The following is a 115,343-nucleotide window of genomic DNA, read 5'->3' as shown; positions in this document are numbered from 1 at the left end:
CTAATAGATAGTACCTACTTTATTGTGCTATAGTGTCTAAAAAGTAACTATTGGATAGTAAAAGGATTTTAGGAGGGAAATATGATTGAAAAAACGTATAATATTGGTGTAGAAGCCACGATGGATGTTATCGGTGGGAAATGGAAACCGATTATTTTATGCAACCTGCGTCACAGTCCGCTTCGTCCCAGCGACTTAAAACGAAAAATTCCTAATCTTAGCCAAAAGATGTTGACTCAACAATTGCGTGAATTAGAAGCAGACGGTATTGTTGTACGAACCTCATATCATCAGGTTCCACCAAAAGTTGTTTATTCCTTAAGTGAATATGGTCAAACATTAAGTAGTGTGTTAGATGCGTTATGTGATTGGGGCGAACTGCATGTTACTACGTTGCAAGAGCAAGGAGTACCAATCAGCTTACGTTGTGAGGATTCATTTAGCTAAGTAATCAACGATTTAGAACGAGAAAGAAAATTCTTTGTCGTTTTTTTAATGTAAATCCATGTAAAAACGGGTATACTAAATAGTACTGAAAGAAGAAGAGGTTCAAATGAAATAGCATTGATTTGTCCTCGTCAGAAAGGGCGTATGGTTTTGTCAGAAAAACGAGAGTTATTTGAAAAATTGTTGGAACAAATCCAACTAGAAGAAGTGGAAAAAAATCATCCACTAATCTCTGCTGGCGAAATGGAGCGTGTAGTGGTTCACCGCAAATCAAGATTGTGGGAGTTTACCCTACACTTTACTCAAATTTTACCGATCATGCTTTATCGATCATTGCTCCAAAATTTGACACTGGCATTTAAAGATATTGCACAGATCAGATTAACTATCAAAGCTGATGATCAGCAGTTTGATGAAAAATTATTACAAGATTATTGGGCACAAGCTTTAGAAAGCCAACAATGCGATACGCCGTTGGCTCAACAAGTTTTAAAAACACAAGTCCCTATATTGAAGGAAAAGAAAATTGTCTTGCCAGTCGATAGTAATGGCGCTATTAATTATTTAAAGCAACAATATCTACCTTTAGTTGAAACGCTGTTTGTCAGCTACGGGTTCCCTAAATTTCGTATCGAACCTGAAATTGATGAAGAACAAGCAGAACGTGTGCTAAAACTGTTTGAAGAGCGGAAGCAAGAACAAGCAGAAGCGTTCATGAAGCAAGCTGCGGAAAGTTTGATTGTCCATGAACAAAAGAAAAAAGAAAGAAAAGAGCAACTTCCTGTACTAGATGGACCGATCCAGTTAGGTCGTAATATTCCAGCAGATGAACCGACAATACCAATGATCAATATCGTTGAAGAAGAACGTCGTGTGACCTTGGAAGGCTATGTATTTGATAAAGAAGTGCGTGAGCTACGTTCAAAACGTAAGATTCTAACGTTAAAAATCACCGATTATACTTCTTCTTTTATTGTTAAGAAATTTTCAAATAATGAAAAAGATGAACAAATCTTTGATGCAATCAGCGTAGGAAGCTGGTTAAAAGTTAGAGGAAGTATCCAAGAAGATACATTTGTGCGAGACCTGGTGATGAATGCACAAGATATCATTGAGGTGAAGCATGCACCTCGTAAAGACTATGCTCCTGACGATGAGAAACGAGTGGAATTACATGTTCATAGTAATATGAGTACGATGGATGCAACCAATAGTATCTCTGACCTTGTAGCTCAAGCTGGAAAATGGGGACACAAAGCGATTGCGATCACGGATCATGGAGGGGCACAAGCATTTCCTGAAGCGCATAGTGCCGGTAAAAAAGCAGGCGTGAAAATTCTTTATGGGGTTGAAGCCAATGTCGTAGATGATGGTGTGCCGATTGCTTACAATGATGAACATGTTTCTTTGAATGAAGGAACATATGTCGTATTTGACGTGGAAACCACTGGACTATCTGCTGTTTATGATACGATCATCGAATTAGCTGCGGTCAAGATGTATAAAGGGAATGTCATTGAAAGCTTTGATGAATTTATTGATCCCGGACACCCACTTTCCCGCACAACGATTGATCTAACTGGGATCACAGATGAAATGGTACGAGGATCTAAATCAGAAGAAGAAGTCCTACGTTTGTTTCTCGAGTTTTCAAAAGATTCGATTCTGGTCGCCCATAATGCCGCGTTTGATATGGGATTCTTGAATACAAGTTATGCAAAATATGGAATCCCAGAGGCGACGAATCCAGTCATCGATACGCTGGAATTAGCCAGATATCTGTATCCTCAATTTAAACGATTTGGTCTAGGTGTGTTATCTAAAAAATTTGGTGTCAGTCTTGAACAGCATCACCGAGCGATTTACGATGCTGAAGCGACAGGTCATTTAGCATGGATTTTCGTTAAAGAAGCAATGGAAAACCATGAGATGCTCTACCATGATCAACTCAATGCTCATGTGGGAGAAGGCGATTCATATAAACGAGCAAGGCCATTTCATGTGACGATCTTAGCGAAAAATCAAGCTGGATTAAAAGATTTATTCAAATTAATCTCGATGTCGAATGTGGAATATTTTGAACGTGTCCCACGTATTCCTCGTTCACAACTGAAGAAATTACGTGAGAATCTTTTCATTGGCTCTGCTTGTGATAAAGGTGAGATTTTCGAAGCAATGATGCAAAAAGGAATTGAAGAAGCTAGAAATCGAGCAAAATTTTATGATTATATTGAAGTGATGCCAAAAGCGGTCTATGCACCATTGCTTGAGCAAGAACTAGTCAAAAATGAACATGATTTAGAAGAAATCATCAAAAATCTAGTTGAAATCGGAAAGTCATTGGACAAAATCGTCGTTGCTACTGGGAATGTGCATTACCTTAATGAAGAAGATGCAATCTATCGGAAGATTTTGATTAATTCAATGGGTGGGGCTAATCCGTTGAACCGACATAGTTTGCCTGATGTGCATTTTAGAACAACAGATGAGATGTTGACTGCTTTTAACTTTTTAGGAAAAGATCTAGCGAAAGAAATCGTCGTTGACAATACGAATAAGATTGCTGACCTTTGTGAAGAGGTCATTCCGGTGAAAGATGATTTGTATACGCCAAAAATTCCTGGATCTGAAGAAGAGATTTCTGATTTGAGTTATACCAGAGCTAAACAGTTGTACGGTGATCCATTACCAGAAATCATTGAAAAACGATTAGAAAAAGAATTGAATTCGATCAACGGGAATGGGTTTTCTGTGATCTATTTGATTGCGCAAAAACTGGTGCATAAAAGTAACGAAGATGGTTATTTAGTTGGTTCACGTGGATCAGTTGGTTCTAGTTTTGTTGCGACAATGACTGGGATCACTGAAGTAAATCCATTAGCCCCTCACTATTATTGTCCTGATTGCCAGTATTCAGAATTCTTTGAAGATGGTACTTACGGTTCGGGGTTTGATATGCCTGAAAAAAAATGTCCGAAATGTGGCGCACGATTAAATAAAGATGGCCATGATATTCCTTTTGAAACGTTCTTAGGGTTCCATGGAGACAAAGTACCAGATATCGATTTGAACTTTTCAGGTGATTACCAAGCAGAAGCGCACAACTATACGAAAGTTTTGTTTGGGGAAGAATATGTTTATCGAGCAGGAACAATCGGTACAGTTGCCGATAAAACAGCTTATGGCTTTGTTAAAGGTTATGAGCGAGATCATAATTTACAATTTCGCAGTGCTGAAGTTGATCGATTAGCCAAAGGTGCGACTGGCGTGAAGCGAACGACTGGACAACATCCAGGGGGGATCATCGTTATTCCCGATTACATGGACGTATATGATTTTACACCGATCCAATATCCAGCAGATGATCAAAATTCAGAATGGAAAACAACGCATTTTGATTTCCATTCTATCCATGATAATGTACTGAAGCTTGATATTCTGGGACATGATGATCCGACAGTAATCCGTATGTTGCAGGATTTATCGGGAATCGATCCACAAACGATCCCAACTGACGATCCAGAAGTAATGAGAATTTTTGCCGGTCCAGATGTCTTGAACGTTACCAGTGAACAGATTTATTCTAAAACAGGGACACTAGGTATCCCAGAGTTTGGGACACGCTTTGTTCGGGGAATGTTGGAAGAAACACATCCAACGACTTTTGCTGAACTCTTACAGATTTCTGGATTATCACATGGGACCGATGTGTGGTTAGGCAATGCAGAAGAATTGATCAAACGTGGGGATGCAACTTTGGCTGAAGTAATTGGTTGTCGGGATGATATCATGGTTTACTTAATCCATGCTGGATTAGATAGTGGGATGGCTTTTAAGATTATGGAAACCGTTCGTAAAGGGCTATGGAACAAGATCCCTGATGAATTACGAGAAACCTATCTATCCGCCATGAAAGAAAACAATGTTCCAGATTGGTACATTGATTCTTGTTCTAAAATCAAATATATGTTCCCAAAAGCCCATGCAGCGGCTTACGTTTTGATGGCCTTACGTGTAGCTTATTTTAAAGTCTATTTCCCTATTTTATACTATTGTGCCTATTTCTCAGTTCGAGCGGATGATTTTAATCTTGTGGCTATGTGTAAAGGGAAAGATGCGGTAAAACAAGCGATGAAAGAAATCACAGATAAAGGTTTGGATGCCTCAGTCAAAGAGAAAAATCAGTTGACCGTCCTTGAATTAGCGAATGAAATGTTGGAAAGAGGCTTCCATTTTGGCATGATCGATCTATATAAATCAGATGCCGTGAACTTCGTGATCGAAGGAGACACATTGATCGCACCATTTAGAGCTGTCCCAAGTTTAGGAACAAACGTTGCAAAACAAATCGTTGAAGCACGAAAAGATGGACCATTCTTATCAAAAGAAGATCTTGCTACACGAGGAAAAGTTTCTAAAACGTTGATTGAGTATATGAACGACAACGGGGTATTGAAAGACCTTCCAGATGAAAACCAACTTTCCTTGTTTGATATGTTCTAATCAAGGGTTAGCGTGGAAGCTTGTCATTTTAAATGAAATATGGTATAGTTATTTATAGGTAATGATACTAACTGTGAGTGAGCGGAATTTTCGCTCACTCTTTTTAATGGAATTACGGAAGCAATTTTAAGGAGGCGAACTTTTTGAGTAGCGTCGTTGAAACAGTCACAGCAATGGTGACTCCGATTTTAGAGGAACAAAATTTTGAACTTGTCGAAGTAGAATTTGTGAAGGAAGGCAAAAGTTGGTTCTTACGAGTATTCATTGACAAAGATGGCGGAATCGATATCGAAGAATGTGCATGGGTTAGCGAAAAACTTAGCGAAAAACTTGATGCAGCAGATCCAGATCCTATCCCACAAGCTTATTTTCTAGAGGTATCATCTCCAGGGGCAGAACGCCCATTAAAAAAAGAGAAAGATTACGAAAAAGCGCTTGGAGAATATATCCATGTTTCTCTTTATCAACCAGTTGATGGAGAAAAACAATATGAAGGATTTCTCCAATCAGTTGATGCTGAACAGCTGATATTGAAAATACGCATAAAAACACGGGAAAAAGAATTAATTCTTGACCGAAAAAATATTGCCAAAGCTCGCTTAGCGATCCAATTTTAATCACGGAGAGGAAACAGAAAAATGAGTAAAGAAATGCTAAACGCATTAGATGCATTAGAAGCTGAAAAAGGGATTTCAAAAGAAATCGTGATCGACGCTTTAGAAGCTGCTTTAGTTTCTGCATACAAACGCCATTATGGTCAAGCTCAAAATGTTGAAGTTGAATTTGATCAAAAGAAAGGGAAAATTCACGTCTATGCTGTGAAAGAAGTTACTGAAGAAGTAATGGATTCACAATTAGAAGTATCATTAAAAGATGCGCTTTTGATTAATCCGGCATATGAGATTGGTGATACCATCCGTTTTGAAGTGACACCAAAAGACTTTGGACGAATTGCTGCACAAACAGCAAAACAAGTTATTTTACAACGTGTCAGAGAAGCAGAAAGAACCATCATTTACAATGAGTTCAGCGCGTATGAAAAAGACATTATGCAAGGTATCGTTGAACGTCAAGATAAACGATATATCTATGTAAATCTTGGAAAGATCGAAGCTGTTTTATCGAAACAAGATCAAATGCCTAATGAATTTTATCAACCGCATGATCGTATCAAAGTGTACGTTTCTCGTGTAGAAAATACGTCAAAAGGTCCACAAGTCTTCGTTAGCCGTAGCCATCCAGATCTATTACGCCGTTTATTCGAACAAGAAGTGCCAGAAGTTTACGATGGGATCGTTGAAATCGTAAGCATTGCTAGAGAAGCGGGCGATCGCTCAAAAGTAGCCGTTCGTTCAAATGATGAAAATATTGATGCAGTTGGAACTTGTGTTGGACCAAAAGGCCAGCGTGTGCAAGCGATCGTGAATGAATTAAAGGGTGAAAACATGGATATCGTTGAGTGGAACGAAGATCCAGCGGTATTTATCACGAATGCTCTGAATCCAGCGCAAGTGATCGATGTGATTTTTGATGAAGAAAATCCTAAAGCTTGTACCGTTGTCGTTCCAGATTACCAATTATCCTTAGCGATTGGTAAACGTGGACAAAATGCACGTTTGGCTGCCAAACTAACAAATCACAAAATCGATATCAAGTCAGAATCAGATATGGCTGAATATTATGAAAAACAAGCGCAAGATCAAGAAGTAGCTTCTGAAGAAGTCGCTCATGATGAAGTGATCGTTCAATCTGATTATACAGATGATGAATATGAAACGATTGCTTTCAACGATGAAACAGTTGAAAATACGGATCAAGATGCTTAACAATTAGCTTAGGAGGCGAAGAGATGAAACAAAGGAAGATTCCTTTACGCAAATCTGTGGTTTCAGGTGAAATGAAACCCAAAAAAGAGATGATTCGAATTACCCGTTCCAAAGAAGGGGAAGTATCGATTGATCCCACTGGGAAAATGCCAGGCCGTGGTGCGTATGTCTCACTTGAGCCAGCTGAAGTACAACAAGCTTGGGATAAGAAGATTCTTGATCGGGCGTTAGAAACGACTTTGACAGATGAATTCTACCAAGAGTTACTCGATTATGTAACCCATCAAAAAGCACGAAAAGAGCTATTCGGTAAATGAATGAAGGAAATCGGCAAAAAGCCATGAATCTCATTGGGTTAGCGATGCGCGCTGGTAAGTTGATTACCGGCGAGGAGTTGACCATTGCAGACATTCGTAAACAGAAAGCAAAGATCGTGTTTGTAGCAAATGATGCGAGTGAGAATACGAAGAAAAAAGTGAAAGATAAGAGTTCATATTATGAAGTTCCTTGCTTTGAACTATTTTCCGAAGCTGAAATCACGCAGATGATTGGGAAGCCTCGCAAAGTATTTGGAATCGTAGATAACGGTTTTGCGAAGAAAACCAAGGAGCTAATTGAAGGTTAGGAAGGTGATTGCATGAGCAACAAACGAATTTATGAACTAGCAAAAGAATTAAATCAGCCTAGTAAAGACGTTGTGGAAAAGGCGCAGCAACTTGGGATTAATGTGAAGAATCACATGGGAGCAATCACAACTGGTGATGAAAAGAAGTTGCAACAAGCGTTCAAAAAACCACAGACGAATGAAAAACCAGCACAGCAAGCCAGCCAAAAGCCAGCCACAAACCAGCCGAATGAACAAAAGAAACAAGAAACAAAAACGAAACAACAAAAAAATAACCGCAACTATCAAGATCGCGGTCAAGGGAGCGGTCAAGTGAATCAAGGAAAAAACCAATCAACAAACCAAAACCGAAGTAATAATGGAGGCGGAAATAACCAAAACCGTCAAGGAGCAACACAAAGTGGCAATCAAAACCGCCAAGGATCAACACAAGGCGGAAACCAAAATCGCCAAGGATCAAACCAAGGTGGTAACCAAAACCGTAACAACAATAATAATCGTGGTAAATTTAACAATAACAACCGCAATCGTTTTAACAAAAAAGGGAAAAAAGGAAAACAACAAACTTCCAATAAACCTGCTGTACCACCACGTAAATTCCGTGAGTTACCAGAAGTATTAGAGTATACTGAAGGCATGAACGTTGCGGATATTGCAAAGAAAATCCATCGTGAACCAGCAGAGATCATCAAAAAATTATTTATGCTTGGCGTAATGGTCAACCAAAACCAAGCACTAGATAAAGATACGATTGAACTCTTAGCAACAGATTATGGGATGGAACCACAAGAAAAAATCCAAGTAGATATCGCAGATATCGACAAATTCTTTGAACCAGAAGAATTAAATCCTGATACATTGGTTTCTCGTCCACCAGTTGTAACAATCATGGGACACGTCGACCACGGGAAAACAACATTACTTGATACATTACGTCATTCACGAGTAACAAGTGGCGAAGCTGGTGGGATTACACAACATATCGGTGCCTACCAAATCGATATCGATGGCAAACCAATCACATTCTTAGACACACCTGGGCATGCTGCATTTACAAGTATGCGTGCGCGAGGAGCAAGTATCACTGATATCACGATCTTAGTTGTAGCAGCAGATGACGGTGTTATGCCACAAACAGTCGAAGCAATCAACCATGCGAAAGCAGCTGGCGTACCAATTATCGTTGCTGTTAATAAGATTGATAAACCAGGGGCAAATCCTCAACACGTGATGCAAGAATTAAGTGAATATGAATTGATTCCAGAAGCTTGGGGTGGAGAAACGATTTTCGTTGAAATCTCTGCTAAATTTGGTCAAAATATTGACGAATTGCTGGAAATGATCTTGCTAGTTGCGGAAGTAGAGGATCTAAAAGCAGATCCTAAACAACGAGCAATTGGTACAGTAATTGAAGCACGTCTAGACAAAGGAAAAGGACCTGTTACAACATTACTTGTTCAACAAGGGACTTTAAACGTAGGTGACCCAATTGTAGTAGGAAATACCTATGGACGTGTGCGTGTGATGGTCAACGACTTAGGTCGTCGTGAAAAATCTGCTGGACCAGCAACACCAGTTGAGATCACTGGGTTAAACGATGTGCCACAAGCAGGTGACCGCTTTGTTGTCTTTGAAGATGAAAAAACTGCTCGTGCAGCCGGTGAAGAACGTGCCAAACGTGCGTTGTTAGAACATCGTGCGATCACTAGTCGGGTAACATTGGACAACTTGTTTGAAAGCTTAAAAGAAGGCGAATTAAAAGAAGTAAATGTTATCATTAAAGCTGATGTACAAGGTTCTGCAGAAGCATTGGCTGCTTCATTGCAAAAGATCGATGTAGAAGGCGTACGTGTGAAAATCGTCCATTCTGCAGTTGGTGCCATCAATGAAAGTGATGTAACCCTTGCAGCAGCAAGTAATGCGATCATCATTGGGTTCAATGTTCGTCCTACACCACAAGCTAAAATTCAAGCGGATAATGAAGAAGTGGACATTCGTTTACACCGAATCATTTATAAAGCAATCGAAGAAATCGAAACAGCGATGAAAGGGATGCTAGATCCAGAGTTTGAAGAAAAAATCACTGGTCAAATGATCGTTCGAGAAACATTCAAAGTATCAAAAGTTGGAACGATCGCTGGGGCTTATGTCACAGAAGGATACATTCGACGTGATAGTGGCGTTCGCGTGATCCGTGATGGTATCGTCATTTACGAAGGACAACTAGCTAGCTTGAAACGTTTCAAAGACGATGTAAAAGAAGTTAAAATGGGTTATGAATGTGGTGCAATGATCGAAAAATTCAATGACATCAAAGTCGATGACGTCATCGAAGGCTTCATTATGGAAGAAATCAAAACAAATTAATTTTAGGAGGCCGCTCAATATGGCAAACTATCGAGACCGCCGAGTCGGTCAAGAAATTTTAAAAGAAGTAAATGATATTTTACGCAAAAAAGTTCGTGATCCTCGTGTAGAAAACGTGACAATCACTGATGTCCACGTTACGGGAGATCTACAACAAGCAACCATCTATTATAGTATTTTATCTGACTTAGCTTCAGATAAGAAAAAAGCACAGGAAGGCCTAGCAAAAGCAAGTGGACTGATTCGCCGTGAATTAGGACACAACTTAAGCATCTATAAAACGCCTGAATTAACTTTTGAATTAGATGAGTCAGTGGGGTATGGTAACCACATTGATGAGTTGCTTCGTAATTTAAATAAAGATTAAAACAAAAAGAGCTATAAACCTTAAGAAGTGGGGTTATAGCTCTTTTTTAGTAGTTTTTTTAGTTTTAGCTTTTTATAAAGCAGAGATACCGCAGTTACACCATCATCCAATTTTTTAGAAAAAAAGTTCAAACTACACAATGCAAGTAGTTTAAAATGACAAACGCACAGTACCATAATTTTACTGTACAGAATACATGAGAAAAAAATGAGCAATTTGTACGTGTCTCGAACAGGTTGTGAAAGAAGCGGTCAACTCCAAACGAATAAGAGAGAATCTTTTAAAATAGCTTTTCTTATTTTGAAAAATTCTCTCTTATTTTTAAGAAGTGGCTTCTTGGACACCGTTTATTAAGAGTTAGATTTATACTTCAGACTCTTTTCGAGATTCGTATATGACCCTCAGTTTTTTGTTTTGGGGAAGACTAGGATCATTTATTCCTTAAAAGCTGCGACTCGTTTTAATCAAAGGCTGCAAATGAAGGATTCAAGCTTGCCTTTGTCTAAGAGAATAACATGAATTGTATTTACAGGTTTGTGAAGTTTTATTACAAGTTTGTTGCCAAATAATAAAAACGTAGCGAAAAAAGGTAAAATCGTCACATTATTGTGGGATGTGTTATAATGACAAAGTTGATATTTTATTGGATAGGGAGAAAAAACATGGATGGATTATTACCTTTGTGGAAAGAACGTGGCATGACAAGTCATGATTGTGTATTTAAATTAAGAAAAATCTTACATATGAAAAAAATTGGTCATGGTGGTACGTTAGACCCTGATGTTGATGGTGTGTTACCGATTTGCCTTGGAAAAGCGACTAAAGTTATCGAATATTTAAGCGATGCAGGAAAAGTATACCAAGGAGAGATTACATTAGGATTTAGTACAACGACAGAAGACAAATCTGGTGAGGTCGTCGAAAGTAAAACAGTTGATCGATTAATCAGTGATGAAGAAATTGATGAAACGATGAAAAGTTTTATCGGGGAAATCACTCAGATACCACCGATGTATTCAGCTGTCAAAGTGAACGGCAAACGTCTTTATGAGTATGCCAGAAACAATGAAACAGTTACACGTCCCGTGCGTAAAGCGCAGATTGAACGTTTTGAAAGAACAAGTGACGTGCATTGGGACCAAGAGAAGGGGTTGCTATCTTGGCGTTTTGAGGTAGTATGCGGGAAAGGGACTTATGTACGAACGCTTGCTGTTGATACTGGGAAAAAATTAGGCTATCCTGCTCACATGTCCGATCTAACTCGAACAGCTAGTGGAGGAATGAAGAAGGAGCAGGCAATCACTTTACAGCAAGTAGCAGATTATATGCTTGCAGGAACCTTTGAAGAACATTTATTGCCACTAGAAGCTGGTGTTGCTCGTTTTAAGAGAGTAGACATTAGTGATCGTGTTTGGGAAAAAGTTAAAAATGGTATGCGCTTAGATTATCAGGTATTTAACTTAGCAGAAATGCCGACAGAAGAGATCGCACTTTTTTACCAAGACAAAGTAGTAAGTATTTACCAGCCAAATCCAAAAGAAAAAAATAAATTAAAACCAAGCAAAGTGTTGAGGAATGAGGTATAAAAATGAAAATTATCAAAATTAGACATCCTTATCAAGCAGATCAGATCCCACCAGAAGACGTTGTACTTGTTTTAGGCTTTTTTGACGGGGTACATCTAGGCCATCAACGTGTTATCAATCGGGGAAAAGAAATTGCTAAAAAAGAAGGATTGAAATTAGCTTTGATGACTTTCAACCAACATCCTTCAATCGTCTTCAAAAAAATAAATCCAAGTCAAGTAAAATATTTGACTACTCTGGAACAAAAAGAAGAAAAAATGGCCCTATTAGGTGTTGATTATTTATACGAAATCGATTTTACGTCATCGTTTGCTCATTTAGCTCCACAAGAATTTGTTGATCAATATATCGTAGGACTTCATGCAAAATATGCTGTTTCTGGTTTTGACTATACTTACGGACCTAAAGAAATTGCAGATGTAGCGCACTTACCAAGTTATGCAAAAAATCGATTTGAAATCATCACTGTACCAAAAGAAGAAGACAGTGGCGAGAAGATTAGTTCGACACGGATACGTGAATTATTAAACGCAGGAGAAATAAATGAAGTAACACGTTTATTGGGGGCTGCTTACGAGGTCGAAGGGGTGGTAGTCCATGGCGATGCTCGTGGCCGCCTGCTAGGATTCCCAACAGCTAACATCAAAGTTAAAAGTACTGTTCATCTTCCAAAAGAAGGTGTCTATGTTTCAGAGATCAAAGTTGGTGAAACGTGGTATCAAGCAATGGGATCAATAGGTCATAATGATACCTTTGGTGATGATCGTGAACTTACCGTTGAATTATATATTTTAAATTTTGCTCAAGATATCTATGGAGAGCATGTAAAAGTCCGTTGGCATCATTTTTTGAGAAACCAAGTGAAATTTCCAAACGTTGAATCATTGATTGAACAACTGAAAGCAGACGAAAAAGCGACAGCGGACTATTTTAAATAAAAGTATTGAATTTAACTGAAGACAATAAAAAAGCCTTTTTTGGTGAAATCATTCGAGTCAGCAAGTAGCATGCTGACTCTTTTATTATAGAAAAAAGTAAATCGATCGAATAAGCGTATCGTTTGCCTAAAAGACAGGGTGCTATTGTACACTTGATATAGGAAGTATGCAGTAGGTGAAAAAGAAGGGTGGAAAGTATATGTATAAAGATCTAACAAATAAGGTGGCAGTAGTAACTGGAGGATCAAAAGGGATCGGTAAAGCAATCTGTGAACGCTTTGGTAAAGAAAAAATGTGTGTGGTTGTCAACTATCATTCGGATGAAGAAGGGGCACAAGAAGCAGTAGCCGAGATCGAAAAAAATGGTGGCAAAGCAGTAGCTGTCGAAGCGGATGTCAGTACAGAAGAAGGGATGGATCGTCTGCTCAAAGCAGCAATCGAAACATTCGGAAGTTTAGATATCTGGGTTAATAATGCTGGTATGGAAACGCAAAAACCAACCCATGAGCTGGAATTAGAAGATTGGGAGAAAGTGTTAAAGGTGAACCTAACAGGCGTATTTTTAGGGACAAAAACAGCGTTGAATTATTTTAAAACTCATCAGATCAAAGGTAATATTATCAATATGTCCTCCGTTCACGAACAAATCCCTTGGCCGACATTTGCTCATTACGCAGCATCAAAAGGCGGTGTCAAGCTGTTTACAGAAACAGTAGCCATGGAGTACGCACCAGAAAATATTCGAATCAACAGTATTGGACCAGGGGCGATCAAAACTCCGATTAATGCAGAAAAATTTGAAGATCCAAAAGAAAAAGAAATTCTAGAAAGCATGATACCAATGGAACGAGTGGGTAAACCCGAGGAAGTCGCCGCTGCTGCTGCTTGGCTCGCTTCTAATGAATCCAGTTATGTGACAGGAATTACTTTATTTGTAGATGGTGGCATGAAACTATATCCATCCTTTCAAGGTGGTAAGGGTTAAAGCTACTTACCATTATTATAGAAACAAGAAATATGGGAAATAATAAATTCAGAATCTAAAAAAACAGTAAACGACATTCAAAGAGCTGACCTTTGCCAATAAGACAAAAATCCACAAAACATGGGGAGCTGTTTCGAGATTTTTATCTTGATTGCTCCTACGTTTATTCGTCTTAGTTTTTACTTGGTGAGTATTCAGGTCAAACGCTCTTTTCGCAATCTCTTATGCACGGTGCTTATGCATCCAGTTCTTGAAATAAGCCTGAATTTTTTGAAACATGGGAAGCTGTTTCAAAAAATTCAGGCTTATTGTCATCAGAGCAAATCGCTTCTTTCACAGTCTCTTTTTCCAAATAAAAAACTAATTCTTTTTTAGTGAAATGGATGTTTGTTTTTGTAGTTGTTCATAGATCCATGACCCGAAATTAGTGACATAATTAAAGTTACCACCAATTAAGATATCATATTCATTTTCTTTGAAATGCGTGTATTGGATCAATCGATCATTTTTATTAGCATAAACCTCTGAATGATAGTTAAAAAGTTGCTCTTTAAAGGCATCCATTTCGTGAAAATCATCTGTTACAAGAGATAATTTTAATGTGACAGGGACATCAAGCGTCACTTGATAATCTTTTTGGATCATTAGATTTTCCTTGTCACCGTAAAGGAAATCAAACAAATTTTGTTCAGAAAACTTCCATTTTCCTCCAACTTTTGTTCCCTTTAATTTCCCTTCGTGCAGATAGTTTCGAATTGAACGAGTCGTCACACCAAGTTGGTCGGCTAATTCTTGTACTGAATAATAACCTTTCAATATATCCCTCCTAAAAATTAAACCACTTATTTAAACACCGTGGTATCGAATTAAAATAAAGTCCTTATGACCCAAAAGTTAGTTTCAGATTGATGAGGAATTAAATATACTTTATAGATTGTAATTATACTAAAATTCTTATGAAAAAAATAGATTTGTTCGTTAAATAATCGTTATGTTTAGAATAAAATAAACAGATAAAGCAGTGTTTTTCAAATTTAAACTTAAAAAATCGTTATTTAAAATAACTTAATGGAAATTTATGATCACTATGGAAATTTGAGGTGATGAAATAAAATAAAAACAAATTTACTTATAGATAGTAATGAATCCAATCAAATAAGTCAGAAGAACAAATCAACGTGTCTTAGAAATTTTAGCGTTATATAAAAGAAACGCATAAATTGTTTAATTTTTTTTATTTTATAACTAAGGTTTTAATAATTTTTCTCTCGAACCGTCATTGACAATATTTTCATTCAAAGTTTATACTATATTTAGGAAAAAAAATGAATATTATCGTGCTTTTTCCTAAAAGTTCAGAAAGGAGACTTGTTATGTTTACGAAACCTGTACTAAAAAAAATCTCTGGCAATGTTTTGTCCCCATGTTCTTGTGGGTTATTGATTGGTAACGGTTCTTAATCTAGTCTTCCGATGTCCATTTTTAATTGGAAAATAAAGTTGCCCTACAAAACTCCCCTGTTAAAAAGGCGACTTTATTTTCCTATTTAATATAGTCAAAATGTTATTATTCGTTTGTGATGCTAATAAAAGAGGTGAGTGATCTATGAAAATCAAGGAAAATTTATACGCTTATCCTTTTCTTGATGAAGTGATTCTCCATAATGTTCTAAGAAGCAGCTGGCTAGTGATTTCTAAAGAAGAGTTAGAGTTGGTGAAGCTACGAAAGTATTCATCGTTATCCGAGTCTACGCAAAAAAAACTAAAAATCTTTCAGCTTCTATTAGATGAGCCATTAAAAGTAAAAAAAAATGAAGTCACCATTCCTGAAACCGCTTATTTGGCGTTGACACATCAATGTAATTTAAAATGTGTGTATTGTTACGCAGAAGCAGATATGACCAAGAACTATCCGGATCAATTGTCTTTTATTGAATGGTTCCAACTATTAGATCAATTAAAAGACTGTGGTGTAAAAAAAGTCATTTTTACTGGTGGAGAAATAGGACTGAATCATGATTCTTTAAAATATATCGATTATGCTTATCAACTAGGCTTATCGGTTGGTTTGATCACTAATGGAACCTTGATTGGAAAAAAAAGGAATGCACAATTCTTGGCAGATCGATGCGAATCAATGACCATCAGCTTGGATTCGATTGATAAAGAAGAGAATGACAAGAACCGTGGTAGAGGTTGTTATGAAATAGCAATGAGAGGTATCCGTAATCTTTTAGATATCGGTTTCCATAATATTTACGTTAATGCAACCGTTACCAACTATAACTTAAAATCAGTTGATCAAACGATTGAGTTTTTTAAAGAGAATGGAATCGCCTATAAATTAGGTGGATTTAGCGAATTAGGAAGAGGTAGTATGGCAGATATTTCATTATCTTTTGAAGAAAGAAAAGAAATCGAGTGCAAAGAAAAAAGTGCTCAACGATCTGCATTTTTAAAGCCATTTACAATTAAAGAATCTTGTGGTTTGGGTTTGGGAGAGTTAGTTATCAATCCAGTTGGGGATATTTTTGCATGTAAATTATTGGAGACAGATGACTATAAATTAGGTAATATCAGAAAAAACAAATTAGCTGATATTTATAACCATAAAGAGATAGAATTGCTTGAATCTCAAAATATCCATCATTTATCTGGTTGTCAAACTTGTTCTTTTCGCTATTTATGCGGTGGTGGTTGTCGTGCGCAACATTATTATCATACCAATGATATTCATGGAGTGGATCGCTCTGAATGTCAATTATTGCAAGAGTTAATAAAAAATCAAATGTATCGTATCTGGAAACAGACAGAAATGACCTGAAGGAGCGTGATTAGGTGAGACTGAACGGCGAATTGGCCTATGAGAAATTAGGGAACGACCTCTATCTTTCCTTGAATGATGAAATCTATCTTTTAGATAATGAAGTATCGATCTATATATTTGAATTATTAAAAACAAATGTAGCACTTAGTCATGTAAAAGAAAAAGTATTAATACGATTTGCTGATTCTGGTGACTATTCTAATGAAGAAAAAGAAAAATATATCACAGAGTTTATCTCAGATCTGATCAACAATCAAATTCTCTTACAAGATCAGGTCAATCAATGAAAACTAGTAAAAGAACAATGTGTTTATCAAAAGATAATCAACATTGTTCTTTTTTGCTTCTTTCTTCTGGCTTCACTCAAATTATCAAATGAAGCGTCATATTTCGGTAAAACTTCTCTTTGTCCGTTACAAGACTCAATTAGATAGAGAAGGGTCTAACTCAGTTCTTTGTTTAAAAATTAAACAATACAGTACGCCTATGATAAAGCCACTGATTGCTGGTAGGATAAAACCAACACCACTGGAAGCAAATGGAATCGTATGAACATACCAATTGGTTAAATTTGTTGTCAAATGATTTTGAATAGGTAATGCTTTGATACCATCAAATAAAGCAGGTATGGCTGTAAAGATTGTCGTCAATTGATAAACGATTCTGCGATTTTGGAAAAAGGCAGAGCAAAGTGCTGGGATGATCATTGCCATGGAAAGAGGATAAAGAATCATTAAAAATGGCATGGTCCAAGCAATAATGGTGTCAAGTCCAAAGTTTGCGGTAATAAAAGAAAGTAATGTAGTGATTCGAAGCCATCCTTTATAGCCGATCTTAGGGAAGCGGACAGAGAAATCTTGGGCAAATGAGGCAATCAATCCCATCGCAGAAGTGAAAACTGCTAACAGCGTCATCAAGGCCATAAAAATCAATCCCACTTTACCAAAATAGGATTGGACGATTTGAGTTAATGCAATCCCTCCGTTTTCGGAGATACCAAAGCGATTTAAAGACATCGTACCTAATGCAATAATCCCCAAATAGATACCACCACATAAAACCATCGTTAATAGACCAGATTTTACAGTATTTTTAGCAATCTGATCTTCATCATGAATCCCCATTCCTTGAAGCGCACGAATGATCGTAATTCCAAAAGCTAATGAGGCTAATGCGTCCATTGTATTATATCCTTCGATAAAGCCGTTGGTAGTTGCTGCTTGTTGGTAATCCAGTACAGGCTTGGCATCCAATGGTCCTAACGGAAGAATCAAAGCGACGATAAACACAGCGAATAGTAAAATTAAAAATAATGGGTTTAAATATTTTCCAATGATTTTTAATAAATTTGATTCACGAGTTGATAAATAATAGGCTAAGCCAAAGAAAATAACCGAAAAGATAAATAAGCCAATCGTTGTATACTTTTCTGGTAAAATCATTCCTAAACTAAATTGATATCCTAATGCAGCAGTTCTGGGAGTGGCGAATAAAGGTCCTAAGGCCATATGGTTCATAATAAGAAATAAGGTACCATACCACGCAGCCACTGGTTTAGCAAAATCGTACAACCCGCTTGAGCGTGTTTTACTTAAGGCAATCAGTGCAGCTAAAGGTAATAAAGTAGAGGAGATCAAAAAACCAATCCCAGCAGATAACCAATGACTACCTGCAAGTTGACCTAAATGAGCAGGGAAAATAAGGTTACCTGCTCCAAAAAGCATTCCGAAAATGAGTGAAGCTAATAAAAATAATTTCTTTGTTGATAATTTTTCCATCATAAATAACTCCTTAATCGTTTAGTTAACATAAATGAAATGAAGCTAAACGTCTGACTCGTCTTTGTCTAAAAATTTGCATATATCTTTTCCTTTCTTTGGTGAAAAACACAAAAAGCCCGTTGGAATAATTATTCCAACGGGCAATTGACATTGCGGTACCACCGTTTTTTTTTGTTTATGAATAAACAATCTCTTAGCGACTCACTAATAGTGAAGCGCATTATCCGATAACGGGGATCACCGGCACAAACTTCTAACGTCACTTGTGCATCTCCAGAGTTACTTTCACAAATAATAGACCTACGATTTTCCACCAACCAATCGCTCTCTAAAATGCTTATTATTCGTTACTCTCTCTATCAATGATTTTTGTTCATTATAGAAGCAATGATGGACAGTGTCAAGACAAAAAAAGTAAAAAATTGAATTTTCTGTCAATAGATTTGGATGAAACGTTCACCATTGATTTTTTTCTTTCTTCTTAATTATGGTCAATTTTTATTGCTGTAAGAGTCTTCGTTAAGGACAGAAGCGTAGTTAAGTGTCTACATAATAAATAGTGAAACGAATACTTAATGGCTTGAAAAATGTGGGGAATATTCTTTGAGATTGTTAGAAACAGCCAACGATTGTTAGCAAAGTATTTATTTGACTATCTCTACAACAATTTTGAAATTTGATCGATCACACCGATTTGTTATCAGTTAGTCGTTCGATTCATCTTTTAAGACAAAAAAAGCAAAAATTGCAAGGTTAAACGGTTTCAAACGCCTTTTTTTAGAATGAATATAAGTAAAATAGGATTTACCCAATTGAGCGAAGATTAAAAAAAGGAGGTTTTGTTACATTTGCTGTAAAGAGAAAGGTGAGGGTAAGTGGATGAGAAAGATGACGATTGTTTTCTTTTTGTTCCTTATTTTTTTGACCATTGAGGCATATACGCGAACAATGATTGTCTACGCTGAATCTGTACAAAGCACAGCGGGGATCCGCTTTGTACCAAATCCTTCAAATGCATCATCAGAAGATCTGGCAAAAGAGAAAGACGGGCAGACAAAAAGAATGATGCAAAGAAAGCTCCCAAAAACAATTGATCAGCAGAGTAGTTCTTTGATGATCTGTGGTGGACTCATTGTAACAGCAGCAGGAGGTTTCCTCTTACTGAGAAAAGGAAAGAAGGAAAAAAATGAAAAAAGTAGTTTTAACAATCGCACTATTTAGCACATTCGTTATTAGTGCGAAAGCAACAACCGTTTATGCAGAAATAGCCGATGATACTCATGGCACAAGTATCGCTAAAGTTGGGTTAGAGAAACAAGATGAAACGGATGAACCAACGGATCCAATTGATCCACCAGATGTACCAGGTACGTATATTCCAACAGGAAACACCGGTGCTTTACGTATTGACTATATCTCAAATATTGACTTCGGTACATAAAAAATCGCTAGTGAAACAAAAAACTATACAGCTGGGAATTCAGATGAATTTGTTGAAACACAAATATCTGATCTACGAGGAAATGGTGCAGGTTGGAACTTACAAGTTAGCTATGATAGTGAAAAAGCAGGATTTTATACTGAAAATGGTGTTGCGTTAGCTGGGGCTGAACTAAGCTTGCCAGCAGGGACAGCAAAAACGGTGACAGAGAATCAATCTCCGGCAGCTGAAACGGCAACGGTAACAGTAAATAAAGATGCGCAAAATATTATGTTTGCTGCCGCAACAACCGGTCTAGGGACTTGGGAAGATCAGATGTCAGCAGAAGCTGTTTCATTAAAAGTACCTTCTGGTAACTTGGCGGGAACTTATTCTGCCACACTTGTTTGGACATTAACAGACGCACCAGCTTAATCTAAAGGAGAAGAAACATGAAAAAAAATATTCTAGCAACTACATTATTAAGTGTGTTAGCCATTAATACCATGAGTATGACCATCTATGCAGAAGAAATGAGTGATTCAGCAACTTCAACAGCAAAGATCACATTCGAAGGGAATGATACCCATTCCAACAAACCAGTGAATCCAGATAATCCAGATGATCCAATCGACAAACCAGACGAAGTAGATCCAGATGATCCTAACAATCATGGAACTGGCGATCAAGGACCACTTTCAATTGACTATGTGTCCAATATCAGTTTTGGTACACAAGAAATTTCACAAAATAAAAAAGTCTATGTCGCAGCAAATGCAAAACCATTTGTTCAAATTACAGATAAACGAGGAGTAGCTGGTGGCTGGTCACTAACTGCGACTGCTTCAAAATTTTCAGCAGCTGACAGCACTGAATTAAAAGGAGCAATCCTATCATTTGCGAATGGAGATACTCGAACGACTTCTGATAACATCAGCGGCAAACCTGATGCTTTTGATTTCACTTTTAACAATCATGAAGCTCAACCAGTTATGACGGCAAAAAGTCTGAATGGTCAGGGAACTTGGTTAGATGTATTTGAAGGAGAAGAAGGAAACAATACAAATGTTCAATTGACTGTTCCTGCTGGTTCTGCTCAAGCAAAAGAGTATACCGCAACGATTACTTGGACCCTTACTGCAGGTCCAACTGATGCACAATGATGCATAAACGTCATCATCGTTTTATTTGTTTAGTCACAGGCATCATCGGATTTTGGGGAATCCTTGATGTCAATTCGCTTACCTCATATGCAGATTCAGCTGAATCTGCATATAGTGTAAGTGCAAATATACCTGAAGAACAAACAAATAAAGATGTATCTTATTTTGATTTAACTGAAGCACCAAATGAAACGCGCGACCTATCCATTCATTTATCCAATGTCGGAGAAAAAGAAAGTGTCTTTGAAATAGAGATCAACAATGCAGCGACCAACACAAACGGTGTGATCGATTATAATCAACGAACAGTTAAAAAGGATGCCTCTGCCAAATACCAAGTCAGTGATTGCTTAACCACTGATGCAAAGGAAGTAACAATTCCAGCTGGAGAAGCAAAAGAAGTGCACTTTCAATTGAAAATGCCAAAAGAATCATTTGACGGGATTCTTTTAGGAGGTATCCATGTAACGAAAAAAGAGAACCAAAGTGAAAAAGTTTCTGGAACAGCGATTCGAAATAAGTATGCTTATGTTATTGGGGTTGAGCTTAGGAACAACAGTAAACCTGTCTCACCAGATTTGAAATTGATTTCTGTAAGAACTGGGTTACAAAATTCGTATGCAACGATTTTTGCACATTTACAAAATCCTACATCAACGATCATCAGTCAAGTTCATACGGAAGCGACGATCACTAAAAAAGGCTCATCAAAAGTGTTGTATACAGCAAACAAAGATCATATGTCGATCGCACCCAATACGAACTTTGATTTTCCGATCAGTGTCAACAAGAAGAAAATCGATCCGGGAACTTATATGTTAACAGTGGATGCGACAACAGAAAATAATCAAAAGAAATGGCATTTAGCAAAAACATTTACGATCAAACCAGAAAATGCCAAAAAAATCAATGATGAAGCAATTACAGAAGAAAAAGCAGAAGTATCTTATCTGCCGATGATTATTGGGATAGGCGGCTTACTATTAGGGATCATTGTGTTCTTAAGTTACAAACTGTTCCAACAAAAAGGTAGGTGAGGAAGGAAATGAAAAAGCAAAAAGTGAATAAAAAATTATTATTTCTAGTCGCCTATTTTGCTTTGTTCAGTCTCTTTCAGCTAGCCTTCTCTACTAAGTCAGTTGTTGCGGATTCATGGCCTGATGGACAATCAGAAGCTGACATCTATGGTGGACATATCCATGCTAAAATCACCTATGTAAAAGATGGGAATCCAAATTATACAGCGATTGGGGATACGATAACAGTTACAACAGTTTTAGAAAAAAAAGATGATACAAACCTTGAAGAAGAGTATAAGCAATCAACGTTAGTGACGGTTTTTCCTGATAAAGAGCAAGGGTTGGAATTATTAGGAGAACCCGAACTTGTTTATAAACATGGTGGTGTAACAGGTAACGGAAATTTGATGACTCCATCTAAGGAAGTTGCCTATGACATCATAACGGCTTATAACTTTTATGGACATACAGAATTTGGAGATTCCAAGTCCTATGATGGGCGGATTACAGAAATATTGCCGCTCGCTTCAGACGGTATCTCTGATGGTCCTTATAGTGACAATTACTCGGTTTATCGATTATTGGAAAAAACGGGTGATTCAATGACGATCACCTATCGTGCCAAAGTCACAGAAAAAGCAGTCACTAAGGATAAATTTGTCTTGCGTGCATCTGTTTGGGATAGTATGAAAAAAGATATTGGATTTACTCATTTTTTATCTGCTGAAATGCCAAGCTTTCAATCAGAAAAGTTAGCCTTATCTTTTGATGATACGAGCAAAAATCTAGAATTAGATTCCGAGCAGATCGCGCTAACAGGTAAATGGAGTGGTCCTTTGGACGATCTCACAGCTTACTTAACAATCAATGGGATGATAATGAACACTGATGAACTATTGTCTTGCTTCAAGAGTGATGGCACATTTCGTGTACCTGTTGACCTGAGTCAGCTACCATCAGTTTCAGAAGTGAATAATGTGACTTTGATGATTCAAAAAAGTAATGGTGAGTCAGCACAAGATTCAACGGTCTTAAGAATGACCAAACCTGCTTCACCTCCTACGATTGAACTGGCAAATAATCTTGCTAATCAAACGCTCGTTCTTTACCCGGGGGATCAAGGGTTTACCTTAAGTGGCAAGTGGAAAGCCGATAGTGGTTCGTGGATCAATATTTATTATAAGTTAAATGGTGTTGAAAAAAAGCTGAATGATTCAGATTCGATTGCGAATACACAACCTGGAAATATGGTTGATTTTTCAAAGAATTTCACACTTGCAGACTTAGCAGCAGGAGAAAATCAATTTGAAGTTTATGTTAAAAATGAAAAACAACAACAATCAAATATTGAAACATTTAAGGTGATCAAAGAAGCGGGGGTTGTGAGATTTGTAAACGTACCAGATCTTCTGACTTTCATGGCAATCCCCGTTGCTAGTCATACGATTCAAACAAATTTGACACAGGCAGCCAATCTTTTAGTAGAAGATACAACTGGAAAACCGATGAATTGGAAACTTAATGTGTCACAAACTGAAGAGTTTAAAGATGGTAAACAAGTATTACCAGCCACTCTTTTTTATCAAAATGGTGATACGGCACAAGTCATCGAAAAAGAACATCCGATCACACTTCCTATGACTGAAGTAACAACTAATAATAAAGTCCGGAATTACAGCATTCTACAAAATTCAGAAAACTATTTTTATCTAAATGTTCAACCCGGTGGATATGCTGGGGAATATTCATCACAGGTGGAATGGACAATTGTCAATGCCCCTTAGTTACTTTTATTGATAAAATATAGTGGAGCTGGTTAACAGGGATATTCAAATGATTGAAATCCAGATGTTTAATATTGAAATTAGCGAAATAAGCCAAAGATAGCCAAAATTACTTTTTGTATTTAAGCTATCTTTGGCTTATTTTTTGTATTGTTTTATTAAGGATGGTGCAAATGCTGATCAAAGAAGACTGTTCATTGGTTGAAATAGTGGAAATAGTTTGGATAGTTCTATGCTAGTAAAAAATGATGATTAAATGAAACTTGGATTTCTATCTAATTGAGAAGGTTAAGGTAACGTGAGATTCAGTTTTACAGTTAAGCTCTAAGGTGGTTAAATAAAAATTAAATTTTTCAAATATTCTAAATATGCTTGCGATTTTTCTAGTATTTTTTATTATTCATGTTATCTTATAACAGTAATGTTATTGGTTGTCAAAAGGGGAGGCACCAATTAATGAAAAAGTGGTATGTTTGAAAATGATAAACTGGTTTGCTTAGGGGGATGGGTTAATGGAAGTGATTATTTATATTATAGTGGTTCATCTTAATTTTGCACTGATAGGTCTCATTTTATTTGCAAAAAAAAGGATTTTTATGGATTGCTTCATTCGTTTGGGATTAACGCTACTTAATATATGGCTGATTGAATGGACGCCAGTATTTTTGGTTTTACTTTATTTTTATAATGGAAAATATATTTTTCAGGAAACAAGAAATCTATTTATTGTTTTTTTATTAAATACTTTTTGTGTAAATTTTATCGGTATTTCTGTTTTTTTGACAATTGAAGTGCCACGATTTTTAGAAAATTATGACTTGTTAGCGAATGCGATCCTAGAAATTTTGCTTTTAGTGGCAATCCTAATTGTAATGAAAGAATTAGATAAAAAGTTTCGAATTAGTAATTATCTATACGCATATAAAAAAAATCGTCTGTTTTCGACATTTTTGATTATATGTATGTTCATGTCACTTTTGTGGTATCATTTGCTTTTTTCGATGGATTCATTGGATTTCCTTTTAACCTCTTTTATTTTAGTTGCTAGTAATTCCTTTTATGGACTACTTATGCTTTTGATTTTATTGAATGAAAAAAAGGAAGAATACTATCAGATCTATTTGGAAAGCATGAAAAAAAATGAAGAATATTATCAAAAGCTAGAAGAATTTCGTCATGATTATAAAAATTATGTTGGTGTGATGGAAGATCTTGTACAGAATAAACAAATTCATAACGAAATAGAGGCCATCGTAGGGGAAGAAAAAGAGTTTTTTGAAACGCAACTCAACGATGCTTTACACATGAAGTTACAAAAAATTTATGATCCACTGTTGCAAGGAGTTTTTGTCAAATTTGTTAAGCGGGCAGAAGAGCTTCGGATACCTTATAAAATCCAAGTTAATCATATCATACCCAAGCTTTCAATGAATTCCTATGACATGATTCGCTTATTTACAAATATTATCGAAAATGCGTTTGTTCATTATGATCAAACGATGGCGAAAGAAAAAAAAGAAATCACGATCATCGTTGAACATTTGTGGGATTGTTTTTATTTTGAATTTAGTAATCCCAGCAAAAACACTGGAAAAAATCTAACTGAATTGTTTCAAAAAGGAACAACCAGTCAGAAAAGTAGTAAGGGAATTGGGTTATACAGTGTCAAAAAAATCGTAGAAGAGAATGAGAATCTTGCATTGAATTTAAAGTATGACAAACAAGAGCAACGTTTTTACTGTATCTTAACTTTGAAAAAAGAAACAGTCCATTAAAAAAAGCCACTCGCCTATTTACTGAATAGGCAAGTGGCTTTTTGTTGTACGTATGGGACTAATGAACTAAATGATTTTCATTTTTCAGATGTTCCATAAAATCCACTAATTTTTTTATGCTTCGACGGCTAAGGATTAAGGTATCATCATTTTTAAACACAATTTCATTGTTTTTTTTATCTACTAATTTAATGTTAGCTGGGTTGATGGAGTAACTCTTCAAATCATTGAAAAAATGAAAGTTTTGAAACGTTTGTTTTAGTTCTTCAATTTTTCCATGAATCAAAAAAAATTCTGTTTGACAGAAAAATTCAATGGTCGAACGAGAACCTGTGATTTTACTTAAGTAATTGACTTCTTTAGGGTCGATTAAATAGATTTTAGAAAGTGATTCGATTTTAATGAGTTTACTTTGTCCTTGTTGCAAATTCGAATGGTTGAATAATAATTCTTCCAAGCCATTTACAGCTTCCATGATGTCTTTTTTACTATAGTATTTATCTGCTCGAATATTTTGATTGATAATCTCCATCCCTTTAGTTGTGTCATTCGTCAAAAACAGGATGTAACAAGAATGATTTCTCTGACGAATTTTTTTGCTAAAATCAATCCCAGAATGAAAACGGTTCAATTCAATATCAACAATAAAAATATCTGAGTCTTGGATAGGCATAAAATCAAGGTCAGCATAGAATTTTTCTAATTGAGAAGGCAAGGGGATGGTTAACGAAATTGCTGCTAAATTAGCACTACGATTATATTGTTTACGAAATTCTTCTTGATGGAATACATTATCTTCAATATAGTACACTTTCACACACATCACCTCCAACTTTCAATCGTTCTTAGTATAGCAAGAATCAATGTGTGGATAAAGAGAATAAAAGAATAAATTATTAGACTTTTTTTATTTAATATTTAAATAATTGAAAGGAAATATAGATGTTGAAGTAAAATTTGAACGAAAGAGTCAGAGAGAAAACGGTTATTTTGTAAGTCTAAAAATCATCTGGAAATAGTCTACAGGCAAAAGCTGGGATACCTTTTTTAAAAGTTGAATCAATGCGTACTGTTTTGTTCGTAAAAAGAAAGAACATCCTATATTAGTTGGTCATATGAAGAAAAGCAAGAATGAGCAAAGAGAAAAATTAATTGAAATAGCCGTTACAAGAAAACGCTTTTATGTTAAGGTAGATACGTAAAATAGTACATTGGTTAGGGAGGGTATTCAAATGACAAGGGAAGAAAAAATATATGATGTAGCATCACAGATCATTTATGTAGTCATAAACAATCTTTTTTTTATTGTTGTAAATTTACCGCTGTTTAGTTACCTTTATTTGATGATTTATCAAGGAGTTACTTTATATTTAATCTTAATGGGTCTCTTTATGATTCTGTTTGCTATTTCATTGATCGCACTATTTGAATCGCTGCATCAGTTTATTATTAAGAAACAGGAAAGCAATCTCCGATTTTTTTGGCGGAGCATCGCTAAGGCATGTTCTTGGGATAGTTTACCTGTCTATTTGCTCATCAGTCTGATTGCTTCAATAGGATTTCTCTTTTTTATGGTTGAACTTTCTCCAATTTTTTCTATATTTGTCATTATTTATGCTATTTTAGCGGTCTACGGGATGTTGATCCTTCCTTTTGCTATCATGGAAACGATCCTTTTCCAAAACACCTTTTTAAAAACGTTGTTGAATGCGATGATTTTATCTTTCCAGAAATGGCAATTACAGCTTTTTACGATTGCCTATCTGTTATTTGTTCTTTTATTGTTTCCACGCTCGCCAGCTATCTTCTTTTTTGTCGGTTTTAGTGGCTACTGCTACTTGTTTTTAACTTTTTATACACCATTTTTACAAACTCGGATAGCGAGTATTAAGGGATTGGATCAGAGAAATGACTAAAAGCATGACGAGGATTAAACATAACCTTTTGAAACACGCTTTTTATCGTTACATGTTGTGGATGAGTGTTAGTTTATTAGTATTATTCTTTATTATTTATCTCATCACAGTTTCTTTCCATCAAAAAAGAGATGAAAATCTAAAGGAAATCAACTTAAATTTTTATACAGAAATTATGATGATGAAAAATGCAACAGATAATATGTTGGCGCTTTTGTATGCGGAACAACCTGATTTGGAAGATTTGAGGCAAATTACTAATTTATCACTCGCAGAATACTACGAATACAAAACGACTACTTACATGAAACATGCCGGTTCAAAGTATAATGGAACCCAAAATTTTGTTAATCAGTCCTTTAAAATGAATGATTATTTGTCAACGGTAGTTATTTATCATGCGCAGACGAAACGTAGCGTAGTCTTTCAAAAAGATCAGACAACCACGATGAAAAAAGTGGATGAATTTCATCTAGCAGACCCAAACGATATCGAAAAGACAAAAAAGCAAATTTTTAAGATAAATAAGAATAGAAATCTGATTGGATTTCACAAAGAATTACATAAAGAAACAGATTTAAGTTACGCAGCAGATGTCTATTTTTATTATGATATTTCTCCATTATTTGAAAAGATTCATTATCAAGTGTTAAGAAACAACGGCAATATTCAAGTTTTCTACAAAAACAACCCTATTCCACCGGAGATAAAACCAAAATATGTTCTAGACCAACGTCAAGCAGAACATTACGTGGTTACAGCCACGACAAAGTATGCCAATGTTTTTACAGAATATTCTTTGATCTATACTGTCTACTCTTTTTTTGCCATCCTTGTGTTTTTAGGTTTTTTCCCATTTCTATTTCAGTATTTGCAAAAAATAGAGGGAAGACTCTCTCAACTAACTCAAAAAATTACCAAAGTAAAAACAGGGAATTTTGACCCTGAAAAGTTCGCTCAATCAGACGACTATAAAAGTGATGATGCGATTTCTTTGATCTCTTCTAGTATTGATGAATTAGCGTATCAGTTAAATGACCAGATTCATCAAGTTTATAAAAGTAAGATTAAACAAAAGGATTATCAGATCCAAAGTATTCGGTCCCAGATCAATCCACACTTTCTTTACAATACGTTAGAAGCAATTCGAATGAAAGCAGAACTAAATGAAGATCACGCAGTGGCAGGAATGCTCTTAAATGCTGCAACATTATACCGTAAATTGATCAAGGGGAAAGATGTCATTTGTTTAGCGGAAGAATTGGAATATTGTGATGCTTATCTTAGTCTTTTTGAAATACGTTTTGAAGATGCACTATTTTATGATATTGTTTGTGATCCAAGTCTTGAATCTTTGCTGATTGAGAAATTTACGATCCAACCAATCATCGAAAATTTTATTCATCACGGGATTGATTCGCAACGCCAGGATAATTTCATCGAGATCCATTGTTTTGAAAAGGATGATCGGTTGTACATTGAAGTAGTAAATAACGGAAAGCCAATTCCAAAAGTAGAAAAACAAAGAATCCAAAAACAACTTGCTCAAAACAGCCATGATCTGGAGATGACTGCCCCTACTGGCTTATTTGGGGTAGATTATCGAATCAAACAACGCTTTGGTCATCAGTATGGCGTAACATTTACTACGCAAGAAGATTATGTGAAATTTCAAATCACCATGCCTAAAAAAAGAGGAGGGGAGATCGTGTGAATGTTTTACTAGTTGATGATGAACCGTTAATCACAGAAGGAATTGAGAAACTGCTAAAAAAAACAACCGGTAACACAAAAAATTTCACGACATTTAAAACAACTTCCGGTATTGAAGCATTGAAAATCCTAAATGAGGTAGCTATTGATATTTTATTAACAGATATCAGAATGCCTGATATTGATGGATTGGCACTTGCTAAAAAGGCACGTTGTGTACAAAAACAAATAAAAATCATCTTTATCAGTAGTTATGATGATTTTAGTTATCTGAAACAAGCCATTCTCATTGGAAGCAGTGATTATCTTTTAAAACCAGTCGATCCTATTGAGTTAGCCACTACTTTTGGGAAGTTGACAAGAGAAATAAAAGAAGAAAAACTCTTTCAGCATTTGAAGAACAATCAACAGATTGATGTGTTTCGTGTCAATTTGTTGCGGAAATTGCTGCATCAAGAAATTTCGTCAACGGAATTAGCAAAATGGCAGGACATCCTTGAACCAATCACGGATTGGCAAAATTATACCATCACTTACCTAGAAGGTGCTTTTTATAATGATAAACTTTTTGAACGTGTTTCTGAGCAGTTATCGGTATTATTCGTCCAACCTTATAGCCTTTTATTGGAACCGAATAAACTTCTTTTGTTTTTTTCTCCTAAAGAAGAACAACATTATCGGTTAAGTATTCAATATTTATGTGAGACATTTGATTTATTTGCGGTCATCGGTAGTGGCTGCCATTCATTAATTGAGATCACGCATTCTTATCGAAGTATTGAACCATTTATGGAAAGTAAAAATATCTTGGAAAACCCATTAGTCATTGATCTATTTCCTAAAACTACATTGATCAACGAATACCAACTAACGCAGAAAATTTATTTTAAAAGTTTAGCTTATCTTGAAAACCAATCGATTGAAGCATTCCAACAATTAGCTATTGCCAATATTGATCAATGGAAAGACCATCCGATTCAGTCGTTAGTATGTCATTACTTGCTGATCGCACTTCACAAAGGGATTGCTACTCTGGAAAAACAAGAACAAGCTTATCAAGAGTTACAACCATTGATCTACGCATTAAAGACAGCAGACAAATCAGTTTTTAAGAAAAAGATAGGTACGATCTGTTCAAAACTGACTGAAATAAGTTGTACCACAAAAAGTCATTCTCCAGTGATTGACCAAATCTTATATCTAGTCAATCAGGATTTCACGAAACGCTACTCTTTAAAATCATTAGCTGAGCGGTTTCATATGAATCCAGCCTATCTTGGACAGCTTTTTTTAAAAGAATTGAATATGAGTTTTAGTGAATATGATAAAAAAATTCGTATGAGAGAAGCCAATCAGCGAATCAAAGAGAGTACGGAAAGAATTACTGTGATCGCAAAAGCCTTAGGATATGATGATATCAGTTTATTTTATCGTCATTATAAAAAAGAATACGGAATAACCCCCAATAAAGCACGCAAGTTCGAAAATGAAAGAGAGCCGTTGAACCTAAAATGAAAAATCATTCTTTTATCATTTTTTATGACTAAGAAAGGTGTTGCAAAACCAATAATGAAATCATGAATCATTTTTCGAGAAGAGTGATATTCCAGACTCTTCTTTTTTGTGTCTTTATTACACACAAAAAATATTGTCTATAATTTTGCCAATAAATCTATAAAATCGCAAATTGAGAAAGCGCTTTATTTACTTTATGATAAACGTAGATAAGGAGTTGAACAGGATGGAAGAAAATTTAGCAGCAACATTTGTCAAAAAGAAGCAGGAAAATCGTGTGTTAAAAATATTTAAAAAAAACCGACCTTTATTTTTCCTTTCTTTACCAGGAATCATTTGGTTTGCGATATTTTCCTATTTTCCACTTTTTGCGATTTTAGTGGCGTTTAAAGATTTTCGATTAAGTGGTAATTTTTTTGAGAGTTTTATGAAGAGTGATTGGGTCGCTTTTAAAAACTTTGAATTTATTTTTAAAAGTGGGAATGCTAGCCTGATTATTCGCAACACGGTTGGTTATAATGTGCTGTTCATTGTTATGGGAATCATCGTGCCATTGATCCTTGCATTATTGTTAAATGAAATTTTCAGTAAGCGACTATCAAAATTGTATCAAAGTGTCATGTTTATTCCTTACTTTCTTTCGATGGTCGTTGTCAGTTATATCGTATTTGCATTTTTGGACCCGACAAATGGGTTTATCAATCAGTTTTTGATAAGTATTGGGAAAGAGCCGATCCAATTTTATATGCAAGCAAAGTATTGGCCTTATATTTTAGTCGTTGTACAAATGTGGAAAACGATGGGCTACAATATGATTATTTTTTTAGCCGCAATATGCGGGTTTGATAAATCTTATTACGAAGCAGCTAATCTTGATGGAGCAACAAAATTCCAACAAATCTGGTATGTCACGATTCCTATGTTGAAACCGGTGATCATTATGTTGACGATTTTAGCAGTAGGGGGGATCTTTCGGACAGACTTCGGATTGTTTTATCAAGTGCCAAAAGATTCAGGGGCGCTTATCAATGTGACACAAACCATTGACACTTATATCTATCGCGGATTGTCGTCTATGGGAGATATCGGTTTATCGGCTGCTGGTGGACTGTTGCAGTCAGTAGTTGGCTTCTTTTTAGTGTTAGGAACCAACATGATCGTCAAAAAAATCGATAAAACACAAGGAATCTTTTAAGGGAGGAAAAAGAGTGGAAGCAAAAAAAACACTAGGTGAATCTTTGAACCGATTTGGACGAATCAGTAAAAAAAATAACCTTTTGATTAGTCTGGGTTTAGGGATATTGACCTTTTTAACTGCTGTTCCTTTTATTTTAGTTTGTATTATCGCCTTTACTGATTCAGAATCGATCCAACGAAACGGGTACCGACTGCTACCTGAAAAATGGAGCCTAGCAGCTTTTCAAGCAATTTTTGAAGAAGGAGCGATTTTTTCCGCTTTCGGTACAACGATTTTCATTACGATCATTGGGACCGTCATCGGTGTGTTTTTAATGTCGACCTTTGCGTATACCCTTTCTCGAAAGACTTACGCTTATCGAGGGTTTTTATCAAGGTATTCTTTGATACCCATGTTGTTTAGCGGTGGGATGATTGGTAATTACATTGTGATTGTGAATGTTTTAGGGTTGAGGAACTCTATCTGGGCATTGATTTTACCTTTGTGTATGTCCACGTTTTCAATCATGGTTTTGAAAACGTTTTATCAAATGTCTGTCCCAGAAGCATTGATTGAATCAGCATATATCGATGGTGCCAGTGAGTGGTTGATTTATTTTAAAATCGTACTTCCGTTATCGTTGCCAGGTATCGCAACCATTGCCTTATTCTTAACCTTAGGCTATTGGAATGATTGGTTTTCAGCATTACTTTATACCGATAATAATCAATTGGTACCGTTACAGTATTTGTTGATGAAGATGGAGAATAATATTGAATTTATTGCAAACAATGCTGGAAAAATGGGGATGACCCAAACCGGTGCTTTACCCACTGAAACGATCAAAATGGCGGTGGTAGTAGTAGCTACTTTACCGATCTTGATTGCATATCCTTTTTTTCAAAAATATTTTATTGGTGGTTTAACTGTTGGCGCAGTGAAAGAATAGTATAGGAGGAAAAATAATGAAAAAATTTGTATTGCTAGGAGCTGCATTATTAGCAGGAGGTCTTTTAACAGGATGTTCAAGTAACAAAACCAGTAATGCGAGTGAGTCTGATACGGTGGATCTTACTTGGTACATAACGGGTATTCCACAAAAAGATGTGGCAAAAGTGAATGAGGCGGTCAATAAGTATACAAAGGACAAATATAATGTCACAGTGTCTCTTAATCAAATTGACTGGGGTGAATATGACCAAAAGATGAGCGCACTGGTCAATGCCGGAGAAAGCTTTGATCTCGCATTTACTGCTTCTTGGCTAGGAGGATTTAATTATTTAACCAATGCTCGAAAGGGCGCATTGTACGATATCACAGAATTACTTGATAATGAAAACCAAGGATTAAAAGCTGAAATCTACGAGAATTTTTGGAAAGGTTCCACCATTGATGGAAAGATATATGGGGTACCAGCGCAAAAAGAAATCGCTGCTACGGAATATTTTGTCTTCAATAAAGAACTAGTTGATAAATATGATGTTCCGTATGAATCAATCAAAACCTATGATGAACTTGAACCATGGCTCAAAACGATCAAGGAAAAAGAAGGAATCAATCCTTGGTACATGTCTGAAGGTTACCGAAACCCTTATAAATTCGATGAATTATCAACATCCGTTGGGATCAACCTTGAAGGAGATGAAGGGAAGATCGTCAATTATTATTTTGAGAAACCATACGTTGAACGGGTTGAAAAAGTGAGAGATTTTATGAAAAAAGGCTATGTCAATAAAGATGCAGCACTGGCAAAACAAACCGATATTGTTGGGAAAGAATGGTTTGTTACTTCAACCGTGATGGGACCACTTGATACAGCAACAGTCAAAGACCAAGTGAAAAAAGATGTAGTGGTAACGCCTATGGTAGATTCAATTGTGACGAATGCTTCAGCAATGGGTGGCGGTACGGTGATCAGTGCGAACTCGAAACATCCAAAAGAAGCGATGAAGCTATTAGAAGCTGTAAATACCGACGAAAAATTGATGAATCTCTTATCCTATGGTATTGAAGGAACACATTATGAAAAAACTGGGGAGAAGACAATCAAATGGTTAGATGCTCATAGCAATTATACGATGCCATTTTATATGTTTGGGAATTACTTCAATCTTTATCACCAAGAAGGTGCACCAACAGACGAATGGGAAGTGTTGAAATCTTATAATGAGCAAGCAGAAGCATCCCCAGCACTTGGATTCAACTTTGATACGAAAGATGTGACAACGCAACTTGCTGCTTTGAATAACGTACAAGAAGAATTTAAAGCATTGATCAACACTGGCTCAGTTGAAACACAAGAGAATTTGAATAATATGAAGAAAAAAATGAATGCGGCTGGACTAGATGAAATTATCACGGAAATGCAAACACAATATGATAGTTGGAAAAAAGAACAAAAATAATACAGATAGTACAAGCCAGGAGCTCAATTTTTTTAGTTGTTTCCTGGCTTTTCACTAGAAAAGAGGAATAGTGTGAAAAAATTACTAGAATTTGAACGTGTGCAACGAATCATCATAGAGTTAAAAAAGAACATGATCAAAACTGCGATACCTGTTGAGAATTTAGTTTTTCATTCTGAAACGGGGACAAAAGAATTTGAAAGAGGTGCTTATTTTGGCGAAAAAAATCAGTACTATACAATTGCAGGAGAACTCTGTTTACCAAATGAATTTCAAAATCAAACAGTCGATTTAGCAATATTTTCTTCACTAACTGAATGGGATTCAACGACAAACCCTCAAATAAAAGTGTATTTTGATGATCAGCTGATCCAAGGGTTAGATGTTAACCATACGACTTTGTGGTTACCCAAAGAATATACCTCAAGAGATCGGATTCCATTGCAAATCGAGGTTTTTTCAGGTCGGGAGGAAAAAAAATATCCTTTGACGGTTGAGCTAAGGTTGATCGATCCTTTGACTTATGAACTCTATTACGATTTGTTCGTGATATTGGATAGTTGGCGATCGCTAAACGAGCATGACTCGAATTATATCTATTATGAAAGAGAATTAGGACAAGTAGTTGATCAATTGAATTTTTATAAACCTTATAGCTCAGAATATTATCAAGGATTAATGAAAGCAAAAGAACACTTAGAACATGCATTTTATCAAACAGGCTTAGTTGAAAATGCTCCTCGTGCCTTGGTTGTTGGTCATACACATATCGATTTGGCTTGGTTATGGACAGTGATGCAGGCGGTTGAAAAGGGAGAACGTAGTTTTTCGACTGTATTGAAATTAATGGAGGAATATGATGAACTGACTTTCATTCAGAGTCAACCACAAATGTATCAATTGATCAAAGATACCTATCCGCAACTATATGAGAAAATCAAAGAAAAAATTGTTGCAGGCAAGTGGATTCCAGAAGGGGCTATGTGGGTAGAAGCAGATTGTAATCTTGCTTCAGGTGAATCATTGGTCCGTCAATTTCTTTATGGGAAACAATTTATACGCGAAGAGTTTGGTCAAGAAAGTCAAATTTTGTGGTTACCAGATGTTTTTGGCTATTCTGCAGCTTTACCGCAAATTTTGAAAAAAACAAACACGCCCTATTTCATGACAACAAAACTTTCTTGGAATCAATTCAATCAGATCCCTTATGACAGCTTTTTTTGGCAAGGAATCGATGGTAGCCGAGCGCTAACTCATTTTATTACGACAATCAGTGACGGTTATAGCCCGACACCTTATTATACGACTTACAATGGACTACTCGATCCTTATACGGTGAAAGGAAGTTGGGAACGCTACTTAGATAAGGATGTCAATGACAGTATTCTGATCGCTTACGGTTATGGAGACGGTGGTGGAGGACCAACACGAGACATGTTGGAAACGTTGAAGCGTATGAAAAAAGGTTTGCCGAGTATGCCCCAAGTCATTGAAAGCACAGCGATTGATTTTTTTGAAGAACTCTCCAAAAAAATGGTCAAGCATCAGGAAAAAGAGTGGCTCGGAGAACTGTATTTTGAATACCATCGGGGAACGTATACCTCCATCGGGAAAAACAAGCGCAACAATCGATTTGGTGAAACGTTATTACAGACAGTTGAAAAATTATATAGTATCTTTGCCCGAGAAAAATATCCAGCTGAAATGTTGGAAAAATCATGGAAACAATTATTGTTAAATCAATTCCATGATATTCTTCCAGGAAGCGGAATCAAAGAAGTTTATGATCAGACAGATATTGATTATCACGAACTTTTCACTGAAATGAACCAATTAATTGACACAGTGTTGCCAAGTCACGATGCAGGACAGTTTCTTTATCTGTTCAACCCTAGCGGAGTAAGTGAACAAGTCATCGTTCCATTACCACTGGAATCAGGAGAATGTCTGGAACATCAAGGTCAGTCGATTGTCAGCCAAAAAACGTATGATGGACAATTCTTAGGACGATTCGATCATTTACCTGCTCTCGGTGGGAGTTATTACACTATTGTAAAATCAGATCGTGAAGTCACGACTAAAACGGAAACCACTCCTTTAACTAAGCAATACGAGACACAAGACTTTAGTCTTTTATTCGACGAACACTATCGTATGATCAGTGCATTCGATAAAAAGAACCAACGAGAAATCGCTGGTAAGAAAGCAGTGAACGAACTACTGGTTTACGAAGATCTGCCTTTAAATTATGATGCATGGGACATTGACTTTTACTATAAAAATAAACCAACAATCATCACCGATATTCAAGAAGCATTGATTGTTGATCAAGGTCCGATTCGGGATACGTTGAAAATCGTTAGAAAGTTTTATGATTCGACTATTACACAATACATCCATTTGATTCACGGAAAAGCACGAATCGATTTTGAAACGAAGGTTGATTGGCAGCAAAATCATAGTCTCCTTCGAGCAGAGTTTCCAGTGCCTGTCAATGCCTATCAAGCGACTTATGATATCCAGTTTGGCAATCTACAACGACCGGCGCATAAAAATACTTCTTGGGACAAAGCAAAGTTTGAAGTATGTGGTCATAAATGGGTAGATCTATCCGATGATGGCTATGGGATTTCATTATTGACAGATTCAAAGTATGGCTTTGATGCTCAATACCAACATTTAGGAGTCTCATTGATCAAATCTGCCACAGACCCTTATGAAACAGCAGATCAAGGAAATCATCAGTTCACCTACTCGCTTTATTGCCATGCTCAAACGTGGAAGGAAGCGAAGACCCAAGAAGAAGCTCGTCAATTAAATATCCCTTGTTTGGCTGTTCGTCAAGAACAGAAAACTTTACCAGAAGGTTCGTGGGTGAACTGTCAAGAACGAAACATTTGTCTGGAAACCTTAAAGAAAGCTGAAACGGATGGATCCATCATTATGCGGGCTTATGAATTTGAAAATCGCCAAACAACAACGGTCTTAAAATTTTCTCAGCCAATTCAACATGTACAGATTTGCGATCTATTAGAAAATCCAATTGAAACGGTCGCTTTAGATAATGATCATGAAGTTACTGTGGTGTTCAAACCTTACGAGATCCATACCTTCAAAATCCAATTAAAGGAGCAGAACGATGGGTGATTTGCAAAAATTGTTGCAAAAAATGACACTAAAAGAAAAAGTTGGACAATTGAATCAACGATTGTATGGCTGGCAAGTCTACGAAAAAAAAGATGGAAAGCTTTTTTTGACGGACTATTTCAAAAATGAAGTGAAAAAATATGGCACAGTCGGTGTCATTTATGGGGTATTTCGTGCCGATCCTTGGTCTGAAAGAAATGAGCTGACTGGTTTAACAACCAGTGAGGCACAAGAAGTCAGTCAAATGATCCAACAATACATGAAAAAAGAATCCCGTTTAAAAATCCCGGTCTTATTATCCGAAGAATGTCCCCATGGGCATCAAGCCTTAGAATCCACCACACTGCCAACGAATTTTTCAGTAGGATGTAGTTGGAATCCCGAACTTTATCAACAATTGCAGGAAATCGTGGCTGCTGAGTTACAAGAAAAAGGAGCTCATCTTGGACTAATTTCGACTTTAGATCTATTAAGAGATCCACGCTGGGGCAGAACAGAAGAATGTTTTAGTGAAGATCCGTATCTAACAGCAGCCTTTACCCAAGCAGCTGTAACTGGTTTACAAAAAGAACAAAAAATTAAAGCTGTGTTAAAACATTTGGCTGGTCAAGGAAACGTCATGGGAGGACATAATTCTGGTCCAGTGGCAATCGGAGAGCGTGAGTTAAGGGAAATCCATTTACCCGCCATTCGAGCAGGAATTAAAGCTGGCGCAAAAGGCTGTATGGCAGCGTATAACGATATTGATGGTGTGTTTTGTCACACGAATCCCCATTTGTTACAAGAAATTTTACGAAAAGAATATGGGTTTTCTGGAATCGTCATGGCCGATGGTTGTGCATTAGATCGAGTGGCAGAAACTTGTGGCGATCCATCAATGGCTGCAGCCAAAGCCATCTCTAGTGGAGTTGATCTTAGCTTATGGGACGAGGTGTTTCCTTATCTAGAACAAGCAGTGGCTATTGGGCTGGTAAGTGAAGAAGTGATTGATCGTTCTGTTTTAAGAATTCTTGAGTTGAAAAGCGAATTAGGTCTTTTCTCTAGCCAAAGTTCACCGAAAGTTTCTTTTACTTCGGCACAAAAAGAAACGTTGTGTACAGCTTTGGCAGAAGACAGTCTAGTATTGTTGAAAAATGACAATATATTACCTTTGAAAAAAGAGAAATTAAATCAAATTGGAGTTGTAGGACCTCATGCGAATAATATCTATCATCTATTAGGTGATTACACGCCTTTTAAAAAAATAGCATCATGTTGCAATCTATTGCAGGGGATCGAAGAGCACACGGCAAATTCAACTACCCAATTGGCTTTTGCTCAAGGCTGTCAGATCACAACTGATTTACCTCAAGGACTAGACGAAGCAAATCAAGTAGCTGAAAATGCAGATGTCATTGTCGTGACTTTAGGTGGGTCCAGTGCCAGAGATTTTTCAACGGCTTTTGCTAAAAATGGCGCTGCATTACAGGGATCACAAGAAATGACTAGTGGGGAAAATATTGACCTAGCCTCGATCGAACTACCGGAATGCCAAATTAAACTAGTCAAGGAATTAGCAAAACATGGAAAACCAGTCATTGCCGTTTTGATTGAAGGCCGACCTCATAGTATCTCAGCGATTGAACCATATGTTTCAGCGATTCTTTTCGCTGGCTATCCAGGACAATACGGAGGAAAAGCGATCGCGAATGTTCTTTTTGGAAAAAATCCGAATGGTAGATTAGCGTTTACGATTCCCGAGCATTCAGGTCAATTACCCGTTTATTATAACTATCGAAATACTCAATTTAAAGAAACGTATACCGATTATCCTGAAAAGCCAACCTATCGTTTTGGCTATGGCTTAAGCTATACAAGGTTTGAATTGACCGATGTACTCTTTACCGATCATCAAGATCATTCGATTAAGGTTTCTTGTCGAGTGAAAAACACAGGTAATCATAGTGGAGCAGAGACGATTCAAATTTACGGGAAAAAACAACAAGGTTTTATTCCCCCACGAGAAAAAGAATTGCTCGCATTTAAAAAAGTACATCTAACCCCATTGGAAGAACGAATGATTGAAATTATCCTAACAAAAGAACAGTTATACTATTTAGATGAAACGTTTAAAGAAGTATTGCCAAGAGAAGTTCATTTGACAGTTGAAACAGTTACCTTTAAACAAAGTATTCAATTATTTAGAAAGGTTGATGATCATGAAAAAGCACATGGTGTATCCGCAGTTGAACAGGAAAACGAAGACCGTAAGCTGCGAAAAGACATTGTCGAAAACCATCAAAGCGAAACAGATCATTACCAGGAGTTACCCGCTAATATCCAAAAAAAACTCGATTGGTTTCAAGATCAAAAACTGGGAGTGATCTTTCATTGGGGGCTGTATAGTATTCCCGGTATTGTAGAGTCTTGGCAATTGTCACAAGAAGACAGCTGGGCAAGAAAAATACCTTGGCGCACGAACATGGTCGAATTACGAGAAGATTATTGGGGGTTGATTCATAGTTTCAATCCTTATAAGTTTGAACCAACTAAGTGGGCAAAGCTGTGCCGACAAGCTGGTTTTCGCTACATGATTTTTACAACAAAACATCATGACGGCTTTACGATGTATGATACAAAGTATTCGGATTATAAAGTAACTGCAGCGACATGTCCCTACCATAAAGCGCCGCAAGCAGACATTTTTAAGGCAGTTGTCACCGCTTTTAGAAAGGAAGGACTAGCGACAGGTGCTTATTATTCAAAACCAGATTGGCATAGCTCTTATTATTGGTTGCCAGAAAGAGAAGCGACTGGGAGATACGCAAATTATGACCCAAAAGAGTTGCCTGAAGTCTGGCAGAAATATGATCGGTTTGTTACGAATCAACTCACTGAAATTAGCCAAAATTATGGCCAACTTGATATCTTATGGTTAGATGGAGGCTGGGTGAATCAGGGCAATGAACAACTCGATATGGAAAGAATAGCGAGTGAAGTTCGGCATTCTCAGCCAGATCTCTTGATTGTCGATCGAACCATTGGCGGGGCCTATGAGAACTATGTGACACCAGAAAGAAAAATACCTGAACAACCACCAGTCAAAGTATGGGAAAGTAATATCCCATTAACCAAAAATTGGGGCTATTGGCCAAATGATGAGTATAAAGAAGTAGCAGAAGTTATTCTATCATTCGTCCAGATCGTTGCAAAAGGAGGAAATCTACTACTAGGAATCGGACCTAAACCAAATGGAGAGTTACCTACAGAAGCGGTAGCGATTTTAGAAAGACTAGGCGATTGGTTGGAAAAATATGGCGAAGGAATCTATGAGACAAGAGCAGTACCGTTTGATTCCCCTGAAGGCTGGTATGTGACCCAGAAAAATGACGATTATTACTTTTTTTATAAAGAAAACGCTTCATCTTTATTGCTGTCTGAGGTAGGATTGGATTATAGAAACTTTACCATTCAAGAACTGTCTGAAAAAAATCAGGTAATGGGATCAGAAACTTTAGTACCAGGAAAAACGATAGAGGGCATTGGTTGTTGGCAACTAATGGCAGAATAAGGAGTGGATGCTAATTGATGAATGAATCAAACAAGCCAATATCTGTTACAAAAGCACCTTCTTTAAAAGAGCGTGGCGTGATTTTAGATATTGGACGTAAATTTTATTCAATGGATTTTCTGAAAAAACTTGTAGACTACATGGCTTCATTGAAAATGAATGCTTTGCAACTTCACTTTTCTGATAATGAAGGATTTCGGTTGGAATGCGAAACAATTCCAGAAATCACATCAGAGAAATTTTTGACGAAACAGGAAATGACGGATTTGATTGATTATGCGGAGCAAAAGGGGATTTCTGTGATTCCAGAGTTTGATAGTCCTGGTCATTTGCAACGGCTGTTGGCAATCTATCCACAATGGCAAATGGAGCGAAAAGGCGAGGATTCTTTGATTTTTCCCACTAATCGAGCCCTTGATATCACCAAAAAAGATGCAGTTACCATGATCAAAAAGATGATAAAAGAATATGCAGAGTTATTTCATCGTTCCGATTATTTCCATTTAGGTGCAGATGAATACATTGAATTTTCAGAGTTGGATAAATATCCTGCATTAAAAGCACAAGCAATCGTGGAATACCACGATCCAACCCGTCAGTATGATGTTTTCATCGACTACATCAATGAGTTAGCAGACTATGTCGAAACATTAGGTAAAAAAGCTAGAATTTGGAATGATGGTGTCTATAAAAAAGGACTGCTCATGAAAAGTAAATTAAAACCTTCTATTCAAATTACGTATTGGACGAAACATCAAGCAACAATGGCGACTGCGGGGGAATTTCTCACTCGTGACCATCAATTGATCAATGTCAACGATCAATTTTTCTATTTTGTTTTAGGAGAAGGTGCCAGTTATAAATATCCTACAGCTCAAAAGATTCAAGACCACTGGACGATTGATCAATTTCCTGAAAACCAACGATTAACAAACGAACAAATGAAAAAAGTACAAGGTGCCTATTTTGCCATCTGGAGTGACTACCCTGATGCTTTGACTGAAGAGGAAGTCTTAACGATGATTAAAGAACCATTAGCTGCACAACAGCAAATCATCTGGCACGAAACAATATGAACAAGCAGTGATCAAAGAGGTGAATCTATAGTTGATGTTGTCTTCAATAATTGATCCTGGTGTTTCTTAAAAGTTGTCCAAACAAAAAAGCCGAAGATTTCAAAAATTGTTTCTTTTTTGACATTCTTCGGCTTTTTTAGATCTAGAAATTGTTACCAGGTTCTTAACTATCTAATCAATAATAAGATCTGGTTAGAACGATTCTCGTACCAAAAGGCATCAACGCTAATTTAGCTAATTTAAACGACTGTTTACCAAATGGAATACCAATGATCGTAATATAGAGTATAAGACCACTAATCACATGGGCAATCGCTAATGGGAGTCCACTGATAATCAACCAGATGATATTGATAATTAAAGAAGTCCCACTATCGCTATAAATCACTTCTTTACCAAATGGGAAAAAGCTAAGAGTTGCCAGCTTAAAACATTGTAACCCGATTGGAATACCAATGATCGTTATACACCAAATGACTCCTGCTAAAAACCAACCAATCCCACCGATACAGCCTCCAAAAATAAACCAAATCAAGTTTCCTAACATTCTCATTTTAACACCTACTAAATTTTTTCCCATTATACCATGTAATGGTTCTTAGAGTTCCTTTATTAAAGTTATTTAATTATGTGTTTTTTGTTTTGGATAAATGTTTTTTAATATTAATTATATATAAAAATAGTTATTTAATGGTGAACTAAGAACAGAAAGAATGTGAATGGAAAAGTGGGTTTGCTTAATTACCTTAATAAAGAAAAGTGATTGACTTATGCATCTTTTAGATATATCATTCTTGTATCTAAAAGATAGATAAGGAGGAAGAAACATGATGAATGAACTGTTTGTTCTAGGAGAATTGATGGAATCACCACAAAATGGTTATCACTTAAGAAATGCAATGCAGGCTTCTTTAGGCAAAAATCGCAAAGTCAGTTTTGGTGTTTTATACCCATTGTTAGACAAGTTGGCAAAAAATGGCTTAATCACTATTACTGTTAATGAAGAAGGCCGTACACAAAAGACTGCCAGTATTACTGATAAAGGACGTCAACGATTTTTTGAATTAATGAAACAAGATGTTCCCAGTGGCGCTCATACAGAAGAAATTTATTTAATCAAACTCGATTCGATGCAACATCTCTCATTAGACGAACAAAAAGAATTGTTAATGGTCTACATACGTGAAAAACAAATCACGGTTGACGAAATCAAGGGCTATTTAAAAAAACTAGACGAAGTAAAAAAAATCGATCATTGGTATGCGTCTAAAAAATTAGAATTATTACTTGGAAAAGCTCAGTTAGCAATCCAGTGGGCAGAAGATTTTTTATCAGAACTACCTTATGTGGAAGAATAAGCATGATCATGGTGTAGAACAAAACGTGACAGTTCTTAACATCAGGTCGATTTTAAAACGTCATAAAAAAGCAACGATACTGTAACTTTTTATTAGTTACAGTCTCTTTTATACAAAAAAATATATATCTAAAAGATATATTAAGGACGATAGATGGAGGAATGAGCATGTCTCAACAAATCAAAATTGCCTTAGTAATGGCAATGAGTTTATTTATGGAAATATTAGATGGTACGATTGTTACAACAGCTTTACCCAAAATGGCGACCACTTTTTCAACAAATATGTCACAAATCTCACTTTTAATCAGTGCGTATTTAGTCACAGTGGCGATTTTTATCCCAATGAGTGGCTGGTTAGCCAATTATTTTGGTAAGAAAAAAATCTGGCTTCTGGCTGTTTTTCTATTTACCATTAGTTCATTAGGGAGCGCCCTTGCGCCTAGTTTTGGGGTTCTTTTAGGAATGCGAATGTTGCAAGGTTTCTCTGGAGCGTTGATGACACCTACTGCACGATTGATCGTTTTTGAAAAAACACCAGTCGACCAACTATTAAAAATGACGAGTTATCTTGTTTGGCCAGCATTAATCGCACCTGCGATCGCTCCTATTATGGGTGGAGCAATCATTACCTATTTAAGTTGGCATTGGATTTTTTTGATCAATTTGCCAATCGGTATGTCGAGCTTGATCCTAGGATATTCATTGATTCCGTCAGACCATGACCTGATCAAAAATAAATTTGATTGGCTCGGTTTTGTGGAAATGGCAATGGCATCCACCTTACTTGTAGTCGGTGCAGAATTATCTTCACGAGACGGTCTTTCATTTGAGATAGCAGGAATTGTGTGTATCGTGAGTGGAATAATATTTCTTTTGTTCACATATCAACATTTAAATAAAGTCGAACAACCCTTATTTTCATTAAAAGCCCTATCAAAAACTTCTTTTAGAATCGGCCAAACCAGTGGGGCAATCCTTTGGTTATCTGTCGGAGCGATGCCATACTTGTTGACGATCTATTTACAAAATATTTTTCATTGGTCAGCAGTCGTTGCAGGAAGTTATGTTATTTTCATTTTTATTGGAAATATTGGGATCAAACCCTTCACGACATCGATTATTCGCTCACTTAACTACAAAGGGGCATTGATTGCGTCATTCCTAATGATTTTGAGTAGTTCTTTCTGTTTAGTTTTCATTGAATCAACCACGTTTCCAGCGATTATTATGTTACTAGCTTTTGCTTCAGGAATCGGACGCTCGCTCGCACTCACAGCGTTTATGGGATTAAGTTTATCAGAAATTCCACCACAAGAACGCAATAGCGCCAATACCTTGAATACAGTTGTCCAATCTTTAGCTCAAGGATTAGGGGTATCATTTATTACGTTGGTGATTCATTTATTGGAAATCCAATTGTCGATCCCACTGGCTTATAGCCTAGGTTTTGCTGTTTTAGGGGCGCTAATGCTTCTGCCAATCATTGAAATCCTAAAAATCCCACAAACAATGGGCATAGCGACAATGAAGAAATAAATCTAAAATAGTAGACAGGTAGATTTATTGAAGAAAAATTTGAACTAAGGGTACTTTACAATCAAAAAACTATTCAAAAATTAGCCCTTCGCTGACTTGATTGAGCGAGGGGCTAGTTTATGTAGCGTTTTATCGAAAAGCCACATTGGTAGTAAGTTGAATAACGACACTTCGATTCAAACAAACGCCAACCCTATTACCAATAAGCAAATCAAGGATCATAGATTAGCGAGTCAGTACAAGCAATTGTTTTAAGTAATTGGCTAAAAACTCTGAATGACTATTCTTAGAGTAGATCTTGAAAAATGAGACTAAAATAAAATCATCAACTACTATAACCAAGTTCATTCGAGGTTCTTTAAATGTTTGTCGTAGATCTGATTTTTTGATCAACATAAGAACAAGTAATAATCCGATCTTACCTAGTAGGGAAAATCCTTCGTGTGACTCGGACACAAGTTAGCTTTCCTTAAAATATAATCGAGCCTATTTGATAAAGTTTCTTTGAGTATAGGAGAGGAATGATACCCAGTAAACGATAGTTCAAATCAATGATAATCAACGAGAATGCCTAAAAAATCTGTAATCTTCACAATAGTTCTAGTAAGCGAAGTATCAACGGATTGATTCTTTTAATAAAAATTATTTAAAAATTTTTATTATATAACAAATTAATACTCTTGTTATTGATTTACAATGTAATTGTCAGAACGATAAGCGAGAGGAGAAAATAATGGTTTTTAAATTCTTACAAAAATTCAAAGAAGCCAATCAACTGGAAAGCAACGCCCAAGAAGTGGTTTCCAAACAATACTTAGAAATAAGAAAAACGTCTTTTGTGCAAAAGAAAGATGAGAAAATCGTAATCGACTTTTTAAGTGACATGGATAAAGATTTCGGTAGTAGCCAAGATGATCGAGTGAGGCAAGGAGAACATTTTGAGCAATTTTTAGCAGCAGCTTTCCGATTAGCAGGATACGGGGTTGAGATAACGAAGAAAAGTTATGTCAAAGATCATCGTAAGTATGTGGGAGATGGGGGTGTCGATTTAATTTTGACGAAAGAAAAAAAGCGGATCGCGGTACAAGCAAAATCCAATCGCTTAAACGCAAAACCCACACCGACACTGATTGGACGTAAAGATATCACTAATTTTTCAGGAATTTCAAATAAAAATTGGGATAAAAAAATGTTTATCACCACTTCATTTTTTTATCAACAGGTCTATGAAGAAATTGAACAAAATGAAAAAGCAAAAGAAATCGAGTGGTATGATCGCTACGGGTTATTACAATTATTAAATCAAATCATACCAGAAACGATGCTAAAATTTCAGCTTTTAAATTCTTTGCCAATGGGTATAAAAATATGCCCCAAATGTAGTGAAGGAATCATAATTAATTGTCGAAATGGAAAAACCGGCCATCTATTTAAAGCATGTTCCTTACATTGTGGTCATACAGAAAAGTTCAACACAACGGAATGATTGCATTAGTCAGCGATTCTTTTTCCAAAATCTCTACATATACTAATACAGTGATACTTCGATTGAATGCTAGTCAATACTATGGACGCTAAGACAGCGTTATAGTTTAAAAAATCCACAAAAAATATGTGATGCAGCCATACTTGGGAATAATTCCCCGTCAATTTTTCAATAGAAAGAATAAACAGTTCAAACAAGTGATTAAGAAAGGACTCTAGAATGGATAAATGACAAAAATACTCAAAGTAAAGCAAATTGAAGCAATGAAATTTTATACGGATATCTATCGAGAAGCAAGTTCATTCAGAAACATGTGGGTAATCAAACCCTTTTATCTGTTTTTATATGTTCTTAGCCTATGGATTAATACGTTATTTATTCTAGTTATTTTGGGTAGTAGTTTTTTATATTTAACTGGAAATCCTCATGCTTATAATAATATTGAAACAATCTTTTACCAATTCAACGTGGCGACTGCGTTTCTGTTATTCTGTTACTATAAAAGATATCGAACAAAGCATGGTCGTCCTAAAAAATACCATAATTATTTATATAAACGAAAAGCTGAAAGAATGCTTGACGAGCGAAGTATCAATCAATTGATTTTTGATGTGGAATACTTGATCAAAAAGAAAGAAAACCACGGAACCAGTATGTTAAGTATTTACCAAAACTTTATCGTAGCTTTGTGTTTTCCTATCACGATCTATCTTATCCAAAATTTTTTTGAGAAAGGCAGTATAAATTTTAGTACTTTTCTAATCAGTCTTTTTCCACTGACATTCATTTTTGGGATTTTTAAATCGAATAATTTATTTATATTAGTAAAAAGCCTTTATGTCGAAGATTATTATATGCTTGTTCATGTAAAAAAAGAATTAGAATATATGAAGACAATCAAAATAAATAAGACCAAACGTTGAAAATCGGTATTTATGTGTCTCACTCAATCAATAGAAAAATAAACAGCACCTAATCTGTTCCAAAATAGTAAAACAGTCATTTTAGAGATAGGTTATATTCAATCTAAAGCTCAAACTCATCCTCACAATGATATGGGGTCAACTTATTAGTAAATATCTGGAATACGACTAAGGCTAGAGTGCGCGGAATAAATTCATAAAGAGAGGGATATTAGATGAAGTATATCACTAAAAGTTGGTCATTTATTTCTATTTTAATCTTGTTAATCATTTTTGAATTAGTTAACACATATCTTATTTATCAGTTTCCTATTTATTTACGAATAGGCATACTTATGCTCATTGGGTGGGGATATGAAATAATCATAAGACGTTTTTTTAAACATTAACTATAAAAAACTATGGTAGAACATCATGAAAAAATACTATAAGATTATCTCTGATTTACGTTGAGCAACTTTAGAATCAGCGCTTAATACAGCATTTTCAAGAAAATAAGATAGAATTAAAAAAGGTTAGGCTGGTTTCCTACGAGAACTAGCTATAATGATGCTGGAATAGCTATAGCCGGAATAATATAGAGGAGTGAGTTTTCTTGTATAAAAACTGGAAAAAGTATACGAAAAACCATCCATACGCTAGTATTATCATTGTGGCGTTAGTAACCAGTTTAATAGGTATTTTTATCGAATATTTACTGAATCGAGACTTTCTAAGAAGCGGCTTTGGAGTAACGTTGATTTTGATTATCGGGCAGATAGTTGTTGTAAAGAAAAATAAGAAATAATTTACTGAAATAAAGTGTCGGGGTAAGGAGAGTTTAAGTAATACAAGATTTAAAATTTTAAATAATAAATATTCAAGTCATATCTGAAATTTGATATGACTTTTTTGCTTTTAGATTTTTTGAACAGTATAAAGAAAATGATTAATTTTGCAGAAGAAAAATTATCTGTGGATACAAATATCTTGTTTTTTTAAAATGATTTTTTATTTATAACGTTTAGTTAATAGTATATATCTACAAAGTAATCTTTCAGAAATATGGCTAGTAAAAGTAAACGTAGACGATGTATAATAAAGATGTTTTAATATGTTATAGATATCTTGAACAATAAGATATTTTTTATTAAACTTTTGAATTTTTTTGATCATAATTATATTGATGCCATTAGGGGATACATTGTTATGGGAACAACACTAATTACTAAAAAAGATTTACTTAAAAAATTAGATATAACTACAGAAGTATTAAATTATTTAGTTAGACATGGTATGCCAAAAGATGAAGAAATGTTTGATTTTGCCAAAGTGATTTCATGGAGAGAAGAATGGTCAAAAAAAATATTGGGTAATATAGAAGTGGGTGAAGTTTTTACTAATAAAGAAATTGCAGAGAAATTTAAATGTTCTATGCAAGGCGGAATGAGAAGATCTCATAAAACTAATACTCTTGTACTCTTTAGTGATCAAACAGGAGGCAATGTTTATAAAGATAAATGGTTAAATGGTATTTTACAATACACAGGTATGGGTTTGAATGGTGACCAAATATTAGATAAAGCTCAAAATAAAGTTTTAGCTAATTCAAAATCTAATTTTGTAAAGCTTCATCTATTTGAAACCTTTAAACCAAAAGAACACACATATTTAGGAGAAGTATATTTAGCAGGAAAAATATATACTGATAATGAGCAAGATAATAGCGGTAAAATGAGGAAAGTATATAAATTTCCTTTAGCTTTAATAAATCAAAAGCAATTGATAGAAGATAAAGAGATATACAGTCATGAAGAGAATCAAATTAGATATGTTCGTAATTTGTCTAATATTAAAATAGAAGAGGAGGCAAGAAAAATTAGCAGTTATAACAAAAAAATGGCTGTTAAATATGGTAATAAAGAAGAGTTTTTATTTTCAAAAACAAAAGTATATAAACGAAATGTTTTCATATCCGAATACGTTAAGCGACTTGCAAAAGGTATCTGCCAACTCTGTCAAGAAAAAGCACCATTTATAAAAGACGGTGTACCTTATTTGCATTGTCATCACATAGAGTATTTATCAGAAGGGGGGAAAGATGTAATTGAAAATTGTATTGCATTATGTCCAAACTGTCACGCTAGAATTCATGAACTTGAGTTGCCAGATGATAAAGATAAACTAATTAAGATTGTTGCGGAGAGAGAGTATAAACTGACTCACATATAAAGAAAAATTAGCAACTTCGTTAAACCTTCTATACTTTTATAGGTACTGTATTATGCGAGCGTTCGCTATAAAAAGACTGGGTTGTATCAATATTTGTTCGAAGTTCTTTTTCATGGTCTTCTGGTAAATAGGCGTCTTCTAGAATCATATTAGAAAATGCATGAGATTTTCCAAGATAGGGAATATCTTCATAGTAACGGAGGAGCTCATACATTTTTGTAAAGTTCTAGGTTCGAGTATTAGGATCGGAAAGTCATTGTCAAATAAAGTAACTTTTACGCTTTATGGATATTTAAATATAAAATAATGAAACAATTGAACAAAAGAGAAAGGGTATGCTATAATAAACATGAAAAAAGGAACTGCGTCAACAGTTCCCTTTTGACAGCACCGCTAAAGACGGTGGCAAGTTATATAGTTATCTCAAAAAGGAGTAACCAATCTCTCGCTAAAGTGACGGTTACTTCTTTTTGTCGTTTTTGTGGGCTAAGGTTAGAATGCCAAAAATCAGTGTTGCGATCAAAGATCCAAAACTGATCATTAGCCCTAACGCTGCTTCCACAGACAAAAGGCGTCTCCTTTCTCTAAAGTTTGAGATTATGTGCATAAGCACCACCTCACTTTCAGATTAGATAGCCACCGTCATTAAACTTTACTGTCATAACTGATTATAGCATATAGGATTTGTTATTATTACCTTAAAAATAAAAACAACTGTTCTTTTGTTTTGGAAATTGAATAGAAGAATAAGCGTATGCTATAATGAAGATGAAAAAAGGAACTGCGCGAACAGTTCCCTTTTGACAGCACCGTTTAAGACGGTGGCTCAGTTTAATAATAGTTACAAAAAATAACCGTTCAAACTGGCTAAGTGTAAATTGCGGTTATTTTTTGTCGTTTTTGTGATTGCTGATTGTCAAAACTAACGTTGCAAAAGCTATCGCAAACATTAGCGCTTCAAAAACAGACAAGCTTATTCCTTTCTAGGGAGCAAGTCACAAACCAACATAGGCATCACCCAATTTCTATTGGGATTAGCCACCACATAAACTGTGCTGTCTCAATTATATATAGCATATAGACCTAGTTATTTTCTTGAAATTTCAAGTATAATTAGGTCTATTTTTTTGCTTAAAAATAAGAAACCAAGAGGGATTGTGAACTGAAAAAAGATCAAGAAAAAGGAGAAAAAAAAACTTTTTATCCGTGAAAACGTAAGTATATTAGAATCGATAGAAGTTAAAGTTATTTAGTCAAATAAGAAAAATTAAAGTTGCTTTATAACATAAGAAAGAAACAAAATAAAATAAGATTAAGGGGAACAAAAATCAATGAAACAACCAATCCCGCAGAACAAAAGGTTTCTGCGTATATCCATATCCCGTTTTGTGAGCATATCTGCCATTACTGTAACTGGCTGACTAAAATTAGTTCTTTTATTTAAAAAATTCAAATAGTTATGACTTTAAAAACGCTTTTTATGATGAGGTAAACTAATAACATCGTTATTAGTTTACAGTTGTATCGTCATATAAGACAAATAAAAAAATTGGGAGGATACAGATTTTTAAATGAAAATTAGTATTACTTACATCTGATTTGGTTGTCTCTATTACTCCATCAATCTCGATAGGATCAAATGTATTTGCTAATGAAAATACAGAAATTTCGTTGAATCAATCAATAGACAGAACTATTACTGAATAAAAGCTTACTGAAGGATTCAGGCAATTATTTAATTTAAATATTGACGATTTAATCACTATTTTGAAACAATAAGGAATTGATCCATATACAATTTTTACTGCTAGCGAAATAGCATTACAAAGAAGAAAAGAGCTACTCAGGGCTAGGGTAAATAAAGTATTTAATTTCAATAACGAAACAAAAGATATTTATTTGAACTCTTATATTGCGACTACTGCAAAAACTGTTGGGCTTGCAGCGATTGTACATTATGTAGGTTTAGGATAGCTCAAGCTATTAATGGTTCTATCGGAACTACTATTCATACAAGTAAAGGAATGATTATTCTTGTAAATAAACAACCAGGATGAAAATGGGGTTCGAATATTGATTGTTGAGTAATCATAAGTGTACGCAGCCAATAAAGTAAAGAAATCTTGATTGGCTGGTGTTTTATATGAAATATTTATCTAAAATATGGCTATTTTTTCATTATTTAATATTACTAGTGATTTTTGAATTGATTAACATATTTATTATTTATTGTTTTCCTATTTATGAGAGAATTGTAATACTTGTTCTCATTGCTTGGGGATATGAAATAATCGTAAGCCATTTAAAAAAAACATCTTTATAATCATAAGCAATAAAGAAATTGTTACATAAAATCATGAAAAAAAGACAACAGAATTATCGCTGATTGGTTAAACAATTGTTGGCCAAAAAACAAAAGAAATGATGAAGTACATAGTTAATGGGATAAGCATTAAATGAAAAGGAGATGGATACTATATGAGAATAGGTAAACTGATTACTGCTGCTCTTGGTGTGGCGAGCATAGCAAATGAAGCACGTAGTTTAGGACACCAAAATCAAGGAAGGGAATTAGAACGAAATCCGTATGTAGAAAACTTGGGTAGAATTAATTTTTTACCTGATGACATTCATCCACACGAAGTTCAACACTCGAAACACAACAATGGGATGAACGCTGACCAAACCTCAAGACTACTAGACGGAATGCAAAGAGATGATCCAAGACACCCCTATTCAGCTCAAATATCTAAAAAAAAATCTAAAAAATCTAAAAAAAATGATGAAATTCATCCACACAAAGTTCGACACTCGAAACACAATAATGTGATGAACACTGACCAAACCTCAAGACTATTAGACGAAATGCAAGTCGATGATCCAAACCCCTATTCAGCTCAAAAATCTAAACAATCAAAAGAAATTGATGTAGAATTTTCAAAGCATCTCGAGGATCAAAAAGCTCATGACGGAGCAATTTATCAACTAGTGGAAAAAGAGTCAGAATTTATCAAACTCTTAAACGGATATATTACTGAAAAACCTGCAGAAATTAATCAATTAAAATCATACCGTGAGCAGTCTGAAGAATTATGCAAAGAATTACGTCTTGTGAGGAATGATTTAAAAACTTTTGTGAATAAGACAGAACAGAAGATGGAATCGCTTGAAAAATATTTAAAAAATGATGGAATAGAGAATAGAACAGAAGTAGAAGAATATGAGTTTCGTTACATAATGGACTTAGACAATCTAAAAAACAAAAAAAGGGAGGCCAATAGTTTTTTAGCGAATTGTAGAAAGCTAACAAGATTCCTAAAAAATGAGATAAACTACCTGAGAACCCCTGCAGTGCATTCTCTTGAAACAGAAAGTCCTACTATTTTTTCACAAGAGTCTACAAAATCAAAAGGAACCCATTTGGGTAGCACTTATAAAACAACGATAAGTATGCCTGAAATAACGAATAAACCTACAACAGCGCTACCTACTCTTTCTCCACAAGAAGAATCTATAGCAATAAGATTTGAAGATCTTTCAAACAATTTCAACATGGCAACTAAAAATATAAAATATTTACGTGAACAAATTAATGAGTTCCATTTACAGTTACGCTCGAATAAGAAAATGTCTCCTAGTGATATTCAGCAGACAGAAAAAAATCTTAATATTTTTGAGAATATCATCCTTCCAACATTAAAGTGTGAAAAAACGAATATTCAATATGCAATAATTAATGAGAAAAATTGTATAGAGTTGCTTGTAAAAAAAGGAAAATTAAGCCCCTCGTTAGCAACAAAGTATACTGATGAATACAATAAACTCATTAATAACTTTGAACAATCTAATAACAGAAGAAATAAAAGAGGCCAGTCAATGAAACCTACTCTTTCAGAAAAACTAACAAATACTGCTATAAAAACTAACAAAGAATTTTCAAGAACTAAACGAGAGTCAACTTTTGAAAGGTAGTCTATAAAAAAGTGTGTAAACCCCCAGAGGTTGTATCAAGTGATGCAGAGTTTTTCAAATGGATAAACCTAAAGAAAAGAATGATTAAAAGAATTAGATTTAAAACGTACATACAACATAAAAGACAGAATGAAATAGCTAAGAAGTTCAGCAATTGAGGAGATACTTGTTGAATTACCATGTGCCTGGTCTTTTTTGATTAGTCACTGTATAAACATTACTGTCTTTACCATTACACTCATATCTCTTTATTGGCAGAAGCAGGCGTTCCGATCAAAGCGATCATGGAGCGAGTGGGTCATTCCAACATGAAAACAACTTTAGAAATTTATAACCAAGTAACCAATACAACCAAAGAAAAACGAGTCCAAGAAGTCGATTCTTTGATTTTTTAGTGGATTTGTTTGGAAAATACGGTTAGTATGCGTATATGAGAGGTTGTGAAAGCGATGGTATGCTTCAAGAATTAAGAGCGAAAAATCGAAAATAGCTTTCCATATTTTTGAATTTTTTGAACTTAATTCCGTAGAAGCAATCGCTTGAACACCGTTTAAAGAAGGTCGAAAACAGGTACGACTTTTCGACGTAAGGAGAATTTAGTTTAATGAATGAAACAACCAATCCCGCAGAACAAAAGGTTTCTGCGTATATCCATATCCCGTTTTGTGAGCATATCTGTTATTACTGTGACTTTAATAAAGTATTTTTAGAAGGTCAACCCGTAGATGAATATGTCGAGATGCTTCTAAAAGAAATGGAAATCACACTTGAACAACATCCTGTAAAAGAATTAGAAACACTGTATGTTGGTGGTGGGACACCTACGTCTTTGACTGCAGTGCAATTGGATCGTTTGTTAGCAGGCGCTAGGGAAATATTGCCTTTTAAAGAAGGAAAAGAATTTACGGTTGAAGCGAATCCTGGAGATCTAACGAAAGAAAAGCTTCAGGTCATGAAAAATTATGGAGTGAATCGTTTATCAATGGGGGTGCAAACTTTTGATAATCGGTTGCTGAAAAAAATTGGGCGGAAACATACCGCAGAGGATGTTTACCAAACAATGCGTTTTTTAGAAGAAGAAAACTTTACGAATGTGAGTATTGATCTGATTTATGCGTTACCTGGACAAACGTTAGAGGGCTATCGAGAGACATTGAATCAAGCACTTGCACTTGATTTGCCCCATTATTCATTGTATTCATTGATTTTAGAAAATAAAACGATGTTTATGAATTGGGTGCGGCAAGGGCGTTTAGAACTGCCTGATCAAGAAACCGAAACGCGAATGTTTGAAGAAACCATACAAGCGATGGAAAAAAAGGGACGTCATCAATATGAGATCAGTAATTTTGGATTGAAGGGGCATGAATCAAAACACAATTTGATGTATTGGAACAATGATCATTATTTCGGCTTTGGCGCAGGTGCAAGTGGATATCTTGGGAATAAACGATACCGTAATAAGGGACCGATTCAACATTATTTACGTCCATTAAGAGCAGGAGAACTCCCTGTTTTGGAAACTGAAGTACTTTTAAGAGAAAATCAAATCGAGGAAGAAATGTTTCTTGGGTTAAGGAAAAAGATAGGAATTTCCAAACAACATTTTTACGAACGATATCAGCAAACAATCGAATCGCTTTATTCAAAAGTTTTGACAGATTTAGAAAAAGAAGGATTATTGGTCAATGAATCCGATCGAATTTATTTAACGCCAAAAGGAACTTTTCTAGGAAATGAAGTATTTGAACGTTTCTTGCTTGAAAAATAGTTGTGAGAGGTCAATAAAACCTTTAAATTTCTTTATAGATCGATTAAATAATGGAAGGTATTAAGAAACCTATTTATCTTTCGTGTTGATCTATCAATGTATTTATCAGAGAACACCCCTTTTAGCACTCGTTAAATGAGAGTGCTAAAAGGGGTGTTCTTTTTCTTGACACACTATGCGCTTCTTGCTATATTAGTAAGTGGGTTAGCACTTAGAAGATATGAGTGCTAATGAGAGGTGAAGAAGATGTTAACACAAAGACAAAGTGAGATTTTACGTCTGATCATCCAAAACTATACGAGTAGCGGTATACCCGTCGGCTCCAAAACCTTAATGGAAGATGGAGTCAAGGCAAGCTCAGCAACGATCCGTAATGACATGAAAGCCTTAGAAGATGCTGGGTTGTTACTTAAAACTCATTCTTCATCAGGAAGGATTCCTTCAGCATTAGGTTATCGGCATTATGTGGATCATTTGCTAAAACCTGCTCGTGTAACCAATGATGATCTGCAGCAGATTCGGCTGTCTTTAAGCAAAGAATTTCATGAAATTAACGAGATTATTCAACAATCTGCTGAGATTTTATCCGAGCTGACTAGTTACACAACCTTCTCGTTAGGCCCAGAAATTAAAGACCGCCGTTTGACTGGTTTTCGTATCGTTCCTTTAAATAGTCGTCAAGTGATTGCGATTGTAGTAACTGATAAAGGAAATGTAGAAAGCCAAGTTTTTACACTTCCTGAAAATCTAGGAAGCCAAGATTTAGAAAAAATTGTTCGCATTGTCAATGAACGATTGGTGGGAGATCCATTGATGACTGTCTATCATAAATTGCGGACAGAGATTCCAATGATTTTGCATAGATATTTTCAGACAACTGAAGGAATATCAAATCTTTTTGATACGATACTCGGACATGCGTTTGAAGACAAAATTTATGTAAGTGGACAAATGAATCTACTAGATTATGAACTCCACCAAGATCTGGAGCAATTCAAATCGATGTTTTCGTTTATGACAGATACTTATGAATTAACCCAAATGATCGTCCCAACGGATAGTAACATCCACATCAAAATTGGATCTGAATTAGGAAATGAGCTTTTACAAAATATGAGCATGATCCAAGCAAGTTACGAGATTGCTGGACACGGTCGAGGTACAATAGCCTTGTTGGGACCAACCAGTATGCCTTATTCAAAAATGTTGGGTCTGGTAGATGTCTATCGTCAAGAATTAGCGAACAAGCTTGCTGATTATTATCGATCAATTGATTTGACTGGATCTTAGCATGAAAACGAATCACTGACTGATTAACGAAAAGGAGTGTGTCTTGTGAAAGAAAAAAAAGAAGAGTTAGAAAAAGACGTAGCGGATATTCAAGAAGATACGGAAATCGATACGGAAGCGACGGAAGACTCAGGTGTCTCTGACGTAGAAGCTGAAGAATTTGAGCGTTTAAATTTAAAGGCTGAAATGGAAGAGTTGGAAGATAAATATTTACGTGCTCGAGCTGAGATTGCAAATATTGCAAATCGAAGTAAAAATGAGCGTGAACAATTACAAAAATATCGTTCACAAGATCTTGCTAAAAAATTATTACCTTCAATTGATAACTTAGAGCGTGCTTTGGCTACAGATGTGGCTGATGATCAAGGTGCAAGTTTGAAAAAAGGTGTCGAAATGGTACTAGAAAGCTTGAAACAAGCACTTAAAGAAGAAGGAATCGAAAAAATCCCAGCAAAAGGAGAGGCTTTTGATCCGAACCTCCATCAAGCTGTACAAACCGTGCCAGCGACTGAAGAACTTCCAGCTGACACAATCGTCGAAGTACTACAAGAAGGTTACAAATTACATGACCGCGTATTAAGACCAACAATGGTTATTGTTGCGCAATAATGTCATGATATAAAATTAACTAAGATAAGGAGACGTTAATTATGAGTAAAATTATCGGTATTGACTTAGGTACAACCAATTCAGCAGTAGCTGTTTTAGAAGGAAACGAAGCAAAAATTATTGCAAATCCAGAAGGTAACCGTACAACTCCTTCTGTTGTCTCATTTAAAAATGGGGAAATTCAAGTGGGTGAAGTTGCTAAACGTCAAGCAGTAACGAATCCAAATACGATTTCATCGATCAAACGCCATATCGGTGAACCAGGCTATAAAGTAGAAGTAGAAGGAAAATCATATACACCACAAGAAATCTCTGCAATGATCCTTCAATATATCAAAGGATTCGCTGAAGACTATCTAGGTGAAAAAGTTGAAAAAGCAGTTATTACTGTGCCTGCTTACTTCAATGATGCACAACGTCAAGCAACAAAAGATGCTGGTAAAATTGCTGGCTTAGAAGTTGAACGTATTGTAAATGAACCAACTGCTGCAGCGCTTGCTTATGGCTTGGATAAAACAGATCGTGATGAAAAAATCCTAGTATTTGACCTTGGTGGTGGTACGTTCGACGTATCTATCCTTGAATTAGGTGATGGCGTATTTGACGTACTATCAACAGCTGGAGATAACCATCTAGGTGGGGATGACTTCGATAACAAAATCATTGATCACATGGTAGCTGAGTTCAAAAAAGAAAACGGCATTGATTTATCACAAGATAAAATGGCATTGCAACGTTTGAAAGATGCTGCAGAAAAAGCGAAAAAAGATTTATCTGGAGTATCAAGCACACAAATCAGCTTACCGTTCATCACAGCTGGCGAAGCAGGCCCTCTTCACTTAGAAATGACATTGACTCGTGCGAAATTTGATGAATTAACCGCTGATTTAGTAGAGCGTACAAAAATTCCAGTACGACAAGCCTTGAAAGATGCTGGTTTATCACAATCTGAAATTGATGAAGTTATCTTAGTTGGTGGTTCAACACGTATTCCTGCAGTTGTTGAAGCAGTAAGAAAAGAAACTGGAAAAGAACCAAACAAATCTGTAAACCCAGATGAAGTAGTAGCGATGGGTGCTGCTATCCAAGGTGGGGTTATCACAGGTGATGTCAAAGACGTTGTGTTACTTGATGTTACTCCGTTATCATTAGGTATTGAAACAATGGGTGGCGTCTTTACTAAATTAATTGATCGAAACACAACGATCCCTACAAGTAAATCACAAGTGTTCTCAACGGCTGCAGATAATCAACCTGCTGTAGATATCCATGTCTTGCAAGGTGAACGTCCGATGGCTGCTGACAACAAAACGTTAGGAAGATTCCAATTAACAGATATTCCTGCAGCACCACGTGGTGTGCCACAAATCGAAGTTACTTTTGACATTGATAAAAATGGGATCGTGAATGTTTCTGCTAAAGACCTAGGTACACAAAAAGAACAAAAAATCACGATTAAATCTTCTTCAGGTCTAACTGATGATGAAATCGAACGCATGGTAAAAGATGCAGAAGCGAATGCAGAAGCAGATAAAGCACGTAAAGAAGAAGTGGATTTACGTAACGATATTGATGCTTTACTATTCTCAGTTGACAAAACACTAAAAGAATTAGAAGGTAAAGTTGACGCAGAAGAAGTGAAAAAAGCGGAAGAAGCTCGCGATGAATTGAAAGCTGCTGTTGAAGCAAACAATATCGAAGAAATGAAAACAAAACGTGATGCATTGAATGAAATCGTGCAAAACTTGACAGTTAAATTGTATGAACAAGCTGCGCAACAACAAGCACAAGAAAATCCAGAAGCAGCACAAACAGGTGCAGATGATGTAGTAGACGCTGACTTTGAAGAAGTCGACGGAGACGACAAAAAATAATCTCATTAAGTAATCGTTAGCTGTTTAGTAGAAATGACAAGTTTCAGTAGAGAAGGTTTTCCCTTTCTCTAGCTGGGACTGTTATCATACAATACAACCTTTTGAATACGTTGTTAAACAATATTAAGCAGGATCTAAAAGACGAGTGAACCGAAGTTTATACAACAATTTACTTTGCCGTTCGTTTTTAGTGCCAATGCTTGAAAGAAGGTTTAGCAAAAGAGATCAGCTCTAAGAAATAATCCGAAGAATGCGAAAATAGATTCTCATATTTTCGAGATTCTTCGGATTATTTTCCGATAGTGCTACATTTAGAGTGGTCTAAAAGGTTAGTAGGCGTTCACTTTCAAGAATGAAGCGCAAAATAGTGACTTATCGTCTGGAGATTTGATGTGCATGATTATGCCTGTTGAATAACAGAAGTCATAAGAACAATGGGAGAATTTCTTGGACAATAGCTGTTGCTTTGAGGTAGTTCGATCTGGTCATAAGATAAGATTTGAGGAACATTCTTTCTTCAATTTGGAAAACTTGACTTAGGTATGAGCCTTAAACTAGCTTCCTTTTTTAAATACTTGAAAGTAGCAGTTTTTGTTTTCGTAAAAGTATGATATGATAACAAGCGACGTGGAAATGATGAGAACCAATAGGAGGAAAGCCTATGGCAACAAAACGTGATTATTATGAAGTCTTAGGGCTCTCGAAAGGAGCTTCTGAAGATGAAATTAAAAAAGCTTATCGAAAGCTATCAAAAAAATATCATCCAGATATCAATAAAGAAGCTGATGCAGAAGAAAAATTCAAAGAAGTATCAGAAGCTTATGAAATTTTAAGTGACCCGCAAAAACGGGCAGCTTATGATCAATATGGACACGCAGGTACCGATCCAAACTATGGCGCTGGTGGAGCCGGTGGCGGCTTTGGTGGTTTTGGCGGCTTTTCGGGTGGCGGTTTTGGCGGCTTCGAAGATATCTTTGATTCATTCTTTGGCGGTGGCGGTCGTACGGTAGACCCTAATGCGCCAAGACAGGGTGCGGATTTACAGTATACGATCGATCTTTCTTTTGAAGAAGCGATTTTTGGCGTAGAAAAAGAAATCAAGTATAATCGAGAAGAAATTTGTCATACTTGCCATGGAAATGGTGCGAAACCTGGAACACAACCAACAACTTGTCATAAGTGTCATGGATCAGGGACAATCAATGTGGAACGTCAAACGCCACTTGGCCGTGTGATGAGTCGTCAAACTTGTGACGTTTGTCATGGTACTGGTAAAGAAATCAAAGATCCTTGTCCAACTTGTCATGGTTCTGGTCACGAAAAGAAAGCACATTCTGTTAAGGTGAATGTACCAGCAGGTGTAGAAGAAGGACAACAAATGCGTCTGGCAGGTCAAGGTGAAGCTGGAGAAAACGGCGGACCATTTGGTGATCTATATGTTGTATTCCGTGTGGAAGAAAGTGATATTTTCGATCGTGATGGTTCAGAGATCTATTACGAATTGCCATTGAGTTTTGTACAAGCTGCTTTAGGTGATGAAGTAAAAGTGCCAACCGTTCATGGAGATGTCAAACTTAAAATTCCGGCAGGTACGCAAACAGGAACGAATTTCCGTTTACGTGGCAAAGGAGCGCCTAAACTTCGTGGAGGAGCTACTGGGGATCAACATGTGAAAGTGAAGTTGATCACGCCGAAGAACTTAAATGAACAGCAACGTGAAGCATTGCGTGCTTTTGCTGAAGCTGGCGGCATCAAAGTAGAAGAACAACAAGAAGATGGCTTCTTTGATAAAGTGAAAGATGCCTTTGGCGGTAAGAAAAGAAAATAAAAGAAAAGCAAATCAATAAATTCAGCTAGCATCTCTGGCAGTTAGACCAACATCTAATTGCTGGAGAATCGCCCGCCCTCTTATTGATTTGCTTTTTTTTATTTAGACAGGAGAAAGTGGCAAACAAATAATTAAAGCAGGGACGAAAGAAGAGGACAAAAAGGAATCAAGTGTTTTTTGTCAATTTTATAAATGCCTTTAAAATAAAGACCGTTGCAAGGGATAGGCATCCTTTTGCAACGGTCTTTAACAATTTCATCATCTTAAGGTTAAATATCTAGTACTTTATCTAGGAAATCTTTTGTTCGTTCATTTTGTGGATTTTCAAAGATTTGTTGTGGTGTGCCATCTTCTAGGAAATTCCCTCCATCAATAAACATGACACGATTGGCAACTTCTTTAGCAAAGCCCATTTCGTGTGTAACGATAACCATCGTCATCCCTTGCTTAGCTAATTTTTTCATGACGTTCAAGACATCTCCGACCATTTCTGGGTCTAGTGCAGAAGTTGGTTCGTCGAAGAGCATGATATCAGGATTCATCGCTAGAGCACGAGCGATAGCGACCCGTTGTTTTTGTCCACCAGAAAGCATTTCTGGATACATGTCTTTTTTATCTTCAAGGCCGACGGTTTGTAGCAATTTGATTGCTTTCTTTTCAGCGGCTTCTTTTGATTCTTTTTTCAAATCCATAGGTGCTAATGTAATGTTTTCTAGCACTGAAAGATGTGGGAATAGATTAAAATGTTGGAATACCATTCCAATGTGTTGTCTTACCAAATTGATATCGGTGTTTTTGTCCATTAAGTGGGCCCCGTCAATGATGATTTCGCCGTCTGAAGGCTCTTCTAAACGGTTTAAGCAACGTAGGAAGGTACTTTTTCCTGAACCGGAAGGACCGATGATACAAACAACGTCACCTTCGTTGATTGAAACATTGATATCATTTAAAACGGTATTTTCACCGTATTTTTTTACAAGATGTTCAACTAGAATTTTTTCAGCCATCTTATTTCACCTTCTTTTCTAAAACTTTTGCTAATTTTGTCAGAATAGTAATGAGGATCAAATACATGATAGCAATAATTAGATAGACGTACGTACTTTGTGTCGTACGTGCAACGATAATTTTACCAGTTTGCAGTAACTCTACCACACCGATCGCTGAGATGATTGTTGTATCTTTCAATGAAATAACGAATTGGTTCACGAAAGATGGCAACATGATCTTGATTGCTTGTGGTAAGATGATTTTTTGCATGGTTCGATTATATGAAAGTCCTAAACTGCGAGAAGCTTCCATTTGACCAACTGGCACAGCTTTGATCCCACCACGAACGATTTCTGCGATATAAGCGCTGGCGTTCAAAGTTAGTGTGATAATCCCGGCAATGAAGTCGGGAATAGTAAATCCGACGATACCTGGTAATCCAAAGAAGATGAAGAATGCAAGAACCATCATTGGAATACCGCGGATGACATCGACATAAATACTTGCAATTGTTCGTAGGGCTCTGATTGGCGCTACGCTGAATAAACCAAAGATAACACCAACAACTAATGCCAAGGCGAATGAAATTAAAGTTAATAAGATCGTTTGCCATAAACCTTTTAGTAAAACTTTGTAGTTGTTTTGTAATAGACCAGTTAGTGTAGATTCATCTTTGCTGGCTTTAGTAGGCGTATTATCTGTTGAGATATATTTGTTGATGATTTTATCGTATTCGCCAGTTCGTTTTAATTCTTTTAGACCTTCGTTGAACATTTGTAATAGTTCAGGATTTTGGCCTTTTTTCACAGCAAAAGCGTATTTACCACCAGATTCTTTAGCAATCGGTGTTTCTAATTGTTGATTGTTTTTAATTGCATAGCCGATAACAGGGTAGTCGTCCATCATGGCGTCAATTGCGCCAACTCTCAATCCGTCATATAACTGATCTGCAGAATCGAAGTACTTGATGGTATAGCCGTACTGGTCTTCGTGGGCATTTAAAAAATCAGCACTTTCAGTTCCAACTTTGGCACCTACTGTTTTTCCTTTTAGGTCTTCATAGGACTTGATTGAATTGTCTCCTTTTTTGACAGCGATTTGAATCCCGCTTTCAAAATAAGGATCTGAGAAATCATAGCTTTTTTTTCGTTCATCGGTCACAGTCATTCCTGCGATCATTCCATCTGCTTGACCAGATTCTAACGCTTGTAGCGCAGCAGAGAAACCACGATAATCCATACGTAGGTTAAATCCTTGCAGTTTGGAGATTGCCTCCATTAATCCAACATCAATTCCCTCGTATTTGCCTTCAGCGTTTTGAAACTCGAAAGGTGCAAAAGCTGAATCGCTGGCAATGACATACGTCTCTTTCTTAGGTTCTATTTTTTGCATCGTCTCGCTCGTACTTGAGTCAGCAGTAGTTTTATCGTCAGCTTGTACAGGATTGCTAAGCGCAAATGTGACAAGTCCTGTCATTATGAAAATAATCGTATGAAGCAAATGCTTTTTTTTCATAATTAACCTCCTAAAATTTCAATAACTTTTCATATTTTCCTATTATATGCGAAAACTAATAATAGATACAAGCTGAGTTGCTGAAAAAAATAAAAAAAATGTCATTTTGTAACAATCTATGTTATAAAATGTAACATAATAAATGTAGAGAGGAATCTGACGTAAGATAAATAATTACTTAAGGGACATTATTGATATATAATTTTGCTGCCTAATTTACTACATAATACATGTATGAATTTATATAATATAGTAGAAAAGAAAAAACTCAAAAGTAGCGAAAGTATGTTCGGTGTGGTATAATAAATCAACAAGGAATGCCTTTGCTTTCCTTTTCTTTTTTGTGGTCGTAAAATGAAGAGGAAAGAATGAAAAGGAGGATGAAATATGATAGAAAGAGATACCTCCCGACACTTTGAGTTGGTGTCAAAATATCAACCAGCAGGAGATCAACCCGAAGCCATTACACAGTTAGTTGATGGGGTAGTTGGTGGAAAGAAAGCTCAGATACTTTTAGGGGCAACTGGTACAGGGAAGACGTACACCGTTTCGAATTTGATTGAAAAAGTGAATAAGCCAACATTGATTATTGCCCACAATAAAACATTAGCTGGACAATTATATGGGGAGTTCAAAGAATTTTTCCCCAATAATGCAGTTGAATATTTTGTATCTTATTACGATTATTATCAACCTGAAGCTTATGTCCCTTCAAGTGATACTTACATTGAAAAGGATTCTAGTGTCAATGATGAAATTGATAAATTACGACATTCGGCAACCAGTTCGTTATTAGAACGAAATGACGTGATCGTGATTGCTTCTGTTTCTTGCATCTTTGGTTTGGGTTCACCTTTTGAGTATCAAAAACAAGTCGTTTCAATTAGACAAGGAGCTGAGCTTGATCGTAATCAATTGATTCGTGATTTAGTTAGTATCCAATTTGAGCGCAACGATATTGATTTTCAACGTGGTCGTTTTCGAGTACGTGGGGACGTTGTGGAGATTTTCCCAGCCAGTCGGGATGAACGTGCGTTGCGTGTTGAATTTTTTGGGGATGAGGTCGAAAGGATTCGTGAAGTCAATGCGTTGACTGGTGAGGTCTTGGGAGAAACTGAGCATGTGGCGATATTTCCAGCGACTCACTTTGTTACAAATGATGAACACATGGAACATGCGGTTGCAAACATCAAAGCAGAACTGGAACAACGTTTGACTGTTTTGCGAAATGAGAATAAATTGTTAGAGGCTCAACGGCTAGAACAACGAACGAACTATGATATTGAAATGATGTTAGAGATGGGTTATACATCTGGAATCGAAAATTATTCGCGACACATGGATGGTCGAAAAGAAGGTGAGCCACCATACACATTACTTGATTTCTTTCCCGAAGATTCATTAATGATTATTGATGAATCGCATGTGACAATGCCGCAAATTCGGGGAATGTACAATGGTGACCGCGCAAGAAAACAGATGTTAGTCGATTATGGTTTTCGTTTACCATCGGCATTAGACAATCGTCCGTTACGTTTAGAAGAGTTTGAAAAGCACGTGAATCAAATCGTTTATGTATCTGCTACGCCTGGTCCATATGAGTATGAACAAACGGATACAGTGATTCAACAGATCATCCGACCAACTGGGCTACTAGATCCAATCATCGAAGTGCGGCCGATCATGGGGCAAATTGATGATCTGGTAGGAGAAATCAATGAACGAGTTGAAAAAGATCAGCGCGTGTTTGTAACTACATTGACAAAGAAAATGTCTGAAGATTTGACTGATTATTTTAAAGAATTAGGAATCAAAGTCAAATATCTGCATAGTGATATCAAAACATTAGAACGTACCGAAATCATTCGTGATCTTCGTTTAGGTGAATTCGATGTACTTGTAGGAATCAACTTGTTACGTGAAGGACTTGATGTACCGGAAGTTTCGCTAGTAGCGATTTTGGATGCAGATAAAGAAGGCTTTTTACGGAGCGAACGTTCTTTAGTACAGACGATTGGACGTGCAGCACGGAATGCAGAAGGAAAAGTGATTATGTATGCTGACAAAGTGACTGATTCTATGCGCAAGGCTATCGATGAAACTGCTAGACGACGTAGTATCCAAGAACAATATAATCAAGAGCATGGTATCGTGCCGAAAACGATCATCAAAGAGATCCGTGATTTGATTTCCATCACGAAAGAATCCGAAGATGATGCAAAAGAAACGGTTCAAGTATCCTATGAAGAAATGACAAGAGAAGAAAAAGCTACATTATTAATGAAATTAGAAAAAGAAATGAAAGATGCTGCTAAAGCATTAGATTTCGAGACAGCCGCAAATGTACGGGATATGATTCTTGAACTAAAGGCGTCAGAGTAGGGGGATTATATGGCAAATGATAAAATAATTATCCATGGTGCAAGAGCCCACAATTTAAAAAACATCAATGTGACAATTCCGCGAGATAAATTTGTGGTGGTCACTGGATTATCTGGTTCTGGGAAAAGTTCGTTAGCATTCGATACATTATATGCAGAAGGACAAAGAAGATATGTCGAAAGTCTTTCTGCTTATGCACGGCAATTTTTAGGGCAAATGGATAAACCGGATGTTGATAGTATTGATGGGCTAAGTCCAGCAATTTCAATTGATCAAAAAACAACTAGTAAAAACCCTCGTTCAACAGTAGGAACTGTCACAGAAATCAATGATTATCTCCGATTGCTGTTCGCACGTGTGGGGCATCCTATCTGTCCGAATGATCACATTGAGATCACCAGCCAATCTATTGATCAAATGGCTGATAAAGTTTTAGAATTACCTGAACGAACTAAAATTCAAGTTCTTGCGCCGATCATTGTCAAGAAAAAAGGCCAACATAAAAAAGTTTTTGAACGTATTCAAAAAGAAGGATACGTACGTGTTCGAGTGGATGGAGAAATCTATGACTTAAGTGAAGTACCAGAATTAGAAAAAAATAAAAAGCATGATATCGCAATTGTCATAGACCGTGTCATCATAAAAGAAGGAATCCGTTCACGTTTGTTTGATTCAATCGAAGCTGCCTTGCGTTTAGCAGAAGGCTATGTTTTGATTGATGTCATCGGAGAAGAGGAAATGCTGTTTAGCGAGCATTACGCTTGTCCTTATTGTGGCTTTACTGTTGGTGAATTGGAACCAAGACTGTTTTCTTTCAATGCGCCATTTGGTGCTTGTCCTGATTGTGATGGTCTTGGTGTCAAATTAGAAGTGGACCAAGATTTAGTGATACCTGATCGTACGAAGACGTTGAGTCAAGGAGCGATCGTCCCTTGGAATCCAATCAGTTCACAATACTATCCACAGATGCTGGCTCAAGCCTGTGAAAGTTATGGGATTGATATGGAGACGCCTTTTGAAGAGTTGCCACTTGAACATCAAGAAATCGTGCTCAATGGGACAGACGAGCTGTTCCATTTCCACTATGAGAATGATTTCGGTGGTGTTCGTGATGTTGAAACAACTTTTGAAGGGGTATTGAAAAACATTAAGCGTCGGTACCATGATACAAACAGTGATTTCACAAGAGAGCAAATGAGACAATATATGACTGAATTGACTTGTCAAACTTGTCATGGGTATCGTTTGAATCCTCAAGCTTTATCCGTTCAAATCAATGGGACGAATATTGGACAAACGAACGAGTTGTCTATCCAAAAAGCGGTCAACTTCTTTTCAAATTTGACCCTTTCAGACCAAGAAAAAGTAATAGCTAAACCGATTTTAAAAGAAGTGAATGATCGACTTTCATTTTTAGAAAATGTTGGTCTCGATTATTTAACGCTGAGTCGTGCATCAGGAACTCTTTCAGGAGGAGAAGCACAGCGGATCCGTTTGGCTACTCAAATTGGTTCGAATCTCTCAGGAGTTCTTTATATTTTAGATGAACCTTCTATCGGACTCCACCAACGAGACAACGATCGGTTGATCGGTTCATTGAAGAAAATGCGTGATCTGGGGAATACATTAGTCGTGGTCGAGCATGATGAAGATACGATGCGTGCGGCAGATTATTTGATTGATGTGGGCCCTGGTGCGGGGCATCAAGGAGGAGAAATCGTTTCAGCTGGCACGCCAGCAGAAGTTGCTGCTGATGAAGATTCTTTGACTGGACAATATCTATCCGGTAAAAAGAGTATCCCAGTTCCAACTGAACGACGAAAAGGGAATGGACAAGCTATCAAAATCACTGGGGCAACGGAAAATAATTTGAAAAATATTTCAGTGGAATTTCCTTTAGGTGAATTTGTTGCGGTGACTGGTGTGTCCGGTTCAGGTAAGAGTACATTGGTCAATAGTATCCTAAAACGAGCTCTTGCACAAAAAATCAATCGTAATTCAGCAAAACCTGGTAAATTCAAATCAATTTCCGGTTATGAAAGTATTGAAAAAATCATTGATATCGATCAAAGTCCGATTGGGCGCACACCACGAAGCAATCCTGCGACATATACTAGTGTATTTGATGATATTAGAGATTTATTTGCACAAACAAATGAAGCTAAAATGCGTGGGTATAAAAAAGGCCGTTTTAGTTTCAACGTTAAAGGTGGACGTTGTGAAGCCTGCCGAGGCGATGGAATTATTAAGATTGAAATGCACTTTCTACCTGATGTTTACGTTCCTTGTGAAGTTTGTCATGGGAAGCGATATAATTCTGAAACGCTAGAAGTTCATTATAAAGGAAAAAGTATTGCAGATATTTTAGAAATGACGGTTGAAGATGCCGTTGAATTTTTCCAACCAATCCCTAAGATTCATCGAAAACTTCAAACCATTGTCGATGTTGGTCTAGGCTACGTTACGATGGGGCAACCAGCTACAACATTATCTGGTGGGGAAGCACAGCGGATGAAACTCGCTAGTGAATTACACAAAATAGCGAATGGTAAGAACTTTTATATTTTAGATGAACCAACGACTGGTTTGCATACAGATGATATTGCCCGGCTACTTGATGTCTTGCAACGTTTAGTAGATGCAGGGAATACGGTATTAGTGATCGAGCATAACCTTGATGTTATTAAAACCGCTGATCATATTATTGATCTTGGACCAGAAGGCGGGGAAGGTGGCGGTACGATTTTAGCCACTGGTACACCTGAAGAAATCATTGAGGTGAAAGAGAGTTATACTGGTCGATACTTAAAAAAAATCATGAATGGTGAAAACCAACTGGATAGTTAAAAAAAAATTAAAATCAAGTATCTATTCTTGTTTTATTGACCAGTATAGACTAAAATACGAAACATGGTAGTTCTTTCTACACTAATTGGTATAGATAAAAACTTCCTATAAGTTCAATCCGTTCAAAAAAGAATTGAGCAATCGGAGGAGATTCCTTTGATTGCTTTTTTCTTTATGGTATGATATTCCTTGTGTAGTTGAAAAAGAAAACTAGAGATTATGAGTAAGTGAGAGATAATGATGAACAGTAATGTAAACGAAGAATTTATTCCTATTTTATTGGGTAGCGACATGAATGTCTATGGAATGGCACGTTCATTTCATGAAGCGTATGGCAAAGTTTGCCAGGCGTATGCATCAAATCAGTTGGCACCAACTCGCTATAGCAAAATTGTCAAAGTAGACGTAATTCCTGGTTTTGATAAAGATCCGGTCTTTATTGAGTCCATGTTACGTTTAGCAAGAGAGAAATATTCAGATCAAACGAAGAAGTATCTCTTGATTGCATGTGGAGATGGCTATGCAGAACTGATTTCTCAGCATAAAGAAGAACTCTCAAAGTATTTTATTTGTCCTTACATCGATTATTCGTTATTTAAACGTCTGATTAATAAGGTTAGTTTTTATGAAGTTTGCGAGGAATACCAGTTACCTTATCCCAAAACGTTGATTGTTAGAAAAGAAATGTTAGTTGATGGGCATTTGAATCAAGAGTTACCATTTGACTTTCCAGTGGCATTAAAGCCGGCAAACAGCGTAGAATACTTATCTGTCCAATTTGAAGGTCGAAAAAAAGCCTTTATTATCGATAATCGTGAAGAATTTGACTTGATCTTAGGTCGTATTTACGAAGCAGGTTATACAAGTGAAATGATCGTCCAAGATTTCATTCCTGGGGATGATAGTAATATGCGTGTGTTAAATGCTTATGTCGATGAAAACCATCAAGTAAGAATGATGTGTTTAGGTCACCCATTACTAGAAGATCCAACACCAGCTTCGATTGGTAATTATGTGGTGATCATGCCAGATTATAATGAAAAGATCTATCAAACGATTAAACGATTTTTAGAAGATATTTCCTATACTGGTTTTGCGAATTTTGATATGAAATACGATCCAAGAGATGGTGAATACAAACTTTTTGAAATCAACCTTCGTCAGGGAAGAAGCAGTTTCTTTGTCACTCTTAATGGCTTGAATTTAGCAAAATTTGTGACAGAAGACCGTGTATTTGAAGTTCCATTCACAGGGACTACCTATGGGACGAGCCAATCGGATCAAGCAAAATTATGGATGGGTGTACCTAACAAGGTCTTTTTAACTTATGCAAAAGCAAATGAAGACAAAAAAGTTGCAGAAAAAATGATTAAAGAAAATCGTTATGGAACGACTGTTTTTTATGAGAAAGATCGTTCGCTCAAACGCTGGTTATTGATGAAGTATATGTTTAGAAATTACATTCCTCGATTTAAAAAATACTTTCATGTGAAAGAAGGTTGATTCATGGAAAACTTTTTTAGTATTTTGGGCGGAATGGGAACGATGGCCACAGAGAGTTTTGTCCGTCTAATCAATCATCGAACCAAAGCCTCAAAAGATCAGGAATATTTAAATTATGTATTATTTAATCATGCGACAGTTCCTGATCGAACGGCTTATATTTTAGATAGGGAACAAGAAAGTCCAATGCCTTACCTACTAGATGATGTTGAAAAACAAAATTTACTCAAACCAAATTTTATCGTTTTAACGTGTAATACAGCTCATTATTTCTTTGATGAACTTCAAGCAGCCACTGAGATTCCGATTCTTCATATGCCACGAGAAGCGGCAAATGAGCTTGTCAGACAAAACACAACTGGTAAAGTAGCCATCCTGGGTACGGAAGGTAGCATGAAAGCTGGAATTTATGAAAAGGAAGTGAGACAGCTAGGCTTTGAGGCTGTCATTCCTGATGCTCAACTTCAGGCGAAAATCAACCATTTGATTTATCATGATATCAAAGAATCAGATTATTTAAACAAAGAACTATACTACGAAATTTTGGCAGAAGCGGTGGCGCGATTTGATTGCGAAAAAATTATTTTAGGCTGTACAGAATTATCGTTGATGCAAGAGTATGTAGGGGAAAATGAATATCCCGTCATTGACGCACAGTCAATCTTAGCTGATCAAACGATCGCCCGTGCCTTACAACACCGACAAGCTACCATATCAAGTTGAAAACTTTTATGAGCAAAGATTAGGGGCGGATACCTACAGTGGTATTTGTCCCTATTTTTATCGACAACTTCATTTTTAAGAATGTTTAACTGGTAATGATACGCCCGGAAGTGATATAATTTTAGGAAGAGATATGAGAGGGGGCCGTTTGATATGGCTGATAATTTACAACTAGTAATCATCACAGGGATGAGTGGCGCTGGGAAGACGGTCGCTATTCAAAGTTTTGAAGATATGGGGTATTTCTGTATTGATAATATGCCACCAAATCTAATTCCAAAGTTTTGGGAATTGATCAAAGAATCGGGTAAAGTGACGAAAATGGCATTAGTGGTAGACTTGCGTTCACGCTCGTTTTTTGAAGAAATCCAAAATATGTTAGTCGAAATTGAGAATACGGATTTTATCGATACGTCGATTTTATTTTTAGATGCATCCGATGAAGAATTAGTCGCACGATACAAGGAAACAAGACGTACCCATCCAATGGCAATGAACGGTTTAGTCACGGAAGGAATTCGTAAAGAACGTGCGATATTGAATGATCTAAAGATGCAGGCCTCGGTCATTATAGACACGACGACTTTAACACCACGTCAGTTAAGGGAAAAAATCAATCAAACGTTTAAGACCAAAGGCGATCAAGGCTTTCGAATCGAATTTGTTTCCTTTGGATTCAAATATGGCTTGCCAATTGATTCAGATATCGTGATGGATGTACGCTTTTTACCAAATCCCCACTATATCCCTGAATTAAGACCTTTGACAGGAAAAGATCAACCAGTTTATGACTATGTGATGTCATTTGATGAAACTGAGCTGTTTTATAATAAGTTTTTAGATTTATTACAGACGGTTTTACCAGGATATATCAAAGAAGGTAAAAGCAGCTTGACGATTGCTATTGGCTGTACCGGAGGGCAACACCGTTCAGTTGCGTTAACAGAACGTTTATCAGGTGCTTTGAAAGAAAATTATAAAGTCAATGTGACTCACCGTGACAAAGATAAACGGAAAGAGACGGTGAATCGCTCGTGAAGATGAAAACTTACCGTATAAGAAAGCCCAAAATCGTTGTCGTTGGGGGTGGCACAGGCTTACCGGTTATTTTAAAAAGCTTGCGTAACCAAGGGGCTGATATTACAGCAATCGTAACTGTCGCAGATGACGGGGGCAGTAGCGGTGCAATCAGAGAATCAATTGCGATGGCGCCCCCTGGCGATTTGAGGAATGTGTTGGTTTCATTGTCGGATATGCCACAATTTTATGAAGATATCTTTCAGTATCGTTTTAAAAAAGAAGATCAATTTTTAGCCAATCATACGATTGGTAATTTGATCATTGCCGCTGTCGCAGAAATGAGAGGAAGTACATACGAAGCAGTACAACTCCTATCTAAGATGATGCATGTGGACGGTCATATCTATCCTTCTTCTGAAACACCATTAACACTCCATGCAGTTTTTAAAGATGGTACTACTGCGGTGGGGGAATCAAAAATTGCGGTCGATCGAAAAACGATTGATCATGTCTATGTGCGAAATACCACGGATGATAGCGAAGCCAAACCAGCACGAAAAGTTGTTTCTGCCATTATGGAGGCAGATATGGTCGTTTTAGGACCGGGTAGTTTGTTTACTAGCATTTTACCTAATTTGGTCATCCAAGAAATTGGAGAAGCAGTAGCTAAAACAGAAGCCGAAGTGGTGTATATTTGTAATATCATGACACAAAAAGGTGAAACAGAACATTTTACAGATGCTGATCATATTCGGGTGTTGCATGAACATTTGAAACGACCATTTATTGATACTGTTTTAGTTAACACAGAAAAAGTACCAGCAGGTTATATGGATCCCGAAATTTACGATGAATACCTCGTACAAGTAACCCATGATTTTCATGGATTACGGAATGAAGGTTGTCGAGTGATTTCGACTGACTTTTTAGAATTAAAAAATGGAGGTGTCTTCCATGATGGTGAAAAAGTTGTGGAAGAGCTATTTCGTTTGGTTTTTGGTTCCAAATATTAAACGGTAGGTTACTAAAAGAAAGGAGGAGAATAGGGTGTCATTTGCGGCAGATGTCAAAAAAGAACTTACTGGACTTGAAGTTCACCGCGAACATGCAAAGGCGGAATTAGCTGCACTTTTGCGAATGAATGGATCTTTAGGGATTGTGAATCAACAATTTATCCTAAACGTTCAAACAGAAAATGCAGCTATCGCTAGACGGATCTATTCTCTTTTAAAAGATCATTATAATGTCCGAAGCGAGTTACTCGTTCGAAAAAAAATGAAATTGAAAAAGAATAATGTCTATATCGTTCGTTTGAAACAAGGAACGAAAAATGTACTGATGGATCTAGATATCATGGACGGAATGATGTTCAATGGGCATGTATCTGATGAAATTTTAGGAAATGCACAAAAAATGCGATCCTATCTAAGAGGAGCATTCATGGCGTCTGGTTCAGTCAATAATCCTGAAACTAGTCGTTACCATTTAGAAATTTTCTCCATTTATGAACAACATAATCAAGACATTTGTGATATGTTAAATTATTATGGTCTTCATGCTCGAACATTGGAACGTCGAAACGGCTATATTTCATATTTAAAAGGCGCAGAGAAAATTGCTGACTTTTTAACCTTAATTGGTGCGACGAATTCGATGTTGCGCTTTGAAGATGTCCGTATCGTACGTGATATGCGAAACTCAGTCAACCGACTTGTCAATTGTGAGACAGCTAATCTGAATAAAACGATTGATGCTGCAGCAAAACAAATCGAAAATATTGAATTGATTGAAAGTAGAGTTGGATTAACTGCACTACCAGAAAAATTGCAAGAAATTGCAGAATTGAGATTAAAGCACCCAGAAGTCAGTTTAAAAGAGCTAGGAGAAATGATTCCATCAGGAGCGATCTCTAAATCCGGAATCAATCATCGAATCAGAAAGATTAATGAATTTGCAGAAAAGTTGCGCGAAGAAGCAAGTTAAGTGAAAAAATTTTTAATTTTTTAATTAATGAAGATTTTGGGACAAGTATTTGTCTCAGAATCTTTTTTTATTATATTTCCAAAAAAAGTTCTAATCAGTGTCCTTTAATATGTTAAAAAGTAAGTAGCAAGTCCCATTGATAACGGTTATTGCTACTAAAAACAAAGGAGAATAGTGTCATGAAATATCTGAATAAAATACTGAGAGCCAAGGTTGTTCAAGGTTATGAACAAGGAAAAACAGATGAAGAAATTGCAGATAGCTTGAAGATATCCCGTAAAACAGTGGTTGAAATCAAATTGCTTGAAATCGCATGTAAACTAAGTCAAGGATTTACGGAACTTGAAATAGCTGAACGATTTCACAAGCCCGTTGAGGAAATTCACAGAAACAAACACAACTATATTCTAAGACGTTTTTCGGATTCCTCTAGTAATAATTCCATTTCTGAGATTCCACCTTCCTCTAGGATTGACTCCATTTCTCAGCAGATAGGTGGTACGAAGGCGTATGTTCTTGAAAAAATAATTATTCAAAAGCTGAAAAAAATGGAAAATATCGAGGATATTACTAAGAGTGTTTCTATTTCATTAGGAGAAACTAAAAAGATAATAGAAAATTATGCAATACGAAAAATCTGTGAGGAAGGATACACACTGGAAGAATTGAATAAAATGTTGTATCTTAATTTGGCTGAGAATCCACGAGTCCATAATATCTACCTTGAAGTTAAAAAGGAAAACGAATCAGGAGAAAAAGGAGTAGAAAGTAGGAGACAAAATGAAATAATTAATTTTTACAAAGAAAATAGAAAAGACAAGTTAGAAGAAATAACATCAAATGAATTAAATAAATATCTAATTAATTATATTGCTATCCAAAGAAAGAAAGGTAAAAATATTGAGGAAATTGCACAAGAGTTGAATAGAAGTCATAAAACAATTCGAATGATAATAGCGCAATTTATTATCAGTGAATCGAGTAAGGGAACCCCTAAACAACACATTTCTACCTATCTTTGGTTAACAACAGCTCAAATGAAAAAAAATGTATACAACTATCTTACAGTAGAGTTAAAGGCTAATACAATGCAACATATTGCTTGGTTAAACAGTTCTACGTTCGATCAGATTCAATTAATGTATATCGAAGGCGCACTTGAAATGAAAAAATCCATTCATAAGATGCGCCCCAATAAAGATAGTTCAAAAAAATTAGCGTTTCTAAAACGCCACAATAAGAAGGAAATGAAGAAAATACGAGTAGAGTTCATTCAAGGACTTGAAAATAAAATAAGTCATGAAGAACTTATCGAGCAACTAAAGATTAGTAGACCAACTGCTTATAGGATACTTAATTTAGAAATCGCACGTAGCATATACCAAGGTTTTTCGGTACCTCAGATAGCTGAAAGACTACATAAAAGTTCAAATAGTATAATGGGAAAAAAACATGCATTCATCATAAATAATTTTCGAAGGAATGGTAATATCCGACTCATTCCTGAGATGATTGGTTGTTCAGAAGATTACGTGATAGAAAAATTAGTCGTTCACAAGCTTAAAAAAAAGGAAAATATAATGAAGATCTCTGAAAGCTTGGATATTTCTGTAGAAAAAACTAAAACGATAATAGAGGATTATGCAATAAGAAAAATTCATGATCAAGGGTATACAAGGGAAGAATTAAATAGAATATTACCTGTGAGTTTAGATGGATATCCAAGGATACTTGAGGTTTTCCAAAAAGTTGAAAAAAATAACAAATTAGTGGGAGATGCAAAAAAAAGCATTAAAAAAACAAATACCGTGTTGTTAAGAAAAAAAACAAAAAAGAGGGAAAGATTAAGTTACGATGATCTTGTCAAGAAAAGAAAAACAGGTATGAAAATTGGGGAGATTGCAACCGAATTGGGCTGGACTCCGGGAATGGTGAAACATCGAATGGCTAAATTTATTATAGATCATTCAATTAAGGGAATATCTAGACAAGAAATAAGTAACCAGCTTTGTTTAACTCAAACTGAAATAAAAACATTTCCATATCAGTATATTAAAAACAATATATTAAAGAACCAAAAAATTCAAGGAATTGCGGAAAGAAATGGCTGCACGTTGGCTCAAATTTATAAGATATATGTAGAGGGGGGAGTTGCAAAAGGAGTATCCATTAATGAAATTGCATGTACGCTAAAGATAAACGAAGAAGCCGTTCAAGAGATAGTGAATAAAATTCAGAACGAATCTCAACCAGAATTAAACACTCCAGAACCACCTATCATTGAGAAAGCAATCTCTGAAGTTAAGAAAAATCTGATACAAGAAGGCACGATCCAACCACCAAAACCAATATCTATGGCTGAATCAACAAACCAGTTTCATCAAACCGACCCTGAACCAAATAGCTTAGATCTATTGAGTAAATCTATTATTAGTGAGTATAAAAAGAAAAAAAATATAAAAATGATTTCAGCTAAATATAATGTACCGCTAGAAGTGGTACAAAATATAATAAGCGAATACATAGTAAATAAAGGAAAGAAGGGGAGACGGATTAATGAGGTTGCGGCAGAGTTATATTTTTCTACCATTCATACAGGCGATGGACAAGTGTTATTTATCCATCAATATGGAAAGGTCTCTGAAGTTAAGAAAAATCTGATACAAGAAGGTACGATCCAACCACCAAAACCAATATCTATGGCTGAATCAACAAACCAGTTTCATCAAATCTACACTAAAACGAATAGATTAGATTCATTGCGTGAAATCATTGTTAGTGAGTATAAGGAGAATCAAAATATAGGAGTAATTTCATATCAATATAATTTATCACCAGAAGAGGTCAAAGAAATAATATATGATTACATCCAAAATGAAGAAAAGAAAGAGAGGACAGTTAACGAGATTGCGGAAGAATTTTCTTTTTATTCCGTTCCTAATTCCGATGGAAAACTGCGGTTTATCCATAAAGATGAAGTGTTATCTCTAGTTAAAAACAATCCGTTGTACCAAAGCACGAGTCACCAACCACTACAACCAATATCTATGGATGAATTGACCAAACGTTTTCATCAAATCGAGCTTAGATCAAATAGCTCAGACCAAGTGAAAGGAAAATATGAAAAGAGTCAAGAAATGAAATCAGAAGGAGAGAGGAAGAGAAGAAATTCAGAATCGGATCCTGGCGCCCTGGACCTAAGTCTGAAAAAAGCACGGGTAGACTCACCCATATTGTCACAGCCAAAAAGTTTTTCATCGACTACAACTCGTGCCGTTGAAAAAGTACAAAATGTCATCGAACAGAAATGGCAACAGCATCTAAATAACCCACGTGTCCAAGCTAGTTTACGAAGCTTTGTCAACGAAAGGTCTTAGGATAGATAGATGGTGTATCAATCCGTTTTTTTAACTTTTTCTAAATTAAGATCTGGATAGTCGCTCAATCAAAAATGACCCAAGGACCTTAAAAATAGGCTAGGCTATTTTGAGGTTCTTTGGGTCTTGTTAGGATCGGAACGATAGTGTCAATCCTGATCAATAATGATTACAAGTACATGTGATAGTCAGGATTATTACTCGTTAATGTAGTCAATTAGCTCTTCTTTTTTGATCGATTCATCAAAAATATGCTCTTCCAAAATAACAGTTGGAACAAAACGGATATTGGCAGCATTCGCCTCAGATATAATTGCTTGAGAGGCAGGAGATTCTTCTTGGTAAGTTAGACCTAACTTATTTTGAGCATAATCTGCTACTTCTGCTAGACTAAGATTTTTCCAATCATCCTGCGAATCAAATACTTTTTTGATTTCTCGTAAAGCTACTTGACCGTCTGACGTATCAATATGATGATGCATCACATTCCCACGTTGCAAACTTTCTTTTTCTTTATCAAAAAGTTTGATCACCCGTTGCAAACGACCTTTACTTACAGCTTCTTCGAGTAATTCATAAGATTCGTTGAACCATTGACGGCAATAAGGGCAAGCCAGATTGATAAACTCTGCCATTTTTTTAGGAGCATCTAAGTTTCCATAATGAATGCCAGTTTCGGTATTTGTTTTATCTGCTTTAATGATAGATATATCCATGTATAATCACCTCTTAGATTCATTTTAAGCATTTTTCAGGAAAAAGACTAGTTTTTTGTTTAATAAAGCATGTATCTTCTCATGTGAGTACTTTTACAGAATAGGTAGGTTTTCAGGAGCTTTTGCGTTATAATAGGTGGGATATTTGAGAGAATTTGAACAAGGATGATGACAAATGCGAAAAATGAAAACAATGGACGGAAATACAGCTGCCGCTTATATTTCTTACGCTTTTACAGAATTAGCTGCAATCTATCCCATTACGCCCAGCTCAACGATGGCAGAATTAGTGGATCAATGGTCTGCTAGTGGGAAGAAAAATCTTTTTGGACAACCAGTTAAAGTGGTTGAAATGCAATCTGAAGCAGGAGCGGCTGGTGTTGTGCATGGTTCGCTCAAAACAGGCGCGCTGACAACGACTTATACAGCTTCTCAAGGATTGTTGTTGATGATACCCAATATGTATAAAATCGCTGGTGAATTACTACCAAGCGTATTTCATGTCGCAAGTCGTGCAGTCACGACGAATGCGTTAAATATCTTTGGGGATCATGGGGATGTCATGGCTGCTCGATCGACTGGATTTGCGATGCTTGCAGAAAGCAGTGTGCAAGAAGTTATGGACTTAGCACCCGTAGCACATTTGGCTTCGATTGAAGCAGAGCTGCCATTCTTGAATTTTTTTGATGGTTTTCGTACGAGCCATGAAATCCAAAAAATTGAAGTACTAGAATATGACGAGTTAGCATCGTTAATCAATCAAGAGAAACTTGCTGCGTTTAGAAACAGAGCGATGAACCCTAACCATCCAACTGTTAGTGGAACGAATCAAAATCCAGATATTCATTTTCAGCAAAGAGAAACGATCAATTCGTATTACGAACAATTACCTCGCATCGTACAAAAATACATGCAAGCAATCAATGAATTACGTGGAACTTCCTATGATTTAGTCACTTATCATGGTGCTGCCGACGCGACAGAAGTCATCATTTCGATGGGGTCGGTAGCGCAAACGATTGAGCAGACAGTCGATTATTTGAATAAAAATGGCCGGAAAGTCGGTTTCTTGAATATCCATCTTTATCGCCCATTCCCAATTGAAACATTGTTGCAAAAACTTCCTAAAACTACACAGTCAATTGCCGTATTAGATCGAAGCAAAGAACCAGGAGCTGGTGGGGAACCATTACTGTTAGATGTTCAAAGTGCGCTTTATGATGCAACAATCTGTCCTAAAATAATTGGAGGGCGGTATGGACTAGGTTCAAAAGATGTGACACCAGATCAAATCATCAGCGTTTTTGACGAGTTACAAAAAGATGAACAAATGAAAAAACGATTTACAATCGGGATAGTGGATGATGTTACCTATCATTCTTTGGCACCAAGACCAACATTGGATTTAACGGATGCTGAAACTTACCAAGCTAAGTTTTGGGGGTTTGGTTCTGACGGGACTGTCGGTGCAAATAAATCTGCTATTAAAATCATTGGTGATCATACAGACAAATACGCCCAAGGCTATTTTTACTATGATTCAAAAAAATCAGGTGGATTGACGATTTCCCATCTCCGTTTTGGAAACACGCCAATTCGTTCTACTTATTTAGTTGAACATGCTGATTTTGTCGCTTGTCATACGCCTGCTTACTTGCACAGCTATGATTTAGTTAAAGGGTTGAAAAAAGGTGGCACATTTTTATTGAATACTTTATGGACAGATGAGCAGTTAGAAACGCATCTGCCTATTCGTCTAAAAAAATATTTGGCAGAAAATGAGATTCAATTTTATACGATCAATGCGATGAAAATTGCTCAAGAAGTTGGATTAGGTCGTCGTATTAACACTGCCATGCAAACGGCTTTTTTTAAATTAGCAAACATTATTCCTATTGAAGAAGTGATTCCGCTCTTGAAAGAAGAAGTGCTTAAAAGCTATGGTCATAAATCAATGAAAATCGTAGAAAAAAATAACCAAGCGATTGATCATACCCTTGAACTTCTCCATAGAGTTGAAATCCCCAATCATTGGCGATCATTAGAACTACCTAGCAAAAAAGAAGAGACAACATCACGTTACGTAAAAGAGATTTTTACGCCGATCAATGCTCAAGAAGGAAATCAACTGTCAGTAGGTACTTTAGTAGCCAACCAGATGACAACTGGCGAGATGCCATTAGGAATAGCAGCGCTGGAAAAACGAGGTGTAGCCCTAGAAGTCCCTGAATGGATCAGTGACCGTTGTACGATGTGCAATGAGTGCGCATTTGTATGTCCGCACGCAGCCATCCGCCCATTCTTAGCTGATGAAGAAGAGCTGACTGAAGCGCCTGAAGGATTTATCGTTCGTGATATGAGAGGACCTGACGGGTTAAAATATCGTATCCAAGTTTCCGTGGAGGACTGTACAGGATGTGGATTATGTGTGGAGGCTTGTCCAGCCAAAGGAAAAGCGTTAGTGATGAAACCTTACGAGGAACAAAAAGAACAAGCGGTCAATTGGGCGTTTGCAATGACATTGAGACAGAAAGAAAACCCTATGAAAGGAAAAAATACGGTAATGGCTACCCAATTTAACCAACCGTTGCTTGAATTTTCAGGTGCCTGCTCGGGTTGCGGTGAAACGCCATATGTGAAACTTTTGACCCAAATGTTCGGAGACCGAATGATGATCGCTAATGCAACCGGCTGTTCTTCAATATGGGGAGGAGCTTCGCCAGCATCACCGTTCACAACGAATGCTTGTGGGCAAGGTCCAGCTTGGTCTAATTCCTTATTAGAAGATAATGCTGAATTTGGCTATGGTATGTTACTAGCTGCTCAAACCCGTCGTGAAGCTTTAGCGCAATCTGTTCGTGAAATCATGCCAAAAGTATCGAGTGCGCTTCGACTGTTGATGGAGGATTGGCTCAACCATTTATTCGATAGCGAAGGAACACAACAACGAGCAGCTAAACTTCAGGCTGCGATGGTAGCGGAAGTACAGCAAGTCCCAGAATTGGAATCCATTCTTGAGCACAAAGATATTTTTGTCAAAAACAGTCAATGGATTATTGGCGGAGATGGTTGGGCTTATGATATTGGCTTTGGTGGTATCGATCATGTATTGGCTAGTGGGGCAGATGTGAATATCCTAGTATTGGATAATGAAGTTTATTCTAATACTGGGGGGCAAACCTCTAAAGCAACGCCAACGTCAGCTATTGCAAAATTCTCCGCAAGTGGGAAATATGCGTCGAAGAAAGATTTAGGAATGATGGCAATGACTTATGGGAATGTCTATGTCGCTCAAATTGCTTCTGGTGCCAATCAAATGCAAACAATCAAGGCGTTTGAAGAAGCAGAGAAATACCCAGGGCCATCACTAATCATTGCGTATACGCCTTGTATCACCCATGGTCTGTTGGGTGGTATGAAAGAATCGATTAAAGAAGCCAAAGAAGCTGTTTCATCAGGCTATTGGTCCCTCTATCGTTATAATCCAAGTTTAATTGAAAAAGGGAAGGTTCCGATGATTTTGGATTACAAAAAACCAGACTTTTCAACAATGGGCGATTTTATGTGTAAGCAAGTACGGTTTTCTTCACTAGAAAGTGCCAACCCTCAATTAGCTGAAAAATTGTTTGAAAAAACGGTTCTAGATGCAAAAACTCGTTTTTACAATTATGCTTCACTCACTGGACAGCTTGATAAAATTAAAGAAAAACTAGAACCGTCTGATCCGATTGTAAAAGAAGAGGAAGTCGAAACGAAAAAGAGAAAAAAAGAACGTAAGATCGATGATGAAGCAGCAGCCAGAAGAGCTGCTAAAAGAGCAGAACGCGCAGCACGTCGAAAATGATGTTTTGATGTTTCGTTCAGTGATCCAACAATCTCATTCGGTGAATGATAAGCAAACAATTTAAAGGGCGGAAAAATCGATCGAATAATTTATGTAATTTTCTTGAAAAAAATAGGCAGAATCGTCTCATATTTCCAAACATATGATATACTTAAAGGGAAATCTCAAAAGAGAAGAGAGGCTTTTTATGTCATTTCAAATCGGGGAACTTTTTAATTTAGAGTATTGGCAACAAATGTTTTCCGGTGACTTATTTTCTCTGAATTTTTTGGTAAACATACTGGATATTTTAGTCGTATGGTATTTGGTTTACAAACTGATCCAGCTACTAAGAGGGACGAAAGCGATCCAATTGCTCAAAGGCGTTGCCATCTTTATCGTGATTCGAATTGCGGCTGAGTTGATTGGGCTACACACGTTGTCATGGCTGATGAATCAAGTCATAACTTATGGTGTGATTGCAGCAATCGTCATCTTCCAACCAGAGATTCGTCGTGGGTTAGAACATCTGGGAAGAAGTTCGTTATTCAAACAAACGAAAAGCGAACAGCAAGAAGACGAGAAGATGATCCTATCCTTTGATAAAGCTATTCAATATATGTCGAAACGAAAGATTGGTGCTCTGATTACGATCGAGCGTCATACTGGTTTGGATGAGTATATTGAGACAGGCATTGCATTGGATGCAGATATTACTGGTGAGTTACTCATTAATATCTTTATCCCCAATACGCCGCTGCATGACGGGGCAGTTATTGTCAAAAATGGAAAAATTGCAGTTGCCAGTGCCTATTTACCTTTATCAGAAAGTATGTTGATTCCAAAAGAATTTGGAACACGTCACCGAGCTGCTGTCGGTATTAGTGAGGTCAGCGATGCAATAACTATCGTGGTCTCGGAAGAAACAGGAGATGTAAGTATCACTTTAGACAATCAATTAATACCAGGGTTATCGCAAGAAGAGTATTTATCGATCTTACGAAAACAACTAATTGTAGAAGAAAAAAATAAAAACAAAAAGAATGGGCTTCAATCTTTCTTGGACGCAATGACTAAGGGAGGGGATCGGAAATGATCTCAAAAGAAAAGCGTACGAGTATTTTGTACGGGTTTGTTGCGTTATTGTTTAGTATCATTCTTTATTTCAATGCGAATGGTCAAACGATGCAAAACACATTATCTGGAAACGAGTCCTATTCGCAGACAGCTTCTGATGTTTCGATCCAACTTTTATATGATACCGATAAGTATTATATCCATGGTTACGAAAACACTACTACTGTCAAATTGGCTAGTGCGAATCGTATCCAGTTGATGGCTGAGGCAAATGAAGACACCCGTACCTTTAGGGTCACCGCAGACTTAGCACATCTAGGTGAAGGAACCCACGAAGTGCCATTGAAAATCAAAAATCTAAGCAGCGCTGTCACCGCTAAGTTGCAACCGGAAACGATCACGGTTACAATTGAAAAGAAAGTGACCAAAGACTTTGAAGTTAAAGCTATTCTGCCAACAGAGACGACGCCTTCTGGTTATAATTTAACTGAAACAACTGTCGATCCAACGAAGGTCACGATCACCACTGGAGATAAGACTTTAGCGGAAATTCATCAAGTGGTTGCAAAAGTCAACCCGTCAATGATAACGGACGATGGTGTGAATAGCAATGTATCTGTACAAGCATTAAATTCAGCTGGTGAGCCGTTGAGTATTGTTTCTGATCCAGTGCAAGTCAACGTCACGTCAGATGCAATCAAACCGAAAAAAACGGTTAGCCTGTATGGTATTCAACAAGGGACAAAAGGTGAAGGAATTAAGAACTATAATTTCAAGTTTTCCGAATTAGAGGCTGAAGTCACAGGGACGACGGAACAACTTGCTCAAATAGGGGATAGTATCGCTGTGCCTATCGACATATCAGGAATTACTCATCGAACGACTAGGACGATTCAGATTCCTGTTGAACAAGGAATGAGCGTCTCGCCTAAATCGGTTAAAGTTGAGATAGCACCAGTGTTGGAATCGACAACTAGTGATTCTTCAGTCGATAAAAATCAAAGTTCGACTAAAAGGAATGACTCAACAACGTCAACGACAAAGTCGACTACATCGAGCACGTCACTTTCTAGTGTCCAGACAGAAAGCAAGCAAACTTCTGAAAGTACAGATTCGAGTGAATCCACTATGCAAAGTACACAAGAGAGTCAAACGTATTCTTCGGAAAATTAAGTTAAAGGAGCAAATTTACAATTATGGGTAAATATTTTGGAACGGATGGTGTCCGTGGCGAAGCCAATAAAGAATTGACACCAGAATTAGCGTTTAAGTTAGGTAGATGTGGCGGATATGTATTAAGCCAACATGAAACAGAAGGGAAACGTCCACGGGTTTTAGTTGGGCGTGACACCAGAATCTCTGGGCAAATGCTAGAAGAAGCCTTAATTTCTGGTTTGTTATCAGTTGGTATTGAAGTATTTCAACTTGGCGTCATTTCCACACCAGGAGTTGCTTATTTAACAAGATTGCAAAAAGCCAATGCCGGCGTGATGATTTCTGCTTCACATAATCCTGCACAAGATAATGGAATCAAATTTTTTGGTGCTGATGGGTTTAAATTAGTGGATGAACAAGAATTAGAAATTGAAGCATTGCTTGATGCCGAAGTGGACGAATTGCCACGTCCTTCAGCAGAGGGATTAGGAACAGTAGAAGAATTTCCAGAAGGCTTATTAAAATATTCTCAATTCTTAGTGCAAACGATCAATGGGGATCTATCAGGCCTAACCGTTTGTGTCGATGCGGCAAATGGGGCGACAGCAACTTCTGTCAACCGTTTATTCGCAGACTTAGAAACAGATTTTTATACGATGGGTACCAGCCCTAATGGCTTAAATATTAACGATGGTGTTGGTTCAACACACCCTGAAAAGTTAGCTGAAATGGTTGTTGAAAAAGGCGCCGATGCCGGTTTAGCATTTGATGGTGATGGGGATCGAATTATTGCAGTGGATGAACTTGGGAACATCGTTGATGGTGATAAAATCATGTTCATTTGTGCGAAATACCTTTCAAAGAAAAATCGTTTGAAAAAAGATACGATCGTTACAACGGTCATGAGTAATTTAGGATTCCATAAAGCGGTGGAAGAAATTGGCTTGAAGGACGTAGTTACTCAGGTTGGTGACCGCTATGTTGTAGAAGAAATGCGAAAAAATGATTATAATTTTGGTGGAGAACAATCTGGTCATATGGTCTTCCTTGACTTTAATACTACAGGTGATGGAATGCTATCAGGAATCCAATTACTGAATATCATGAAGCAAACTGGGAAGAAATTATCCGAGTTAGCGAGCGAAGTGACGATCTACCCACAAAAATTAGTAAATATCCGAGTAAGCAACAAAAATGGTGCAATGGAAGTTCCAGCGATCAAAAAAGTGATTGAAGAAACTGAGGCTGAGATGGCTGGTGAAGGAAGAATTTTAGTTCGTCCTTCTGGAACTGAACCATTATTACGTGTCATGGCTGAAGCGCCAACGGATGAAAAAGTAGCATATTACGTGGATAAGATTGCTGCAGTTGTTCGAGAAGAGATCGGACTTGAAGAATAAGAACTAAAATTTTTCTCATTTTAATAGTAATCGACTGTTATTTACAAAAATGTTTTCTTGTTTTTGTGAATAACAGTTTTTTTGTCTGTAGGAAAACAAATTTGGGTTACTGTCAAATGATTGTTCCAAGATAACTACTTTTTTGTATAAAATTAGCGTTGGGTTTAAAATATTCTCCGTTAAAAGTTGTTATGATAGAACTTTAATTTCTAATTATACGAAAAAAAAGGGCTTTTTTTATCTCTGAATAGATTAAACTAACTTGCGAAACAACTAATTTAGAGGAGGTAAATATGAAAATTTTCAAAAAACTGATTCGATTGATGATGATTGTTTTTCTATTTGTAAAACCGGTCATTGCAGTAGCGGTTGATCCATCTTATGCACCCTCTTATCAACTAGCAGAAGAGGTGATTATAAAAAATGGTGAATTTAATGATGGATTGAATCACTGGATCGTTTCTAATCCTGGAAGTAGTAATCCTGCACTTGTGACAGATGAAAGTGGCAATCATTATGTAATGGCATCAAATGGAGAGAATATCCTGCAATATGTTCAGTTAAAACCGAAAACGACCTATCAATTCACTTATTATGTGATCGGAGACCCTTCGTTTCCAGCAATTGTGGAATTTGGCACGCTTAATCATGGGGAAGGGTTTATTTCGTTGAAGGATGAGAGACATTATAATGATGCTTGGAAACAACATGAATTTAGCTTTACGACTCCGGAAGGTGAAAATACATATATTATCCGTTTTGCGTCTAGTGGAAACGGGACAGCATATTTTGATAACGTTCAAGCCACTGCATTAGATTTGGAAGCTCCTACCAATCCTAAAAATCTGAAAGTCAACGACGTTTCAAGTGATAGTGTTAGCTTGTCTTGGGAAGCTGCAACAGACAACGTAGGCGTAATGGGTTATTTGGTTTATCGAGACAACCAACTGATTCAAACAGTCACTGATGCAGACCTCGCCTATACCGACAATGGATTAACGGAAGATACTACCTATACGTATGAAGTGAGAGCAGTTGATCAAGCGGGGAATGTATCAGTAGCGAGTAATGCAGTGACGGCTAGGACAAAACTGGCGAGTAGCAGCCCACCTGCAGTGCCTTTGAATTTAAAAGTCACTAGTGTAACAACTGATAGTGTCAGCTTATCGTGGGAATCAGCGACAGATAGCATTGACGTAATCGGTTATATCATTTATCGAGACAATCAGTTAATTCAAGGAGTGATTGGTGCGGAGGAAGTAGCATACACGGATATAGGATTAATGGAAGATACGATGTATACATATCAAGTGAGAGCAGTTGATCAGGCAGGAAACATATCAGAAATGAGTAATACAGTAACAGCTAAGACAAAACCAACAGAAGAAATTCTTCCTCCTGCAGCTCCTTTGAACTTGCGAATCGATGATGTAACAACTAACAGTGTCAGCTTGTCATGGCAAGAAGCAATCGATAATGTTGATGTAGCTAGTTATAACGTTTATCGAGATGATCAGTTGGTCCAAACGCTAACTGGTACGGACTTAACCTACATAGATACAGGGTTGATGGAAGATACCACCTATACCTATATAGTCAAAGCTGTTGATCAATCAGGGAATCTATCAGAAGCAAGTAATGCGGTAACGGCTAGGACAAAATCAGCAGAAGATCTGACTCCTCCTACGCCCCCTTTGAATTTACGAATCGATGATGTAACAACTAACAGTGTCAGCTTGTCGTGGGAAGCAGCAATCGATGATGTGGGTGTCACTGGTTATCACGTCTATCGAGACGATCAGTTAGTCCAAACACTTTCTGGTACGGACTTAACTTACATAGACACAGGATTGATGGAGGCTACCACTTATACCTATAAAATCAGAGCGGTTGATCAAGCTGGTAATCTATCAGAAGCGAGTAATGCAGTGAAAGCAAGAACGAAAATGACAATTGAGGTAAGTCGCCCGTTGCCCCCTACTAAACTGAGATCAGCCCGTGTCACAGAACATGAAGTGGCTTTAATGTGGGACGCACCTGATGAATCAAAAGAAATCATGAGCTATCAAGTTTATCGAAACAATGTATTGGTAGGAGAAGTAGCGGGGGAAACCTCACTATATACTGATAAAGATTTACAGGAAAATACGAAATATTCTTATGTAGTTAAATCGAAAAACAAAGAAGGGAATCTCTCGGAAGAAAGTAATAAAATCATTGTGCAGACAAGCAAAAAAAATGAGACGGTTCCTCCTTTAGAGGAAGAGATAGTAAAAGAATCAACGGAAAAACCACCTGTGGCAAAAGAAACCGAAACAAAAAATAATGGAGCGATTAATAAAGGAAAAGAGGAAGCAAAAGTGAATAAGAATACTGCTAAAAAGGTGAGTAAACAGTTACCAGCTACGGGTAATAAAGTTAGTCCATTGCTACAACTACTGGGGCTAACCATAGTGAGTGTAACAATCCTGTTATCTTACAGGAGACAAAAAAAGAGCCATCAAGCAAAACAGCCCGGAACTAACGCTTAGCTCGTTTAGAAGGGGGAGTCGATGCAAGAAGATGTAAAATAGGTTAAAACAATAAAAAGACATTTTCGAACTGATCGATGACTACGCAAAAAAGCCAAAAAGGCAATGAAAATTAAATTTCATTGTTTTTTGGCTTTTTTCATGGTGATACATGCTATATTTTTTTAACCTTTTTCCTATTCAACGGTCACTGATTTTGCCAAATTTCTCGGTTTATCAACATCAAGACCTCTTAGCAAGGTCGCATAGTAGGCAATCAATTGTGTAGGGATCACTGTGATTAATGAAGTGAGTAAAGGATGAACAACAGGCAATACTAATTGGTCATCTGATCGATCTAAGCCTTTTGTAGCCATGACCAATGTTTTTGCTCCACGACTTTCCACTTCTTTTAGATTTCCTCTCGTGTGTGCCCCTGTTATCTCTTCGCTGATCATCCCGATAACCGGTGTGTTCGTTTCAATCAGCGCGATCGTACCATGTTTTAATTCCCCAGCTGCGAAACCTTCTGCTTGGATATAACTGATTTCTTTTAACTTCAATGCAGCCTCTAAAGAGACAGCATAATCTGTTCCACGTCCAATATAAAAAGCGTTTCTTGCATCCATTAGATAGTCAGCTGCTAACTCCTGTAAGTAGTCCTTTTGAGAAATTAGTTCTTCCATGCCATTCGCTACGATACTAAGCTCGTGCGTTAGATCGAATTCTCTAGCTGAAGAAAGATTTTTTTCATGACCAATTCCTTTAGCAAGTGCAGCTAAAACAGCGATTTGAGCAGTATAAGCTTTTGTTGAAGCCACGGCGATTTCAGGTCCAGCATGTAGTAAAAGAGTGTAAGAAGCTTCCCTTGATAAAGTAGAGCCGGGTACATTAGTGATTGTCAATGATGGGTAATTCAATTCATTCATTTTCACGAGTACTTGTCGACTGTCTGCTGTTTCCCCACTTTGGCTTAAGAAAATAAAAAATGGTTTCTCTGAAAGTAGAGGCAAATTATAACCAAATTCACTTGCAAGATGGACTTCCACAGGAATACGGGTTAATTGTTCTAAAATAGGTTTTCCAACTAAGCCAGCATGGTAACTCGTTCCACAAGCAACAATGTAGATACGGTCACTGTTTTTAGCTGTTTCTAAAAGTTGTTTGTCCATCAGTACTTCATTCTCATGGTTCACGTAAGTTTGGGCAATCTTTCGCATAACGATCGGTTGTTCATCGATTTCTTTCAACATGTAGTAAGGATAAGTGCCCTTTTCAATATCAGCTGCATCAATTTGTGCTTCAAAAGAAGTTCGTTCAACTGGTTGACCTGAGATCGTTTCGATTGAAATCTCATTTTTAGTGACGATCACTAATTCGCCATCTTCAATTTCAACAAATTCTTTCGTATAAGCCAGCATAGCCATTGCATCGCTGGCGATAACATTGAATCCGTCTCCCAGACCAATTAAGAGAGGGCTTTTGTTTTTAGCGACAAAAATTTGATCTGGCAGAGTACGATCAATTAATGCGAAAGCATAAGAACCTTTGATTAATTGAAGTGTTTTGACAAAGGCAGATTTTGTATCCAGTCCTTCATTTGCAAAAAACTCAATAAGATGAGCAATGATCTCAGTATCCGTTTCCCCTGAAAATTGATCCGTTTCTAAATAATCATTTTTTAGTTCAGCAAAGTTTTCAATTACACCGTTATGGACAAGAACAAAACGTCCGCTTTGAGAAGTGTGAGGGTGCGCATTTTTTTGAGAAGGTTCGCCATGAGTTGCCCAACGAGTGTGACCGATTCCGATTGTTCCCGCTGTTTCGTTTGTTAGCTTATCCTTTAGGTTCTGAATTCTTCCTTGCGCTTTGACCAAAAAATCATTTTCATGATTCGCAACAAAGATTCCAGCCGAATCGTATCCCCGATATTCTAATTTTTCTAAACCATTGATCAATCCTGGTGTTACGTTTTCTAATCCAATCATTCCGACAATTCCACACATAAAAAACATCCTACTTTCTATAATATAATCATTATGAAAGTTTCCAGCTGCTGGAATCGATTTTTGTTCTATCTTCACAGATAGGTTTTGATCGATCCTATAGAGTGCAGTCCCTAGGGTCATCCGCCGAATATTTCGATAAACCCTTTCCTCGTCATCTGTAACTACAGACCAGGCGCTATTCCTTAAAATGAGAATGGTATAACTAAACTCCTTTTTCGTATTTTTCTGGAAACTTCTTAAATGATAACGTTGTTGTGTGATGTTTGTCAATAAAAAAGAGAAAAAATAAAATTGGTCTATATGGTTGTGGCGGGAGGGTCGAAATGAAGTTTTGACTATCATCTTTTTGCAGACTTCGGTACAATATGAGAGTAAGTAAAAGAAGGAGGATGAAAAATGGCATCAAATATCGCAGTCTTGACATTAGGCATGCTAAAAAAACAGTTGGCCGAACTTGAAAAAGTAAATACAGTGGATGATGAAACCAAAATCTTTTTAGATACTGGTTGGGATAGTATCCAAGAAATTGCGCCTGATGCGTTGACTATTGGAGAAGCGCAACAATTCGTAGTAGAAGATGAGTGGACAAAAGAGAAGTTCAATGGATTTACATTAGTCGAAAAAGCAGAAAAAATGAATGCAACTGGAGAAAAAGAAACAGTGATCGTTATCAAAAATTTATATTAAGCGAGGGAGAGTATGAATAAAAAGCGTTGGATAGCAGTGTTGATTGCGGCAGGCTTATTGGTTGTTTCGTTGGTATCATCTAGCCTGACGTCAAATTCAAAAGAAGAAAAGCAAATGAGTGGTTTGAATAGCTTATTATATGGCACTAATGAATTATCGCCCACGGTTCTGGAAGAAGGAGATAGTTCAGAAAAAATCGTAAAATTGACGGTTGATGGGACGATCACTAGTGATGGAACATCAGGTTTGTTTGCAACAGAAGGATACAATCACGCTAAGTTTATGGAGCAATTAAATGCTATAAAAGAAGATAAAACGATCAAAGGGATGATGTTAGAAGTCAATTCTCCTGGTGGTGGTGTTTATGAAAGTGCAGAAATAGCTAAGACAATCAGTGATATCCGAAATGAACGAAATATTCCAATGTATGTCAGTATGAAAAATACAGCTGCTAGTGGCGGATATTATATCTCAGCCCAAGCAGATAAAATCTATGCAACAGAGGAAACAGTCACTGGGTCCATTGGTGTCATCATGTCAGGTCTTAATTATTCTGGACTTTTAGAAAAATTAGGGATCGAGGATACGACGGTAAAAAGTGGTGCATTGAAAGATATGGGTTCAAGTACTAGACCACAAACGCCAGAAGATCAAAAAGTCTTACAAACTTATATCGATAATGCCTACAATCGATTTGTCAAAGTAGTCAGTACTGGACGAAATCAATCAGAAGAAGAAGTCCGAAAAATTGCGGATGGTCGTATTTATGATGGAGAACAGGCGAAAGCAGTCGGATTAGTGGATGAAATTGGGTATCCACAAGACGCGTTAAAAGCGATGAGAAGTGAGCAACATTTAGAAAACGCTCAGTTAGTAGAATATGAAACGAATACTACTGGTTTTGCAAACACATGGTTCGGTTCGAAACTTGCTCAGCTTCAAGGCCTAAAAGCTTCTGAAACAAGTCAAATCTTGTCTTTCTTAGAAAATCAAGGAACCGTTCAATCACCAAAGGCAATGTATTATTACGGAGGTGAGTAAGCATGACGAAGCAACCAGAAGATTTAACTTCACATAACAAGGCAGATCGTCCTGCTGTGGGTCCAGATCCAGGCTTTTCTCAAAAAGTACTGCAATCTTTTAAAGAAAAACCATTATCTGAAAGTGAAATCAAAGTAAAGCAACAACAATGGCAACAGTATACCGAAGATAAAGAGGAAAAAATCAATGTAAATGACTTTCCTAAATATTTTTATGCAGGATTTTGGATAAGATTTTTCGCTTTTATTGTGGATCTGATTTGTATTGGCTCAATCACACGGTTGACCATTGGCTTAGCGGCTAATTTAGACTGGTTAAAAGTATCCGATTCTTATTTAAGTATTTATGGTTTTGTTGCTTTGCTGATTTACCTTGGTTATTTTATTTTATTCACGAAATTAAACCATGGACAAACAATAGGAAAAATGATTTTTGGGATTCGTGTGATTTGCTTTAATGAATCAGATTTGAGTTGGACAACAGTGCTAGTGAGAGAAGGCGCTTGTCGGTTCATTTTGAAATTCCCATTACTTTTTGTTGGCTATTTACCGACAATCTTTAATCAAAGAAAACAGCATATTGGTGATTATTTTTCAAATACGAGTGTAGTCACGCTAAATCTAGTCAAAGCCTTTAATCAAGAAATTAATGCTTGATTCATTTTATTTTTTCAACATGGCAATCTAAAAAAGATTGTCATGTTTTTTTATGTTTGATACTATAGTTTTATTCATGATTTTACTGGCAAAGAGTCGAAGGGAGAACGAACATTGGAGCCGATTGATTTTCCTGATAAATACGAAAATCTTATGCGTCTAGCGCAACAAGCATTAGCTGATCATCAATATTTACAAGCAAAGACATTTTTACAACGAGCATTGGAGCTTAAAGGAACATTTGAGGCGAATCGTCTACTTGTCCTTTGCTTAGTTGAGCTAGATGAAAAAAAAGAAGCGCTGAATCAGGCGTTTCCTTATGAAAATGACTACCTGACAGATGAAAAAGTGGCAGCTTTTTATTTTGATCTGCTGATCCAAACAAAAGATTATCTTTATGCTCGCAAGTTAATTGCCAGCTATGATTTTTCTGATTTATTTGAGCAACTCATGGTAGAGAAGATCCAACAAGCAGAAAATTTCACGAGTCAAAATGACCGTCAAAAAATACGTAAGATTCATCTTAGTGTTGAAAAAATGCCGACAATGCCACCTGCAGAACAACTTTTGGTTGTTTCTGAGATTGAAGCGTTGCCTTATCATGAATTGGTACAAACAATCAAAAAAATGATTATCTTACCAGAGATCCACTTATTAGTGCGAGCAAAAATGTTAGAGTCACTCGTGCAAGTGAAGAAACACCAGCCAGTTGTTTATTTAACGATGGATCAGACGTTTATAGAAGTCATACCTGCAACATTACCAAAACCAGAAAAGCAGAAGGCTTATGAACAGTTAATGCGATTAGCAGAAGCTTATGAAGATCAAGATGCCTATCTTAGTACAGTGCTAAAAGAAGAATTTATGATGCAATCCGCTCTTCTTTATCCTGTTTATGATACATATGTCGGTGATCCCAAAAAATGGTTTGCTGATACACTTAGCATGTATGATCCAAACTATAATAATAGACAAACAGAAGCAGAGGAAGCAGATTTCCTAGAAAAAAGGGGAAATATTTTAAGGGAAATGCTACTCTTTCAAAGTGACCGTTGACACTTATCAGATAAAAAAGTCATGAAAAACGTGGATTCTAACCATTCAATATGTTTACAATTTGAAAGGGTTAGTGTACTATTTAAGGGTATGCATGAAACGTTTTTGATGTATAAAATGAATTTTCTAAACTCGGAGGGAACTAAATGACTGCAACATTTGAAAAAAAAGGCACAAACGATGGTGTTTTAAAATTTACGATTGCGCAAGATGAAATTCAAAAAGGATTGACAGCTGCGTTTAATAAAGTTAAAGGAAACTTGAACGTACCAGGGTTCCGTAAAGGGAAAGTTTCACGCCAAGTATTCAACCGTATGTACGGAGAAGAAGCTCTTTATGAAGACGCATTGAATGCTGTCTTACCTGAAAGCTATGAAGCAGCAGTTAAAGAAGCAGGTATCGAACCTGTATCACAACCTCAAATCGATGTTGAAAGCATGGAAAAAGGGCAAGATTGGGTGATCACTGCTGAAGTAACAGTTAAACCTGAAGTGAAATTAGGTCAATATAAAGATTTAGTTGTTGAAAAACAAGACCGTGAAGTTACTGAAGCGGATGTGGAAGAACGTATCAAACGTGAACAAGAAGCTCAAGCAGAATTAGTAATCAAAGAAGATGCTCCAGCAGAAAATGGCGATACTGTAGTGATTGACTTTGAAGGCTTTGTTGATGGCGAAGCATTCGATGGCGGAAAAGGTGAAAACTATTCACTAGAACTAGGCTCTGGTTCATTCATTCCTGGCTTTGAAGATCAATTGATCGGTAAAAAATCAGGTGAAAGCTTAGATGTAACAGTTACTTTCCCAGAAGACTATCAAGCAGAAGACCTTGCTGGTAAAGAAGCAGTGTTCAAAGTAACGGTTCATGAAGTAAAAGCTAAAGAAGTACCTGAATTAGATGACGAATTTGCAAAAGATGTAGATGATGAAGTTTCTACATTAGCTGAATTGAAAGAAAAATATCTAAAAGAATTGACAGAAGCAAAAGAAAAAGAAGCAGAAGACGCAAAAGATGAAGCTGCAATCCGCTTAGCTGTTGAAAATGCAGAAATCGTTGATCTGCCACACGTGATGGTTCACGATGAAGTACACCGTTCAATGGATGAATTTTTGAACAACATGCAACGTCAAGGAATCTCTCCTGACATGTACTACCAATTAACTGGTTCTACAGAAGAAGACTTGCACAAACAATTTGAAGGCGAAGCAGAAGTACGCACAAAAACAAATCTTGTAATCGAAGCTATCGCTAAAGCAGAAGGACTAGCAGCAACAGAAGAAGAAATCAACGCTGAAATTCAAGAATTATCTGAGACATACAACATGCCAATCGAGCAAATCAAACGAGTGTTAACAGAAGATATGTTGGAACATGATGTGACAATGAAAAAAGCAATCGATTTGATTACTGGAACTGCTACTGAAGCAAAATAATCATCTTTTATTGCATTTTATCAAAGAGGAAACTGAGAGGTTTCCTCTTTTTGCATATTTTCGATTTTTGGTTCTTGTTTAGTGCTTTTGCTTTTTTTTGAATTATGGTATGATAGTAAAAGACTGTAAAGTCTGTGATAGTTTCTTGCATTTATGATGCAAGTTAAGGGGTGAAGACCATGTATGATAATCCAAGTGGCAATGAGACCGTACGTTGTTCTTTTTGCGGGAAAACACAAGAAGAAGTAAAAAAAATCGTGGCTGGTCCAGGGGTCTACATCTGTAATGAATGTATTGACCTATGCAAAGAAATCATTGATGAAGAATTTTATGAAGAAGCGGTACGTGAATTCACAGAAGTACCAAAACCATTAGAAATTTTGGAAGTCTTAAATAATTATGTGATTGGTCAAGATCGTGCAAAACGTTCATTAGCTGTAGCAGTATACAATCACTATAAGCGTGTTAATCAACAATCCCAAGAAGATGCAGATGATGTTGAACTGCAAAAAAGTAATATCTGCCTGATCGGTCCTACTGGATCAGGGAAAACTTTCTTGGCACAAACATTAGCTAAAACGTTAAATGTACCTTTTGCGATCGCTGATGCAACCAGTTTAACTGAAGCTGGTTATGTTGGGGAAGACGTCGAAAACATCCTATTGAAATTATTGCAATCAGCTGATTACAATGTGGAACGAGCTGAAAAAGGGATCATCTACATTGACGAAATCGATAAAATTGCTCGTAAAAGCGAGAATGTTTCAATTACTCGAGATGTTTCAGGTGAAGGTGTCCAACAAGCCTTATTGAAGATTTTAGAAGGGACAGTTGCCAGCGTTCCCCCTCAAGGCGGTCGGAAACATCCTCATCAAGAATTTATCCAAATCGATACGACAAATGTTTTGTTTATCGTAGGTGGTGCGTTTGATGGGATTGAAACAATTGTTAAAAATCGTTTAGGAGAAAAGACAATCGGTTTCGGGACTAAAAATCAAAAATTAGCAGATGGCGAAAGTGTCATGCAAGAAATCATTCCAGAAGATCTATTGAAATTTGGTTTGATTCCTGAATTTATTGGTCGTTTACCAGTAATGGCAGCACTTGAAAAATTAACGACAGAAGATCTTGTGCGTATTTTGACAGAGCCAAAGAATGCTTTGGTCAAACAATACCAAAAATTACTTGCTTTGGATAATACGGAATTAGAATTTGAACCAGAGGCATTAACAGCAATCGCTGAAAAAGCAATTGCCCGAAATACTGGGGCACGTGGACTACGTTCGATCATCGAAGAAATCATGATGGATATTATGTTTGACATCCCATCTAATGAGAATATCGAAAAAGTGATCATTACGAAAGAAGCTGCTGAATTAACAGGAGAACCGACTGTCGTTTATAAAGATTCTGAGAAAAAAGCGGGATAAAAGCAGATAGAAGCTGGAATGCTGTCGTGAAAGTTAGTTATTGCTTTTGCGGCAGCTTTGTCTTTTTATCGAAACTATTGATTAATGATTAAGAAATTCTATTGACAGCAGGCGATTCAACGTTGTGATTACTCAAAATTGGCAAATAGGGAAGATGACTTTCGTTTATGTAAAAACGTACTTTCCGCATTCAACTGCAGTTTTTCGATCGTTGAATCTTAGAATGAAATCAAAAAACCTCAAAACATGAGAAGCTGTTTCGAGATTTTTTTCTTTAAGGTACGAATCAATTCATGCTTCTCGCAACCTGTTACACGGCGTTTAAGAAGCGACTCTTCGTATATCAGAGATTGTTTAATAAAGTAATATTAAACAATCTTCTCTCATCTCGATAGAGTTCCTTTCTTCTTCAACGACCTTTTTTAGGAGAGATTTTATGAAAGTACATCAAGCAGAAATAGTGATTAGTGCAGTTGCACCAAAACAATACCCAGAATCTGATTTACCAGAAATTGCTTTAGCAGGGCGTTCAAATGTCGGAAAGTCTTCTTTTATCAATACGTTGATTGACCGAAAGAATTTAGCTCGCACTTCGGGAAAACCAGGTAAGACCCAAACATTGAATTTTTATTTGATTGAAAATGCGTTACACTTTGTCGATGTCCCTGGTTATGGTTATGCCAAAGTATCAAAGACTGAACGTGCAAAATGGGGTAAAATGATCGAAACATATATTACGACCAGAGAGCAGTTGCGAGCAGTCGTTTCTTTAGTCGATTTACGTCACAAACCTTCCCAAGAGGATATCCAGATGTATGAATTTTTGAAATATTACGATATTCCAGTGATTGTCGTAGCGACTAAAGCGGATAAGATACCACGAGGAAAATGGAACAAGCATGAAAGTGAAATCAAAAAAGCGTTGGATTTTGATAATAATGATCAGTTTATTTTATTTTCTTCTGTCACAAAGCAAGGAAAAGAAGAAGCTTGGCAGGCAATTGAAGAAGCAATTTCAGAATAAAAAACTAGTAGCAGACGAAGGACTCAAAGAGGAGAACATTCGCTTGCTACTAGTTTTTTTCTATTTTTTTGTCTGTTCTTTTTTTTCGTCATTTTTTGGTTTCAAAAAGCGATCGATTTCTTCTTTTGAAGCAACTGTTTTTTCTGGATCAACAGCAAAGGATTCAAATAATTTATCAAGATTATCTGTACGTTCAAATTTAAGCCCCAAATTATTCACCTCTTTGATTATTTGTTTCTATTCTACCATGGATAGTTACTAAAATAATTGGAAGTCGTTAAATTTTAGTTTTTTCTTATGCTTAGTTATAATTTAATTATAAAATACTTTGAAAGGAGTGAGAGTATAGTGGAAGAACAACAATTATTAATGACGATTCAATTAACCGATTTGAATCAAAGTCAAAGAGAAAATGAATTGGAAGATTGGTTCTTTTTTATTCGAATGATGTTTAGTCCCTCATTTTTTCAAACTTCTCGTCAGACAGCACGAATATTTGAATGGACAACCTTTAAAAAGGAAGCAATGCAGGAATCTCAGTTCGCATTTGGTTGGCTGACTGTAAAAAATGAAACGAATGAGTGTCGTTTTCATTTTGATGGTCAACAATTGATCATTAAGAATATTTTGGAGAAGAATATTTTCTTACAACATGAATCGGTGATCAGAGATTATATCCAGCTTAAAATGGATAAAAATGGCGTATTTGCTTACTTACGTTCATACAATGAATTTAAGTATCATAATATTAAAGAAATTGAAGAACGGTTGAAGTTTGAAACACAAGAAGCTATTGATAAGTTGCCAAAGATGAGAGAACGATCGGGAGCGGTTGTGATTGATTGTAATCAATTGCCTGGTTACGATCTATCTCATGAGGGATTATGCTTTACTTCTTGTTGGGAAATGTATTACAGCTCTTACTACTATCGCATCATTCCGAAACAAGTATTTTTAGATGTCCAACAAGTGGAATTTGTAAAAGAGAAACAAAATGGTGTGATCTGTATTCAATTATATCGTGACCCTTTCAAATGGGCCGAGGAAACGAATCGACATTTTCAGACCTATTATCGTGACCAATTGGGATTTGATCATCTTTCTTGGGACAATGGTGTTGGGCTTTTGAAAGCCCCGTACATTGAGTATGCTTATACCGATCAAAGTATTCAATCTGTTCAATACCAAAATGAAAGAATGCAACCGACTCAGAAAAAGGATGCGACGTTCTTCGTTACTCGAAGTTATAATTTTGTCAATGATGAATACCACGAAAAGCGAGTAAGAGGGCAGTTGAATACACAAGCTTATTTTCCTTGGGTAGATGAGCAGCGGGCGCAGATGATGTTTTACAAAGTGATTGATCCCCGTATCTCTTTAGATGATGGGATCGAAGCTTATTGCTACTATATAAGAGAATACTTAGAGATCGCAGTTGACGATGAAAAATATCAAGAATATTTAGTTACTTTACGATTATACGTACCTACTGAAAATTTGACACAGCTCCCATTGAATGAAATTCGCGAAAAACTATCAGATATTCAGTTTAATCGAATAAGAAAAAGACGAGGACGTTTAAGCTTTGACGTGAAAAAAGGTGTAAATCATCTTAGAGTAGAAATCTATGATTATCCAAAATTAAACAAATTTGCGACATTACAAAAAATTTGAGGTGAGCACATGGATAAACACTTATATTATCGGGTCATGTTACCTACAGCATTTGTAGCTTTTTTGATGTTCTTTCTTCCCAACATCCCTGTACGATCAATTTTGGGCTTTATCATTATGTTCATTGGATTAGGAAGGTACTATTATTTAGTGCATAGAAAATAAAGCATATAAAAGGTTGTGGAAGAATCGTACAGCGAATACCGTTTGTACTTCTTTACAACCGCTCAAGAGTCTGGACCAGTTGAAAGTTCAGACTCTTTTTTGAATGTTTTAGATTGTCTATGAATGTTTTTGAATGATTTTTATTGATTAATAAAAAGAATTATGCTACTATATGTCGTGAGGTGATCGTGGAAATGCTTACAGAAGAGCGCAGACAAAAAATACTACACTTGTTAGAACAAAATAAAATAGTGAAATCTCAAGATTTAGTAACACTTCTAAACGCTTCTGAATCAACGATTAGACGTGATTTGCAAGAGTTGGAGAATGATGGTCTGTTAGAAAGAATCCATGGTGGCGCGAAAAAAGGGCAACTTTTAGGGTTTGAACAGAATATGAGTGAAAAAACGCTCAAAAACGTTCAAGAAAAACAAACAATCGCTCGATTAGCAGCTCAATTAATCAATGACGATGACGTTATTTATTTAGATGCTGGGTCCACGACGTTAGAAATGATCCCATATTTGCAAGAGAAAAAGGTAACGGTAGTAACTAATTCAGTGAAACATGCAGCTAGTTTGGTTGATTTGCAACTTCCCACCATCATATTAGGTGGACAAGTTAAATTATCAACAAATGCTGTACTAGGAAATAGTACAATCAGCCAGTTAAAAAATTTCTATTTTAATAAAGTGTTTATGGGAATGAACGGTGTTGACTTGAACCGTGGATTTACAACGCCAGATCCGGAAGAAGCAGCCGTGAAACGTCTAGCAATGGCAAATGCGGAAGAAAGTTTCGTCCTGATTGATCATTCTAAGTTCAACAAGCTTAGTTTCACTTCTGTGGCACCTTTAGAAGCAGCTACGATCGTAACCGAACGTTGTCCATTGGAATTTGTTACCGATTATCGGGAACGGACAACTATCAAGGAGGCAGCTATACAATGATTTATACAGTAACATTAAATCCGTCGATTGACTTTATCGTACGTGTCGATGGGTTAAAAATCGGGGAATTGAATCGAATGAAAGAAGACTTTAAAGTTCCTGGCGGAAAAGGGATCAATGTTTCTCGAATTTTGAAAAGAATTGACTCTGATTCGACAGCCCTTGGCTTTTTAGGAGGCTTTACAGGAAACTTTATCGCAGAGTGGTTGGAAAAAGAAACAATCCAAACTTCTTTTACAACGGTTCAATCAGATACTCGGATCAATATCAAATTAAAATCTGATTCTGAAACGGAGATCAATGGTTTAGGCCCAACGATCTCAGATGAAGAAATCCAATCATTCAAGCAAGCGCTAAGTGTTGTGAACAAAGGAGACATCGTTGTCTTATCTGGTAGTACTCCTGCCAGCTTAAGAAAAGGGTTCTATCAAGAATTGATTGAGATCATTCGTGAAAAAGAAGCAGACTTTGTGATTGATACAACTGGGGATGATCTAAAAAATTCTCTTGCTAAAAGACCATTGTTGATCAAACCTAATAACCATGAATTAGCCGAATTATATCAGACACACTTTGATCGTGTGGAAGAGATTTTGCCATATGGTAAGAAACTATTAGCTGAAGGGGCACAAAATGTCTTGATATCAATGGCGGGAGATGGTGCCTTGTTATTTACTAATGAAGGTGCTTACCGATCAAACGTATTAGTTCGCCCGTTAAAAAACTCGGTTGGTGCAGGAGATTCAATGATTGCTGGATTTATTGGTGCTTATAGCAAAAATCAAGATCCAGTGGAAGCATTTAAATGGGGAGTCGCTTGTGGAAGTGCGACAGCATTTTCTGATGATTTAGCTTCTAGAGCATTGATTGATGAACTGTTACCAGAAGTTGAGATAACAAAAATAGATTCGTTTTCAGGAGGATTATCATGAATATCAAAGATTTAATGATCAAAGATGCAATGATCATGGACCTACAAGCAACTGATAAAAAAGGCGCAATTGATGAAATGGTCCAAAAAATGTTTGCTGCCGGAAGAATCTCAGATATTGAAACCTATAAAGAGGGGATTTTAGCACGAGAAGCGCAAACTTCTACCGGACTAGGTGACGGCATTGCGATGCCTCATGCAAAAAATGCAGCAGTAAAAGAAGCAACCGTACTATTTGCTAAAAGTAACAAAGGGGTCGATTATGAGGCATTAGATGGTCAGCCGACTTACCTATTCTTTATGATCGCAGCTCCAGAAGGCGCAAATGATACACACTTACAAGCGTTAGCTGCTTTATCCCGCCTTTTAGTGGATCCAGATTTTGTTGCAAAATTAAAAGAAGCAGATTCACCAGAAGCTGTACAAGAATTATTCCAAACAGCGGAAGATCAAAAAGCTGCGGAAGAAAAAGCAGAACAGGCAAAACAAGCTGAAGCTGCAACCGTTGATCCTAAGAGCAAGTTTGTTATTGCAGTAACCGCTTGTCCAACAGGAATCGCCCACACTTATATGGCGGAAGATGCTTTGAAGAAAAAAGCGAAAGAAATGGGCGTAGAGATCAAAGTTGAAACAAACGGATCAGAAGGCGTTAAAAACTTATTGACAGCTGAAGACATCGCTCGTGCGGATGGTGTAATCGTAGCTGCAGATAAAAAAGTTGCCATGGATCGTTTTGACGGGAAAGAACTTGTCAATCGTCCGGTTAGCGACGGGATTCGTAAGCCAGAAGAACTGATCAATCTTGCTTTAAGCGGTACTGCACCAGTTTATCATGGACAAGGGAAAGATACTGGTTCTGATGAAGGAAATGCAGAAGGAACCGTCGGTCAACGAATCTATAAAGATTTGATGAATGGTGTTTCTCATATGCTGCCGTTTGTTATTGGCGGTGGGATTGCGATTGCTCTTTCTTTCATGGTGGACCAATTTATGGGTGTACCACAAGATCAGCTTGCAAACCTTGGGAATTATAATCAAATTGCCAGCTGGTTCAACCAAATCGGTCAAGCTGCTTTTGGTTTCATGTTACCAGTTCTTGCTGGATTTATTGCTTCAAGTATCGGGGATCGCCCTGGTTTGATTGTTGGTTTTGCTGCTGGTGCATTAGCTAATACTGGCGGTGCAGGCTTCTTAGGGGCTTTGATCGGCGGTTTCTTAGCTGGATATGTCATTGTGTTCTTGCGTAAACTCTTCAAGAAATTACCTAAATCATTAGACGGAATCAAAACGATTCTCTTTTATCCCGTGTTTGGGTTGTTGATTACCGGTTTCTTGATGTTGTTGGTTAATGTACCGATGAAAGCAATCAATGATGCATTAAACGGATTTTTAACAAGCATGAGCGGTTCAAACGCTGCGTTACTTGGAGCTTTACTTGCAGGAATGATGGCTGCTGACTTAGGTGGACCTATTAATAAAGCGGCTTATGTTTTCGGTACAGCTACGCTAGCAACAACTGTTGCGACTGGCGGTAGTGTCGTGATGGCTTCTGTTATGGCTGGTGGGATGGTTCCACCATTAGCAATTTTTGTTGCTACTCGTTTATTCAAAAATAAATTTAGTAAAACAGATCAAGATGCTGGTCTAACGAATATTGTGATGGGCTTGTCCTTTGTAACAGAAGGATCGATTCCATTTGCAGCAGCTGATCCGATCCGCGCCATTCCAAGTTTCATTATTGGCTCTGCTCTAACAGGTGGTTTAGTTGGTGCTTTCGGTATCAAATTACTTGCTCCTCATGGTGGGATTTTCGTTGTATTCTTGTTAAGTCATCCAGTCTTGTACTTAGCATTCATCGCTATTGGTGCAATCGTTTCTGGTGTGATTTATGGTTTACTAAGAAAATCACCAACAGTAACAACAGCATAATTTTCAATTTATAAATATGAGACCTTCTTACGGAATTTAACAATAATTTTCGTAAGAAGGTTTTTTTGTGAGATTAAATGCAAATTTTTTGAAAATTAAAAAATGGAAAGCGAAATTGATCAATAGATGCATAAATATAGGATTTGTGATTAGAAATTAGTTATTTATTGACGGATATAAATGTGTATAGTATCATTTTTTTGTAATCTAATGTTAATCAAAAGCGCTTTTATATAAAAAAGAATGGTTATAGAGGAGGGGAATATGAAAAAAAGTACAAAATGGGTTGTTTTATCGCTCTTTATTCTTTGTGCTAGTATTGTCCCAGTCAATGACTTTGATGCACAAGAAAATTCTGAGAATAGTGTAAATCTCCATGACAATGTGCAAACGAGCACAAGTGATGAGTACTCCGTTTCCTTTGAGACAACTACGGAAGAATCCCATGAAGATGTCAATAATCAAATCACCGAAGCATCAACAAGCAGCGAAGAAACAAAACAAGTGTTAGCAGAAAACGCTGAACTGTCCGACGAAATTGGTGCAATTAGTCCTTTGGTTGGAGAAGGAACATTAGAAAGTCCTTATACTGCAGCAACAGCAGATGAATTAATTAGGGTAATGAGTGAGATCAATAATGATTCAGGTTCGGGAACCTATTATGTTGCTTTGACAGCAGACATCGTGTATACAGATGCGGATGTTTTTGAGTTTTATAAAAATGTCGAGATCGATGGTCAAAATCATCATATGCTATATACCAACGCTTCCAACTCAACCGCTTCGAATACTGGCTATCGAGTGAAGATTAGTGGATTAAGAATCAAATTGAAAAACATGAATTTTGGAAGCGCGACACTAACTGATGAAAATGGCGTTATCTATGGCAACCAATCTTACTACGGGATCTTAGGGGCTGGAAGTTTATCTGTCCTCTCATTTGACGCGGTTTTTGAAAACGTCAATTATTATGGCAAGACCGGGGCGCAACCACTTCTAGCTTGGCATACAGAATCCACCTTCACCTTTGAGGGGAAAAATGAATTTGTCAGTGAAGCAGGAGCAAACAGCGAAGAGTTCATGGAAGGAAACAACATTACATTTGCGAAAGATTCGACGACGATTATCAACCACCAAACGAGTACGAATCTCGCTTTGTTTTATGGTTCAGCTTCTGGCGGATCGGGTGATCGGAAAATACGAGTCACTCTTGAAGAAAATGCGAATGTGCAATTGACATCAAGCAAAGATTATTTTTCTTATGATGGGACAGGATTAATTTTTACGATTGGTCAAAATGCTGAATTTTTGTATGAACAAACAGGTAACAAGCCAATGAATTTTACGAATGGTCAAGCAGCAGAAATCAATTTTGGCGCTAATTCACAAACTTCAATGATCAGCCAAGGCAGATTCAATTCAAATGGAAATGTTGTAATGAATGCGGATGAGCCCGATTTTGTTCGTTTTCAAAATACTTCTAATACCAACGGCTTGTTTGCTAGAAATATGACATTTAACCGGATCGATGGAGTAGCAGGAGAAATAGGAGGCTATCAATTTAGCTATTTAGCAACTGATCAAAGTTTACAAAAAAAAGGAAGTAGTAGGAGCTGGTACAGCTACATTAAATGACAGTTACTTTACAAATACAGCTCTAAAACAAGCAATCTATCAAAAAAAAATCAATATTACCGATTGGAAAGCACAGCCGAGTGTAGCGGTCGGACAAAGTCAATTAGACACTACGATCAATGCTTATGAGCCAGCCAGTCGGATAGGAAAGGCAACGACGTTTAAATTAAGTACGAAACAACTTTGGAGTGAAACCGATTTAACGACTGAGGAAGCACAACAACAAGTTGAGCTTGCTGATGAAAATACAGATGGGATGATCGCAGTCGAAGAAACCGCGGGAATGACATGGACAAAAGAAAAACTACCAGCTGGAACTTATTTTGTCTATACAAAAATAGCTGGTGCCGTCAACGATGATCCCGAACTTCAAGCCTATTTAACTGAAAGCCTTTGGGTAGAACAACAGGTGGAAGTAGTCAAAAGTCCATTAAGTGTGGAAGTACCTTTAGAAATGATATTTGAATCGAAAACAGAAGGTGCATTCGACACGGCATCTTCGACCAAACCAATCATTAGTTCGAGTAACTATCCCATTGATTTTACGATTGGCACGGTTCAAGATCTTACAGCTGATTCATCAGTTGTGCTAGTCAATCAATTTTCTGGCGGAAATCATAACGAGTTGATTCTTAATCTTGTTGCCACTGATGGGACAACGATGGGACCGTTGGTTGTCGGGCAAAATAATGTGGACAGATTGGAAATTGCCCCTTTTTTAACAGAACCAATTGAACTTTATTTAGCTGGAGAATTTTCAGGAAACATTTTACAAAAATATTATCCTAGTTATGCCTTTACTTATCAACTATCAGCTAAAGAATAAAGGAGAAAAGCAATGGAAGAAACAAAACGGAAAAAACAAAAACAGGTACTACTCATTCTACTAGGATTATTGTTGTTGCTAAGTGGCTGGCTAGTGTACCGCTATTATCTTCAAGCAAAACCAGAGCCCGTTACTATTGTCAGTGGCGAATTTTTACCCGCTGGGAAAGATGCCCAAAAAATCTCTGACTCTGAAAAGAAAAAAATTGCACAGGTTGCAGTAGATAAAAGCAAATTCAATTTAGTTATCTCACCTGAAGCGAAAATCGATCGACAAACAGGGAGCGGCGAATTGATGATAAAAAATCCCAGTGAAAATGGCTATCCGATCAATGTAGAAATTAGAGAAAAAAAGAACAATCAACTTGTTTATACTTCCGGTGCGATTCAGCCCGGGTATGAAATAAAAAATGTCACGTTGGAACAGGCATTAGAAAAGGGGGAGTATCCATCAGTTGCTTTATTTAGTTTGTATGACCCAGACACCAACGAAAAAAAAGGTCAAGTGGCTGCAGGAGTTACATTAACAGTTGAATAAAAAATAAAAGGGGTTTATTGATATGATGAAAAAAGTACTTGTAAGTATGTTGTTTAGTGGGAGCTTTGTTGGATTTGTTGCGCCCGCAATGGTTCAAGCGGAAGACGTGATTGGTGTTGACCAAGCCGATATTCAAATCAATGGTACGATTGGATTAGATAACACAGATCCAGAAGAAGCGATTGAGGAAAGTCATGACAATTGGATCAATGTGACATTAGATACAGCGACCATTTTCTATAACGTAAGCGGGCGAAATGATATTGAATCTCCAACCTATAATATTGAAAATAAATCGGGACGTCCAGTTGATGTATCCATTGCAGATTTCGCGCAAACAAATGCCGAAAGTATCACAGAAATTTCTAGTCTAAATCTTGTTTCTCCAGCAGCAACGAACACTTCCTTGATCGCCGCAGGAACACTCATAGATTTTGCGACGACACCAGTCAAACTCTTTACATTAGCAAACAATGAAGGAAAACTAACTGCAAATGGTACCGCAAATAATGCTTTTTCGACCACCTTCAACTATGCTGGAACAGTATCTTCTACCACAGCAACCAAGAGTACACCAACGTTCAATTTGACGTTGCAATTAGATGCTGTATCTTGGACAGCAGCGCCTTAAACTGATTAAAAAAGTTAGAAGGGATAATATGAAGGCAACACTTGACGTAAAAGGATCACTTGGAATTGATGCCGAACTGCCAAATGACCAGCAAGAAAGTGCAGGGGCTCAAAAACCAGGTTATGTGATTAAAACAGAAGTAAAAACGATGAGTACCTTCCCCAAAACAACGGACACAGACAGTTTAATGATTAGTTTCTTGGGAATATTCCTTGTAGGAGTAACAATTACAGTGAAGTATTTTTGGGGAAATAAAGAAAGAGAATAAGATGAAAAGTTTTTTTAAAGATAAAGATACTGGTTGTATTTCCCTATAAAATAAAAATTTGCTCTTACCACTAGCATACTGGCTAATCGTAAGAGCAAATTTTTATTGCCTAAAAGGCTTGTTTCGTCGTTAAAATCGAAGAGCGAGCAACAATCGTTTTCCGTACGCTTGAAAGATGACGTTCATCGGTTAAGATGACTAAAATGTCGCCAACATTCATGATTGTATCCCCATGAGTCAAAATCTCTTTATTTCCTCTAATAATGGAAACGAGTAACATATGTTTTGGCCAATTGAAATCTCTGACCATTCGTCCATCCAATGTACTTTCCGCAGTGATTGGAAAATCAAAGGTTGTTTTGCCGACTAATATTGGTTGTTTTTCTTGTTGAATCAATCGCTCGAGTAAAGATTCGTAAATCGGATTGCCTCCTAATAAATCATTGCTAACGTAAGCGAAGAGTGAAACGACACCTAAAGGCATCAAATGATTCAAAGAACCGACCATCTCCGTTACTAAGATAATTGCAGTCAACGGGGCTTTTCCGATTGCTGTAAAGTAACCTGCCATCGCAATCACGAGAAAGTCTTTGACATAAATCGGATTCATACCAACTAAGTTCACTAAAGCCCCTCCATAAAATGCTCCAATCAGCGCACCTAAAGTTAGGATTGGTAAAAAAATCCCGCCCGGTAAACTGGCGCCATATGAAACCATAGAAAAGAAAAACCGTAAGATAAATAGACCTGCAATCAATGTTAATGGGTAAAAGGCATGTCCTGAAGTGATGATGATCTGGTTTCCGCCCCCTAGGATTGTTGGCCAAAAATAGCCAATCGGCAAAACTAAAAGAAAAGGAACGATTCCGTGAAAGTGTGCAGGAATCGGCAGCTTTCGATAAAATTTTGGTAAGCTAAGCAAAACGATCTGATAAATATACCCTAGCACACCGAGAATAATACCTAGAATAATTAAAAAACCATAATATTTTAACGGTAAAGACGGAATTTTTCCTAGAGACAATACAGGTTTCAAACCGAAAAAATAAAGTGACACAAAATTAGCAGTGATCGCTGATGTAAAGGATGTCAGCCAAACTAATGGAGAGAAAGAATGATGGATTTCTTCTAAAACAAATAATAACCCAGCAATCGGTGCATTAAATGCTGCTGCTAATCCCGCACTCGCTCCGCTAGAGATAAGAATTTTCTTTTCAGCTGAAGAGCTGTTTAATAATTGGCTTGTTCCTTCACCCACCACTGCGCCTAACTGGATTGATGGACCTTCTCGACCTAAGAATAAACCGGAACCAACCGATAACACGCCTCCAATAAATTTTTTCCATAGAACAGAAAACCATGAGACTGTTAATTCTCCTTGTAATTGTCCTTCAACTTGGGGAATGCCGCTTCCTTTAATATCGGGATCGCTTTTGATAAGAAATCCCACAAAAATAGCAATAATAATTGAAGCTGCTAAGATAAATGCTAAATATAAAGGTTCTTGTTGACTATGAAGGTAAACTTGTTCGGTTAATTCACCAAATTTCTCAATTGCCAAGCGAAAAATGCTAACGATACCGCCAGTGAGCAACCCAACTAAGACCCCTTTTAAAATATAATATAGTTGTGTTTTGTCGACATGTTTAAATAATGTTTTTGCTTTCATTGCTAATCCCTCGTTTCAATTTAATTTAGCGTGATTTTTTCTTTTTTACAAGAGGAAAAGAAAAGAAATTTTTTTTCATTGCAAATTCATCGCTTTGCAAACAAATTTTCATTTCGCTTGCAGTGATCAGATTGCGGTTATTACTACCCTATCCATAGATAATATATGCTTTAATGAAAGCTGGGGAAATGCTATAATTAAACGGATTGATAAAAGAAAGGATGTTGTAAATGTCATCCAAAAGTGAATTATTGAATGGGATGAATCCTCGACAAAAAGAAGCGGTTCTTCATACCGAGGGACCACTATTATTGATGGCCGGTGCAGGTAGTGGGAAAACGAGGGTCTTGACCCACCGAATTGCTTATTTGATTGAAGAAAAGGAAGTAAATCCGTGGAACATCCTAGCGATTACTTTTACCAATAAAGCCGCTAAAGAGATGAAGGAGCGGGTAAATGCCATTTTAGAATATGGTGGCGAAGATGTTTGGGTGTCGACTTTCCATTCCATGTGTGTGCGTATCTTAAGAAGAGATGTCGATTTTATCGGTTACAACCGAAATTTTACTATTATCGATTCTTCTGAACAGTTGTCTTTAATGAAACGTATCTTAAAAGAATTGAATATTGATCCGAAAAAATACGATCCAAGAAGTATACTTGGAACGATTTCACAAGCAAAAAACAACTTGCAAAACCCTCAGGAGTTTGCCAAGTTGCAAGGAAGTTACTATGAAGAAATTGCAGCTAAGTGTTATGTAGCTTATCAAAAAGAATTACAATATAACCAATGTATGGATTTTGATGACTTGATTATGAATACCATTCGGTTATTTGAAGAGCATCCAGATTCTTTGACTTATTATCAAAATAAATTCCATTACATCCATGTGGATGAATACCAAGACACGAACCATGCACAATATACTTTAGTTAATCTACTCGCCCAAAGATTCCAAAATTTATGTGTTGTGGGGGATGCTGATCAAAGTATTTACGGTTGGCGTGGCGCTGATATGCAAAATATTTTGGATTTTGAAAAAGATTATCCGAATGCCACAGTCATTTTATTAGAGCAAAACTACCGTTCGACTAAAACAATTTTAAGTGCTGCCAACCAAGTGATCGAAAATAATAGCAATCGAAAGCCGAAAAATCTTTGGACAGAAAACCGGGAAGGAAATAAAATCACTTACTACCGTGCAGATAACGAGCGAGATGAAACACGTTTCATTGTGGATCGTATGCAAGAGCAAATTCGTGAAAATCAACGGAATTATGGCGACTTTGCGATTTTGTATCGAACTAATGCTCAGTCTCGTGTGATGGAAGAAACCTTACTAAAAGCGAATATTCCTTATAAAATGGTGGGCGGACATAAGTTCTACGACCGTAAAGAAATTAAGGATATTTTAGCGTATTTGAATGTGATTGCGAATCCTCAAGACTCAATCAGTTTTGAACGGATCGTTAATTCGCCTAAACGCGGGATCGGACCTGGCTCAATCGAGAAATTAAGAAGTTTTGCGACGATCCACCAATGGCCACTCCTTGAAGCGGCGCAAAATGTTGATTTAACTAACATTGGTGGAAAAGCCGGTCAACAATTAGCAGTTTTTGGCGATATGATCAATGACGTCACACAAATGGTTCCCTATCTAACAGTGACCGAACTGACAAAAGAAATCTTAGAACGTAGTGGGTATCTAGAGGACTTAAAAATTCAAAATACTTTAGAATCACAAGCAAGAATCGAAAACTTGGAAGAATTTTTAACCGTTACTCAAGAATTTGATAAACAATTTGAAAAACAAAATGAAGAAAATGCGGATGCACCAGAAGAAAAATTAACTGTATTTTTAAATGACTTGGCCTTAGTTTCTGACATCGATAATTTAGAAGAAGAAACTACCCAAGTGACATTGATGACTTTGCATGCCGCAAAAGGTCTTGAATTTCCAGTCGTCTTTCTGATTGGTTTGGAAGAAGGAGTTTTCCCATTGTCACGAGCCTTGATGGAAGAAAGCGAATTGGAAGAAGAACGAAGACTTGCTTATGTCGGGATCACGAGAGCAGAAGAAGCACTCTACCTGACCAATGCTTTTTCCCGTACCTTATATGGCAGGACGCAATATAATCGACCTTCTCGCTTTGTAGAAGAAATCGATCAAGAATTATTAGAAGTCCAAGGCATGCGGCCAACGCCAAAACAAACGAGTCCTTTTACGAGCAGAACAGCTAAACCAGCCTACAAACAACCAGTAACAACTGTTGTTTCTTCAAAAACAGCAACTGGTGGAGAAAGCAATAGCTGGAAAGCAGGCGATAAAGTCAATCATAAAAAATGGGGGATCGGAACAGTGGTAAGGGTAAATGGTACTGCCAAAGATTTAGAATTGGACGTGGCATTTCCTAGTCAAGGTGTGAAACGGTTGTTAGCAGCATTTGCGCCAATTGAAAAAGTTTAAACAGGGGGGATAAACGATGGAACATGAAATGACAATTGATGAAGCTGCAAAACGAGCAGAAGAACTACGATCTCGGTTAAATCGTTGGTCCAGAGAATATTATGTTGAAGATAAACCAACTGTCGAAGATTATGTTTATGATCAAGAATATGCTGAATTAGTAGCAATTGAAGAGCAATATCCTGATTTAATCACTTCGGATTCACCAACTCAGCGAGTAGGGGGGAAAGTTCTCAGTGGGTTTGAAAAAGTGACTCATGATATTCCGCTTTATAGTTTGAATGACGTATTTAGCAAAGACGAACTCTTTGCCTTTGATCAACGTGTCCAAAAAGCAATTGGTCGCCCTGTTGATTACTGCTGTGAGTTAAAAATTGATGGTTTATCGGTTTCCTTGCGCTATGAAAATGGCGAATTTGTTCGTGGTGCAACAAGAGGAGATGGGACGGTTGGCGAAAATATCACAGAAAATCTAAAAACAGTTCGTTCTGTCCCATTGAAGTTGAAAGATGCTATCAGTATCGAAGTCCGCGGCGAATGTTTTATGCCCAAAAAATCATTTGTGCAATTAAATCAAGCAAGAGAAGCAGAAGGAAAAGATATTTTTGCAAATCCTCGAAATGCAGCTGCAGGATCACTGAGACAACTGGACTCTAAAATTACTGCAAAACGTAATTTGGATACTTTTTTATATACGGTAGCGGATTTTGGACCGATGAAAGCGACAACCCAATATGATGCTTTAGAAGAATTAGAACAGATCGGTTTCCATACGAATCATGAAAAGCGTTTGTGTCATTCGATTGATGAAGTTTGGTCATTTATTGAAGAATACCATGAAAAACGAATGGACTTAACCTATGAAATTGATGGAATCGTCATCAAAGTGAATGAATTTTCTTTACAGGACCAATTAGGTTTTACTGTCAAAGCACCTCGTTGGGCAACAGCGTATAAATTCCCACCGGAAGAAGTAGAAACGAAGATCGAAGAAATCGAATGGACGGTTGGGCGGACTGGTGTTGTGACACCTACAGCGATTATGACTCCGGTACGAGTGGCTGGGACGACAGTTAGTCGAGCAAGTCTGCATAACGGTGATTACATCAAGTTAAAAGATATAAGGTTAAACGATATTGTTCGTATCTATAAAGCAGGAGATATTATCCCTGAAGTAGCACAAGTCGTGTTGGATCAACGACCTGCTGATAGCGAACCTTATGTTTTACCAACACATTGTCCGATCTGTCATAGTGAATTAGTTCATCTTGATGAAGAGGTTGCTCTTCGTTGTATCAATCCGAAGTGTCCAGCCCAAATCAAAGAAGGATTGAATCATTTTGTTTCACGTAACGCCATGAATATCGATGGCCTAGGACCAAGAGTATTGGCACAGATGTATGATAAACAACTAGTTACAGATGTGGCTGATCTTTACAAGCTAACGGAAGAGGAATTGCTGACGTTAGATAAAATCAAAGAAAAATCAGCCAATAATATATTGACAGCAATCCACGATAGTAAGGATAATTCGGTCGAAAGATTGATATTTGGCTTAGGGATTCGCCACGTCGGCTCCAAGGCAGCGAAGATATTAGCAGAGCATTTTGGCGATCTGGAAACATTAAGTAAAAGTGACTTTGAATCAATCATTGTTTTAGACACGATCGGCGATACGATTGCTGATAGCGTAGTGACCTATTTCAGTAATGAAGAGGTCCATGACTTGATGTCCGAACTAAAACAAGCAGGTGTCAACTTTGAGTATAAAGGGATTCGTTCTTCACAGATTGAAACGATCGAATCACCTTTTAAAGAAAAAACAGTGGTTTTAACAGGAAAATTGACTCGTTTTACGCGTGAAGAAGCAAAAGAAACCATTGAAAATCTTGGAGGTAAGGTTACTGGCAGTGTGTCTAAGAAAACCGACATCGTGGTAGCAGGCGAAGACGCTGGTAGTAAGCTGACCAAAGCACAAGCACTAGGAATCGACGTATGGTCAGAAGAAAAAATGGCAGAAGCATTAGCTGACAGTCATTTTAATTAAGAAAATCTGATTTTTTTCAGACAAATTTCAAGAAACAATTTCAGATGGGAATCACTTATGTTAAAATAGAGAGCAAAGTTTTTAACTCGTTTAGAAAGAAGGGGTAGTATGGCGATCAGTGAAGAACAAGTAAAACACGTTGCCAAATTAGCAAAACTTGCGTTCGCAGATGAAGAACTTGCAAGTTTTACTGATCAATTAGGGAAAATCATTGATATGGTGGAAATGCTTGAGGAAGTTGATACAGAAGGTGTTCCATTTACATCAAATGTGGTTGAAACAGTGAACGTTATGCGACAAGACCGAGCAAGTGCTGGTTGGGATCGTGATGAATTGTTGAGAAATGTACCAGAAAAAGAAGATGGCTTTATCAAAGTGCCAGCAATTATTGACAATGGGGAGGCTGGCGCATAATGACAAAACTATATGATCTTTCTTTAGAAGAATTGCACGCATTACTGGTTTCTAAAGAAATCACTGCACAAGATTTAACAAGAGCAACCTTTGAGCGAATCAAAGAAACTGAGCCAGAGATTGAAGCTTTTATTACATTGAATGAAGAAAAAGCTCTGGCACAAGCCAAAGCGTTAGATGAAAAAGGAATTGATGAAAATAATGTCTTAGCTGGGATTCCAATTGGGATCAAAGACAATATCGTTACCAAAGATCTGTTGACGACTGCAGCTTCCAAAATTCTTTATAATTTTGATCCTATCTATGATGCTACTGTCATGGACAAAGTGTATCAAGCAGATATGATTCCAGTTGGTAAATTGAACATGGATGAGTTTGCGATGGGAGGAAGTACAGAAACTTCTTACTTTAAGAAAACAAAAAATGCTTGGGACCATTCGAAAGTTCCTGGTGGTTCTTCTGGTGGTTCGGCTGCTGCAGTCGCTGCTGGACAAATCCCAGTTTCCTTAGGTAGTGATACAGGCGGAAGTATTCGCCAACCAGCTTCATTTAATGGAATCGTGGGAATGAAACCTACCTACGGACGTGTGTCACGTTTTGGTTTGATCGCCTTTGCCTCATCACTAGATCAAATCGGACCAATGACTCGCAGCGTGAAAGATAATGCATTAGCTCTAACAGCAATCAGTGGCTATGATGAAAAAGATGGCACATCTTCTGGTGTTTCTGTTCCTAATTTTGCCGAAGGATTAACTGGCGACATCAAGGGGATGAAGATTGCTTTACCAAAAGAATATCTTGGCGAAGGAGTCGCTCCTGGCGTAAAAGAAAACATTTTGAAAGCGGCAGAAACTTTCCGTTCATTAGGTGCAACTGTAGAAGAAGTAAGTTTGCCACATTCAAAATATGGGGTAGCAGTCTACTATATCATTGCCTCATCAGAAGCAAGTTCCAACTTACAACGTTTTGATGGTATTCGTTTCGGTTACCGTTCAGAAAATGTGAAGAACTTAGAAGATGTATATGTGAATTCACGTACTGAAGGTTTTGGCGAAGAAGTCAAACGTCGGATCATGTTGGGAACATTCTCATTAAGTGCTGGATATTATGATGCTTACTTTAAAAAAGCGGGTCAAGTTCGAACATTGATCAAACGTGATTTTGAAAAAGTCTTTGCAGACTACGATTTGATCATCGGCCCATCTTCTCCAACAGTGGCATTTGGTATCGGTGAAAACATCAATGATCCAATCACGATGTACATGAGTGACATCTTAACAATTCCTGTTAACTTAGCTGGTTTACCTGGAATGTCAGTTCCTGCGGGATTATCTGAGAATATGCCGGTTGGTTTACAAATCATTGGTAATTATTTTGATGAAAAAACAATGTACCAAGCAGCCTATGCTTTTGAGCAAGCAACACAATTCCATAATCAAAAACCAGCAATTTTAGGAGGGAAAGGCGAATGAACTTTGAAACAATCATTGGGCTTGAAGTCCACGTTGAGTTAAAGACCAACTCAAAAATTTTCTCTCCAGCTCCTGCACATTTTGGAGCTGAACCAAACAGCAATACAAATGTGATCGACTGGGGATATCCTGGTGTTTTACCAGTAATGAATAAAGCAGCATTAGAATTCGGTATGCGAGCAGCACTCGCTTTGAACTGTGAAATTTCTAAAGACACACATTTTGATCGTAAAAATTATTTTTACCCAGATAATCCAAAAGCTTACCAAATCTCACAATTTGATCAACCCATTGGGCATGACGGTTGGATCGAGATCGAAGTTGAAGGTAAGAAAAAGAAAATACGGATCGAACGAGTTCACTTAGAAGAAGATGCTGGTAAGAACATGCATGGTATTGGTGGCTATTCTTACGTTGACTTAAACCGTCAAGGGACACCATTGATCGAGATCGTTTCTGAAGCTGATATGCGTTCACCAGAAGAAGCCTATGCTTATCTAGAAGCATTGCGTTCAATCATCCAATTTACTGAAGTTAGTGATGTGAAAATGGAAGAAGGTTCTATGCGCTGTGATGCCAATATTTCTTTACGACCTTAT

General features: G+C 36.8%; 84 protein-coding genes, 1 pseudogene and 1 other annotated feature (1 of these 86 running past the window's edge). Of the genes and pseudogenes, 73 read left to right on the top strand and 12 right to left on the bottom strand.

Features of this window, described 5'->3' with window-relative positions:
• Positions 1-81: 81 nt before the first annotated feature.
• The 11 genes from IGK81_RS07785 (at position 82) to IGK81_RS07735 (ending at position 13,644) form a co-directional block, all read left to right on the top strand.
• Positions 82-447, top strand: a complete 366-nt coding sequence (locus IGK81_RS07785) for a winged helix-turn-helix transcriptional regulator (RefSeq protein ID WP_010737776.1) — start codon at positions 82-84, stop codon at positions 445-447.
• 150 nt (positions 448-597) lie between these two features.
• A complete protein-coding gene (locus tag IGK81_RS07780; RefSeq protein WP_034698557.1) occupies positions 598-4,950 on the top strand; it encodes a PolC-type DNA polymerase III in 4,353 nt (1,450 codons plus the stop codon).
• 143 nt (positions 4,951-5,093) lie between these two features.
• Entirely contained in the window at positions 5,094-5,567 is a 474-nt protein-coding gene (rimP, locus tag IGK81_RS07775) for a ribosome maturation factor RimP (RefSeq protein ID WP_010718882.1), read from the top strand.
• A 21-nt stretch (positions 5,568-5,588) separates the two neighbouring features.
• Positions 5,589-6,776 (top strand): transcription termination factor NusA, encoded by a 1,188-nt coding sequence (gene nusA, locus IGK81_RS07770; RefSeq protein ID WP_034698331.1) that lies wholly within the window; start codon positions 5,589-5,591, stop codon positions 6,774-6,776.
• A 23-nt stretch (positions 6,777-6,799) separates the two neighbouring features.
• Positions 6,800-7,093, top strand: coding sequence for an RNase P modulator RnpM (gene rnpM, locus IGK81_RS07765; protein WP_010718884.1), 294 nt, complete (start codon positions 6,800-6,802; stop codon positions 7,091-7,093).
• Positions 7,090-7,401 carry a YlxQ-related RNA-binding protein gene (locus tag IGK81_RS07760; protein WP_010718885.1) on the top strand — a complete coding sequence of 104 codons (312 nt, stop codon included), beginning with the start codon at positions 7,090-7,092 and terminating at the stop codon, positions 7,399-7,401. Before rnpM ends, IGK81_RS07760 begins: the two co-directional genes overlap by 4 nt.
• A gap of 12 nt (positions 7,402-7,413) precedes the next feature.
• Positions 7,414-9,768 (top strand): translation initiation factor IF-2, encoded by a 2,355-nt coding sequence (gene infB / locus IGK81_RS07755; protein ID WP_034698328.1) that lies wholly within the window; start codon positions 7,414-7,416, stop codon positions 9,766-9,768.
• A 19-nt stretch (positions 9,769-9,787) separates the two neighbouring features.
• On the top strand, positions 9,788-10,135 hold the full coding sequence (gene rbfA, locus IGK81_RS07750) for a 30S ribosome-binding factor RbfA (protein WP_010718887.1): 348 nt from the start codon (positions 9,788-9,790) through the stop codon (positions 10,133-10,135).
• 662 nt (positions 10,136-10,797) lie between these two features.
• Complete coding sequence (gene truB / locus IGK81_RS07745) at positions 10,798-11,721, top strand: tRNA pseudouridine(55) synthase TruB (protein ID WP_010718888.1); 924 nt, start codon at positions 10,798-10,800, stop codon at positions 11,719-11,721.
• A 2-nt stretch (positions 11,722-11,723) separates the two neighbouring features.
• A complete protein-coding gene (gene ribF, locus IGK81_RS07740) occupies positions 11,724-12,659 on the top strand; it encodes a riboflavin biosynthesis protein RibF (RefSeq protein WP_010718889.1) in 936 nt (311 codons plus the stop codon).
• A 199-nt stretch (positions 12,660-12,858) separates the two neighbouring features.
• Positions 12,859-13,644 (top strand): glucose-1-dehydrogenase, encoded by a 786-nt coding sequence (locus tag IGK81_RS07735; RefSeq protein WP_034698325.1) that lies wholly within the window; start codon positions 12,859-12,861, stop codon positions 13,642-13,644.
• Between the two features lie 360 nt (positions 13,645-14,004).
• Here IGK81_RS07735 and IGK81_RS07730 read toward each other — a convergent pair whose 3' ends face one another.
• Complete coding sequence (locus IGK81_RS07730; RefSeq protein ID WP_010718891.1) at positions 14,005-14,460, bottom strand: helix-turn-helix domain-containing protein; 456 nt, start codon at positions 14,458-14,460, stop codon at positions 14,005-14,007.
• Between the two features lie 789 nt (positions 14,461-15,249).
• On the opposite strand from IGK81_RS07730, the gene IGK81_RS07725 reads away from it, so the two are divergent.
• Both IGK81_RS07725 and IGK81_RS07720 read left to right on the top strand, forming a co-directional pair.
• Positions 15,250-16,467 (top strand): radical SAM/SPASM domain-containing protein, encoded by a 1,218-nt coding sequence (locus IGK81_RS07725; protein ID WP_181878296.1) that lies wholly within the window; start codon positions 15,250-15,252, stop codon positions 16,465-16,467.
• A gap of 14 nt (positions 16,468-16,481) precedes the next feature.
• On the top strand, positions 16,482-16,757 hold the full coding sequence (locus IGK81_RS07720) for a hypothetical protein (RefSeq protein ID WP_010737768.1): 276 nt from the start codon (positions 16,482-16,484) through the stop codon (positions 16,755-16,757).
• 135 nt (positions 16,758-16,892) lie between these two features.
• On the opposite strand, the gene brnQ is transcribed toward IGK81_RS07720, so the two are convergent.
• Complete coding sequence (brnQ, locus tag IGK81_RS07715; RefSeq protein ID WP_034698322.1) at positions 16,893-18,251, bottom strand: branched-chain amino acid transport system II carrier protein; 1,359 nt, start codon at positions 18,249-18,251, stop codon at positions 16,893-16,895.
• 133 nt (positions 18,252-18,384) lie between these two features.
• Positions 18,385-18,623, bottom strand: a binding site (T-box leader).
• A gap of 507 nt (positions 18,624-19,130) precedes the next feature.
• Here brnQ and IGK81_RS07710 point away from each other — a divergent pair.
• The 6 genes and pseudogenes from IGK81_RS07710 to IGK81_RS07685 all read left to right on the top strand — a co-directional run bounded on the left by IGK81_RS07710 (position 19,131) and on the right by IGK81_RS07685 (position 25,412).
• A complete protein-coding gene (locus IGK81_RS07710; protein WP_010737766.1) occupies positions 19,131-19,472 on the top strand; it encodes an LPXTG cell wall anchor domain-containing protein in 342 nt (113 codons plus the stop codon).
• Positions 19,438-20,106 (top strand): annotated as a pseudogene (locus IGK81_RS07705) (WxL domain-containing protein). The gene IGK81_RS07710 and the pseudogene IGK81_RS07705 overlap by 35 nt, the downstream one beginning before the upstream one ends.
• 17 nt (positions 20,107-20,123) lie before the next feature.
• A complete protein-coding gene (locus IGK81_RS07700; protein ID WP_010737764.1) occupies positions 20,124-20,834 on the top strand; it encodes a WxL domain-containing protein in 711 nt (236 codons plus the stop codon).
• Entirely contained in the window at positions 20,831-21,871 is a 1,041-nt protein-coding gene (locus IGK81_RS07695; protein ID WP_034698318.1) for a DUF916 and DUF3324 domain-containing protein, read from the top strand. The genes IGK81_RS07700 and IGK81_RS07695 overlap by 4 nt, the downstream gene beginning before the upstream one ends.
• Before the next feature lie 8 nt (positions 21,872-21,879).
• On the top strand, positions 21,880-23,637 hold the full coding sequence (locus IGK81_RS07690) for a hypothetical protein (RefSeq protein WP_034698315.1): 1,758 nt from the start codon (positions 21,880-21,882) through the stop codon (positions 23,635-23,637).
• Between the two features lie 512 nt (positions 23,638-24,149).
• Complete coding sequence (locus IGK81_RS07685; protein ID WP_010737761.1) at positions 24,150-25,412, top strand: GHKL domain-containing protein; 1,263 nt, start codon at positions 24,150-24,152, stop codon at positions 25,410-25,412.
• Between the two features lie 58 nt (positions 25,413-25,470).
• On the opposite strand, the gene IGK81_RS07680 is transcribed toward IGK81_RS07685, so the two are convergent.
• Entirely contained in the window at positions 25,471-26,235 is a 765-nt protein-coding gene (locus IGK81_RS07680; protein ID WP_192924244.1) for a LytTR family transcriptional regulator DNA-binding domain-containing protein, read from the bottom strand.
• 409 nt (positions 26,236-26,644) lie between these two features.
• Between IGK81_RS07680 and IGK81_RS07675 the strand changes: the two genes are divergently transcribed.
• The 9 genes from IGK81_RS07675 to IGK81_RS07635 all read left to right on the top strand — a co-directional run bounded on the left by IGK81_RS07675 (position 26,645) and on the right by IGK81_RS07635 (position 41,911).
• Entirely contained in the window at positions 26,645-27,328 is a 684-nt protein-coding gene (locus tag IGK81_RS07675; protein ID WP_034698312.1) for a hypothetical protein, read from the top strand.
• The gene (locus IGK81_RS07670) at positions 27,321-29,042 is read left to right on the top strand and encodes a sensor histidine kinase (protein WP_034698309.1); all 1,722 of its coding nucleotides are present in this window, start codon (positions 27,321-27,323) and stop codon (positions 29,040-29,042) included. Before IGK81_RS07675 ends, IGK81_RS07670 begins: the two co-directional genes overlap by 8 nt.
• On the top strand, positions 29,039-30,556 hold the full coding sequence (locus tag IGK81_RS07665; protein WP_010737757.1) for a response regulator transcription factor: 1,518 nt from the start codon (positions 29,039-29,041) through the stop codon (positions 30,554-30,556). Before IGK81_RS07670 ends, IGK81_RS07665 begins: the two co-directional genes overlap by 4 nt.
• 226 nt (positions 30,557-30,782) lie before the next feature.
• Complete coding sequence (locus IGK81_RS07660; RefSeq protein ID WP_431393306.1) at positions 30,783-31,751, top strand: ABC transporter permease; 969 nt, start codon at positions 30,783-30,785, stop codon at positions 31,749-31,751.
• 13 nt (positions 31,752-31,764) lie between these two features.
• On the top strand, positions 31,765-32,682 hold the full coding sequence (locus IGK81_RS07655; RefSeq protein ID WP_080704589.1) for a carbohydrate ABC transporter permease: 918 nt from the start codon (positions 31,765-31,767) through the stop codon (positions 32,680-32,682).
• 16 nt (positions 32,683-32,698) lie between these two features.
• On the top strand, positions 32,699-34,138 hold the full coding sequence (locus IGK81_RS07650; protein WP_034698299.1) for an ABC transporter substrate-binding protein: 1,440 nt from the start codon (positions 32,699-32,701) through the stop codon (positions 34,136-34,138).
• Between the two features lie 72 nt (positions 34,139-34,210).
• Positions 34,211-37,285: an alpha-mannosidase gene (locus tag IGK81_RS07645; RefSeq protein WP_438757824.1), complete on the top strand. Its 3,075-nt coding sequence runs from the start codon at positions 34,211-34,213 to the stop codon at positions 37,283-37,285.
• Complete coding sequence (locus IGK81_RS07640; RefSeq protein WP_412003863.1) at positions 37,278-40,835, top strand: alpha-L-fucosidase; 3,558 nt, start codon at positions 37,278-37,280, stop codon at positions 40,833-40,835. Before IGK81_RS07645 ends, IGK81_RS07640 begins: the two co-directional genes overlap by 8 nt.
• Before the next feature lie 17 nt (positions 40,836-40,852).
• Complete coding sequence (locus IGK81_RS07635; protein ID WP_232622374.1) at positions 40,853-41,911, top strand: family 20 glycosylhydrolase; 1,059 nt, start codon at positions 40,853-40,855, stop codon at positions 41,909-41,911.
• Between the two features lie 175 nt (positions 41,912-42,086).
• On the opposite strand, the gene IGK81_RS07630 is transcribed toward IGK81_RS07635, so the two are convergent.
• Positions 42,087-42,464, bottom strand: coding sequence for a YccF domain-containing protein (locus IGK81_RS07630; RefSeq protein WP_010718913.1), 378 nt, complete (start codon positions 42,462-42,464; stop codon positions 42,087-42,089).
• A 274-nt stretch (positions 42,465-42,738) separates the two neighbouring features.
• Between IGK81_RS07630 and IGK81_RS07625 the strand changes: the two genes are divergently transcribed.
• Both IGK81_RS07625 and IGK81_RS07620 read left to right on the top strand, forming a co-directional pair.
• Positions 42,739-43,269 carry a PadR family transcriptional regulator gene (locus tag IGK81_RS07625; protein WP_034698288.1) on the top strand — a complete coding sequence of 177 codons (531 nt, stop codon included), beginning with the start codon at positions 42,739-42,741 and terminating at the stop codon, positions 43,267-43,269.
• 167 nt (positions 43,270-43,436) lie between these two features.
• Positions 43,437-44,807, top strand: coding sequence for an MFS transporter (locus tag IGK81_RS07620; RefSeq protein WP_034698286.1), 1,371 nt, complete (start codon positions 43,437-43,439; stop codon positions 44,805-44,807).
• Between the two features lie 225 nt (positions 44,808-45,032).
• Here the strand turns inward: IGK81_RS07620 and IGK81_RS07615 are convergent, their stop codons facing one another.
• On the bottom strand, positions 45,033-45,263 hold the full coding sequence (locus IGK81_RS07615; protein ID WP_034698283.1) for a hypothetical protein: 231 nt from the start codon (positions 45,261-45,263) through the stop codon (positions 45,033-45,035).
• A gap of 277 nt (positions 45,264-45,540) precedes the next feature.
• Between IGK81_RS07615 and IGK81_RS07610 the strand changes: the two genes are divergently transcribed.
• The 3 genes from IGK81_RS07610 to IGK81_RS07600 all read left to right on the top strand — a co-directional run bounded on the left by IGK81_RS07610 (position 45,541) and on the right by IGK81_RS07600 (position 49,427).
• On the top strand, positions 45,541-46,293 hold the full coding sequence (locus IGK81_RS07610) for a restriction endonuclease (RefSeq protein WP_034698282.1): 753 nt from the start codon (positions 45,541-45,543) through the stop codon (positions 46,291-46,293).
• 227 nt (positions 46,294-46,520) lie between these two features.
• On the top strand, positions 46,521-47,216 hold the full coding sequence (locus IGK81_RS07605) for a hypothetical protein (RefSeq protein WP_232622373.1): 696 nt from the start codon (positions 46,521-46,523) through the stop codon (positions 47,214-47,216).
• A gap of 1,188 nt (positions 47,217-48,404) precedes the next feature.
• Positions 48,405-49,427 carry an HNH endonuclease gene (locus tag IGK81_RS07600; RefSeq protein ID WP_034698278.1) on the top strand — a complete coding sequence of 341 codons (1,023 nt, stop codon included), beginning with the start codon at positions 48,405-48,407 and terminating at the stop codon, positions 49,425-49,427.
• A gap of 460 nt (positions 49,428-49,887) precedes the next feature.
• On the opposite strand, the gene IGK81_RS07595 is transcribed toward IGK81_RS07600, so the two are convergent.
• Positions 49,888-50,034 (bottom strand): putative holin-like toxin, encoded by a 147-nt coding sequence (locus IGK81_RS07595; protein WP_081186522.1) that lies wholly within the window; start codon positions 50,032-50,034, stop codon positions 49,888-49,890.
• Positions 50,035-51,905: 1,871 nt separating this feature from the next.
• Here IGK81_RS07595 and IGK81_RS07590 point away from each other — a divergent pair.
• From IGK81_RS07590 to dnaJ, 6 genes are all read left to right on the top strand, one after another.
• The gene (locus IGK81_RS07590; RefSeq protein WP_232622372.1) at positions 51,906-53,399 is read left to right on the top strand and encodes a hypothetical protein; all 1,494 of its coding nucleotides are present in this window, start codon (positions 51,906-51,908) and stop codon (positions 53,397-53,399) included.
• A gap of 604 nt (positions 53,400-54,003) precedes the next feature.
• Positions 54,004-55,170 (top strand): radical SAM family heme chaperone HemW, encoded by a 1,167-nt coding sequence (hemW, locus tag IGK81_RS07585; RefSeq protein WP_034698273.1) that lies wholly within the window; start codon positions 54,004-54,006, stop codon positions 55,168-55,170.
• A gap of 246 nt (positions 55,171-55,416) precedes the next feature.
• Entirely contained in the window at positions 55,417-56,460 is a 1,044-nt protein-coding gene (hrcA, locus tag IGK81_RS07580; RefSeq protein WP_010718939.1) for a heat-inducible transcriptional repressor HrcA, read from the top strand.
• Between the two features lie 45 nt (positions 56,461-56,505).
• Positions 56,506-57,069, top strand: coding sequence for a nucleotide exchange factor GrpE (grpE, locus tag IGK81_RS07575; RefSeq protein WP_010718940.1), 564 nt, complete (start codon positions 56,506-56,508; stop codon positions 57,067-57,069).
• Positions 57,070-57,110: 41 nt separating this feature from the next.
• Positions 57,111-58,943, top strand: a complete 1,833-nt coding sequence (gene dnaK, locus IGK81_RS07570; protein ID WP_010718941.1) for a molecular chaperone DnaK — start codon at positions 57,111-57,113, stop codon at positions 58,941-58,943.
• Positions 58,944-59,604: 661 nt separating this feature from the next.
• A complete protein-coding gene (gene dnaJ, locus IGK81_RS07565; protein WP_010718942.1) occupies positions 59,605-60,771 on the top strand; it encodes a molecular chaperone DnaJ in 1,167 nt (388 codons plus the stop codon).
• Positions 60,772-61,040: 269 nt separating this feature from the next.
• On the opposite strand, the gene IGK81_RS07560 is transcribed toward dnaJ, so the two are convergent.
• Positions 61,041-61,778, bottom strand: coding sequence for an amino acid ABC transporter ATP-binding protein (locus IGK81_RS07560; protein ID WP_010718943.1), 738 nt, complete (start codon positions 61,776-61,778; stop codon positions 61,041-61,043).
• 1 nt (position 61,779) lies between these two features.
• Complete coding sequence (locus tag IGK81_RS07555) at positions 61,780-63,276, bottom strand: amino acid ABC transporter substrate-binding protein/permease (RefSeq protein ID WP_010737741.1); 1,497 nt, start codon at positions 63,274-63,276, stop codon at positions 61,780-61,782.
• A gap of 387 nt (positions 63,277-63,663) precedes the next feature.
• Here IGK81_RS07555 and uvrB point away from each other — a divergent pair, with 387 nt between their 5' ends.
• From uvrB to IGK81_RS07515, 8 genes are all read left to right on the top strand, one after another.
• Positions 63,664-65,658: an excinuclease ABC subunit UvrB gene (uvrB, locus tag IGK81_RS07550; RefSeq protein WP_034698271.1), complete on the top strand. Its 1,995-nt coding sequence runs from the start codon at positions 63,664-63,666 to the stop codon at positions 65,656-65,658.
• A 9-nt stretch (positions 65,659-65,667) separates the two neighbouring features.
• Positions 65,668-68,505 carry an excinuclease ABC subunit UvrA gene (gene uvrA, locus IGK81_RS07545; RefSeq protein WP_010737739.1) on the top strand — a complete coding sequence of 946 codons (2,838 nt, stop codon included), beginning with the start codon at positions 65,668-65,670 and terminating at the stop codon, positions 68,503-68,505.
• 237 nt (positions 68,506-68,742) lie between these two features.
• Positions 68,743-70,008 carry a D-aspartate ligase gene (locus IGK81_RS07540; RefSeq protein ID WP_010718947.1) on the top strand — a complete coding sequence of 422 codons (1,266 nt, stop codon included), beginning with the start codon at positions 68,743-68,745 and terminating at the stop codon, positions 70,006-70,008.
• A gap of 3 nt (positions 70,009-70,011) precedes the next feature.
• Entirely contained in the window at positions 70,012-70,731 is a 720-nt protein-coding gene (locus IGK81_RS07535; protein ID WP_010718948.1) for an amino acid racemase, read from the top strand.
• A 153-nt stretch (positions 70,732-70,884) separates the two neighbouring features.
• Positions 70,885-71,769, top strand: coding sequence for an RNase adapter RapZ (gene rapZ / locus IGK81_RS07530; RefSeq protein ID WP_010718949.1), 885 nt, complete (start codon positions 70,885-70,887; stop codon positions 71,767-71,769).
• Positions 71,766-72,764, top strand: a complete 999-nt coding sequence (locus IGK81_RS07525; protein WP_010718950.1) for a gluconeogenesis factor YvcK family protein — start codon at positions 71,766-71,768, stop codon at positions 72,762-72,764. Before rapZ ends, IGK81_RS07525 begins: the two co-directional genes overlap by 4 nt.
• Positions 72,765-72,798: 34 nt before the next feature.
• Positions 72,799-73,734, top strand: a complete 936-nt coding sequence (gene whiA / locus IGK81_RS07520; RefSeq protein ID WP_010718951.1) for a DNA-binding protein WhiA — start codon at positions 72,799-72,801, stop codon at positions 73,732-73,734.
• A 179-nt stretch (positions 73,735-73,913) separates the two neighbouring features.
• The gene (locus IGK81_RS07515; RefSeq protein WP_412003859.1) at positions 73,914-77,111 is read left to right on the top strand and encodes a hypothetical protein; all 3,198 of its coding nucleotides are present in this window, start codon (positions 73,914-73,916) and stop codon (positions 77,109-77,111) included.
• A gap of 197 nt (positions 77,112-77,308) precedes the next feature.
• On the opposite strand, the gene IGK81_RS07510 is transcribed toward IGK81_RS07515, so the two are convergent.
• Entirely contained in the window at positions 77,309-77,827 is a 519-nt protein-coding gene (locus IGK81_RS07510) for a thioredoxin domain-containing protein (RefSeq protein ID WP_431393311.1), read from the bottom strand.
• Positions 77,828-78,002: 175 nt separating this feature from the next.
• On the opposite strand from IGK81_RS07510, the gene nifJ reads away from it, so the two are divergent.
• From nifJ to IGK81_RS07485, 5 genes are all read left to right on the top strand, one after another.
• Entirely contained in the window at positions 78,003-81,671 is a 3,669-nt protein-coding gene (nifJ, locus tag IGK81_RS07505) for a pyruvate:ferredoxin (flavodoxin) oxidoreductase (RefSeq protein WP_438757813.1), read from the top strand.
• 187 nt (positions 81,672-81,858) lie between these two features.
• Positions 81,859-82,746 carry a diadenylate cyclase CdaA gene (cdaA, locus tag IGK81_RS07500; RefSeq protein ID WP_010737735.1) on the top strand — a complete coding sequence of 296 codons (888 nt, stop codon included), beginning with the start codon at positions 81,859-81,861 and terminating at the stop codon, positions 82,744-82,746.
• Positions 82,743-83,900, top strand: coding sequence for a CdaR family protein (locus IGK81_RS07495; RefSeq protein ID WP_034698262.1), 1,158 nt, complete (start codon positions 82,743-82,745; stop codon positions 83,898-83,900). The genes cdaA and IGK81_RS07495 overlap by 4 nt, the downstream gene beginning before the upstream one ends.
• Before the next feature lie 23 nt (positions 83,901-83,923).
• The gene (glmM, locus tag IGK81_RS07490; protein WP_010718960.1) at positions 83,924-85,282 is read left to right on the top strand and encodes a phosphoglucosamine mutase; all 1,359 of its coding nucleotides are present in this window, start codon (positions 83,924-83,926) and stop codon (positions 85,280-85,282) included.
• A 293-nt stretch (positions 85,283-85,575) separates the two neighbouring features.
• Complete coding sequence (locus tag IGK81_RS07485; protein WP_080704586.1) at positions 85,576-87,813, top strand: fibronectin type III domain-containing protein; 2,238 nt, start codon at positions 85,576-85,578, stop codon at positions 87,811-87,813.
• 176 nt (positions 87,814-87,989) lie between these two features.
• Here IGK81_RS07485 and glmS read toward each other — a convergent pair whose 3' ends face one another.
• Complete coding sequence (gene glmS / locus IGK81_RS07480) at positions 87,990-89,798, bottom strand: glutamine--fructose-6-phosphate transaminase (isomerizing) (protein WP_034698260.1); 1,809 nt, start codon at positions 89,796-89,798, stop codon at positions 87,990-87,992.
• A gap of 399 nt (positions 89,799-90,197) precedes the next feature.
• On the opposite strand from glmS, the gene IGK81_RS07475 reads away from it, so the two are divergent.
• From IGK81_RS07475 to yihA, 7 genes are all read left to right on the top strand, one after another.
• Entirely contained in the window at positions 90,198-90,488 is a 291-nt protein-coding gene (locus IGK81_RS07475; protein WP_010737730.1) for a hypothetical protein, read from the top strand.
• Positions 90,489-90,500: 12 nt separating this feature from the next.
• Positions 90,501-91,529: a signal peptide peptidase SppA gene (gene sppA, locus IGK81_RS07470; protein ID WP_010718964.1), complete on the top strand. Its 1,029-nt coding sequence runs from the start codon at positions 90,501-90,503 to the stop codon at positions 91,527-91,529.
• A 2-nt stretch (positions 91,530-91,531) separates the two neighbouring features.
• Positions 91,532-92,185, top strand: a complete 654-nt coding sequence (locus IGK81_RS07465; RefSeq protein WP_034698258.1) for an RDD family protein — start codon at positions 91,532-91,534, stop codon at positions 92,183-92,185.
• A gap of 114 nt (positions 92,186-92,299) precedes the next feature.
• Positions 92,300-93,241: a hypothetical protein gene (locus tag IGK81_RS07460; protein WP_034698256.1), complete on the top strand. Its 942-nt coding sequence runs from the start codon at positions 92,300-92,302 to the stop codon at positions 93,239-93,241.
• A gap of 146 nt (positions 93,242-93,387) precedes the next feature.
• Entirely contained in the window at positions 93,388-94,674 is a 1,287-nt protein-coding gene (tig, locus tag IGK81_RS07455) for a trigger factor (RefSeq protein WP_010718967.1), read from the top strand.
• A 179-nt stretch (positions 94,675-94,853) separates the two neighbouring features.
• Positions 94,854-96,104, top strand: a complete 1,251-nt coding sequence (gene clpX / locus IGK81_RS07450; protein ID WP_010718968.1) for an ATP-dependent Clp protease ATP-binding subunit ClpX — start codon at positions 94,854-94,856, stop codon at positions 96,102-96,104.
• Between the two features lie 436 nt (positions 96,105-96,540).
• Positions 96,541-97,128 (top strand): ribosome biogenesis GTP-binding protein YihA/YsxC, encoded by a 588-nt coding sequence (gene yihA / locus IGK81_RS07445; RefSeq protein WP_010718969.1) that lies wholly within the window; start codon positions 96,541-96,543, stop codon positions 97,126-97,128.
• 60 nt (positions 97,129-97,188) lie between these two features.
• Here yihA and IGK81_RS07440 read toward each other — a convergent pair whose 3' ends face one another.
• Positions 97,189-97,338 (bottom strand): SPJ_0845 family protein, encoded by a 150-nt coding sequence (locus IGK81_RS07440; RefSeq protein ID WP_010737727.1) that lies wholly within the window; start codon positions 97,336-97,338, stop codon positions 97,189-97,191.
• Between the two features lie 135 nt (positions 97,339-97,473).
• On the opposite strand from IGK81_RS07440, the gene IGK81_RS07435 reads away from it, so the two are divergent.
• The 9 genes from IGK81_RS07435 (at position 97,474) to IGK81_RS07395 (ending at position 106,674) form a co-directional block, all read left to right on the top strand.
• Positions 97,474-98,802, top strand: coding sequence for a hypothetical protein (locus IGK81_RS07435; RefSeq protein ID WP_412003899.1), 1,329 nt, complete (start codon positions 97,474-97,476; stop codon positions 98,800-98,802).
• A gap of 359 nt (positions 98,803-99,161) precedes the next feature.
• Positions 99,162-99,917: a DeoR/GlpR family DNA-binding transcription regulator gene (locus IGK81_RS07430; RefSeq protein ID WP_010718973.1), complete on the top strand. Its 756-nt coding sequence runs from the start codon at positions 99,162-99,164 to the stop codon at positions 99,915-99,917.
• Positions 99,914-100,849, top strand: a complete 936-nt coding sequence (pfkB, locus tag IGK81_RS07425; protein WP_010718974.1) for a 1-phosphofructokinase — start codon at positions 99,914-99,916, stop codon at positions 100,847-100,849. Before IGK81_RS07430 ends, pfkB begins: the two co-directional genes overlap by 4 nt.
• On the top strand, positions 100,846-102,777 hold the full coding sequence (locus IGK81_RS07420) for a PTS fructose transporter subunit IIABC (protein WP_010737724.1): 1,932 nt from the start codon (positions 100,846-100,848) through the stop codon (positions 102,775-102,777). Before pfkB ends, IGK81_RS07420 begins: the two co-directional genes overlap by 4 nt.
• Positions 102,778-103,041: 264 nt before the next feature.
• On the top strand, positions 103,042-104,412 hold the full coding sequence (locus IGK81_RS07415; RefSeq protein WP_431393313.1) for a hypothetical protein: 1,371 nt from the start codon (positions 103,042-103,044) through the stop codon (positions 104,410-104,412).
• A 283-nt stretch (positions 104,413-104,695) separates the two neighbouring features.
• A complete protein-coding gene (locus IGK81_RS07410; protein WP_123874718.1) occupies positions 104,696-105,238 on the top strand; it encodes a hypothetical protein in 543 nt (180 codons plus the stop codon).
• 12 nt (positions 105,239-105,250) lie between these two features.
• Positions 105,251-105,775, top strand: a complete 525-nt coding sequence (locus tag IGK81_RS07405) for a hypothetical protein (RefSeq protein ID WP_010718977.1) — start codon at positions 105,251-105,253, stop codon at positions 105,773-105,775.
• A 22-nt stretch (positions 105,776-105,797) separates the two neighbouring features.
• The gene (locus IGK81_RS07400) at positions 105,798-106,406 is read left to right on the top strand and encodes a hypothetical protein (protein ID WP_034698252.1); all 609 of its coding nucleotides are present in this window, start codon (positions 105,798-105,800) and stop codon (positions 106,404-106,406) included.
• A 28-nt stretch (positions 106,407-106,434) separates the two neighbouring features.
• Positions 106,435-106,674, top strand: a complete 240-nt coding sequence (locus IGK81_RS07395) for a hypothetical protein (RefSeq protein ID WP_010718979.1) — start codon at positions 106,435-106,437, stop codon at positions 106,672-106,674.
• A gap of 109 nt (positions 106,675-106,783) precedes the next feature.
• On the opposite strand, the gene IGK81_RS07390 is transcribed toward IGK81_RS07395, so the two are convergent.
• Positions 106,784-108,343, bottom strand: coding sequence for a ClC family H(+)/Cl(-) exchange transporter (locus IGK81_RS07390; RefSeq protein WP_010737720.1), 1,560 nt, complete (start codon positions 108,341-108,343; stop codon positions 106,784-106,786).
• Positions 108,344-108,573: 230 nt separating this feature from the next.
• Here IGK81_RS07390 and pcrA point away from each other — a divergent pair, with 230 nt between their 5' ends.
• The 5 genes from pcrA to gatB form a co-directional block, all read left to right on the top strand.
• Positions 108,574-110,811: a DNA helicase PcrA gene (pcrA, locus tag IGK81_RS07385; RefSeq protein ID WP_063627213.1), complete on the top strand. Its 2,238-nt coding sequence runs from the start codon at positions 108,574-108,576 to the stop codon at positions 110,809-110,811.
• A gap of 16 nt (positions 110,812-110,827) precedes the next feature.
• Entirely contained in the window at positions 110,828-112,858 is a 2,031-nt protein-coding gene (gene ligA / locus IGK81_RS07380; RefSeq protein ID WP_034698247.1) for an NAD-dependent DNA ligase LigA, read from the top strand.
• A 108-nt stretch (positions 112,859-112,966) separates the two neighbouring features.
• The gene (gatC, locus tag IGK81_RS07375; protein ID WP_010718983.1) at positions 112,967-113,272 is read left to right on the top strand and encodes an Asp-tRNA(Asn)/Glu-tRNA(Gln) amidotransferase subunit GatC; all 306 of its coding nucleotides are present in this window, start codon (positions 112,967-112,969) and stop codon (positions 113,270-113,272) included.
• Positions 113,272-114,744 carry an Asp-tRNA(Asn)/Glu-tRNA(Gln) amidotransferase subunit GatA gene (gene gatA, locus IGK81_RS07370; protein WP_034698246.1) on the top strand — a complete coding sequence of 491 codons (1,473 nt, stop codon included), beginning with the start codon at positions 113,272-113,274 and terminating at the stop codon, positions 114,742-114,744. The genes gatC and gatA overlap by 1 nt, the downstream gene beginning before the upstream one ends.
• A protein-coding gene (gene gatB / locus IGK81_RS07365; RefSeq protein WP_034698244.1) for an Asp-tRNA(Asn)/Glu-tRNA(Gln) amidotransferase subunit GatB crosses the window boundary here: on the top strand, positions 114,741-115,343 show its 5' end (the start). Its footprint extends 828 nt past the window's final position; only the first 603 of its 1,431 coding nucleotides appear in the window; its start codon is at positions 114,741-114,743; the stop codon falls past the right edge of the window. Before gatA ends, gatB begins: the two co-directional genes overlap by 4 nt.

It is taken from the genome of Enterococcus sp. DIV0703 (assembly GCF_051711065.1).
Classification (GTDB): Bacteria; Bacillota; Bacilli; order Lactobacillales; family Enterococcaceae; genus Enterococcus_B; species Enterococcus_B hirae.
This window is presented reverse-complemented; position numbering and strand designations above follow the sequence as displayed.

Bases quoted from the DNA above. Each gene is read 5' to 3' on its own strand.
- IGK81_RS07785 (WP_010737776.1), top strand. From the start codon at position 82: ATGATTGAAAAAACGTATAATATTGGTGTAGAAGCCACGATGGATGTT.
- nusA (WP_034698331.1), top strand. From the start codon at position 5,589: ATGAGTAAAGAAATGCTAAACGCATTAGATGCATTAGAAGCTGAAAAA.
- rnpM (WP_010718884.1), top strand. From the start codon at position 6,800: ATGAAACAAAGGAAGATTCCTTTACGCAAATCTGTGGTTTCAGGTGAA.
- IGK81_RS07760 (WP_010718885.1), top strand. From the start codon at position 7,090: ATGAATGAAGGAAATCGGCAAAAAGCCATGAATCTCATTGGGTTAGCG.
- infB (WP_034698328.1), top strand. From the start codon at position 7,414: ATGAGCAACAAACGAATTTATGAACTAGCAAAAGAATTAAATCAGCCT.
- rbfA (WP_010718887.1), top strand. From the start codon at position 9,788: ATGGCAAACTATCGAGACCGCCGAGTCGGTCAAGAAATTTTAAAAGAA.
- truB (WP_010718888.1), top strand. From the start codon at position 10,798: ATGGATGGATTATTACCTTTGTGGAAAGAACGTGGCATGACAAGTCAT.
- ribF (WP_010718889.1), top strand. From the start codon at position 11,724: ATGAAAATTATCAAAATTAGACATCCTTATCAAGCAGATCAGATCCCA.
- IGK81_RS07735 (WP_034698325.1), top strand. From the start codon at position 12,859: ATGTATAAAGATCTAACAAATAAGGTGGCAGTAGTAACTGGAGGATCA.
- IGK81_RS07725 (WP_181878296.1), top strand. From the start codon at position 15,250: ATGAAAATCAAGGAAAATTTATACGCTTATCCTTTTCTTGATGAAGTG.
- brnQ (WP_034698322.1), bottom strand. From the start codon at position 18,251: ATGATGGAAAAATTATCAACAAAGAAATTATTTTTATTAGCTTCACTC.
- IGK81_RS07710 (WP_010737766.1), top strand. From the start codon at position 19,131: ATGAGAAAGATGACGATTGTTTTCTTTTTGTTCCTTATTTTTTTGACC.
- IGK81_RS07700 (WP_010737764.1), top strand. From the start codon at position 20,124: ATGAAAAAAAATATTCTAGCAACTACATTATTAAGTGTGTTAGCCATT.
- IGK81_RS07695 (WP_034698318.1), top strand. From the start codon at position 20,831: ATGATGCATAAACGTCATCATCGTTTTATTTGTTTAGTCACAGGCATC.
- IGK81_RS07690 (WP_034698315.1), top strand. From the start codon at position 21,880: ATGAAAAAGCAAAAAGTGAATAAAAAATTATTATTTCTAGTCGCCTAT.
- IGK81_RS07685 (WP_010737761.1), top strand. From the start codon at position 24,150: ATGGAAGTGATTATTTATATTATAGTGGTTCATCTTAATTTTGCACTG.
- IGK81_RS07680 (WP_192924244.1), bottom strand. From the start codon at position 26,235: ATGTGTGTGAAAGTGTACTATATTGAAGATAATGTATTCCATCAAGAA.
- IGK81_RS07675 (WP_034698312.1), top strand. From the start codon at position 26,645: ATGACAAGGGAAGAAAAAATATATGATGTAGCATCACAGATCATTTAT.
- IGK81_RS07670 (WP_034698309.1), top strand. From the start codon at position 27,321: ATGACTAAAAGCATGACGAGGATTAAACATAACCTTTTGAAACACGCT.
- IGK81_RS07660 (WP_431393306.1), top strand. From the start codon at position 30,783: ATGGAAGAAAATTTAGCAGCAACATTTGTCAAAAAGAAGCAGGAAAAT.
- IGK81_RS07650 (WP_034698299.1), top strand. From the start codon at position 32,699: ATGAAAAAATTTGTATTGCTAGGAGCTGCATTATTAGCAGGAGGTCTT.
- IGK81_RS07640 (WP_412003863.1), top strand. From the start codon at position 37,278: ATGGGTGATTTGCAAAAATTGTTGCAAAAAATGACACTAAAAGAAAAA.
- IGK81_RS07635 (WP_232622374.1), top strand. From the start codon at position 40,853: ATGAATGAATCAAACAAGCCAATATCTGTTACAAAAGCACCTTCTTTA.
- IGK81_RS07630 (WP_010718913.1), bottom strand. From the start codon at position 42,464: ATGAGAATGTTAGGAAACTTGATTTGGTTTATTTTTGGAGGCTGTATC.
- IGK81_RS07625 (WP_034698288.1), top strand. From the start codon at position 42,739: ATGATGAATGAACTGTTTGTTCTAGGAGAATTGATGGAATCACCACAA.
- IGK81_RS07620 (WP_034698286.1), top strand. From the start codon at position 43,437: ATGTCTCAACAAATCAAAATTGCCTTAGTAATGGCAATGAGTTTATTT.
- IGK81_RS07610 (WP_034698282.1), top strand. From the start codon at position 45,541: ATGGTTTTTAAATTCTTACAAAAATTCAAAGAAGCCAATCAACTGGAA.
- IGK81_RS07605 (WP_232622373.1), top strand. From the start codon at position 46,521: ATGACAAAAATACTCAAAGTAAAGCAAATTGAAGCAATGAAATTTTAT.
- IGK81_RS07600 (WP_034698278.1), top strand. From the start codon at position 48,405: ATGGGAACAACACTAATTACTAAAAAAGATTTACTTAAAAAATTAGAT.
- IGK81_RS07595 (WP_081186522.1), bottom strand. From the start codon at position 50,034: ATGCACATAATCTCAAACTTTAGAGAAAGGAGACGCCTTTTGTCTGTG.
- IGK81_RS07590 (WP_232622372.1), top strand. From the start codon at position 51,906: ATGAGAATAGGTAAACTGATTACTGCTGCTCTTGGTGTGGCGAGCATA.
- hemW (WP_034698273.1), top strand. From the start codon at position 54,004: ATGAATGAAACAACCAATCCCGCAGAACAAAAGGTTTCTGCGTATATC.
- hrcA (WP_010718939.1), top strand. From the start codon at position 55,417: ATGTTAACACAAAGACAAAGTGAGATTTTACGTCTGATCATCCAAAAC.
- dnaK (WP_010718941.1), top strand. From the start codon at position 57,111: ATGAGTAAAATTATCGGTATTGACTTAGGTACAACCAATTCAGCAGTA.
- dnaJ (WP_010718942.1), top strand. From the start codon at position 59,605: ATGGCAACAAAACGTGATTATTATGAAGTCTTAGGGCTCTCGAAAGGA.
- IGK81_RS07560 (WP_010718943.1), bottom strand. From the start codon at position 61,778: ATGGCTGAAAAAATTCTAGTTGAACATCTTGTAAAAAAATACGGTGAA.
- IGK81_RS07555 (WP_010737741.1), bottom strand. From the start codon at position 63,276: ATGAAAAAAAAGCATTTGCTTCATACGATTATTTTCATAATGACAGGA.
- uvrB (WP_034698271.1), top strand. From the start codon at position 63,664: ATGATAGAAAGAGATACCTCCCGACACTTTGAGTTGGTGTCAAAATAT.
- uvrA (WP_010737739.1), top strand. From the start codon at position 65,668: ATGGCAAATGATAAAATAATTATCCATGGTGCAAGAGCCCACAATTTA.
- IGK81_RS07540 (WP_010718947.1), top strand. From the start codon at position 68,743: ATGATGAACAGTAATGTAAACGAAGAATTTATTCCTATTTTATTGGGT.
- IGK81_RS07535 (WP_010718948.1), top strand. From the start codon at position 70,012: ATGGAAAACTTTTTTAGTATTTTGGGCGGAATGGGAACGATGGCCACA.
- rapZ (WP_010718949.1), top strand. From the start codon at position 70,885: ATGGCTGATAATTTACAACTAGTAATCATCACAGGGATGAGTGGCGCT.
- IGK81_RS07515 (WP_412003859.1), top strand. From the start codon at position 73,914: ATGAAATATCTGAATAAAATACTGAGAGCCAAGGTTGTTCAAGGTTAT.
- IGK81_RS07510 (WP_431393311.1), bottom strand. From the start codon at position 77,827: ATGGATATATCTATCATTAAAGCAGATAAAACAAATACCGAAACTGGC.
- nifJ (WP_438757813.1), top strand. From the start codon at position 78,003: ATGCGAAAAATGAAAACAATGGACGGAAATACAGCTGCCGCTTATATT.
- cdaA (WP_010737735.1), top strand. From the start codon at position 81,859: ATGTCATTTCAAATCGGGGAACTTTTTAATTTAGAGTATTGGCAACAA.
- IGK81_RS07495 (WP_034698262.1), top strand. From the start codon at position 82,743: ATGATCTCAAAAGAAAAGCGTACGAGTATTTTGTACGGGTTTGTTGCG.
- glmM (WP_010718960.1), top strand. From the start codon at position 83,924: ATGGGTAAATATTTTGGAACGGATGGTGTCCGTGGCGAAGCCAATAAA.
- IGK81_RS07485 (WP_080704586.1), top strand. From the start codon at position 85,576: ATGAAAATTTTCAAAAAACTGATTCGATTGATGATGATTGTTTTTCTA.
- glmS (WP_034698260.1), bottom strand. From the start codon at position 89,798: ATGTGTGGAATTGTCGGAATGATTGGATTAGAAAACGTAACACCAGGA.
- IGK81_RS07475 (WP_010737730.1), top strand. From the start codon at position 90,198: ATGGCATCAAATATCGCAGTCTTGACATTAGGCATGCTAAAAAAACAG.
- sppA (WP_010718964.1), top strand. From the start codon at position 90,501: ATGAATAAAAAGCGTTGGATAGCAGTGTTGATTGCGGCAGGCTTATTG.
- IGK81_RS07465 (WP_034698258.1), top strand. From the start codon at position 91,532: ATGACGAAGCAACCAGAAGATTTAACTTCACATAACAAGGCAGATCGT.
- tig (WP_010718967.1), top strand. From the start codon at position 93,388: ATGACTGCAACATTTGAAAAAAAAGGCACAAACGATGGTGTTTTAAAA.
- clpX (WP_010718968.1), top strand. From the start codon at position 94,854: ATGTATGATAATCCAAGTGGCAATGAGACCGTACGTTGTTCTTTTTGC.
- yihA (WP_010718969.1), top strand. From the start codon at position 96,541: ATGAAAGTACATCAAGCAGAAATAGTGATTAGTGCAGTTGCACCAAAA.
- IGK81_RS07430 (WP_010718973.1), top strand. From the start codon at position 99,162: ATGCTTACAGAAGAGCGCAGACAAAAAATACTACACTTGTTAGAACAA.
- pfkB (WP_010718974.1), top strand. From the start codon at position 99,914: ATGATTTATACAGTAACATTAAATCCGTCGATTGACTTTATCGTACGT.
- IGK81_RS07420 (WP_010737724.1), top strand. From the start codon at position 100,846: ATGAATATCAAAGATTTAATGATCAAAGATGCAATGATCATGGACCTA.
- IGK81_RS07415 (WP_431393313.1), top strand. From the start codon at position 103,042: ATGAAAAAAAGTACAAAATGGGTTGTTTTATCGCTCTTTATTCTTTGT.
- IGK81_RS07410 (WP_123874718.1), top strand. From the start codon at position 104,696: ATGACATGGACAAAAGAAAAACTACCAGCTGGAACTTATTTTGTCTAT.
- IGK81_RS07405 (WP_010718977.1), top strand. From the start codon at position 105,251: ATGGAAGAAACAAAACGGAAAAAACAAAAACAGGTACTACTCATTCTA.
- IGK81_RS07400 (WP_034698252.1), top strand. From the start codon at position 105,798: ATGATGAAAAAAGTACTTGTAAGTATGTTGTTTAGTGGGAGCTTTGTT.
- IGK81_RS07395 (WP_010718979.1), top strand. From the start codon at position 106,435: ATGAAGGCAACACTTGACGTAAAAGGATCACTTGGAATTGATGCCGAA.
- IGK81_RS07390 (WP_010737720.1), bottom strand. From the start codon at position 108,343: ATGAAAGCAAAAACATTATTTAAACATGTCGACAAAACACAACTATAT.
- pcrA (WP_063627213.1), top strand. From the start codon at position 108,574: ATGTCATCCAAAAGTGAATTATTGAATGGGATGAATCCTCGACAAAAA.
- ligA (WP_034698247.1), top strand. From the start codon at position 110,828: ATGGAACATGAAATGACAATTGATGAAGCTGCAAAACGAGCAGAAGAA.
- gatC (WP_010718983.1), top strand. From the start codon at position 112,967: ATGGCGATCAGTGAAGAACAAGTAAAACACGTTGCCAAATTAGCAAAA.
- gatA (WP_034698246.1), top strand. From the start codon at position 113,272: ATGACAAAACTATATGATCTTTCTTTAGAAGAATTGCACGCATTACTG.